Source organism: Flavobacterium sp. 5, assembly GCF_002813295.1.
Taxonomy (GTDB): Bacteria; Bacteroidota; Bacteroidia; order Flavobacteriales; family Flavobacteriaceae; genus Flavobacterium.
The window spans coordinates 1,672,475-1,787,817 of record NZ_PHUE01000001.1; the positions used below are offsets into that span (position 1 = coordinate 1,672,475).

At 32.9% G+C, this 115,343-nt stretch carries 88 protein-coding genes and 1 tRNA gene (1 of these 89 cut by a window edge); 49 read left to right on the plus strand and 40 right to left on the minus strand.

Features of this window, described 5'->3' with window-relative positions; translation table 11 throughout:
- The 9 genes from phoU to CLU82_RS06970 form a co-directional block, all read right to left on the minus strand.
- On the minus strand, positions 1-200 hold the 5' end (the start) of the coding sequence (phoU, locus tag CLU82_RS06930) for a phosphate signaling complex protein PhoU (protein ID WP_100842404.1). 481 nt of this gene lie to the left of the window's left edge; only the first 200 of its 681 coding nucleotides appear in the window; it begins with the start codon at positions 198-200; the stop codon falls past the left edge of the window.
- Between the two features lie 90 nt (positions 201-290).
- The gene (pstB, locus tag CLU82_RS06935) at positions 291-1,049 is read right to left on the minus strand and encodes a phosphate ABC transporter ATP-binding protein PstB (RefSeq protein ID WP_100842405.1); all 759 of its coding nucleotides are present in this window, start codon (positions 1,047-1,049) and stop codon (positions 291-293) included.
- A 75-nt stretch (positions 1,050-1,124) separates the two neighbouring features.
- Positions 1,125-2,069, minus strand: coding sequence for a phosphate ABC transporter permease PstA (gene pstA, locus CLU82_RS06940; RefSeq protein ID WP_100842406.1), 945 nt, complete (start codon positions 2,067-2,069; stop codon positions 1,125-1,127).
- 2 nt (positions 2,070-2,071) lie between these two features.
- Positions 2,072-3,316 carry a phosphate ABC transporter permease subunit PstC gene (gene pstC / locus CLU82_RS06945; RefSeq protein ID WP_100842407.1) on the minus strand — a complete coding sequence of 415 codons (1,245 nt, stop codon included), beginning with the start codon at positions 3,314-3,316 and terminating at the stop codon, positions 2,072-2,074.
- Between the two features lie 82 nt (positions 3,317-3,398).
- A complete protein-coding gene (locus tag CLU82_RS06950; protein ID WP_100842408.1) occupies positions 3,399-4,232 on the minus strand; it encodes a phosphate ABC transporter substrate-binding protein in 834 nt (277 codons plus the stop codon).
- A gap of 271 nt (positions 4,233-4,503) precedes the next feature.
- Positions 4,504-5,853, minus strand: coding sequence for a porin (locus CLU82_RS06955; protein WP_100842409.1), 1,350 nt, complete (start codon positions 5,851-5,853; stop codon positions 4,504-4,506).
- A 467-nt stretch (positions 5,854-6,320) separates the two neighbouring features.
- A complete protein-coding gene (locus CLU82_RS06960) occupies positions 6,321-7,637 on the minus strand; it encodes a porin (RefSeq protein ID WP_100842410.1) in 1,317 nt (438 codons plus the stop codon).
- Between the two features lie 203 nt (positions 7,638-7,840).
- On the minus strand, positions 7,841-8,926 hold the full coding sequence (locus tag CLU82_RS06965; RefSeq protein ID WP_100842411.1) for a cell wall metabolism sensor histidine kinase WalK: 1,086 nt from the start codon (positions 8,924-8,926) through the stop codon (positions 7,841-7,843).
- Positions 8,927-9,142: 216 nt separating this feature from the next.
- Complete coding sequence (locus CLU82_RS06970) at positions 9,143-9,826, minus strand: response regulator transcription factor (RefSeq protein WP_100842412.1); 684 nt, start codon at positions 9,824-9,826, stop codon at positions 9,143-9,145.
- A gap of 237 nt (positions 9,827-10,063) precedes the next feature.
- On the opposite strand from CLU82_RS06970, the gene CLU82_RS06975 reads away from it, so the two are divergent.
- From CLU82_RS06975 to CLU82_RS06990, 4 genes are all read left to right on the plus strand, one after another.
- Positions 10,064-12,871: a TonB-dependent receptor gene (locus CLU82_RS06975; RefSeq protein ID WP_100842413.1), complete on the plus strand. Its 2,808-nt coding sequence runs from the start codon at positions 10,064-10,066 to the stop codon at positions 12,869-12,871.
- Between the two features lie 556 nt (positions 12,872-13,427).
- Complete coding sequence (locus CLU82_RS06980) at positions 13,428-14,846, plus strand: hypothetical protein (protein WP_198520196.1); 1,419 nt, start codon at positions 13,428-13,430, stop codon at positions 14,844-14,846.
- Between the two features lie 97 nt (positions 14,847-14,943).
- The gene (locus tag CLU82_RS06985; protein ID WP_100844959.1) at positions 14,944-15,279 is read left to right on the plus strand and encodes a T9SS type A sorting domain-containing protein; all 336 of its coding nucleotides are present in this window, start codon (positions 14,944-14,946) and stop codon (positions 15,277-15,279) included.
- Positions 15,280-15,385: 106 nt separating this feature from the next.
- Positions 15,386-16,390: an acyl transferase gene (locus CLU82_RS06990; RefSeq protein ID WP_369829045.1), complete on the plus strand. Its 1,005-nt coding sequence runs from the start codon at positions 15,386-15,388 to the stop codon at positions 16,388-16,390.
- A 1-nt stretch (position 16,391) separates the two neighbouring features.
- Here CLU82_RS06990 and tyrS read toward each other — a convergent pair whose 3' ends face one another.
- A complete protein-coding gene (tyrS, locus tag CLU82_RS06995) occupies positions 16,392-17,690 on the minus strand; it encodes a tyrosine--tRNA ligase (protein ID WP_100842415.1) in 1,299 nt (432 codons plus the stop codon).
- 159 nt (positions 17,691-17,849) lie between these two features.
- Here tyrS and CLU82_RS07000 point away from each other — a divergent pair, with 159 nt between their 5' ends.
- Positions 17,850-18,839, plus strand: coding sequence for an NAD-dependent epimerase/dehydratase family protein (locus tag CLU82_RS07000; RefSeq protein ID WP_100842416.1), 990 nt, complete (start codon positions 17,850-17,852; stop codon positions 18,837-18,839).
- 7 nt (positions 18,840-18,846) lie between these two features.
- On the opposite strand, the gene CLU82_RS07005 is transcribed toward CLU82_RS07000, so the two are convergent.
- The 3 genes from CLU82_RS07005 to CLU82_RS07015 are packed head-to-tail and all read right to left on the minus strand — an operon-like array spanning position 18,847 to position 21,491.
- Positions 18,847-19,401: a DUF4296 domain-containing protein gene (locus CLU82_RS07005; RefSeq protein WP_100842417.1), complete on the minus strand. Its 555-nt coding sequence runs from the start codon at positions 19,399-19,401 to the stop codon at positions 18,847-18,849.
- A 12-nt stretch (positions 19,402-19,413) separates the two neighbouring features.
- The gene (locus CLU82_RS07010) at positions 19,414-20,754 is read right to left on the minus strand and encodes a dihydroorotase (protein ID WP_100842418.1); all 1,341 of its coding nucleotides are present in this window, start codon (positions 20,752-20,754) and stop codon (positions 19,414-19,416) included.
- A gap of 11 nt (positions 20,755-20,765) precedes the next feature.
- On the minus strand, positions 20,766-21,491 hold the full coding sequence (locus tag CLU82_RS07015) for a polyprenol monophosphomannose synthase (RefSeq protein WP_100842419.1): 726 nt from the start codon (positions 21,489-21,491) through the stop codon (positions 20,766-20,768).
- 101 nt (positions 21,492-21,592) lie between these two features.
- On the opposite strand from CLU82_RS07015, the gene CLU82_RS07020 reads away from it, so the two are divergent.
- The 3 genes from CLU82_RS07020 to CLU82_RS07030 all read left to right on the plus strand — a co-directional run bounded on the left by CLU82_RS07020 (position 21,593) and on the right by CLU82_RS07030 (position 23,637).
- Positions 21,593-22,264 carry a DUF4271 domain-containing protein gene (locus CLU82_RS07020; protein WP_100844960.1) on the plus strand — a complete coding sequence of 224 codons (672 nt, stop codon included), beginning with the start codon at positions 21,593-21,595 and terminating at the stop codon, positions 22,262-22,264.
- A gap of 13 nt (positions 22,265-22,277) precedes the next feature.
- Positions 22,278-23,027: a uroporphyrinogen-III synthase gene (locus tag CLU82_RS07025; protein ID WP_100842420.1), complete on the plus strand. Its 750-nt coding sequence runs from the start codon at positions 22,278-22,280 to the stop codon at positions 23,025-23,027.
- A gap of 253 nt (positions 23,028-23,280) precedes the next feature.
- A complete protein-coding gene (locus CLU82_RS07030; RefSeq protein WP_100842421.1) occupies positions 23,281-23,637 on the plus strand; it encodes a hypothetical protein in 357 nt (118 codons plus the stop codon).
- 80 nt (positions 23,638-23,717) lie between these two features.
- Here the strand turns inward: CLU82_RS07030 and CLU82_RS07035 are convergent, their stop codons facing one another.
- Positions 23,718-24,398 carry a zinc metallopeptidase gene (locus CLU82_RS07035; protein ID WP_100844961.1) on the minus strand — a complete coding sequence of 227 codons (681 nt, stop codon included), beginning with the start codon at positions 24,396-24,398 and terminating at the stop codon, positions 23,718-23,720.
- Between the two features lie 194 nt (positions 24,399-24,592).
- Positions 24,593-27,646 (minus strand): leucine--tRNA ligase, encoded by a 3,054-nt coding sequence (locus CLU82_RS07040; RefSeq protein WP_100842422.1) that lies wholly within the window; start codon positions 27,644-27,646, stop codon positions 24,593-24,595.
- Positions 27,647-28,015: 369 nt separating this feature from the next.
- Between CLU82_RS07040 and CLU82_RS07045 the strand changes: the two genes are divergently transcribed.
- From CLU82_RS07045 to truB, 13 genes are all read left to right on the plus strand, one after another.
- Positions 28,016-28,363 carry a winged helix-turn-helix domain-containing protein gene (locus tag CLU82_RS07045; protein WP_100842423.1) on the plus strand — a complete coding sequence of 116 codons (348 nt, stop codon included), beginning with the start codon at positions 28,016-28,018 and terminating at the stop codon, positions 28,361-28,363.
- A gap of 118 nt (positions 28,364-28,481) precedes the next feature.
- Positions 28,482-29,507, plus strand: a complete 1,026-nt coding sequence (locus tag CLU82_RS20845; protein ID WP_198520197.1) for a TonB-dependent siderophore receptor — start codon at positions 28,482-28,484, stop codon at positions 29,505-29,507.
- The gene (locus CLU82_RS20850) at positions 29,419-30,477 is read left to right on the plus strand and encodes a TonB-dependent siderophore receptor (RefSeq protein ID WP_198520198.1); all 1,059 of its coding nucleotides are present in this window, start codon (positions 29,419-29,421) and stop codon (positions 30,475-30,477) included. Before CLU82_RS20845 ends, CLU82_RS20850 begins: the two co-directional genes overlap by 89 nt.
- A 17-nt stretch (positions 30,478-30,494) precedes the next feature.
- Positions 30,495-31,079, plus strand: coding sequence for a molybdopterin-dependent oxidoreductase (locus tag CLU82_RS07055; protein WP_100842424.1), 585 nt, complete (start codon positions 30,495-30,497; stop codon positions 31,077-31,079).
- Between the two features lie 50 nt (positions 31,080-31,129).
- On the plus strand, positions 31,130-32,521 hold the full coding sequence (locus CLU82_RS07060; protein WP_100842425.1) for an alginate export family protein: 1,392 nt from the start codon (positions 31,130-31,132) through the stop codon (positions 32,519-32,521).
- A 17-nt stretch (positions 32,522-32,538) separates the two neighbouring features.
- Positions 32,539-33,309, plus strand: coding sequence for a molybdate ABC transporter substrate-binding protein (gene modA / locus CLU82_RS07065; RefSeq protein WP_100842426.1), 771 nt, complete (start codon positions 32,539-32,541; stop codon positions 33,307-33,309).
- Between the two features lie 114 nt (positions 33,310-33,423).
- Positions 33,424-33,825, plus strand: coding sequence for a molybdopterin-binding protein (locus tag CLU82_RS07070; protein WP_100842427.1), 402 nt, complete (start codon positions 33,424-33,426; stop codon positions 33,823-33,825).
- A complete protein-coding gene (gene modB / locus CLU82_RS07075) occupies positions 33,818-34,495 on the plus strand; it encodes a molybdate ABC transporter permease subunit (RefSeq protein WP_100842428.1) in 678 nt (225 codons plus the stop codon). Before CLU82_RS07070 ends, modB begins: the two co-directional genes overlap by 8 nt.
- A complete protein-coding gene (locus tag CLU82_RS07080) occupies positions 34,492-35,367 on the plus strand; it encodes a sulfate/molybdate ABC transporter ATP-binding protein (RefSeq protein WP_100842429.1) in 876 nt (291 codons plus the stop codon). The genes modB and CLU82_RS07080 overlap by 4 nt, the downstream gene beginning before the upstream one ends.
- Positions 35,368-35,474: 107 nt before the next feature.
- Positions 35,475-36,350 (plus strand): ABC transporter permease, encoded by an 876-nt coding sequence (locus CLU82_RS07085; protein ID WP_100842430.1) that lies wholly within the window; start codon positions 35,475-35,477, stop codon positions 36,348-36,350.
- Positions 36,351-36,398: 48 nt separating this feature from the next.
- A complete protein-coding gene (locus tag CLU82_RS07090; protein ID WP_100842431.1) occupies positions 36,399-36,644 on the plus strand; it encodes a DUF3098 domain-containing protein in 246 nt (81 codons plus the stop codon).
- Positions 36,645-37,442, plus strand: a complete 798-nt coding sequence (locus CLU82_RS07095) for an undecaprenyl-diphosphate phosphatase (RefSeq protein WP_100842432.1) — start codon at positions 36,645-36,647, stop codon at positions 37,440-37,442. It abuts the gene before it with no gap.
- Positions 37,442-38,140, plus strand: coding sequence for a tRNA pseudouridine(55) synthase TruB (gene truB / locus CLU82_RS07100; protein WP_100842433.1), 699 nt, complete (start codon positions 37,442-37,444; stop codon positions 38,138-38,140). The genes CLU82_RS07095 and truB overlap by 1 nt, the downstream gene beginning before the upstream one ends.
- Before the next feature lie 320 nt (positions 38,141-38,460).
- Here truB and CLU82_RS07105 read toward each other — a convergent pair whose 3' ends face one another.
- The gene (locus CLU82_RS07105; protein WP_100842434.1) at positions 38,461-39,078 is read right to left on the minus strand and encodes a thioredoxin family protein; all 618 of its coding nucleotides are present in this window, start codon (positions 39,076-39,078) and stop codon (positions 38,461-38,463) included.
- A gap of 218 nt (positions 39,079-39,296) precedes the next feature.
- Here CLU82_RS07105 and CLU82_RS07110 point away from each other — a divergent pair, with 218 nt between their 5' ends.
- The 4 genes from CLU82_RS07110 to CLU82_RS07125 all read left to right on the plus strand — a co-directional run bounded on the left by CLU82_RS07110 (position 39,297) and on the right by CLU82_RS07125 (position 44,162).
- Positions 39,297-40,082, plus strand: coding sequence for a patatin-like phospholipase family protein (locus tag CLU82_RS07110; RefSeq protein WP_100842435.1), 786 nt, complete (start codon positions 39,297-39,299; stop codon positions 40,080-40,082).
- Positions 40,083-40,209: 127 nt separating this feature from the next.
- The gene (pyrH, locus tag CLU82_RS07115) at positions 40,210-40,917 is read left to right on the plus strand and encodes a UMP kinase (RefSeq protein WP_100842436.1); all 708 of its coding nucleotides are present in this window, start codon (positions 40,210-40,212) and stop codon (positions 40,915-40,917) included.
- A gap of 62 nt (positions 40,918-40,979) precedes the next feature.
- Positions 40,980-41,543 carry a ribosome recycling factor gene (gene frr, locus CLU82_RS07120; RefSeq protein ID WP_100842437.1) on the plus strand — a complete coding sequence of 188 codons (564 nt, stop codon included), beginning with the start codon at positions 40,980-40,982 and terminating at the stop codon, positions 41,541-41,543.
- Positions 41,544-41,660: 117 nt separating this feature from the next.
- On the plus strand, positions 41,661-44,162 hold the full coding sequence (locus tag CLU82_RS07125) for a DUF5686 family protein (protein WP_100842438.1): 2,502 nt from the start codon (positions 41,661-41,663) through the stop codon (positions 44,160-44,162).
- 51 nt (positions 44,163-44,213) lie between these two features.
- Here the strand turns inward: CLU82_RS07125 and CLU82_RS07130 are convergent, their stop codons facing one another.
- On the minus strand, positions 44,214-46,475 hold the full coding sequence (locus CLU82_RS07130; protein ID WP_100842439.1) for a cation:proton antiporter: 2,262 nt from the start codon (positions 46,473-46,475) through the stop codon (positions 44,214-44,216).
- A 196-nt stretch (positions 46,476-46,671) separates the two neighbouring features.
- On the opposite strand from CLU82_RS07130, the gene CLU82_RS07135 reads away from it, so the two are divergent.
- Positions 46,672-49,035 (plus strand): RND family transporter, encoded by a 2,364-nt coding sequence (locus tag CLU82_RS07135; RefSeq protein ID WP_100842440.1) that lies wholly within the window; start codon positions 46,672-46,674, stop codon positions 49,033-49,035.
- Between the two features lie 802 nt (positions 49,036-49,837).
- On the opposite strand, the gene CLU82_RS07140 is transcribed toward CLU82_RS07135, so the two are convergent.
- Positions 49,838-50,200: a hypothetical protein gene (locus CLU82_RS07140; RefSeq protein WP_100842441.1), complete on the minus strand. Its 363-nt coding sequence runs from the start codon at positions 50,198-50,200 to the stop codon at positions 49,838-49,840.
- Between the two features lie 506 nt (positions 50,201-50,706).
- On the opposite strand from CLU82_RS07140, the gene asnS reads away from it, so the two are divergent.
- The 3 genes from asnS (at position 50,707) to CLU82_RS07155 (ending at position 54,319) form a co-directional block, all read left to right on the plus strand.
- Positions 50,707-52,140, plus strand: coding sequence for an asparagine--tRNA ligase (gene asnS / locus CLU82_RS07145; protein ID WP_100842442.1), 1,434 nt, complete (start codon positions 50,707-50,709; stop codon positions 52,138-52,140).
- A 72-nt stretch (positions 52,141-52,212) separates the two neighbouring features.
- Complete coding sequence (gene rpoN, locus CLU82_RS07150; protein WP_100842443.1) at positions 52,213-53,676, plus strand: RNA polymerase factor sigma-54; 1,464 nt, start codon at positions 52,213-52,215, stop codon at positions 53,674-53,676.
- 37 nt (positions 53,677-53,713) lie between these two features.
- Positions 53,714-54,319: a hypothetical protein gene (locus CLU82_RS07155; protein ID WP_100842444.1), complete on the plus strand. Its 606-nt coding sequence runs from the start codon at positions 53,714-53,716 to the stop codon at positions 54,317-54,319.
- Here the strand turns inward: CLU82_RS07155 and CLU82_RS07160 are convergent.
- On the minus strand, positions 54,314-55,021 hold the full coding sequence (locus CLU82_RS07160; protein ID WP_100842445.1) for a porin family protein: 708 nt from the start codon (positions 55,019-55,021) through the stop codon (positions 54,314-54,316). The genes CLU82_RS07155 and CLU82_RS07160 overlap by 6 nt on opposite strands.
- 343 nt (positions 55,022-55,364) lie before the next feature.
- On the opposite strand from CLU82_RS07160, the gene CLU82_RS07165 reads away from it, so the two are divergent.
- A complete protein-coding gene (locus CLU82_RS07165; protein WP_100842446.1) occupies positions 55,365-56,132 on the plus strand; it encodes an SGNH/GDSL hydrolase family protein in 768 nt (255 codons plus the stop codon).
- A 94-nt stretch (positions 56,133-56,226) separates the two neighbouring features.
- On the opposite strand, the gene CLU82_RS07170 is transcribed toward CLU82_RS07165, so the two are convergent.
- Both CLU82_RS07170 and CLU82_RS07175 read right to left on the minus strand, forming a co-directional pair.
- Positions 56,227-56,313, minus strand: a tRNA-Ser gene (locus CLU82_RS07170).
- A gap of 67 nt (positions 56,314-56,380) precedes the next feature.
- Complete coding sequence (locus tag CLU82_RS07175) at positions 56,381-57,259, minus strand: LysR substrate-binding domain-containing protein (protein ID WP_100842447.1); 879 nt, start codon at positions 57,257-57,259, stop codon at positions 56,381-56,383.
- Between the two features lie 91 nt (positions 57,260-57,350).
- Here CLU82_RS07175 and CLU82_RS07180 point away from each other — a divergent pair, with 91 nt between their 5' ends.
- On the plus strand, positions 57,351-58,583 hold the full coding sequence (locus tag CLU82_RS07180) for an MFS transporter (RefSeq protein WP_100842448.1): 1,233 nt from the start codon (positions 57,351-57,353) through the stop codon (positions 58,581-58,583).
- Between the two features lie 6 nt (positions 58,584-58,589).
- Here CLU82_RS07180 and CLU82_RS07185 read toward each other — a convergent pair whose 3' ends face one another.
- From CLU82_RS07185 to CLU82_RS07205, 5 genes are all read right to left on the minus strand, one after another.
- A complete protein-coding gene (locus CLU82_RS07185) occupies positions 58,590-59,621 on the minus strand; it encodes an asparaginase (protein ID WP_100844962.1) in 1,032 nt (343 codons plus the stop codon).
- Positions 59,611-60,753, minus strand: a complete 1,143-nt coding sequence (locus CLU82_RS07190) for a 1-acyl-sn-glycerol-3-phosphate acyltransferase (protein WP_100842449.1) — start codon at positions 60,751-60,753, stop codon at positions 59,611-59,613. The genes CLU82_RS07185 and CLU82_RS07190 overlap by 11 nt, the downstream gene beginning before the upstream one ends.
- A gap of 63 nt (positions 60,754-60,816) precedes the next feature.
- Complete coding sequence (locus CLU82_RS07195; protein WP_100842450.1) at positions 60,817-61,596, minus strand: TatD family hydrolase; 780 nt, start codon at positions 61,594-61,596, stop codon at positions 60,817-60,819.
- Between the two features lie 136 nt (positions 61,597-61,732).
- Positions 61,733-62,458 carry a hypothetical protein gene (locus tag CLU82_RS07200; protein ID WP_100842451.1) on the minus strand — a complete coding sequence of 242 codons (726 nt, stop codon included), beginning with the start codon at positions 62,456-62,458 and terminating at the stop codon, positions 61,733-61,735.
- Positions 62,455-63,042 carry an RNA polymerase sigma factor gene (locus CLU82_RS07205; protein ID WP_100842452.1) on the minus strand — a complete coding sequence of 196 codons (588 nt, stop codon included), beginning with the start codon at positions 63,040-63,042 and terminating at the stop codon, positions 62,455-62,457. The genes CLU82_RS07200 and CLU82_RS07205 overlap by 4 nt, the downstream gene beginning before the upstream one ends.
- A gap of 610 nt (positions 63,043-63,652) precedes the next feature.
- On the opposite strand from CLU82_RS07205, the gene CLU82_RS07210 reads away from it, so the two are divergent.
- The 5 genes from CLU82_RS07210 to CLU82_RS07230 all read left to right on the plus strand — a co-directional run bounded on the left by CLU82_RS07210 (position 63,653) and on the right by CLU82_RS07230 (position 72,351).
- Complete coding sequence (locus CLU82_RS07210; protein ID WP_100842453.1) at positions 63,653-64,636, plus strand: hypothetical protein; 984 nt, start codon at positions 63,653-63,655, stop codon at positions 64,634-64,636.
- A 130-nt stretch (positions 64,637-64,766) separates the two neighbouring features.
- Positions 64,767-66,716 (plus strand): PKD domain-containing protein, encoded by a 1,950-nt coding sequence (locus tag CLU82_RS07215; protein WP_100842454.1) that lies wholly within the window; start codon positions 64,767-64,769, stop codon positions 66,714-66,716.
- 86 nt (positions 66,717-66,802) lie between these two features.
- Positions 66,803-69,433, plus strand: a complete 2,631-nt coding sequence (locus tag CLU82_RS07220; protein WP_100842455.1) for a CHAT domain-containing protein — start codon at positions 66,803-66,805, stop codon at positions 69,431-69,433.
- A gap of 40 nt (positions 69,434-69,473) precedes the next feature.
- Positions 69,474-69,911: a retropepsin-like aspartic protease gene (locus CLU82_RS07225; protein ID WP_100842456.1), complete on the plus strand. Its 438-nt coding sequence runs from the start codon at positions 69,474-69,476 to the stop codon at positions 69,909-69,911.
- 49 nt (positions 69,912-69,960) lie between these two features.
- On the plus strand, positions 69,961-72,351 hold the full coding sequence (locus CLU82_RS07230) for a T9SS type A sorting domain-containing protein (protein WP_100842457.1): 2,391 nt from the start codon (positions 69,961-69,963) through the stop codon (positions 72,349-72,351).
- 66 nt (positions 72,352-72,417) lie between these two features.
- On the opposite strand, the gene CLU82_RS07235 is transcribed toward CLU82_RS07230, so the two are convergent.
- The 3 genes from CLU82_RS07235 to CLU82_RS07245 form a co-directional block, all read right to left on the minus strand.
- Positions 72,418-73,653, minus strand: a complete 1,236-nt coding sequence (locus tag CLU82_RS07235) for a TCR/Tet family MFS transporter (RefSeq protein ID WP_100842458.1) — start codon at positions 73,651-73,653, stop codon at positions 72,418-72,420.
- Between the two features lie 86 nt (positions 73,654-73,739).
- Positions 73,740-74,972, minus strand: a complete 1,233-nt coding sequence (gene odhB / locus CLU82_RS07240; protein ID WP_100842459.1) for a 2-oxoglutarate dehydrogenase complex dihydrolipoyllysine-residue succinyltransferase — start codon at positions 74,970-74,972, stop codon at positions 73,740-73,742.
- 83 nt (positions 74,973-75,055) lie between these two features.
- Positions 75,056-77,827 (minus strand): 2-oxoglutarate dehydrogenase E1 component, encoded by a 2,772-nt coding sequence (locus tag CLU82_RS07245; protein ID WP_100844963.1) that lies wholly within the window; start codon positions 77,825-77,827, stop codon positions 75,056-75,058.
- 119 nt (positions 77,828-77,946) lie between these two features.
- On the opposite strand from CLU82_RS07245, the gene CLU82_RS07250 reads away from it, so the two are divergent.
- The gene (locus CLU82_RS07250; protein ID WP_198520199.1) at positions 77,947-78,498 is read left to right on the plus strand and encodes a hypothetical protein; all 552 of its coding nucleotides are present in this window, start codon (positions 77,947-77,949) and stop codon (positions 78,496-78,498) included.
- Positions 78,499-78,501: 3 nt separating this feature from the next.
- Here CLU82_RS07250 and CLU82_RS07255 read toward each other — a convergent pair whose 3' ends face one another.
- Together CLU82_RS07255 and CLU82_RS07260 are read right to left on the minus strand one after the other, a co-directional pair.
- The gene (locus tag CLU82_RS07255; RefSeq protein ID WP_100842461.1) at positions 78,502-78,855 is read right to left on the minus strand and encodes a hypothetical protein; all 354 of its coding nucleotides are present in this window, start codon (positions 78,853-78,855) and stop codon (positions 78,502-78,504) included.
- Positions 78,856-78,891: 36 nt separating this feature from the next.
- Positions 78,892-79,866, minus strand: coding sequence for a polyprenyl synthetase family protein (locus tag CLU82_RS07260; RefSeq protein WP_100844964.1), 975 nt, complete (start codon positions 79,864-79,866; stop codon positions 78,892-78,894).
- A 276-nt stretch (positions 79,867-80,142) separates the two neighbouring features.
- Between CLU82_RS07260 and CLU82_RS07265 the strand changes: the two genes are divergently transcribed.
- The 8 genes from CLU82_RS07265 (at position 80,143) to galB (ending at position 92,690) form a co-directional block, all read left to right on the plus strand.
- Complete coding sequence (locus CLU82_RS07265) at positions 80,143-80,664, plus strand: YceI family protein (RefSeq protein WP_100842462.1); 522 nt, start codon at positions 80,143-80,145, stop codon at positions 80,662-80,664.
- 103 nt (positions 80,665-80,767) lie between these two features.
- The gene (locus CLU82_RS07270; protein ID WP_100842463.1) at positions 80,768-81,364 is read left to right on the plus strand and encodes a TetR/AcrR family transcriptional regulator; all 597 of its coding nucleotides are present in this window, start codon (positions 80,768-80,770) and stop codon (positions 81,362-81,364) included.
- A gap of 5 nt (positions 81,365-81,369) precedes the next feature.
- Entirely contained in the window at positions 81,370-82,707 is a 1,338-nt protein-coding gene (locus CLU82_RS07275) for a TolC family protein (protein WP_100842464.1), read from the plus strand.
- 1 nt (position 82,708) lies between these two features.
- Positions 82,709-83,773: an efflux RND transporter periplasmic adaptor subunit gene (locus CLU82_RS07280; protein WP_100842465.1), complete on the plus strand. Its 1,065-nt coding sequence runs from the start codon at positions 82,709-82,711 to the stop codon at positions 83,771-83,773.
- 78 nt (positions 83,774-83,851) lie between these two features.
- Positions 83,852-87,028 carry an efflux RND transporter permease subunit gene (locus CLU82_RS07285; protein ID WP_100842466.1) on the plus strand — a complete coding sequence of 1,059 codons (3,177 nt, stop codon included), beginning with the start codon at positions 83,852-83,854 and terminating at the stop codon, positions 87,026-87,028.
- Between the two features lie 274 nt (positions 87,029-87,302).
- Positions 87,303-88,736, plus strand: a complete 1,434-nt coding sequence (locus CLU82_RS07290; protein WP_100842467.1) for an MFS transporter — start codon at positions 87,303-87,305, stop codon at positions 88,734-88,736.
- Between the two features lie 26 nt (positions 88,737-88,762).
- Positions 88,763-89,782, plus strand: coding sequence for a glycoside hydrolase family 43 protein (locus CLU82_RS07295; protein WP_100842468.1), 1,020 nt, complete (start codon positions 88,763-88,765; stop codon positions 89,780-89,782).
- Between the two features lie 178 nt (positions 89,783-89,960).
- Positions 89,961-92,690 carry a beta-galactosidase GalB gene (galB, locus tag CLU82_RS07300; RefSeq protein ID WP_100842469.1) on the plus strand — a complete coding sequence of 910 codons (2,730 nt, stop codon included), beginning with the start codon at positions 89,961-89,963 and terminating at the stop codon, positions 92,688-92,690.
- Positions 92,691-92,791: 101 nt separating this feature from the next.
- Here galB and CLU82_RS07305 read toward each other — a convergent pair whose 3' ends face one another.
- The 5 genes from CLU82_RS07305 to CLU82_RS07325 all read right to left on the minus strand — a co-directional run bounded on the left by CLU82_RS07305 (position 92,792) and on the right by CLU82_RS07325 (position 103,637).
- The gene (locus CLU82_RS07305) at positions 92,792-94,777 is read right to left on the minus strand and encodes a glycoside hydrolase family 97 protein (RefSeq protein ID WP_100842470.1); all 1,986 of its coding nucleotides are present in this window, start codon (positions 94,775-94,777) and stop codon (positions 92,792-92,794) included.
- A 377-nt stretch (positions 94,778-95,154) separates the two neighbouring features.
- Entirely contained in the window at positions 95,155-97,371 is a 2,217-nt protein-coding gene (locus CLU82_RS07310) for an endo-1,4-beta-xylanase (protein WP_100842471.1), read from the minus strand.
- A gap of 51 nt (positions 97,372-97,422) precedes the next feature.
- Positions 97,423-98,808: a glycan-binding surface protein gene (locus tag CLU82_RS07315; protein ID WP_100842472.1), complete on the minus strand. Its 1,386-nt coding sequence runs from the start codon at positions 98,806-98,808 to the stop codon at positions 97,423-97,425.
- A gap of 18 nt (positions 98,809-98,826) precedes the next feature.
- On the minus strand, positions 98,827-100,461 hold the full coding sequence (locus tag CLU82_RS07320) for a RagB/SusD family nutrient uptake outer membrane protein (RefSeq protein WP_100842473.1): 1,635 nt from the start codon (positions 100,459-100,461) through the stop codon (positions 98,827-98,829).
- An 11-nt stretch (positions 100,462-100,472) separates the two neighbouring features.
- On the minus strand, positions 100,473-103,637 hold the full coding sequence (locus CLU82_RS07325) for a TonB-dependent receptor (protein WP_100842474.1): 3,165 nt from the start codon (positions 103,635-103,637) through the stop codon (positions 100,473-100,475).
- 501 nt (positions 103,638-104,138) lie between these two features.
- Between CLU82_RS07325 and CLU82_RS07330 the strand changes: the two genes are divergently transcribed.
- On the plus strand, positions 104,139-105,176 hold the full coding sequence (locus CLU82_RS07330; protein WP_100842475.1) for a LacI family DNA-binding transcriptional regulator: 1,038 nt from the start codon (positions 104,139-104,141) through the stop codon (positions 105,174-105,176).
- Positions 105,177-105,296: 120 nt separating this feature from the next.
- On the opposite strand, the gene CLU82_RS07335 is transcribed toward CLU82_RS07330, so the two are convergent.
- Both CLU82_RS07335 and CLU82_RS07340 read right to left on the minus strand, forming a co-directional pair.
- Complete coding sequence (locus CLU82_RS07335) at positions 105,297-107,234, minus strand: sialate O-acetylesterase (RefSeq protein ID WP_100842476.1); 1,938 nt, start codon at positions 107,232-107,234, stop codon at positions 105,297-105,299.
- 45 nt (positions 107,235-107,279) lie between these two features.
- Complete coding sequence (locus CLU82_RS07340) at positions 107,280-109,520, minus strand: glycoside hydrolase family 3 N-terminal domain-containing protein (RefSeq protein WP_198520200.1); 2,241 nt, start codon at positions 109,518-109,520, stop codon at positions 107,280-107,282.
- A 191-nt stretch (positions 109,521-109,711) separates the two neighbouring features.
- On the opposite strand from CLU82_RS07340, the gene CLU82_RS07345 reads away from it, so the two are divergent.
- From CLU82_RS07345 to CLU82_RS07355, 3 genes are all read left to right on the plus strand, one after another.
- On the plus strand, positions 109,712-111,871 hold the full coding sequence (locus CLU82_RS07345) for an alpha-glucuronidase family glycosyl hydrolase (RefSeq protein WP_100842477.1): 2,160 nt from the start codon (positions 109,712-109,714) through the stop codon (positions 111,869-111,871).
- Positions 111,872-111,904: 33 nt separating this feature from the next.
- Complete coding sequence (locus CLU82_RS07350) at positions 111,905-113,020, plus strand: endo-1,4-beta-xylanase (RefSeq protein WP_100842478.1); 1,116 nt, start codon at positions 111,905-111,907, stop codon at positions 113,018-113,020.
- Positions 113,021-113,394: 374 nt separating this feature from the next.
- Entirely contained in the window at positions 113,395-113,994 is a 600-nt protein-coding gene (locus CLU82_RS07355) for a TetR/AcrR family transcriptional regulator (RefSeq protein ID WP_100842479.1), read from the plus strand.
- Positions 113,995-114,086: 92 nt separating this feature from the next.
- Here the strand turns inward: CLU82_RS07355 and CLU82_RS07360 are convergent, their stop codons facing one another.
- On the minus strand, positions 114,087-114,359 hold the full coding sequence (locus CLU82_RS07360; protein ID WP_100842480.1) for a DUF4242 domain-containing protein: 273 nt from the start codon (positions 114,357-114,359) through the stop codon (positions 114,087-114,089).
- 589 nt (positions 114,360-114,948) lie between these two features.
- On the minus strand, positions 114,949-115,308 hold the full coding sequence (locus CLU82_RS07365; RefSeq protein ID WP_100844966.1) for a toxin-antitoxin system YwqK family antitoxin: 360 nt from the start codon (positions 115,306-115,308) through the stop codon (positions 114,949-114,951).
- Positions 115,309-115,343 lie beyond the last annotated feature (35 nt).

Consider the following 115,343-nt stretch of genomic DNA (forward strand, 5'->3'; position numbering starts at 1 on the left):
ATACTTTGACAAATTTCATCAATTTTGACATCTAATTTATCAATTTTATTTTCTGTCTTCTTAATAGTTTTTCCTTCAGCAGTTTCTGGCTCTTGCAAAAGTATTTTTACTGCTTCGCTCACTTGACCTTCAGCCAATTGCCCTATTTTTTCAATAATCCCTTTTAATTTGTCTAATTCTATTTCGAAATGTGTAGTCATATTTTAAAGTTTAAAGTTTAAGAGTTTAAAGTTTAAAAGTAAAAATCAATTAAAGTAATTCTACTATTAAACACCAATACAATTAAACAATTATCCAAATCTTCCCGTAATATAATCTTCTGTTTGTTTTTGTAGTGGTTTAGTAAAAATAGAATTTGTTTTCCCCATTTCTATCAAACTTCCCATATAAAAGAAAGCAGTATGATCACTAGTTCTTGCTGCTTGTTGCATATTGTGCGTTACAATGATAATCGTGTATTGCTCTTTTAATTGATGTATTAATTCTTCAATTTTTGAAGTAGAAATAGGATCTAATGCACTTGCGGGCTCATCCATCAAAATAATATCCGGGCTTACCGCCAATGTTCTTCCTATACACAACCTTTGCTGTTGTCCACCTGAAAGTCCTAGTGCAGAATCATCCAAACGATCTTTCAACTCATCCCAAATGGCAGCTTGACGTAATGATGTTTCCACAATTTCATCTAATTGTGTCCTATCATTTATTCCGTTAATACGGGGACCATAGGCAATATTTTCATAAATGGATTTTGGAAAAGGATTGGACTTTTGAAAAACCATTCCGATTTTTTTTCGAATATTAACAACATCAACATTTTTATTATAGATATCAATTCCTTCGACTAACATTTCTCCTGTAATAGAGACACTCGGAATTAAATCATTCATTCTATTAATGCATCTCAAAAAAGTTGACTTCCCACAACCCGAAGGCCCAATCAAAGCAGTCACTTTATTGGCTGGAATATCCATTGTGATTTCATTCAATGCCTTTTTTTCACCGTAGTATAATGATAAATCATTAACTTTTATTTTTATGTCTTTCATTGTTAAGTTGTAAGTATTAAATAATAAGTATAAAGTAAAGTGCAAAACTTAATACTTTTCCTTATGACTTCATTGTTATTTTGCTTTTCTTCTAATTCTTGCTCTAATAATTACTGCAACTACATTTAGTGATAATGTCAAAATTAATAATACTAATGTTGTAGCAAATTGTATGGGCATTGTTTTCTCTACATCAGAAGATTGAGTAGACATAATGTAAATATGATACCCCAAATTCATAAACTGATCACTCAAAGAACCAGGAAGAGTTGCCAAATAATAAGCTGCTCCTGTAAACAAAATTGGTGCTACTTCGCCAGCACCTCTACTTACGGCAAGAATAGTCCCGGTCATAATTCCTGATACTGATTCGGGTAGAATCACTTTGCGGATAGTTTGCCATTTGGTTGCACCAAGTGCCAAACTTGCTTCTCTTAATTCACGGGGAATTGTTTTCAGAGCTTCTTCGACAGAAACAATAATAACTGGTAATGTCAATAAAGACATCGTTAAACTTGCCCAAAGAATATTGGGTTGTCCCCAACGCAATTGACCATCATTAAGAACCGTATCAGCACCTGCGCCAATAAACTGTATAAAAAAACCAAGACCAAAAAGACCAAATATAATTGAAGGAACTACCGCCAAAGTACGCACAGAAAATCGAACCGCCGCTGCAAATTTGGAATTCTCATGAGCATATTCTGTTAAATAAAGAGCGGTAATAGTTCCAAAAGGAACTGCTGCAATTGACATAACAACGACTAGAATGAAAGTCCCTATTATGGCTGGTAAAATCCCTCCTTCGGTCATTCCATTGGTAGGAAAAGAAGAAATAAATTCCCAAGAAAATTTAGTTCGTCCTTGATAAATGATAATCCCCAAAATAATAAAAAGAATAGCAATAATAAGAATTACAGCCAATTGGGTCAGCCCAATAAAAAATTTTCCTTTTGTTTCCGAACCACTTTTTTTACTAGAAAAAAATTGATTTTCTGTTTGATTTAAAACTGTTTCCATACTTATTTACCTTGGAATTTTTTCAATAATTTACCTTTTACATAGAACTCAGCCACTGCATTTAATGCAAATGAGAAGATAAAAAGTAATGACCCTATAAAAAACAATACACTATAATGAGTTTCTCCAAAAACAGTTTCGGCCATTTCAGAACCAATTGTTGCAGCAAACGTACGCACACTTTCAAAAGGGTTCGCAGAAACTAATGCTGCATTTCCTGTTGCCATAAGAGCAATCATCGTTTCTCCAAAAACTCTTCCAATTCCTAATAATAGTGCTGCAAAAATACCCGGTGTTGCTGCTGGCAAGATCACAAAAAAAGCAGTTTGCCACTTACTTGCCCCAAGAGCCAAACTCGCTTCGGTATACGTTTTGGGAACTGCCGCTAATGCGTCTTCCGAAATAGTATAAATGATAGGAATTGCGGCCAAGGCCATTGCTACTCCACCAATAAAAGCGTTCAATCTGGAATCGTAACCAAAAACATCTTGAAAGAAACTAGCCAAAACCATCAAAGCAAAAAATCCAATAACCACTGATGGGAAAGCAGCTAACATTTCGATAATAGGCTTGATTATTTCTTTAACTCTTTTTGATGCGAAACAGGCAGTGTATAAAGCTGCCAATACAGCCAAAGGACCAGCAATTAACATCGCAATAATAGTTACTTTCAAAGTTCCGATCAATAATCCAATCAATCCAAATCTGGGATTATCAGATACTGGAACCCACTCTGTAGTAAAAAATGTACTCCAGGTTTTATCTGCTCCTTCTTCATTTTGAGAAACAGCATCCATTGGTTCATCAGTTGATGGAACCGTTAAATCTTCTTTTGGAGTATCCCCATACGATTCAGGTTTCAAATCATCATTCGAAACTGCTTCTGAGCCATACGTCTCTGGTTTTAAATCTTCAGTAGTTTCAGCACCATATGTTTCGGGCTTCAACTCTTCAGTAGTCTCAGCACCATACGACTCTGGTTTCAACTCCTCGGTAGTCGCTCCGTAAGTTTCTGGTTTATTTGCTTTGTTAGCTTCGACTTCTGTTAACGCTTTTGAATCTTTTGCTGAACTAAATAATGGCAATGACTCTTTAAAGACAAAAATGAAGATTAAAAAAATAACTGCTATGGATAAAAATGCAACTGATGAAATAATCTTTTCGGCAAGAAACTCAGAAATTCTAAATTGTTTCTTTAGGCTTTCTTCCGTAAAAGTATTTGATTTTTGGGGAATTTGAGAATCCATTTTTTTTATTTAGGAAGTTCGTTTAGTACAAACACAACTATCCCTCACTTCACTATAAAATGAGGGATATGTTACTTAATTATTATTTTAAAGGATAATATCCAACTTCAGCAATAAGAGCCTGACCTTCGGAGCTTAAAATCCAATCAATAAAAGCTTTAGCTTCTCCTGTTGGTTTTGATTTCAAATACATATACAAGTATCTTGAAATTGGATACGTATGATTTTTAATTGTAGCTGCCGTTGGTAAAATACCTGGGCTTTTATCATCTTTCTTAACAGCACAATCTTTTACACCTTCAGCATAAGCTGCTCCACCATAACCAATAGAAAATTTGTCTTTTTTAACTGCATTTACAATTGCTGCTGTACCTGGTAAAGTTTGACAAGATGGAGAAAAGTCAGTTTTAACTACATTATCTTTAAAGAAACCAAAAGTTCCTGAACTACTTTCTCTACCATATAATTTGATATTTGCATCAGGACCTCCTACTTCATTCCAATTCGTAATTTTACCAGCGAAAATTTGACCAATTTGTTTCAATGTAAGTGTTGTAACTGGATTCGCTTTATTCAAATAAACTGACAAACCATCTTTGGCACAAGGAATTTCAACTCCCATTGAATTGTATCTCGCTTTTAATTTTTCAATTTCAGATGCTTTAATAGGACGACTAGAATTAGCAATATCAGTTGACCCATTAATTAAAGCTGCCAAACCTACTCCTGATCCTCCACCAGTTACCTGAATAGAAGCTCCGGGGTTTTTCTTCATGTACACCTCTGCCCATTTTTGAGACAAAATAACCATAGTATCAGAACCTTTTACAGTTACTTTATTGATTGTAGTGAATGAAAATCCAATAGTCATTACCACTACTAAAAGGGCTGCTATTTTAAATTTAGTTGTATTCATTTTTTAAGTGTCTTTTAATTTTTCAACAAAAGTAGAACTGCTACGTTAAGCCTATGTTAAGTAAGCATTATTCAATCTTTACCATTTAGCTATTTTTACAATAATTTTACAATAACTAAAAAGTATCATAACCGAGGAAAGACTATTCCTACTGAATATCAACAACATAAACAAACAAAACAGTTCCAAACAAAAAAAGAGGCTATTTCACAACTTGTAAAATAGCCTCTTTTTATATAAAAATCTCTGTGAATTTTAAAACAAAATTATTTTAGAAATTAACTTGAAATCTTAATGTTGCTGTATTATTTCGAATATCATTATTATATATTCCTCCAATTGTTGAACTTGTTTCGTTGATTGGCATTGTATAACCTAAACCAATTTTTGTATTGGTTGTAAAGAAATAATGAAACGCAAATCCCCAGGTATGAACTTCTAAATCATTGGCAACAGCCACCCCATTACCAGACAATTTAACATTGGGATCAAATGAATCGTAACGAATACCTCCTTGAAATTTGGTTCCAAAGTTTTTCTCTAGAGCAACATAATATCCTAAAAACTCTCTTTCCCCACTAAAGTTAAACGATGGATTATTATTAATGATAGCACTTCCAGCAGTACCAGAAATAATTCCTCTATGAAACTCTGATTTTAAGGCAATACCTCCTAGAATATCGTAGTACACTTGAAGTTCGGCTCCATACCACTGCTTTTTTAATTTATCTCCAATTTTGGCGTCAAATGGTTGGCTATTAACATCACTGTAAGTACCATCTGCAAAAACAGTGTTTTTTCCATAATACCCATTTCCACCAAAATCGATACCTAAACCAGCTTTAGGAAATTGTAAAGAATAAGTTGCTCTTACAACAATGTCTTTTTCACTGTCTACATCTGCAATTTGATTCGATATAGGTCCTTCTCCAAAGTTTCCATTAAATGCAGCAACATCAATTTTCAAAGGAATTTCATATTGTGTCATGAAATCAGCAACAACTTTTGCTCCCAAATCTCTTTCTTGAGGATACAAAATAATTGACATCCTGCTTCTTTCCATAAAAATCCTCTCTCTTGAAGAAAACTCTACTTCGTAATCTGGTCTGTTAAATTGTCCAACCCATAATTGATAGGTATTTGTCCATCTATCATTCAATTGAACATAGGCATCTTTAAGAGTAACTGCACTGAAAGTAAAATTAGGCTGCAATACAAATGTCACTCCTTCAATAGGTTGGTACGTAAATTTTATCCTAGCTCTTCTAATAAGAAAAGAATTATTTACATCGACTGGGTTCGTAGTTAGGGGTACATTGGTTTCAGAAGTACCTGGTCTCAATTGCAAAGGCCCCGAAGAAGTGGGTACATCTTGATAATTAAACATATCAAATTGAACTTGCATATATCCGGATATTCTCAATTTAGACATTTTATCAACTTGCTCTTGTAATGGAGACAACTGCTCATTTAGAGCATCAAACTTCAATTGATGTTCATTAATTGATTGTTGTAATGAGTCAATACTAATGGCAATTGGTTTAATAGAATCATTTTCTACTTCTTGAGCATTAACTATACCAAAAATTGACAACATTAATGCAACTATAACTTTTTTCATTTTCTTTTAATAAGAATGTTAATTTGCGGCAAAGGTGATGCCGCAATGTTAATTTAAAGTTAACACAATGTTATTTAGATGATAATTTAATGTTAATCGGTTTTTTCTTAGATAATTAAAAAACACTTTTTTTTCGCCAACCTCTTAATTTACTGATATATCTGCTAATTATTTTACTTTTTTTAAGTTGATTTTCAAGTTACTAAATGTTTAATTTAACCTCTTTTTTAAGTTAAGCTTATCATTTAAAAGCCTTTTATCAATTGCAAAAGAGAACTTAGATCCAATTCTAAATTCTCTTTCGATGCACTTTTTCGCTTTTTGACTGAAATATTTTTTACAATGACGAAGTTAATTCAGATTCCTTTTTGAAAAAAAATTGCTTTTGTTTAAATAATAGAAACGTTAAAAAAAGCTTGCCTGATTTTACTCCAACATTATTCTTTTACCAACTTACTTAACGCAAATTAAAAATTGAACTGCGCTTGTAATCTTAATAAATTGCCTTGTTGTCTATTATTTGGAAGTATACTGTCTTCAAAAGTTCTATCAGCAATAACCCATTCTGCTGTCAATTCGAATACTTTAAACGGCTGCCACTCTAGACCCAATTCATAATCTCTTACAACATAACTTCTCGCATCTTTTTCATATTTTTTACCTCCGTCATAATATTGAAATTTAGCAAAAGGATATAAAAAATGGTGTTTTTCTAGTGATATGTCTAATTTATAATTTAAAGTTATATAACCACCATTCAAGTCAACAACCTCAACAGTATTAGTAAGCTTATCATAACGTGGTCCTCTCCCAAAATTATATTCTGTTTGAATACCAAATGGCCTTGGATACAATACAAAAGTTGCTCCAACTCTTTGATCGATCGTATATTTTTTATTTGGAGTTGTTACACCATCGGATAATTCACTAGTAAAAGCCCATTTCCCAGTATAAGCTTGTATACCAGGCTCAATTATCTGACTTCCAATCACAAAAGGATACGTTAATCTTGTTACGATATGCAAATCTCTATTAGCTTCAGATTTGTTTAATGTTTGACCATTATAAGCACCGAATGCAAATACTCCATAATCTCCAGAACCTTTATACCCATCATTTACCAGCATAGCAAAACGCTTTCTTATTTCGCTTGGGGCCCAATAAAAAAACATACCTAAATCTCTTTCATTAGCAACAGCACTATTCAAAGCATCATTACGATCTAAGGTTAAACGATTTTGACTGGATTGTAAATTCTCAAAACCAAATGGAACTTTACTTTGTCCGACTCTTACTCTGTATTCTCTTTTTTTATCAAAAGATAAATCAAAATAAGCATCTCTAAGTTGAACAAAATTATTCACGCCACTTGATGGTGAACTAGCAAAATCAGGTTGGAAATAAAAATACAAATTAGGAAAGATTTGTCCCGAAAAAACAAGCCGGGCACGTCTTATAAAAAATCCGTTATTGGATTTGGCATCAGGTTCGGTTGAAGTCGTTCCCCAAGATTTATCACATTGATCGCAAGAGACTTTATCATTAGTAGAAAACAATCCGTTGTATCTTATCTGAGCATACCCTCTAAAGGAAATTTTGTGATACCACAATTCTTTGTCTTTTTCAGATTTTTCAATTTCAGCTTGCTTTACTTTTTCTTTATTAGCTGAATTAATTGAGTCTAAAACACGAATTACTTCTTTTTTGATTTCGTCTTTCCTTGTATCTTGAGCATTTACTACAAATGAAACCACTAATAAAATTGCAAATAAAATTTTCCTCATCTTTGGATTATGATTAATTTTTGCAAAGTTGAAACTGATGTGTTAATTTAGTTTTCACACAACATAATTTACATAATAGCATATTATTATGTACTGAGTGCTATATACAAACAAATTATTATTTTACTTGAAAAACACTTAATTCACTTAGCATTCAAACAAATATAATAATTTATTGAATTTATTTGAATATTACTAAATGCTTAATTTTTCTTTAGACCATATTGATCGGTAATAAATGTCTTTTCGAGTGTAAAAGAAAACTCAGACCCAATTCCAAACTCACTTTCGACATAAATTTTTTCTTTGTGAGCTTCAATAATATGTTTTACAATGGAAAGTCCTAAACCTGAACCGCCTTCGGTTCGAGCACCGCTTTTATCTACTCTGTAAAAACGCTCAAAAACACGTGATATATTATGTAATTCGATACCTTCTCCGTTATCGGAAATACGAACTAATACTTTTTTATTGGTTAAATTGACAATAGAAACTTCAGTCAAACCACCTTCTTTTCCATATTTTATGGAGTTTACAATCAAATTTTCGACTACTTGCTGAATTTTATCTTTATCTCCATTTACAAAAATAGGCTTCATCTTATCATTTTCAAATGCCAAAGTAATATCCTTTTTATCAGCTTTCATTTCTAACAAATCGAAAACATTTTGAATCAACTTAACAATATCAAACTTTGTAAAATCAAGATTTAAATCACCAGATTCCAATTTGGTAATCATATCCAAATCTTCAACAATATAAATCAATCGTTCTACACCTTTTTCAGCACGTTTCAAATATTTTTTTCTAATGGTTTTATCTTCCATTGCTCCATCAATAAGTGTTGACAAATATCCCTGAACGGTAAATAATGGTGTTTTGAGCTCATGAGAAACATTTCCTAAAAACTCTCTTCGATATTCCTCTCGTATTTGTAGCATTTCTATTTCCAACTTTTTATCGGTAGCAAACTTCTTTACCTCTCGGGTTAAAGTTTCCATATCTGTATTTATTGGCTTATTGATAAATGTGCTGGATTCTAATAAAGAAACATCGTCGTATATTTTTTTTACTCTTCTATAAATAAAGCGTTCAACACGATATTGTAAAACAAAAAACGAAAATACATAAACAAAAAAGAGACTAATAAATCCCGACAACAGCATATTACTGAATGAAGATTTATATAGTATTGAAGAAAGAATCATACTAAATCCCGACACAAATAAACTAATATACAATGACGATTTTATAGCAAACTTGTAACTCTTTTTGAAATTAATTTTCATAATTGAATAGTAAGTCTCTAAGTTGCTGAGTCACTAAGTTACTGAGTTTCTTAGAAGTTTTAGAAAATACAGATTGTACAATTTTTACAAATCTGGATGGATTATTTTTAAGTTGCTAAGTTAATGAGTTTCTTAGGAACTTAGAATTTTAGAAAAAAAAATAGTTGCTAAGTTTCTTAGGAACTCAGCAACTTAGATGCTTAGAAGCTAAAAAAGTTAAACTTCAAACTTATACCCTACTCCTTTTATGGTTTTGAAAAGATCATCACCAATTTTTTCACGAAGTTTTCTAATGTGAACATCAATGGTTCTGCCACCAACTACAACATCATTTCCCCAGACTTTATCTAAAATTTCTTCTCTTTTAAATACTTTTCCAGGCTTAGAAGCTAACAAATAGAACAATTCAAATTCTTTTCTCGGTAAAGCAATTTCAGAATTATCCTTAACGATTTTATATTCTTCACGATTAATTTCTATTCCGCCTACATTAAGCGTTTCACTGTTTTGATCTTGTTCTTTTAATCTACGCAATAAAGCTTTCACTTTACTAACCAATAATTTTGGTTTTATTGGTTTGGTAATATAATCATCTGCACCAGCATCAAATCCAGCTACTTGAGAATAATCTTCATTTCTCGCCGTCAAAAAAGTAATAATAACATTATTCAACTCAGGAATTCTTCTAATATTTTCACAAGCCTCCATACCATCCATTTCTGGCATCATAACATCCATTATAATAAGGCTAGGTAATTCTTTTTTAGCTTTTTCAATAGCATCTTTACCATTGACAGCAGTAACTATTTGATACCCTTCTTGAGCTAAATTATAGCCTACAATTTCTAAAATATCTGGTTCATCATCAACCAGAAGAATCTTGGTGTTTCTTTTCTTCATATTTATAGCAAATATTAAGCTTTTCTATTGTATCTATCTAGTAATAGCATACAATAACTTTTTATTGCAATGTAAAAGTAATAATAAACAACAAGTAACAATACAAAAAAGAGCGACTTAACCTTAATTTAATATGGTAACAATTTCATAATAATTATGACATTGATTCATAACTAGGACTTAACACAAAGACTAGAATCCTGCCATTTATTTGCAGAAAATTAAATACTACATAAAATGAAATTAAAATTTCTATTCTTTACACTATTTATTTGTGTTATTGGTTTCTCTCAAAACAATGGAACTATAACAGGTGTTTTATTAGACAAAGATTCCAACAATCAACCATTACCATTTGCTAATGTTATGATAAAAGGAACAAAAATAGGTGTTAATACTGATATTGATGGAAAATATACCATTACAACTACTCCTGGAAATCACACTATTCAATTTAGCTTTTTGGGTTATGAATCAGTAGAAGTTCCAGTAACTGTTACAGCTAACCAAACTGTTGTATTGAATAACTCTTTAGGGTCTGGAAGCTACAAATTAAAAGATGTAGTAATCAAATCTAGTGCAGGTGGAAGAGAGAAAGAAACTGCTTTATTATTAGAACAAAAACAAGCCGTAGTTATCAAACAAAGTATTGGTGCTCAGGAAATGTCCCGTAAAGGAGTTAGTGATGTAGAAGAAGGATTAACTAAAATTACTGGAATTACAAAAGTAGGTTCTCGCGGATTATTTGTTCGTGGACTAGAAGATCGTTACAATAATTTATTAATTAATGATTTGGCCGCGCCAACTAATAATCCATTTTCAAAAATTGTCCCTTTGGATTTGTTTCCAACTAATATTGTTGGAGTAATTGATGTTTACAAAACTTTCAACCCAAATATCTATGGGGATTTTGCTGGAGGAACGTTTAATATTCAAACTTCAAAAGCATCTAAAAGCATCACCAAATTAAATCTTGGTTTCGGTTACACAACTGGAAACAGTCTTAAGGATTTTTTACTTTCTCAAGATGCTGACACCGCAAAAGGATTTTGGGGTTTTAACGGAAGCGAAAGAGAACTACCAAGCTTTTTAGGAGAAACGGCAACAAGAAAAACATTTACAACCAATCAAGCTTTAGCCTCAGTAAGTAATAACAAAGGTTTTAGTGTAAGCGAAGGCAAAAGCCCTCTAAACACAAGTATCAATCTTCTTCATGCTGAAAAATTCAACTTGAATAAAAATAGAATTTTCTCGTATTTACTTTCTATAAATTACGATAATAATTTCGCAGTAAGAGAAGGTGTAGACAGAACTATTGATATATCGTCAACGGGTTCTGTATATGATAATAATTTTGTAACCACAGATTACCGTTTCAAAACTACAAATTCCTCATTGATAGGATTGAACTACAGTACAGATAGACTGAAATTGTCATTCAACACAATGTACATTAGAACGACATTAAACTCTATAAAAGATCAATACGGACAAAATGGAGTTAATAACCCTCAAAATAGACTTATCCGCACCAATCAATTGGACAAAAGCGATTATCTAAATGCTCAGTTATTAGGAGAATATGCTTTAAATGAAGACAAAAGCCAAACTATTAAAGCTGGTGCTTCTTATGCAAATACAAAATACGAGCAACCGGATCGTAAATTTTTCTCAGGGTTTGTAACTGGTGATGATGTGATTAGCACTACTTATGGAGCAAATAATTTCATACGTCAGTATTTAACTGTTGATGGAAATTCATTTTACTCTGCTTTAGTTGAGTATAATTTAAAATTTGGGAAAAATGACAAACAAAACAAATTAACAGTTGGTTATAATGGTAATGGATCTAAAATGGAATCCTCATACCGTTTTGTTGCCAGTTCTGGTACTAATTTTTCTTCAACAATAAACGATATAGATACTCACATAATCAACGACATTTTAGCTCATAAAGCATTTTTTAACGAAAGTTCTAATGCTACTTATAAAGTTAAACTTAACGAAATGGCAAATGCAGGGTATGCTAATTTGTTTTGGAAATTTGGTGAAAAACTGGAAGCAAATGCAGGAATTCGATTTGAAAGCACAATCAAAGAGACAAACTACAGAACATTAGGTACTTTTGATCAACCTTTCCAGACATTAAAGTATGACAACACTTATTTTTTACCCTCGATAAACCTAAAATATTTAGCTACTGAAAAAGCGAACATCCGCTTTGCAGCAAGTAAAACATATACTAAACCAGTCATAATGGAATCATTCCCATTATCATACCTTAATGCCGATGGAACTTCTACTCAAGGAAACTCAATTTTAAAAAACAGTGATAATTACAATGCTGATTTAAAATATGAAGTATTCCCAACAGCAAAAGAAATGTTTGCCTTCGGATTATTTGGAAAACATATTATAAACCCAATCGAAAAAACATTTATTTCGAACGCTACAAGTGGAACTGTTACTACCTTTTTGAACTCAGACAGTGCTAACTTATTTGGGGCAGAAGCTGAATTTATATTAGACTTAGGAAGAATTACTGATGATTTATCCGCTTTTTCATGGGGATTTAATGCTACATTAATGTCATCAAAAGTTACTGTAAGTCCAGATTTTGTATCTGTAGATGAAGATCAAAAACCTTCTGTAAAACCTTCTATCGAAACACATCAATCAAGATCATTGCAAGGGGCATCTGATTGGTTAGTGAATTCGGATTTGAAATACGAATTTAGTTTTAGCAAAGATTGGACAAATACCATGTCGTTAGTTTATGGCGTTTTTGGAAAAAGAATATATGCCGTAGGAACAAATGGACAAGATCATACTTATGAATTGCCAGTACAACAATTAGACTTTGTTTGGGGAAGTAAAATATCAGAACATTTTGATGTAAAATTCACCGCAGACAACTTATTAAATCCAGAAAGAAAATTAGAATTTGGAAATGATGGTACACTAAAAATAGCTGAAGAATCATTATTAGCTAATAGTTATAAAAAAGGAGTAGGATTCTCAGTAAAATTAGGATATACTTTTTAGAAGTCAAAAAAATAAAGAAAATTAAAGCTCCGTATATCGGGGCTTTTTTTATGACTATCCAGGACTACTACCTTTCTTTATGATTAATTAATTACAGACTGGTATATTACTATAAAAACATAATGTTATTGATACTTTGTATAAGTAAATCTAATACTTCGTATTACATACAGTAGTATTTAGTGCTATATTTTAAATGATTATCTGTTACTAATACCATTCTCTATAATGGATCACTACTGAACGTTTTTTAGAAACTTGATCTTTTTCTGTTCTTTATATCTCCGTGTCTTTGCAGACTCAATTTCACCTAAAAACTCAAAGCATACTTCTACCCTATTAAACTCTTGGGGTGAATTACGAAAAGTGATATTTTTTATCAAAAATATAAATCAATTTACTGTAAATCAGATATTTGAAACAACATGAAATCACATAACATTTTCTTGACATTAACCTCGTTTTTTGATAACCGTAAAGTAATATTCTAATAACTCCGAAAGAAAATTTAGCCTATACATTTGCTTAAAATAAAAAACAAAAAATACAACAAACTATGAAAACAAAATTTTTAGCTTTAGCATTATCTCTAGGCTTACTAATTTCATCATGTAGTAATAATGATGATCCAATAACAGTACCTGAAACAGCTCCTTTAACTGGTACAGAAAGTGTTGTAGTTGGCGGAACTACTACTTTTTCAAGTACAACTCCAGGCGGAACTTATTCAAGTGGAACTCCTTCAGTAGCAACAGTTGGAGCAACAACAGGTGTAATAACAGCAGTTTCAGTTGGAACATCTATTATAACTTATAATGTACCAGGATCTGAAATCGTAACAAGAACAGTAACTGTAACTGCAACTCCGGCAGCAACAGGAGAAATTACTGGTCCAATTGAGGCAGATAAAACTTATGCTTATGGTAATTATACTCTAAAAGGAATTGTAAAAATCAAAGCAGGTGTTACAGTAACATTTGAAGCAGGATCTACAATTACTATCGACAAACAAAACGGAGACAATGCATTAGTTGTTCTAAAAGGTGCAAAATTAATCACAAAAGGTACTGCTGACAAACCAGTAGTATTTACAGAAAAATCAAAACTTCCAGGATCTTGGGGTGGAATCATTATATATGGTGATGCTCCCGTAAAAGTAGCTGGTGGTGGAGCGTCTTCTACATCAGAAGATGGGAACAATATCTCTTACGGAGGAACAAACGCAACTGACAACAGTGGTTCACTAGTGTACACAAGAGTAGAATATGCTGGTTCAAAATTAGCTGATGGAAACAAAGAAAACAATGGTTTTACTTTCTATTCTGTAGGTTCAGGAACAGTTTTAGATCACTTAGTATCATACAAAGGTGCTGATGATGGATACGAATTCTTCGGAGGAACTGTAAGTATGACAAATGCTATTTCTTATGGTAATACGGATGACGCTTTTGACTGGCAAGATGGATGGCAAGGTCAAGCAAATACTAACTGGTTTGCTTACCAAACAGAAAAAGGAAACTACGGTATGGAAATCGAAGCTTCTGCAAATGACAATTCATATGGACCAAAAGTTACAAACATTACTCTAAAAAGAGACGCTAATAACATTCCTGAACAAAGTGATAATCAAGTAGATGCTTTCCAATTTAAAAGAGAAGGAAACGGAGAATACAGTAATATCATTATAGATGGTTACGGAAACTTCACTGATCCAGCTAATACAACTTTTAAAGGTAGTGCTGTAAGAATTCAAGATGACGCAACAAATACTCATCAAGTAAATACAGGAAAAATTAAACTTCTTAATGTAAAAATCACTAACACTACTAATGTTCTACCAATTGGCGCTACTGATTTAATCGTGGTTGCTTTCCCAGCAGGAAACTTTACTCAAAGTACTACTGCAACTGGAGCTTCATTAACAACTGGTGCATGGTGTACAGTAGACGGAGTTGATTTATTATCTAAAAAATAAACTCTAGCAAAAAAAATATTAAAAACATCCTAATTTTTTAGGATGTTTTTTTTGTATGAAACTTTTTTTCTATCTTTACTATTCAAAACCAAAGCTAATGGCAAAAAACTACTTTTATATTACTCTCTTAGCGGCTCTTTTTTTTACTACTGGTGCACTAGCACAAGATAATAAGCAGCCGAAAACTCAAGAAGATGCTTCAATTGAAGGGTTAAGTTTGTATCCAAATCCTGTGGCCACTGGTAAAGTTTACATCACTTCAAAGAAAGATTCAGAAAAAGAGATTATTATTTTTGATGTGTTAGGAAAAAAGGTCTTACAAACCGTAATTAGCACCAAAGAATTAAATATCTCTAATCTATCCCCAGGGATTTATATCATTAAAATAACCGAAGAAGGCGCCACTAGTAGCAGAAAACTAATAGTCCAATAATTCTTCATAACAAAATCACAAAAGTTCCATTACTCATTGGAACTTTTTTTATGCCTTTTTTTTAAAACCATAAACATCAAAAAATAAAAAAAGGCTTAAAAATATAATATCTTTGTCCTCAAAAAAAATCTTGATTACAGCCAGCGACATATTTACCATTTCGAGTCAGAAGCAATTTGAAAAAATAGCTTTAAAAGTATTCCGTTTTCAATATGAAAACAATTTGGTTTACCAGGAATTCTGCGATTTATTAAAAACAAATCCGCAGAAAGTAAAGTCGCTGCATCAAATTCCTTTTTTGCCTATTCAGTTTTTCAAGAGTCATAGTGTAGTTTCAAACAATAATCCTATAGAAACCACTTTTACTAGTAGCGGAACAACTGGTGCTATTACCAGCAGACATTTGGTTACAGATGTTTCGATTTATGAAGAAAGCTATCGCAAAGCCTTTTCACAATTTTACGGCAACATCGAAGATTATGTGGTCTTGGCATTACTTCCATCCTATCTTGAAAGAGAAGGCTCTTCATTAATCCATATGGTAGAAGATTTAATACAGCTTACCAACAACGATAATAGTGGTTTTTACCTCAACAATCACGAAGAGTTAATTCAAAAGTTAATAGAATTAGACGAAGCAGGTCAAAATGTAATTCTAATTGGAGTTACATATGCCTTATTGGATTTAATCGAAAAAAGAACATTCCAACTCCAACATACCATTATCATGGAAACGGGTGGAATGAAAGGGAAACGCAAAGAAATGATTCGTGAAGAATTGCACGAGCAACTTTGTGACGGTTTTGGCGTTACTGCCATCCATTCTGAATACGGCATGACCGAACTACTTTCTCAGGCTTATTCTTTAGGAAATGGCGTATTTGAATGCCCTTCCTGGATGCAAATTCACATTCGCGATACCGAAGATGCACTAACATATATAAACGACGGTAAAACTGGCGGAATTAACGTTATCGACCTAGCCAATATCAATTCTTGTTCGTTTATTGCTACGCAGGATTTGGGCAAAAAATATCCCAATACCACTTTCGAAGTATTGGGACGTTTTGATAATTCTGATATTCGTGGTTGTAACCTAATGGTTATTTAAATTACACAACTCTAACTATAAAATAGTTCTTCTTACCGCTTTGCAACAACACAAATTCATTATTGATTAAATCGTTCGTTGACAAAACGAAATCTTCTTTGATTTTTTCTCTATTTACAGAAATTGAATTCGCTGTTAAAGCTCTTCTGGCTTCACCATTCGATTTAAAAAATCCTGTTTTTTCATTTAAAACTAAAACAATATCCAAACCGGATTCAATATCCGATTTAGTAATTTCTGCTTGAGGAACACCATCAAAAACTTCTAAAAAAGTAGCAGAATCTAATTGTTTCAAATCTTCAGCATTTGAGTTTCCGAATAAAATATTTGATGCTTGAATTGCTTTTTCTAATTCTGCTGCAGAATGAACAAAAACAGTTAATTCTTCAGCTAATTTTCTTTGCAAAACTCTTAAGTGAGGTGCAACTTTATGCTCTTCAATTAAAGCATCAATAGTATCTTTATCCAAAAAGGTAAAGATTTTGATATACTTTTCAGCATCAACATCAGTTGTATTTAACCAAAATTGGTAAAATTTATAAACAGAAGTTTTATCAGCAGTCAACCACACATTTCCACCTTCAGACTTTCCAAATTTAGAACCGTCTGCTTTGGTGATTAATGGACAAGTCATTGCATACGCTTTGGCTTCTTCTCCAACATTCATTCTTCTTACTAATTCGGTTCCTGTTGTGATATTTCCCCATTGGTCAGAACCTCCCATTTGCAACAAACAGTTGTATTCTTTGTGTAAATGATAAAAATCGTATCCTTGGATTAATTGGTATGTAAACTCAGTAAATGACATTCCTTCACCTTCTCCAGCTAATCTTTTCTTTACAGAATCTTTAGCCATCATATAATTTACCGTGATACGTTTACCCACATCACGAGCAAAATTGATAAAAGACAAACCTTTCATCCAATCATAATTATTGACTAAAACTGGTGCATTTACGGTATTATCATTAAAATCTAAAAAACGAGACAACACTCCTTTTATTCCTTCTACATTATGATTTAAAGTAGCCTCATCTAATAAATTTCTCTCATCAGATTTCCCAGAAGGATCTCCAATCATTCCTGTCGCACCACCTACTAAAGCAATAGGTTTGTGTCCAAAATTCTTAAGGTGAACCAATAAAATAATCGGCACCAAACTACCAATATGCAAAGAATCTGATGTAGGATCAAATCCAATGTAAGTAGTTGTCATTTCTTTTAAAAGTTGTTCTTCGGTTCCTGGCATGATATCGTGAACTAAACCACGCCATTGTAATTCGGAAATAATATTTTTCATTTATAATAATCGATTTTGAGCAAAGATAGTAATTCAATTATGAATTATAAATTATGAATTATGAATTGAGGCAGTAAAAGCCTTATTTCAGAAACTTTAAACTAAAAAAACTTAGAAACTTAGAAACTTAGAAACTTTAAACTTATTACATTTGTAAATATGATATTAGTAACTGGAGGAACAGGTTTAGTAGGCGCCCATCTCTTAATCCATTTAGCGGATAAAAGAGAAGAAATTCGGGCTATTTATAGAAATCTTGAAAATATCCAAAAGACAAAATCACTGTTTTCATTATATAAAAAGGACGCTCTTTTTGAATTAATCCAATGGATTGAAGCTGATGTTCTTGATATCCCATCTTTAGAACATGCTTTTCAAGGAATTAATAAAGTGTATCACTGTGCCGCCATGATTTCTTTTGATCCAAAAGATGAAAATCTTGTTAGAAAAACAAATATTGAAGGCACTGCTAACATTGTAAATTTCTGTTTGACATATAATATCCAAAAACTTTGTCATGTAAGTTCTATAGCTGCTCTTGGCGACTTAGCAGCACACGAATCAATCATTACTGAAGGAACTGAATGGAATCCTGAAAAACTTCATAGTGATTATGCGATCTCAAAATATGGATCGGAAATGGAAATTTGGCGTGGCCAACAAGAAGGACTTAAAGTTATAATGGTAAATCCTGGCGTAATTATTGGTCCTGGGTTTTGGAATCAAGGAAGCGGAGAGCTTTTTACCAAAGTAAAGAACGGATTACCTTTCTACACCAAAGGATCTACTGGTTTTATAGCGGTTACCGATGTTATTACCATCATGCACCAATTAATGGAAAGTGATATTTATGGAGAACGATACACCCTTATTGGTCAAAATATCATTTTTAAAGATTTTTTATTCTCGATTGCTGATGCCTTAAAAGTTAAAAGACCAAAGCATCATGCCACACCTTTTATGATAAACACTTTATCCAAATTGGATTGGATCGCTTCAATATTTTTTGGTAAAAAAAGACAACTCAGCAAAGCCTCTGCTAAGTCTTCCTATTCAACTGATTTATATTCTAATGAAAAAATAAAAAACGCCTTGAACATAACATTCATAGACGTTTTTGATTATATACAGAAAATTACAATCTTGTAAATTTAGACTATTTTTTAGCCTTTATACTCTTTCCTTTTTTGACCTTACTAATAGAATCTTTTTCTTTTTTAGTTAGTAAACTCTTTTCTTTTTTGACTTTATCTACAGAATCTTTCTCTTTTTTAATTTTTAATTCTCTTTGCTTCTGAACCTTTTTTATAGAATCTCGGATTTTCTTTACTTTTACCTTATTTAATGCAATTTTCTTTTTTTCAGCATTTTTATTGATCAAATCTACAGCATTTTTCTCCTTCTCTAATCGCTTGTTTACGTTATCAAATAACACTCTATACTCTCTATAATCAGCTGCGTAATAGGCATTACTTTTTACAAATTGAAGACTGTCAATTTTATATTTCTCAAAGATATAGGTCTTTGGATTGATTCCATTTTTTGACATAGAATTTGGCTCTTGATATTTTAGAGCATCTAAGATTGCCATATCATAAAAAATATTTTCCATCATTTTTTTATCAATAAGATTATCAGGTTTTGCAACCAAATCCTTATTGCAGCTAAAAAAAAAGGCCACTAAAATAAAAAGAGAAATTATTTTCTTCATCTACAATTATTTTTATCGATCAAACAACATTCTTTCTCCTGCACGAATGTCTTTTACTTTAAAGCCAGAATAAACCAACTTACCATTAACGAAAGTATGTGTAATTCTAGATTTAAAAGTGAACTTTTCAAAAGGAGACCATCCACATTTTGAAAGTATATTTTCTTTCTTTACACTCCAAGGCAAACCTGGATTGATAATTACTAAATCGGCATAATAGCCCTCTTTAATAAAACCTCTCTTTTCTATTTTGAAAATTTTTGCTGGATTATGACACATCTTTTCAACGATTTTCTCTACACTTATCTTTCCTTGATGATGTGCTTCAAACATTGCCACAAGGGCGTGTTGAACAAGCGGCCCTCCGGAAGGAGCTTGTAAATATTTTTGATTTTTCTCTTCTAATGTATGCGGAGCGTGATCGGTAGCAATTACATCAATACGCCCATCATTAAGCGCTTCCCACAACACTTTTCTGTCATTGGCAGTCTTAACAGCTGGATTCCACTTAATAAAATTACCTTTTGTTTCATAATCATCATTGGTAAACCATAAATGATGCACACAAACTTCGGCAGTAATCTTTTTTTCTTCAAGCGGAATTTTATTAGTAAACAATTCCATTTCTTTGGCAGTCGAAAGATGAAAAACATGCAATCTTGCTCCTGTTTTTTTAGCCAAAGCAATAGCTTTTGAAGAAGATAAATAACAAGCCTCTTCACTACGAATGAGATGATGAGCAGTTACTGGGACATCTTCACCATATTCTTCTTTATATTTTTCTAAATTATTCTTGATAGTCTGCTCGTCTTCACAATGAACTGCAATCAACATAGAAGTACACGAAAATATTTTTTCCAGAACCGCTTCATTATCCACCAACATATTACCTGTAGAAGAACCTAGAAATATTTTAATTCCAGCAACATTTTTTGGATTTGTTTTCAACACTTCTTCCAAATTATCATTGGTAGCCCCCATCATAAATGAATAATTGGCATACGATTTCTCGGAAGCAATTTGGTATTTCTCCTCTAGAATTTCTTGAGTAACTGCATTCGGAACTGTGTTAGGTTGTTCAATATACGAAGTTATCCCGCCTGCAACTGCAGCTCTGGACTCAGATTCAATATCTCCTTTATGAGTAAGACCCGGTTCTCTAAAATGTACCTGATCATCAATAACTCCAGGCATAAGATAACTTCCCTCGGCATCAATAATCATACAATCAGACGATTTCAAACTAATACTGTCCGAAACCTCAACAATAAGATTATTTTCTACAAGAACATCACCTTCAAAAATAACTCCTTCATTTACTATTTTAGCATTTTTAATTAAATATCTATTCATAGCATTCTCTTTTACAAACTGTTAAATATTTTTTTTAAGCGCAACAAAATAACACCCAATACAGCCTCAACTATTATAGAATTACTCATTTTAGATTGTCCTTTGGTTCTATCTGTAAAGATAATTGGTACTTCCGAAATGGCTAATTTTTTACAATAGGTACGGTATTTCATTTCAATCTGAAAAGCATAACCAACAAATCTAATCTTATCAAGATTAATCGATTCGAGTACTATTCTTTTATAACAAACAAAACCTGCCGTAGCATCGTGTATTTTCATTCCAGTAATCATACGAACATAAACTGACGCAAAATAAGACATTAAAACACGACTTAAAGGCCAATTAACAACATTTACTCCTGTTACATAACGAGAACCAATAGCTAAATCAGCATCTCCAAAATGACAAGCATCATATAATTTTTCTAAATCTTTGGGATTATGAGAGAAATCAGCATCCATTTCAAAAACAAAATCATAATTATTTTTCAAAGCCCATTTAAAACCATGCACATAAGCAGTACCTAGCCCAGACTTTTTAGCTCTTTTCTCCAAAAACAACCTGCCATTAAACTCTTCTTGAAGCATAACTACCTTATCCGCAGTATGATCAGGAGAGTTATCATCAATAATTAAGACATGGAAAGGTTTGTGTTGAGAGAGCACTGCTCTAATAATGCTTTCGATGTTTTCAATTTCGTTATAGGTAGGAATTATAACAATGCAATTGTTCATATTTCGCGTAATTTCGATGCAAAAGTAACCTTTTTATGCCATTTGATTATTATAAAATTATAATAAATAATGTTATAAAAATTACTAATTTTGCTTTAATTATGACTGAACATATACTTCATCCTAGAATAACCGATACGAGCGATTGGGTAACCATCCTTTTTATTATGGCTTTTGGCATTATTGCTTTGACCAAATCCATCTATGAAAATCGCTTTGAAGATTTTACTAAATTAATTTTCTCCGATAAATACACCCGAATATACAGAGATAGCAGTCACTTGATGGGTATGTTTTCTATTTCGTTATTCTTTGTCCAAATTATTTCATTTTCATTTTTTATTCAAATTTTATTAAATAGTTTTGGTCACGGAGCTAAAACAGATTGGATATTATTCATTCAAATTTTCACTTTTCTTATCTACTTCATTTTATCGAAATTTCTAATCGAAAAAATCATTGGAACGACATTCAAAATCGAAGAACTAGTCGAACAGTTTAATTTACAAAAGGTTACATACCGAACATATGTCGGCTTATTATTACTCCCAATCGATATTATTTTATACTATTACGATTCAATTTTAAAAAATATTCCTCTGCTAGTCCTATATAGCATAGTAGCTCTGAACGTTTTACTTTATATGTTTTCGATAAAAAATTACAGAAAAGAAATTTTCAGTAAGTTGTTTTATTTTATTTTATATCTTTGCACTCTTGAAATAGCACCCTATTATTTTATGTATTATTGGTTTACAAAAAATAGCGTTTAGAAATAATTAAATTATGAAAGTGAAAACAATTTTGGTGTCCCAACCAGAACCTAAAGTGGAAAATTCTCCATACTTTGAGCTGCAACAAAAGCATAAAGTGAAAATTGATTTCAGACCTTTTATTCATGTTGAAGGAGTAAGCGCAAAAGAAATTAGACTTCAAAAAATTGATCTTAACAACTACACTGCTATCATATTAACTAGCAAAAATGGTGTAGATCACTTTTTTAGAGTAGCAGATGAAATGCGATATAAGGTACCAGAAGGATTAAAATACTTTTGTCAATCTGAAGCAATTGCGTTTTATCTACAAAAATATGTAGTGTACAGAAAACGTAAAATCTATGTTGGACCAAAAGATTTTGCAGATTTATCGCCTTTAATTAAGAAATACAAAGACGAAAAATTCTTATTACCAGCATCTGACCAATTAAACGCAGACATTCCAATTACATTAAACGCTTTAAAAGTCGATTGGACTCCAGCTACTTTTTACAAAACAGTTATGAGTGATTTATCTGATTTGGCTGATGTTTATTATGATGTTCTAGCTTTCTTTAGCCCAACTGGAATTAAATCTTTATATAAAAATTTCCCTGATTTTGAACAAAACAATACTCGAATAGCCGTTTTTGGCAGTACTACTCAAAAAGAAGCTCTTGATCACGGATTACGTGTAGACATTATGGCTCCAACACCTGGAACTCCATCAATGACAATGGCTTTAGAAAAATATATTATCGAAGTTAATAAAGCAAAATAGTTATTTCTAAAAACTACTTACTTTAAAATCCAAATTTCAATTACTACATTAATTGAGATTTGGATTTTTACTTTTAAACCATTTCTATTATTTTTAATTGCGGATTAAACCAAAGCTGTTATTTTAAATCAAATAAGCAGTCATTAGGTTTTTATTATACAATAACTTTTATTATAATTTACCCATACTCAACTCTGAATTTGTAAACATTTAAAGAACACCAACTATAACTAACCTACTAAAAAAGAGAACTATGAAAAAAATTCGTCTACTTACTCTTATTATCCCTTTATCTCTGCTAATAGTAAATTGCAGCACATCAAAAAAAAGAAAATCGGATTACGTTGAAGTTAAAAAAATCAGCTATAAAACAGATGTTGAACCAATCATTGCAAATAGCTGTACTCCTTGTCATATTCCTCCACAAGGAAAAAAAGAACCATTAGAAAACTATGATCATGTAAAAGCAAACATTGGCGCTATACTGGAACGCGTCCAACTTCCACAAGACAGTCGTAAATTTATGCCTCCGGTAAACAAAAAACCTGCTTTAACTGCTGATCAAATTTCAGTTTTAGTAAAATGGCAACAACAAAATATGACTGAATAAAAAACTCTTATAAAAACAAAAGTGGCTGTCTCTATTCGAAATAGCCACTTTTTATTTATAATTTAAATACTTAAAACAACTTACCTCCTATTCATATAAATAGAAACGTAATATAACAAAGTTGCTATCGAACCTAATGCGGCAACGACATACGTTCTGGCAGCCCATTTTAAAGCATCTTTTGCACCCGCTTGTTCTTGTTGTGTCAGCATTCTTTTGTTTTCTAACCAAGCCAAAGCTCTATTGCTAGCATCATATTCTACTGGTAAAGTCACAATAGAAAATAAAGTCGTTGCAGCAAAAATCACAATTCCGATTAATAAAAGAGATGGAAAAGTACGAATCATCAAGATTCCTGCCAACAAAATCCATTGCATATAAGATGAGGCCACATTCACGATTGGCACTAATTGAGAACGCAGCATTAACCATTGATACCCCACAGCATGCTGCACTGCGTGACCACACTCATGTGCTGCAACAGCTGCTGCAGCTGCATTTCTTTGGTTATAAACGGCTTCACTCAAATTAACTGTTTTATCAGCTGGATTGTAATGATCCGTCAATTGACCTGGAGTCGAAATGACACGGACATCGTAAATTCCGTTATCGGCAAGCATTTTCTCAGCAATTTCAGCACCTGACATTCCGTTTTGCAAATGCAATTTCGAATAAAATTCAAACTTATTTTTTAGTGTAGAACTCACTAACCAACTTGCCAGCATAATACCACCTGCAAGTATTAAATAACTCATTCCCATATTTTTTGTTTTTATGTTTAGTTTTAAAATAAACATCAAATTATGAACCAAATTAAGAAAATGCCAATTTGACATCCGTTAAATAAATGCCAATAAAAAATCCAAACCTCAACAATTATTGAAATTTGGATTTTAATATATAATCGTCTAAATGTAGAGACGTTGCAATGCAACGTCTCTACCGACATGAAATATTACCCTACCAAGTTGATAATTTTCCCAGGAACAATAATCACTTTGTTTGGTGTTTTACCGTCTAATTGTTTTTGAGTTCTTTCGTCTTTCATTACTATTTCTTCAATTTGTTCTTTTGTTAAATCCAAAGGCAATGTGATTGTAAAACGCATTTTCCCGTTGAAAGAAACTGGATATTCTTTCTCTGATTCTACTAAATGTTTCCCGTCAAAAACTGGAAAAGAAACAGTAGCAATCGAACCTTCATTTCCTAACAACGACCATAATTCCTCAGCAATATGTGGAGCATAAGGCGAAATTACAATAGCCAATGGTTCTAAAATAGCACGCGAATGACAGTTTTGAGTAGACAGTTCATTCACACAAATCATAAACTGTGAAACCGAAGTATTAAAAGAGAAACTCTCGATATCTTCTGTCGCTTTTTTGATAGTTTTATGTAAGGTTTTTAAGTTGTCTTTTGTCGGTGCATCATTGGTAACAATCATTATGTGTTCATCAAAATACAAACGACATAGTTTTTTCAAGAAACCAAAAACTCCTGAAATTCCTGCGGTATTCCAAGGTTTCGCTTGTTCTAATGGTCCTAAAAACATTTCATACAAACGCAACGTATCCGCTCCATATTCAGCACAAATATCATCTGGCGTTACCACATTATAGTATGATTTCGACATTTTTTCGACTTCACGGCCTACAATGTATTTTCCGTTTTCATCTAAAATAAATTCTGCATCAGCATAATCTTCACGCCAAGCTTTGAATTTTTCAATATTTAATTCATCCGAAGAATTTACCATTGAAACATTAGCATGAATTTTATTTCCTAAAAGAAATAGCTCATTTACGTCAACCTCATTTTCATCTATACTATTCAAAAAAGATTTTGTTCCAGACAAATTAAATTTCTCCACCACATCTTTTAACCTTAATTCTTGGGTAAAACTCATTTGGTAAAATTCTTTAGAACAAAATAAAGAAGGAAATTTACCGCACAATACATTCTGAATATAATTTCCGCTAACTTTATCAACTGAGGTATGCCAAGTTAAATCTAATCTATATGCATAAGCACTAGTCCCCAAAATCATTCCCTGATTAATCAGTTTTTTGAATGGTTCTTCGGTTGGCGCAAAACCTTTGTCTTTTAAGAATTTATTCCAAAAACGAGAATATAATAAGTGACCTGTAGCGTGCTCGCTTCCACCAATATATAAATCGACACTTTCCCAATAGGCCAAAGCTTCTTTACTTGCGAATTCATTTTCATTGTTTGCATCCATATAACGCATCCAATACCATGAACTTCCAGCCCAACCTGGCATCGTATTTAATTCTAAAGGAAAAATCGTTGTGTTATTTACTAAATCTGTATTTACAACTTCATTTTTAGTAGTGTCCCAAGCCCAAACACCTGCATTTCCTAATGGAGGCAAACCATCTTCGGTTGGTAAATATTTCTCTACTTCTGGCAAAATGATAGGCAAATGTTGCGCATCAATCATTTTTGGTAAACCATTCACATAATATACAGGAAACGGCTCACCCCAATATCTTTGGCGAGAGAAAACCGCATCACGCAAACGGTAATTCGTTTTTCCTTTTCCTTGTGCTATTTTTTCTAACTCTTCAATTACTTTTAGAGTTCCTTTTTTGTAATTCAATCCGTTTAAGAAATCCGAATCTACTAATTCAAAACCTTCTTTTGCTCCAAAAGCGGCTTCAGAAATATCTTTATCAAAAATATTTTTGATAGCTGGCATTCCGTTTTGACCTTTAAAGAAATTGGCAAAAGCATAATCACGCTCGTCGCCACAAGGAACCGCCATAACAGCACCAGTTCCGTAACCTGCCAAAACGTAATCCCCAATCCAAACTGGAATCGCTTCTTTTGTAAACGGATGTTCCGCATAAGCACCTGTAAATACACCCGAGATGGTTTTTACATCTGCCATACGCTCACGCTCCGAACGTTTTGCTGTTTTTTCTATATACGCTTCAACCGCAGATTTTTGTTCTGGAGTTGTAATTTGAGCAACCAATTCGTGTTCTGGCGCCAAAGTCATAAAGGTTACTCCGAAGATGGTATCGGGTCTTGTCGTAAATACAGATATAGTTGCTGGTTGTTGGTTGTTGGTTGTTGGCACATTGAAAGTTACCATTGCCCCAACACTTTTTCCAATCCAGTTTCTTTGGCTTTCTTTGATGCTTTCACTCCAATCGATATCATTCAAACCTTGCAATAAACGCTCCGCATAAGCCGAAATACGCATACTCCATTGTGTCATTTTTTTACGAATCACAGGATAACCACCACGTTCAGAAACTCCGTTTACGATTTCGTCATTCGCCAAAACCGTTCCCAATCCAGGACACCAGTTTACTTCGGTTTCTGCCAAATACGTTAATCTATATTGCAAAAGGATTCTTTCTTGTTCGTCTTTAGAAAAAGCATTCCATTCGCTAGCTGAAAAAACTGCAATGTTATCATCGCAAACTGCATTTACATTTGCATTTCCTTCCGTAGAAAAAACAGCTGTTAATGTCGAAATATCTTCTGCTTTGTCTGAATCTTTATTGTACCAAGAATTGAATAACTGAATAAAAATCCACTGTGTATGTTTGTAATAATCAGGATTTGAAGTACGAACTTCTCTATCCCAATCAAATGAAAATCCAATATTATCCAATTGCTTTCTGTAACCCGCAATTTGATTTCCTTCTTTGTCAACTCCTCCATCAATATTTACACGAGTCGTATCTTCCGGACGCTGCCCAGTTTGAATTGCATATTGTTCTGCAGGCAATCCGAAACTGTCGTAACCCATTGGGTGCAAAACATTGAAACCTTGATGTCTTTTGAATCTAGAATACACATCCGAAGCAATATAACCCAGCGGATGTCCAACGTGCAATCCTGCTCCCGATGGATAGGGAAACATATCCAAAACATAATGTTTTGGTTTATCTGAATTGTTTTCGGCTGCAAAAGTTTTATTGTCTGCCCAGTATTTTTGCCATTTGGCTTCTATTTCGTTCGGATTGTACTTCATTTTTCGAGTTGCTTAGTTACTTAGTAACTGAGTTGCTTAGATTTAATACTTTGAATTATAAGTTTGCAAATTTACATTTATTGTACGGGCTATGAAAATAATTTATTTATCAGTTTAGCAATAATTATTTGGGCGTGACCCTCCGTAAAAACTACGGGTCGGGCTGTACGTTCCCGCTTTTTTTATCCCGTAAAAAAACGGGATAAAAAAGAGCTCCACTGCCATCCCTCACGCAGCCTCATGGATTTCAACAAATAATCTGCTAAAATCTGCACAATCTACGTGAGAAATAAAAAAATCAAAAACATAAGTATTTTTAATAAGTAAAAATACTTATGTTTGCACTGTGTTTAAAAAAAACATAGTCATATGCCAGAAAACAAAAAATACAAAATCGAAGTGCGTCTTTGGGTTGAATCAACCGAAGGACCGTTTTTAGGTATTGGAAAAGTTTGGCTTTTAGAAAATATTAAAAAGACTGGTTCTATTACTAATGCCGCCAAAGAAATGAAAATGGCATACCGACAAGCTTGGCAATTAGTTCAAGAAATGAACCAACGTGCAGAAAGTCCTTTAGTCGAAAAACTTCTTGGCGGAAAAGGAGGCGGAGGAGCAAGATTAACCGATGCTGGCGAAAAAGCCATTATAACTTTTTATGAAATTGAAAAACGAATAAAAGATTTTGCTCAGAAAGAAGCAGAAAATCTTCGCTTCTAAAATTTTTTACCTACCAGTATTCATTTAAAAACATAGTGAGAAATAACCAAATAACTATAATCAATTTTACAACCATCAGTATTCATTTCAAAACATACTGAAAAACCAGTCTTTAATTATGAAAATAAAAATTACATTCCTTTTTGCATTACTAACCGCAAGTATCTATGCACAAGAAAAAACTACCGATACCATATCTCAAAAAGGAATTTTCAATTTGGGCGAAGTTTTAATTACAACAAAAAATACTGCAGATACTCTCAATCGAATTAATAAAAAGACAATGGAATCCCAAAATAAAATGGATGTTTCCAGAGCTTTAAATTTATTACCAGGAATAACATTGACAGTTTCTGGGCCAAGAAATGAATCAATGGTTTCGGTTCGTGGTTTTGATTTAAGACAAGTTCCTGTTTATATGGACGGAATTCCAGTTTATGTTCCTTATGATGGTTATGTGGATTTGGCTCGATTCACCACTTTCGATTTGTCCGCAATAGATGTTTCCAAAGGATTTTCATCTATTATTTACGGCCCCAATTCATTAGGAGGAGCCATCAACTTAGTCTCTAGAAAACCTACCAAAAAGTTTGAATTTGATGGTTCTTTGGGATTAATCGACACAGATGGACAAAAAAGCAATCTTAATATTGGTTCTAATTTAGGGAAGTTTTATGTGCAAGGTGGCTTTTCTTATTTAAATAGAAAATCATATCAAATGTCTGAAGATTTTGTTCCGATGAAAAACGAAGATGGCGGAAAAAGAGACAATTCATACAGAACTGACCAAAAAATAAGTGTAAAAGTAGGCTGGACTCCATCTAAAAATAGTGAATATGCTTTAGGCTATATCAATCAACAAGGAGAAAAAGGAAATCCAGTATATGCAGGAAGCGATACGCAAAATTCATTATTGGCAAAACCTCGCTATTGGCAATGGCCAACTTGGGATAAAGAAAGTGTTTACTTTATTTCGAATACCCATTTGAACGAAAAAAACAGTTTCAAAACAAGATTGTATTATGATAAATTCAAAAATTTATTGATTAGTTACGATGATGCCAATTATACTACTATTACAAAACCGTATGCATTTCAGAGCTTTTATGATGATTACACTTTATGGTGGAAATCTAGAATATGAAACGCATTTTATCCCTAAGAACAATCTGAAATTTGCTGTTCAATTAAAAGAAGATGTGCACCGTGAAAATAATTTAGGAGAACCTGTTCGTGAATTTGATGACCAAACCATAACAATAGGTGTTGAAGATATTTATAAAGTAACTGAAAAATTTACCGTAATTCCTGGAGTGAGTTATAATTCTAGAGAAAATAAAAAAGCACAAGATTACAACTCGACTTCAAAAGTGATTTCAGATTATCCGGACGCTGGAAAAAGTGATGCTATTAATGCGCAAATTGGTTTGTTCTATCAATTAGCAGAAGCACAAAAATTAGGAGCAACAGTTTCTCAAAAAACCAGATTTGCAACAATCAAAGACCGTTACTCTTATAGAATGGGAACTGCCATTCCGAATCCAGACTTAAAACCAGAAACAGCTTTGAATTATGAAGTGAATTACACTGTGCAGTTCTTTAAGGAATTAAATTTCCAAACTGCATTGTTTTATAGCTCCCTTACAGATGCCATTTTGAGTGTGAGCAATGTGCAACCAGGAAAATCACAAATGCAGAATTTTGGAGAAGCTGAATACAAAGGAATTGAAGCGCAATTGAGTTATTCTCCAATTCAAAAATTAAATATTAGTGCTAATTATACCTATTTAGAAAGAAAAAACATAACCAATCAAGCAATTCATTTTACAGATGTTCCCAATACAAAAGTGATTGGAACAGTTGAATACAGTCCTTTGAAGATATTAAAATTAATTGCTAATACAGAATTCAATTCGTCTCGATACAGCACTAGTTATGGCACAGAAGTTCCAGATTACACACTTTTGAATGGATTTGTTTCTAGTAAATTCTCAAAATATTTAAGCATTGACGCAGGAGTTAATAATATTTTCGATAGAAACTATAGTGTTGTAGAAGGTTATCCTGAAGAAGGAAGAAACTTTTTTGTTAACGTTCGCTTTTTTAATTTATAATCTATAAAAATACATTTATGAAAAAACAAGTTTATGTTTTAGCCCTTTTTGCTCTACTTATTTTTAGTATGTGTCAAAATCCAAAAACAGCCGAGAAAACAATTAAAGTTCAAGACAAAAAAGAGTCTTGCAGTAGTCCTCTAACCGCAACAGATAGCGCAAAATACGTAAACCATCGTATCGAAATAAAAGGCGAAATTGAAACTCCTTTACAATTGACTGTTGATTCTTTAAAAAAATTCCCTATAAAAACTATTACCGATTTTAAAATAGTTTGTCAAAGTGGTGAAACCAAAAAAATCGACAAAAATGCCAAAGGTGTATTATTGAAAGATATTTTAGAGAAAGCAAAAATCAAACAAAATGGTCATAAAGATCGCAACTTTTATATAGTAGCTAGTGCTTCTGACGATTATAAAGCCACTTTTTCTTGGGCAGAATTATTCAACAATCCAACAGGAGAAAATGTGTATGTCCTTTTTGAAGAAAATGGAAAACCAATAAAAAACGGCGAAATGATTTTAATTTGCAAAAATGACATTAAAACTGGGCCACGCCACGTCTATTGGCTAAAAAGCATTGAAGTATATAAAGTAAAATAAGTTTAAATTCGCGCTAACTTTTAAAACACTAACCATCGTTCTTAAACCAAATGAAACCAAAAAACCATTTATTATACCTAGCACTTACGTTCATAGCCTTTTTATTTAGCCAAACAATATCAGCTCAAATCGATAGCAACATTACCAATTTATTAGTTCAAAAAGGAGTTATCACCCAACGTGAAGCTGATTCATTATTGGTTACTGACAGCTTTAATAAAAAAGTAAATTCTGAAAACAAAGTATTTACTGTTGGTTTGGAATTTAGACCTAGAGCCGAATATCGAGATGGCTATAGACAATTGCCTAACGACACGACAAAACCTGCTTTTTTCGCCTCACAACGAAGCCGCTTAAACATCAGTTATGAGCAGCCAAAGTTTAAGTTTCTTACTTCTATACAAGATGTTCGGGTTTGGGGACAATACGGGCAAGCCTCTGTAACTGGTTCATTAAATGTATATGAAGCTTTCGCGGAAGTAGAAATTGCAGAGAATTTCTCAGCAAGATTAGGGCGTCAAAAAGTAGAATTAGATAATGGCCGATTATTCTCCGCTGCCAATTGGAGCCAATTGGGGCGAGCGCATGATGGAATTGACCTTATCTATAAAAATGATAAAATCGAAACAGAACTGCTAACTGCTTTCAATCAAAGTTCGGAGCGTATTTTTGAAACTTCTTATTCGCCAACCACTTTTAATAATTACAAACTACTGAATTTGCATTATTTAAAAGCAAAACTAAACCAGAATTTCACGTTAACAACCATAAACTCGGCAGACAGTTTTGAAAGCAAAACCAATTCACAGACCTTATATACAAGAGGAACATCGGGAGGGCGATTGGAATTTGAGAAAAATAATTTATACATAACTTTTGCTGGTTATTATCAATACGGACAATTACAATCGGGTGCAAAAATAGGAGCTTATTATTTGCAGCCCGAAATACAATACAGACTAAAAAAATGGACCACCCGATTGGGAGCCGAGATTATGAGTGGAGACGATGCTACTCAATCATCTGAAATATCCAAATCATTTGTTCCTTTGTATGGTGTGGCTTGGAAATTTATGGGGAATATGGATTATTTTACTACTTTTCCAAAAGATGTACAAAACGGCGGACTTATCAATCCATATTTATTTTTCAATTATGATTGGAATAAAAACCTTTCTATTCGTGCTGACTTTCATTTGTTTTACTTAGAAAATAATATTTTAGACAAACAAAAGAATATTGTTGATCCCTATTTGGGTTACGAAAATGATTTAATTGTAAGATACAAATACAATTCTTTCACCAGCATTGACTTAGGATTTTCTTATCTATTTGCTGATAAAAGCATGGAAGTTTTAAAAGGAGGAAACAGCAATTCGACACCACTTTGGAGTTATGTAATGATTACCTTTAAACCTGAATTATTTAGTTCTAAAAAATAAAAACACGACCAAAAATAATGAAAACGCAAATCAAATTATTTCAGCTATTTCTAATACTTTTTGTTTCAACCGCCATTTTTGCACAGCAAAAAGCGACTGTTGTAGTTGCTGCGAATCTAAAAACAGCAATGGATTCTATTTTGAAAGTATATAAATTAAAAAATCCGAACGATGTGATTCAGGTTACTTACGGAGCTTCGGGGAAGTTTTACGAACAAATTTCGAATGGAGCACCTTTTGATCTGTTCTTCTCTGCCGATATGAATTATCCAAAGCAATTAAACAACTATGGCTTTGCCGTTTCTCCAATAAAATTATATGCAATAGGAAGATTGGCAATTTGGAGTAAAAGAATAGATCCGAATGTGGAAAAAATGAATTCCTTATTGGATGAAAAAGTTAAAAAAATATCCATCGGAAACCCGAAAACTGCTCCTTATGGTGTCAAAGCTTTAGAAAGTTTGAAACATTACAAACTGTACGACAAAGTAAAAAGCAATTTAGTTTTTGGCGAAAACATTTCGCAAGCAGCACAGTTTGTAGCTTTTGGTGCGGCTGATATTGGAGTTATTGCTTTATCAGATGCGATGTCGCCTGCGATGAAAAAAGAACGTGGAAAATATTATGTGATTCCGCAAGAAAGTCATTCGCTATTACAACAAGGTTGTGTAATTTTGAAACACGGCAAAGGAAATGAAACGGCAAAACGATTTTATGACTATATTTCGTCTGAAAAAGCAATACAGATTCTGACGTATTACGGTTATTCGCAAAACAAAAAAGAATAAACAAAAGATTAAAACAAGAAAAAAACTATAACCACAAATTACGCAAATTCACACAAATTAATTTGCGAAAATTTGTGAATTTTGCGGTAAAAAAATTATTGAAATCAATCCAAAATGAACTCACTTTTAGGAAATATTACAAAAATAACCACCGAAGGCTCCTTGTCTTTGGTGCAACTAAAAGTGCAAAATACGATTTTGACTTCTATCGTGATTGATACACCCGAAACTTCTGATTATCTCAAAACTGGAAATAATGTAAAAGTCCTTTTCAAAGAAACTGAAGTCATTCTTGCCAAAAATATTTCGGGAATAATAAGCCTTCAGAATAAAATGGATTGTATCGTTGATTCGTTTGAAAAAGGAAAATTGCTTTCTAAAATCATTTTGAATTTTGGCGAAAATAAAATCACCTCAGTAATTACAAGAAATGCTTTTGATCAACTCGGTATTCAAGAAAAGGACGAAATTACCGCGATGATAAAAACCAACGAAATAAGTTTGTCCAATGATTGATTTCGAACCCATATATCTTACGCTAAAATTAGCTTTTACGACGACAGTAATTTTACTTATTGTCGGACTGCCATTAGCATATTGGTTAGCCTACAGCAAAATGAAATCAAAAGTAATTATTGAAGCGATTGTAAGTTTGCCTTTGGTTTTACCGCCATCGGTTTTGGGTTTTTATTTATTGATTGCCTTTAGTCCCGAAAATGCTTTTGGAAAATTTCTCGACAATTATTTTGATATTCGGTTGGTGTTCACTTTTACAGGATTGGTGATTTCATCAGTTTTGTATAGCTTACCTTTTATGGTACAACCCACTCAAAGCGGATTTAAATCAATATCTAAAAACTTAATTGACGCTTCTTATACTTTGGGAAAAAGTAAATTGGAAACGGTTTTCCATGTGTTGCTTCCAAATATGAAAACTGCTTTATTGACAGGTATTGTGCTGACTTTTGCGCATACTATTGGTGAATTTGGTGTCGTTTTAATGGTCGGTGGAAGCATTCCAAACGAAACCAAAGTTGTCTCCATAGCCGTATTTGATGAAGTAACCACAATGAATTATCATTTAGCCAATGTATATTCAGCTATTTTACTGATTTTTTCTTTTGTTGTTTTGTTAAGTGTCTATAGTATTAACCGCCGTTTCAGCAAAATAAGTCCGTTGTCATGATTGAATTTAAAATCAGTAAAAAACTGCAATCAGCTTCTGGCGAAATGATTTTGAAACTTGATTTTCAAGTTGAAGAAAATGAGTTTGTGACTCTATATGGCGCTTCAGGTTCAGGGAAAACGACGACTTTACAAATTTTATCAGGTTTAACAAACGCTGATGAAGGATTTATCAAAGTAAATAATCAGGTTTGGCTAAACTCGGATTCCAAAATAAATCTGCCTCCGCAAAAACGTAAAATCGGTTATGTTTTTCAGGATTATGCTTTATTTCCTAATATGAGCGTTCGAGAAAATTTAGTTTTTGCTTTAGAAAAAGAACAGGACAAAACCATCGTTGATGAATTACTGCAAACAATGGAACTTGTTTCTCTACAGCATCAAAAACCGCATCAATTATCGGGTGGACAACAACAAAGAGTGGCTTTGGCAAGAGCCTTAGTCCGACAGCCAGATATTTTGCTTTTAGATGAACCTTTATCAGCAATTGACACTGAAATGCGTTTGAAATTGCAGGATTACCTTTTGGAAGTACATCGAAAATACAAATTAACCACGATTTTAGTTAGTCACGATATTTCCGAAATTTACAAACTTTCCGACAAAGTAATAGTTATTGAGAATGGAGAAATCACAAAGCAAGGAACACCTTCCGAAGTATTTTCAAGTCACTCCAATAGTGGGAAATTTCAATTTATTGGAGAGATTTTAAAAATCGAAAAAGAAAATTTCATCAACATTGTTTCGGTTTTAATTGGTACTAACATTGTAAAAGTAATTGCAATGGAAGAAGAAATTGAAACACTTTATATAGGTGCAAAAATTATTGTTTCTTCGAAAGCCTTTAATCCGATTTTGACAAAAATGAGTTAATTTCAATCAAAAAATCATCTTTATACACTAAAGTTATAACTTTGACCATCTTTAACTTCAAATTAAAGAATATGTTTATTATTTTTACTGCATAATTACAACAAACTATGGCTTCATCCTTTGATAGATTTCAAAAACGCAGGTTACTTTCCTCTTATTTCTCAGTAGTCTTGAGTATATTCTTAGTATTATTTCTTTTAGGAATATTGGGTTTTTTCATTATAAATTCCAGAAAATTGGCTAATGATTTCAAAGAAGAAATTGCTATGACGGTATTTTTTAAGAACGAAGCCAATGACACTATATTGAAAGCTTTTGGAACTGAACTAAAAACAGCTCGTTTTGCAAAATCATTTGTATATGTTTCAAAAGAAGTAGCAGCCAAAGAACATTCAGATATTATTGGTGAAGATTTTGTGACCTTCTTAGGAGAAAATCCTTTGCAAAATTCTTTTGACATTCACTTAAAAGCTGATTTTGTTGTTCGAGACAGTATCGCTAAAATTGAATCTCGTTTGCGAAAAAATACTATGATTTCAGATATTGTTTATGACAAACAATTGGTGAATCTGGTTAACGACAATATACAAAAAGTGAGTCTGTGGATATTAATAGCGAGTGGTTTACTAACTATTATTGCTGTATTATTGATTAATAGCTCTTTGCGTTTGTCAATTTATTCCAACCGATTTATTATTAAAACCATGCAAATGGTGGGTGCTACCAAATCTTTCATTAGAAAACCATTTGTCATGCGTAGCATAAAACTAGGAATGATTGGAGCAGGTCTGGCAATTCTTGCTTTGCTAGGTTTACTTATTTATCTAGATTCTACTTACCCTGGTCTAGAAATTTTAGATGACAAATTAGTAATCGCTATTGTATTACTTAGTGTTTTTGGAATTGGAGTTTTAATTACTTGGTTAAGTACCTATTTTGCGACACAAAGATTCTTGAATTTACGAACAGACGATTTATATTAAATTAATAAAATACAGGAATGAGATTGCTTTGTTCCTCAAAATGACAAAATGAAAAACAACGAAGAAAATAAACACGAATTCCTTTTTGAAAAAGTAAACTATAAAATTCTATTAATTGGAATTGGTGTAATTGTACTTGGCTTTATATTAATGTCAGGAGGAGGAAGTGATGATCCAAATGTATTTAATGAATCAGTATTTGATTTCCGAAGAATTCGTTTGGCCCCAACAACTGTTTTAATTGGTTTTGGAATCACAATTTATGCAATTCTTAAAAATCCTAAAAAAGCATAAATGAATACATTACAAGCTATCATTCTAGCTATTATCGAAGGAATTACTGAATTTTTACCAGTTTCTTCTACAGGACATATGATTATCGCCTCGTCCTTTTTTGGAATAGCACATGATGATTTTACCAAACTTTTCACGATAGTTATTCAATTGGGAGCTATCTTATCAGTGGTGATTTTATATTTTAAACGCTTTTTTCAATCCTTCGATTTTTATTTTAAATTATTAGTAGCTTTTATCCCGGCTGTTGTTTTTGGCCTGCTTTTCAGCAAAAAAATTGATGCCTTACTCGAAAACCCTGTAACAGTTGCTGTTTCATTATTAATAGGTGGTATTATTTTATTAAAAGTAGATGAATGGTTCAATAATCCAGATGTCTCAGAAACCTCACAAGAAATCACTTATTTACAGGCTTTAAAGATTGGTTTATTTCAATGTTTGGCCATGATTCCTGGTGTTTCCAGAAGTGGCGCATCTATTGTTGGCGGAATGTCACAAAAATTATCACGAACTTCTGCTGCCGAATTCTCTTTTTTTCTGGCTGTTCCAACAATGCTAGGAGCAACAGCAAAAAAATGTTACGATTATTATAAAGACGGATACATATTATCTCACGATCAAATCAATTTCCTGATTATCGGAAATGTAGTTGCTTTTATAGTGGCTCTTTTGGCTATAAAAAGTTTCATTGGGTTCTTGACTAAAAACGGATTTAAAGTTTTTGGCTATTACCGAATTATCGCTGGAATTATATTACTTGCGATTCATTTCTTCGTTCATCCTTTGACTGTACTATAATGACTACCGAAGATTTTTTAAACGGTCAGATTCTATTAATTGACAAACCATTGCATTTTACTTCTTTCCAAGCGGTAAACAAGCTCAAGTATGCCTTGATTAATAAAGCAGGATTGCCAAAAAAATTCAAGATTGGACATGCTGGTACTTTAGATCCATTAGCTTCAGGTCTTTTGTTAGTCTGTACTGGAAAATTTACCAAACGTATTTCCGAATTACAAGGTCAGGCCAAAGAGTATACTGGAACTTTCTACATTGGTGCAACGACACCTTCTTACGATTTAGAAACAGAAATCGATCAAACTTTCGAAACTTCACACATTGATGAAAACTTAATTCACAAAACAGTAAAACAGTTTTTGGGAGAAATTGATCAAATACCTCCAGTTTTTTCAGCGATAAAAAAAGATGGAGTTCGTTTATATGAACACGCGCGTGCTGGCGAAACGGTAGAAATTGCTTCAAGGAAAACCACTATTCATGAATTCGAAATTACTCGAATTGCACTTCCTGAAATTGATTTTAGAGTAGTATGTAGCAAAGGGACTTATATTCGGTCCTTGGCTTATGATTTTGGAAAAGCAATGAATTCAGGTTCACATTTAACAGCTTTGCGTCGAACCAAAATTGGAGATTATAACGTGGAAGATGCTATAGATGTTACTTTATTCGAGCAAACTCTTACTGCTCAGATATAATAAAAAAACACATCACAAATATCAAATTGAATTTACGATGTGTCTTTACTAAAACTAAAGTAGTTTTAATTCATACTCTTTTTTTACTTGTTTATGTTTATTAATTAATAATGTGTGGCACTTTCGTTACCAAACAGCAAATGTGAAACATAATCGTAAACTTTTTCAAATAATTTTTTCATAAAGATGAATTTTTAAATTATTAAACAATATTTTAAAGACACCAATAAAAAAAAGTAAATAAAAATAATAGATTTGGCTAACAGTCAGCAATTTACATTTTTTTTTACAAAAAACAAAAAAAATATACAATATACAATCTACAAACAGACACTTTCTTTGATAGAATACATCATCTCCAAAATTTCCTTTTGAGCAGAAATTCCTTTATCATGCAAATACCACAATTGCAATTGAGTTTTGGCCTCTTCATCAATAATCCCAAATTTTTCTTTATAGTCATTAATTAAATCTATTGCACCTTTGGGTCTTGGCCCCCAATGACAACAGACTTTTCCTAATTCTTTGTCAATAATGAGTAATTTTGGAATTGCTCTTCCTCCATTTGTCAAATATTGATTCATCAAATCATCATTTGAATCTCTGAAAATTATTTTTAATTTTATTTTATTTGATTCAAGAGCCATTTTATTCAATATTGGCAAAATCTGAGCACCATCACCACACCAGCCTTCAACAATTACCAGCCATATATATTCTTTTTTTAATGCTTTTAGTTTAGCACTAATTTCCGGAAGTATTACAATTGTTTTATCCAGACGCTTTAGTCTTGATTCATTTAAAGTGCTATAATCCAGTAATATTTTCGATTGTTCATTCCCAGTAGACCTGCCTTCTGATAACAGGTCTGTTACCACTTTTTTATATTCTAGATAAGAATAGCTATTAAATAATGCCTTGGCAACTGAACTTTTCATTTTCTTTTCATTTAATTCCGATACAAAGAAATTAACATATTGTTATTGACATCTATTTTACTGATTTTATCATGTTTTCGTGATTACTTTACAGTAAAAATCAACAACAATATGCTCATCTCATATACAAGTTTATTTGAAACAAATTTAGAGATATCATTATATTTAAAACGTGATAAAAATCATGTCAAAACAAACAAAATGCATATATTTATTAAATGGACAGTAAAACAAAATCAATAGGTTTAATACTTTCTGGCGGAGGATCAAAAGGTATCGCTCATGCTGGAGTTTTACAATTTTTAGAAGAAAAAAACATTCACCCCATAAAAATTGCTGGTTCGAGTGCAGGCTCAATTGTGGCTGCTTTATACGGAAGCGGAAAATCTCCCAAAGCTATTTTAGAATTCTTCAAGTCTATTTATTTTTTTCATTGGAAACATTTTACCTTTTCAAAAGCTGGATTAATTGACTCAGAATCATTTAAAGAGTATTTTTACGATATTTTCAAAGACACAACTTTATCAGATCTCAAAATACCAGTATACATTACTGCTACTGATATGATTAAAGGGAAGTCTAAAGTATTTGATCCAGAAACAAAAACCATAGATGCAATTATAGCATCATCATCATTTCCAGGAATAATGTCCCCTTATGAAGTTGATGGAAATTTATACAGTGATGGAGGCATTCTTAATCATTTTCCAACTGATATTTTAAAAGGAAAATGCGACACTTTAATTGGTGTTTATGTGAGTCCAATCCATAAAATTGAAGCCAAAGATCTAAATTCGATCAAATCAGTAACGGCCAGAGCTTTTGATTTACTTTCGGCTAATTCAAGTACTCATAAGTTTGATCATTGCGATTGGGTAATTGAACCCGAAGCTTTATCGCTATACAGTACCTTTGAAACCAGTAAAATTAACATGGAAGCAATTTTTAATATTGGATATGAATCTGCTAGAAAAACTTACGAAGAACTTAATTTAAATATTTAAGGAACTCTATTTTCAAAAAAAACAGAATATGTCTATATTTGCACAAATTTCGTGATATTGAATGCAATGACTTACGCAATTTACTTTCGATAAACGAAGGGATACCTTAAAAAAACAAAACTGACTGATGAAATACAAAAGAATTCTTCTGAAATTAAGTGGTGAAGCTTTAATGGGTGATTTACAATATGGTATTGACCCAAAACGATTGGCCGAATATGCCGATGAAATCAAGCAAATTCATGCCAAAGGTGTAGAAATCGCTATCGTAATTGGAGGAGGAAACATTTTTAGAGGTGTAGCAGGAGCCAGCAAGGGAATGGACAGGGTACAAGGTGATTATATGGGAATGCTTGCTACTGTTATTAACGGAATGGCATTACAAGGAGCTCTTGAAGACAAAGGAATGAAAACTCGTTTGCAAACAGCCTTAAAAATGGAATCAATTGCAGAGCCTTATATCAAAAGAAGAGCAGATCGTCACTTAGAAAAAGGAAGAATTGTAATTTTTGGCGCAGGAACTGGAAATCCTTATTTTACAACAGATACAGCTGCGGTTTTACGTGGAATCGAAATCAATGCCGATGTTATTTTAAAAGGAACGCGTGTTGATGGTGTTTATGATTCAGATCCAGAAAAAAATGCTTCTGCAGTAAAATTTGATTTTATTTCATTTGATGATGTCCTAAAGAAAGGATTGAATGTAATGGATACAACTGCATTTACTTTAAGCCAGGAAAACAAATTACCAATAGTAGTTTTTGACATGAACAAAATAGGAAATCTATTGAAAATTTGTGAAGGAGAAAACATAGGAACCGTAGTAAACATATAGTTAACCGTATTTAGTTATCAGTCTGCAAGTAGCAATGATAACTAAACACAAAATAAATAAACATGACAGAAGAAATTGAATTTATATTAGATAGCACAGAAGAATCTATGACAGGTTCGATTGAGCATTTAGAAAAAGCTTTTTTAAATATTCGTGCAGGAAAAGCATCACCAGCAATGTTGGGTAGTGTTTTTGTAGATTATTATGGGTCTGCATCTCCGTTATCACAAGTATCCAAAATTAGTGTACCTGATGCCAGAACAATTACGTTGCAACCTTTTGAAAAAAACATGTTGCATCCTATTGAAAAAGCAATTATGATTGCCAATCTAGGATTCAACCCAATGAATAATGGGGATTTGATTATCATTAGCGTCCCTCCTCTTACCGAAGACAGAAGACGCGAATTAGCAAAACAATCCAAAGTTGAAGCCGAAGATGCTAAGATTGGAATTAGAAACGCTAGAAAAGATGCTAATACAGATATCAAAAAATTAGAAAAAGAAGGAACTTCTGAAGATATTTGCAAAAGTGCTGAAGAGCAAGTACAAAACTTAACTAATTCTTATATTAAAAAAATTGATGAGCTTCTAGCAGTAAAAGAAGCCGAAATCATGAAAGTTTAATCTTTCGATGTAAACAATTAATAAATCTGTCTTGTTTTTTTGGAACGGGACAGATTTTTTTATTCCTATTTTTACACAACAAAACGCATAAAAAACGTTTTGTATAAAACTGTTTTTATGAAGTACTTTATTTTACTGTTCTTCTTTTTTACACTTTCGCTTCAAGCGCAATTTCAAGCCAATGGAATTGTAAAAGATGCCACTACACAAAAAACACTACCCTTTGCTTCTATTATTACAAATGACGGATCGAATACCATCTCTGATGTTGATGGAAAATTCAGTATTACATCCAAAAACAAAATAACATCCATTACGATTTCCTATATCGGATATTTTAAAAAAACAATTACCGTAGAGAGTACTCAAATATTTTACAAAATAACACTTACACCAAATGTAAATCCACTGAATGAAGTTTTGATCTCGAATGTTAATCCTGCTTTAGAGATCATAAAAAAAGCTATTCAAAACAAATCAAAAAACAACCCTGAACAGAAGCTTAATAGTTTTGAATTCAAGGCATATAACAAACTGATTGTTACTGCCAACCCAGATTCTATTAACGGCACAATTGACTCAGTATTTGTAATCAATCCTTTCGGAAAACATTTCAAAAAAATGGACTCCACCGATTATAAATTCAAGCAACTTATCAAAAAGCAGCATTTATTTGAAACGGAGAAAGTATCCCAATACCAATACAATAATAAGAGATTAAAGGAAACAATTTTAGGTACCCGCATGGCTGGTTTCAAACAGCCCGTTTATGAAATACTTACCTTTAATTTGCAATCTTTTTCTATCTACGACTCTAAATATGAACTTTTTGAAACCAAATACAACAGTCCAATAGCCAATGATGCTTTAAAAGATTATAATTTCAAACTACTTGACACTATAGTTATAAATGGTAGAAATACCTTTATGATTCATTTTAAAAACAAGAAAAAGAAAAAAGAAGAAGGCCTGGAAGGAATATTGTACATTGACCAAAACAACTATGGTATTGCAAAAGCCATTATGCGAATTAGAGGAATATTAAACATTAGCGGAATCCATGAATTTCAATATATTCCTGAAGAACAACTTTGGTTTCCTACTCAAAAAAAGTTTAAAATCGTAAAGGGAACCAATGATGACGACATCAAAATATTGGGAGGTACGATTCAATTTGATGGAGATTATGAAGAAAATTTAAAACCAAGAAAAAGAGTTGAATCCGATTATGTTTATGTGCTTTCGCAAACAACAAATTTTGACATTGAATATAACACTCCTATTGTAATCAAAAAGCCCATTGTTGAAATTGAACTCAAAGATGACGCCATAAATAAATCTGAAAGCTTTTGGGAAAAATATAGAACAGATAGCTTGGACAGTCGTAGCCAAAAAACTTATTTATCACTAGACAGTATTTCGATAAAAAAAAGAATTGAAAGCCGACTCAATCTGGGACGAAAGATATTAAGTGGATACCTTCCAATTAAAGTTTGGGATCTTGATTTGCGTAAAATAATAAGTTACAACAATTATGAAGGACTCCGATTGGGTATAGGTGGCACAACCAATGATGATTTTTCAAGAAAATATAGATTAGAAGGATATTCTGCTTATGGATTAAGAGATTATGATTTTAAATATAATGCAGGAATTGGTGCCAGAGTAGACAAGTTTTCCAACACATGGATTAGTGGCAGCTATACAGATGATCTCAGAGAAATTGCGAGTATCGATTATGCCATTGAAAAAAGAGCTTTCAAAATATATGATCCTCGATCAATCAATTTTAGTACTTTTTATAGGTATGAACAATGGAGAATGTCTTTAGAAACCAAAATTATTCCAAAAGTGGAAAGTATTTTAGTATTTTCCAACTCTTTCGTAACACCAAAATTTGATTACACTTATAATCTGAACGGTACTTTATACAACACCTATACTATGACCACGGCAACACTTTCTTTTAAGTGGAGTCCCTTTAGTGATTATATGCAGACACCTACAGGACGAATTGAAGCCGAAAAAAGATATCCAAAATTCACTTTTCAGTTTACACAATCAATACCAAATGTGTTGAATAATGATTTTAGTTTTACAAAGATTGACTTTAAAGGAGAATATCAAATCAACCATTTAGACGGACAACGAACTTTCTTGCTATTTGAAGCTGGGCGTGCTTTTGGAGACCTTCCTCTCCCCCATCTCTACAATACTTCGCCAAATAATTTGAGCCAAGAAACTATATTTCAAAGAATTACATTTGCAGGTAAAAACAGTTTTGAAACCATGTATTTCAACGAATTCTTCTCGAGTGAATTCATGTCGTTCCAATTCAAACATGGCTTTAATAGAATCTCTATATTCAAAAATATAAAACCTGCCATTGATTTTGTAACCCGTATGGCATGGGGTAGCATGAGAAATCCAGAAGCACACATTGGACTCGATTACAAAACATTAAACAAAGGTTTTTTTGAATCGGGTATAGAACTTAATCAAATCTATAATGGCTTTGGAATTGGTGGTTATTACCGTTATGGACCAAATCATCTTAGTGATATCAAAGATAATATTGCTATAAAACTGACTTTTATTCTAGATTTATCAATTTATTAAAAAAGACTCTAAACATTTTTATAAAAAACATTAGAGTCCTTTTTCTTAAAATTAAGGTTTAATAATCAATACCGAAGGTACCGCGCTCAACCATTCAGAACTATTATCCAATAAGTCTTTCCAACTCTCTAAACTTACAATCATTAAATCTTGATTGCTTAAAAACTCATTATAAAGAATCGATTCATTATTTAAAATCACATTCTTAGGAAATTTTTGTTTTAAAGAACCAATAGCACTAGCAATAACAAAATTGGATTCCATATGTCCATTCATATCCAAAAAGGTTACAGAGGTATTATTGTTATAAATCAATTTTTGAGCATAATCAATCAAAAAAGAGTCTTCAGGACAATAAACAGGAACAAAAACCTGATTTACTTCTTTTAATTCTTTGTCAATTAACACTCCCAAGGGTAATTTAACTTTAGAAACAATTTGTCTGGTTCTTTCATCAAACGGTGAATTAACAAACAAACCTTCCTTTCTCGTAAATTTATCCAATAACCTTTCGGGATTAATAATTCGGGATGTAAAGCCAATCACTTTACCCAATAAAGTACCTTCAAAAATAGATTTCCCTAAACCAACTAATAAAAAGTCATAATCTCCTTGATTAGCAATGTCAATTATTTCCGATTCTACATCAAGTGTCGCCTTAAAAATAGTTGTAATTTCTTGTTTCAAAATAACAGCTTCTTTCACAATTGGACTAAAACTACTTTTCTCTTTGTCTTCAATATTAAAAGAGTGCATCTCATCACTTAATGATAAATGCAAAGCGGTAATACTAGTCGATTCATTTTGTTTTTTCACCAAACTATGAGCTAATCTCAATAAAGATTTTCCTTTTTCATTATTTCCAAAAGAAATCAAAACCCTGTACTTACTTTGATCTATTTCCTCATCATGATCAGTAGTTTTAAAAATATAATTAATTAAATCCAAAGCAGGGCCAGTCATAAAAGTAGTCACCAACGCCATGATTACCATCATTGTAAAAACCTCGGTTGTAAGTACTCCAAGAGCCAATCCAATATTTAGAACAATTAACTCCATCAATCCTCTGGTATTCATCAAAGCTCCGATGATAAGACTGTTTCTCCAACTTTGCCCAACGAATTTGGCAGCCAAAGCACTACCAAAAAACTTACCTACTACCGCTACCAAAATAATAAAACCGGTAACTTTCCATAAATAAGGTTCATTAATCAAACCTATTTCGGTACGTAATCCTGTAAACACAAAGAACAAAGGGAGAAGCAATATTACAGATACATCTTCAACTTTAGAAATAAAAACTGTTCTAAATTTGGGAACATCTGGCATAATAGCTCCCATCATAAAAGCTCCAAACAAAGCATGAATCCCAATTAATTCGGTAGCATACGAAGATATAATCAATAATAAAAAAAAGATAGCAACAACAGGTTTACTCAAACTGTCTTTAGAACCATATAAATCTCCAATTCGTTTCAAGAAAGGTTTAACTAAATAAATCATCATCAGCACATAAATTGCTGCCAACGAAATAATATACATTGAACTCTCAAAAGTCCCTGCTTTTACAATAGCAATCACTACAGCCAATAAACACCATGCGGTAATATCGTCGGCGGCGGCACAGGTAATAGCAATAGCTCCTAATTTTGTTTTATGCATACCTCTTTCCTGAACAATTCGTGCCAAAACAGGAAACGCAGTAATACTCATAGCAATCCCCATAAACAAACTAAAAGAAAGAAATTTGACTCCCTCGGGTGCAAAACGATTGTAAACAAAATAAGCCAAACCAATTCCTAATGCAAATGGAATAACTATACTCGCATGACTAATAACTACAGCTTCTTTTGCTCTGTTTTTCAGTACTTTTATATCAAGTTCCATACCAATTACAAACATAAAAAGTATAAGTCCAATCTGACTCAAAAATTTTAAATTTTCTAAAGAATTAGCTGGAAAAAGTGCATGAAAAAAATCAGGAAAATACAAACCTAATAAAGATGGTCCAAGTGCAATTCCTGCAATAATTTCACCAATAACCGATGGCTGCCCAATTTTTTTAAAAACCCAACCAAAAAGACGGGCTACAAGAATAATCATTATAATTTGTGCCAATAATATAGCCAAAGGATCTTGTACATTATGAATCATTGAAGTCAAAAAATCTCCCCAGGAACTATCGCTTGCTTCTGGATGAACAATAGTTTTATTGCCTTCAAGCAGTTTCCCTTTCGTTACAATCCAATATATTAGCGCGGTAAATCCCCCTGTAACTCCAAAATAAAACAATGTATTTCTATACTTTTTCATACCTTCTATGTAATTTCTATACTTCACCTAAAAAAGTGCTAAGATGAGAATTTCAAATATATAATTTATAATGCATAAATTATCTTATTGTAAACAAAAATAAAGTCAAAATATACCGTTTGATAACTAGAAAATCGAAGCATATCGTGAGATTTATAACCGATTTGTTTACATTTGCATGCATTTTAAAATGAATATGAAAAAGAAAATAACAGTTGGATTTTGGGAAACTATAGCCCGAATTGTACTTAAAAATAGAATAACAATACTTGGAGCAATTCTTGCCATTACCATTTTTCTTGCTTTTCAGTGGAAAAACTTAGGGATGACCTATACCGAAGCTAATCTACTTCCTAAAAAACATATTGTAAATAAACAATATCAGGACTTCTTAAATAAATTTGGAGAAGAAGGCAATCTTATCGTAATAGGATTTAAAAACAATACTTTTTTTACTCCCAAAGCTTTTGCTGCCTGGAATGAATTAATGACAGGTTTGAAAAATTCTAAAGAAGTAGATTTGGTTGTTTCTTTAAATGATTTAAAAAAACTTGAAAAAGATACTGTTGCTCAAAAATTCGAGTTGGCTCCACTTATTGATCAAAAACAAATTCAGAATCCAAAATATCTTCAAAAAATCAAATTTGAGTTATTCAACAATCTTCCTTTTTATGAAGGTTTACTATTTAACAAAGAATCTGGAAGTATTCGATCTGCAGTTTATCTCAATAAAAAAATTGTAAATACAGCAGCCAGAAAAACATTCATTCTGGAAAATCTTGTGCCAAAAATCGACAAGTTCGAAAAAACTACAGGTATTGATCTTCGCGTTTCGGGTATGCCTTACATTCGTACAATTAATGCCGAAAACATGAAAGGTGAAATTGGCTTATTCATTGGAGCTGCTTTATTTATTACCTCTTTAATTTTCTTTCTGTTTTTCCAATCATTCAGAGCCACTATTATTTCGATGTGTATATTGATTATAGGCGTAATGTGGTCTTTTGGAACACTTGGTCTATTTCATTATAAAATAACAATTCTTACCGCTATTATTCCGCCTTTAATTATTGTTATTGGGGTTACCAATTGTATCTTTTTGATTAACAAGTATCAACAGGAAATAAAATTACATCAAAATCAAGCCAAAGCTTTACAACGTGTAATTTCTACAATTGGAGTTTCTACATTAATGACCAATTTGACAACTGCTGCAGGTTTTGCCACCTTTATGATTACTGGAAATGACTTATTATTTGAATTTGGTTTAGTCACCTCAATAAATGTAATTACGGTTTATCTACTTACGCTAGTTATTGTACCTATTGTGTATAGCTTTATGGAGGTTCCAAAACCAGAACATTTAAAACACTTAACCAGAACCTACATTTCATCGCTTCTAGACTGGGTAGAAAACGTTGTAAAAAACCGTCGAAAAACAATCTATATTATTTATGGTGCATTCTTGATTTTTAGCGTAATTGGTGTTTCTCAAATAAAAGTTTCAGGAAGTTTAATTGGTGAAATGCCAAAATCCGCTTCTTTTTTTAAAGACATTATCTTTTTTGAAAAAGAGTTTAACGGAGTAATGCCATTAGAAATAATGGTAGACACCAAACATAAAAAAGGAGTATTGAAACTCTCAACGATGAAAAAAATGGATGAATTGCAAAAAACTATTGCATCGCTTCCAGAATTATCGAAACCAGTTTCTATTGTCAATTTAGTTAAATATTCCAAACAAGCATATTATAATGGTAAACCAGAATATTATGAATTGCCTACTTCACAAGAACAGGCTTTTATATTGTCGTATGCCAAAAATGCCACCAAAAACAGTAAAGACAACTTGATGAAAAGCTATGTAGATTCTACAGGACAATATGCCCGAATCACAACTTTCATGAAGGACATTGGAACTGAAGAAATGGAAAGAGTCGAAAATAAATTACAGACCAAAATAGACAGTATTTTTCCGAAAGAACGTTACAATGTTACCCTTACTGGAAAAGCCTTGGTTTTCCAAAAAGGAACTTCCTACCTTGTAGACAACCTTAGAGAATCACTAATATTTGCCATTTTTCTTATTGCGGGATTAATGACCTATTTGTTCCGTTCTGCAAAAATGGTTATGGCATCTGTAATTACAAACGTATTGCCGCTTTGTATCACATCTGGACTGATGGGTTATTTTGGTATTCCGTTAAAACCTTCTACAATATTAGTTTTTAGTATTGCTTTTGGTATTTCTGTAGACAATGCAATTCAGTTTATGGCAAAATACCGCTATGATCTGAATTTGAACAATGGTAAAATAAAAAAATCTGTTTTTAGTGCTTTGAGAGAAACGGGTATTAGTACTTTTTATACATCAGTGGTACTGATTGTAGGATTTGCGACTTTCACACTTTCAAGCTTCAGCGGAACAATTGCATTGGGAGGATTAATTTCATGTACACTTGCGTTTGCTATGTTTGCAAACTTATTGGTTTTACCTGCTTTGGTATTGACTTTTGAAAAAAAGAGAACCAAGAAAGAAGATCAGCCTCTGGAAGAGTAACTGATTATAAATTCAATACTATTACCTCTCCCGTCTTTAAGACGTAAATTCCAATATTTTTCGATAAAAAATCCAGCTCAAAAGGCTACCGTGTGGACACAAATAGTAAATATTACTTTTTAACCACAAATTTCACAAATTAGCACAAATTCGGTATAGTGAAAATAGTTATTGGGTTGATTTAGCATCTTCAAATTTGTGCTAATTTGTGAAATTTGTGCTTGATTTTATACTTATGTCCACACGGTAGCCTTTTGAGCTGGATTTTTTTATTGGATTCTTTTGGCTGACTTTGGAGATGTCTCAAACAAAATATTCTCATCGGCGTCGCAAAATAATTATTACGCCAGCCCACCCCTATTATACTAATGAGTCTTTTTATATCATAGTTATAAGATCTACAATTATTTCACACTAATGTCTACTGCTATAAATGCGCAGTATATGTACCTATTTTAACCATTACTACTTCCTCTACTACTGCTTTTGGGTAGTAGACCTACCCTTTATACCTCCTTTACCTACCCTTTTTGGGTAGTACTACTCCCCCTTTCAGGGAGTAAGACTCCTGCTTTGGGGGAGTAGACCTACCCCTTATACCCCCTTTACCTACCCTTTTTGGGTAGTACTACTCCCCCTTTTAGGGAGTAAGACACCTGCTTTGGGGGAGTATACCTACGGTTTATACCCCTTATGGCTCCCCATTTAGGGCAGTATCACTCCCGCTTTAGGGGTGCATAACAACCTAGCATCCATAAATTTACAGGTACGGAAAAATACTCATACGAGCAGAAATAATCTATTAACCTACTTTTAATTTAGGCTTTAGGAATAATAGTAGTGTTGCATAAATCTGAATTACAGACTGTAATACAGTAATGACAGCATTAAAAGGATGATTGGCAAATTCCTCTTTTATAAATTTTGGCAATGAATTGAATCCCAAAATGATTAAAAACAATAGGAGGAATTTAACCCAAGAGATTCCAAATCTAATAAGCAATCCTACAGCAAAAACTAATGAAATAGACATTACACAAAGGATTGTTGCTTTCTTTGACACAAGTATATCTGGTGAAAGCAAAAAATTAATACTACCAAGACCAGCAGATATAAAAATTAGATTTGATGATTTAATAAAATTGGTATTTAAAGAAGTTTTCATTTTCTGAATCAATTAGTGTGTATTTATAAATCAAACATAATTAATTATACCAGAAAAATTGACTCAAATAACAGATTAAAAAAAATAATAAATGACACCAAAAAGATATTTTAATTGTAACCTCTTTCAAAACTTAGAATTTTCTAAGAGATTTATTTTTCAGCAGATTATTCTAACCTTAGAATGACGAAAATAACATTAGTCAGAATCATTACTATTCTTCCTCTATTTTCTAAAAACTAATTACCTCAACTTAATTCCTTCTTAACAAACAATAATTCCACTACTGCCTAGCCCTGATGGGAGGGAAAATCCTTTTATTTTTTCTTTTTAAAAATAAAAGATTTGGAAGGACAGCAGGAAATTGCTTCTAAAAATTAGCAATGATAAATCCTGATTACACCAATACGTACCATGACAATTAAAACAAATCGATTATATTTGCAATAGAATTATAACATTAATTGTTTTAATTCAAATTCAGAAAATTCAAATCTAAAATTAAAATGAGACACACGAGAATTAAAGACTTACTAAACAGTACCTCGATACTTCATGAAGTAAATGCAAAAGGATGGGTTAGAACTTTTAGAAACAATCAATTTATCGCATTGAATGACGGTTCGACTATCAATAATATACAATGTGTTGTCGATTTTGAAAACACCCCAGAAGAAACTTTAAAAAGAATCACTACAGGTGCAGCAGTTTCGGTTACGGGAAATTTGGTGGAAAGTAAAGGCGCTGGACAGAAATATGAAATTCAGGTTACAAAACTAGAAATCCTTGGAGATTCGGACGCAGAGAAATTCCCAATGCAGCCTAAGAAACATTCTTTGGAATTCTTGCGTGAAAATGCGCATTTAAGAGTTAGAACAAATGCTTTTGGAGCAATCATGAGAGTACGTTCTGTTTTGTCGTATGCCGTTCATAGTTATTTTCAGCAAAAAGGATTTGTATATGTAAATACGCCAATCATTACGGGTGCTGATGCCGAAGGTGCCGGAGAAATGTTTCAAGTAACTTCGTTGCCCTTAGACAATTTACCAAAAAACGAAGAAGGCACTATTGATTACAAAAAAGATTTCTTTGGAAAACATACTAATCTTACGGTTTCGGGACAATTAGAAGGTGAAACTTTTGCGATGGCTTTGGGTCAGATTTATACTTTTGGACCAACATTTAGAGCTGAGAATTCAAATACTTCACGCCACTTGGCAGAATTTTGGATGATTGAACCAGAAGTAGCTTTCAATGATTTGGATGCCAATATGGATTTGGCAGAAGATTTTATTCAGTACGTGATTAAATATGTAATCGATAAATGTCCTGATGATTTAAAATTCTTGGAAGGCCGTTTATTAGAAGAAGAAAAGTCAAAGCCACAAGCTGAAAGAAGCGAAATGGCTTTGTTAGAAAAGTTGAATTTTGTTTTAGAAAATAACTTTAAACGTGTTTCATACACTGAAGCTATTGATATTTTAAGAGATTCAACTCCAAATAAAAAGAAAAAATTCCAATACATAATTAACGAATGGGGAGCTGATTTACAATCGGAACACGAGCGTTATTTAGTAGAAAAACACTTTAAATGCCCAGTAATCTTATTTGATTATCCTGCTAACATTAAAGCTTTCTACATGCGTTTGAATGAAGATGGAAAAACAGTTCGTGCGATGGATATTCTTTTCCCTGGAATTGGAGAAATCGTAGGAGGCTCTCAAAGAGAAGAGCGTTTTGATGTTTTGGTTGAAAAAATGAAAGCCTTAGGAATTGACGAAGAAGAATTATGGTGGTATTTAGATACACGCAGATTCGGATCAGCAGTTCACTCTGGCTTCGGACTTGGATTCGAAAGACTAGTGCTTTTTGTGACTGGAATGACAAACATACGTGATGTAATTGCTTTCCCGAGAACACCACAGAACGCAGAATTCTAAAAATAAGTTGATAGTTGGTAGTTGTTGGTTGATAACCTAACAACTATCAACCAATAACTAACAACAATACATATGCTAAAGCAATTTTTAAATTTAAAAATATCACAGAAATTATCTCCACAACAAATTCAGTTGATGAAGTTAATTCAATTGCCAACGCAAGCATTTGAACAACGATTGTTGGAAGAAATGAATGAAAATCCTGCTCTTGAATCTGGAAAAGAGGATGAGTATGAAAAAGACGAGTACGATACTGAAGAATTCGATGATTATGAAGATTCAGAAGCTGACAGAATGGAAGCCGAAGATATTAACTTAGACGAATACTTAAGCAGCGACGATACTCCCGATTATAAAACACAGGTCAATAATTACAGTGATGACGACGAAAGCAAGGAAACGCCATTTGCGGCAGCCATAAGTTTTCATCAAGACCTCATCAATCAACTAAACACTTTTATCCTGAGTGATGAAGAACGTGATATTGCTGAATTTTTGGTTGGAAGTATTGACGACACTGGATATATTAGAAGAAGTACTGCGGATTTAGTAGATGACATGGCGTTTACACAAGGACTTTACACCTCCGAAAAAGAAGTAGAATCCATTTTGCATATCATACACGAACTAGAACCGACGGGTGTGGGAGCAAGGGATTTGCAGGAATGTTTATTACTTCAGCTCAAGCACAAAACACCAACAGAATCTGTTGAATACGCAACAACTATAATCGAACATCATTTTGATGCTTTTGTGAGAAAGCATTATGATAAATTGACTCAAAAACTCAATATTTCCAATGAACAGCTTAAAAATGCTATTCACGAAATAGAGAGACTGAATCCAAAACCTGGTGGATCTTTTTCTGGAAATAATAAAATTACTGAGAATATAGTTCCTGATTTTGCTATTCGTATCGTTGATGGTGAACTCGAACTTACCTTAAATGGCCGAAACGCTCCTACTTTACATGTTTCCAAAGATTATCAGGAAATGATGCAAACGTATAAAGAATCGAAGGATAAATCACATTCTCAAAAAGATGCCGTACAGTTCATCAAACAAAAACTAGACTCGGCAAAATGGTTTATAGATGCTATAAAACAGCGTCAGGATACTTTGTTTGTAACGATGAATGCTATTATGCATTATCAAAAAGATTATTTACTGGATGGTGACGAAACCCGATTAAAACCAATGATCTTAAAAGACATTGCAGATATGATTGGACTCGACATATCCACCGTTTCCAGAGTAGCCAACAGTAAATATGTTGAAACTCCTTATGGGACAAAACTAATAAAAGAATTCTTCTCGGAAGCAATGAAAAATGATCAGGGCGAAGAAGTATCTACACTCGAAATCAAAAGAATTTTACAAAATACTATCGAAGAAGAAGACAAAAAAAATCCATTACCCGATGATCTTCTGGCTGAAATACTCAAAGAAAAAGGATATCCAATTGCTAGAAGAACTATAGCTAAATACCGCGAACAATTAGAAATTCCTGTGGCCCGCATGAGGAAAAAATTATAATTGTATTTCTCTAACCTTCTTCAAATCTCCTTTTACATTGAAAAAGATACTTCCCATATTTTCTTATATATTCCATCCGCTTTTCACACCGATACAAGCTTGTTTTTTATATTTTTTATTTCACAATGCCGACTATAATATCAAACAAATTACTTCCTTTTTTTGGCAGGTTTCAATTGTAACTATTTTAATTCCGATGGCATTGTACTACTTACTGCGTTTTACAGGTAAAATAGATTCTATAATGATTGCCGATTTAGAACAACGCAAAATACCACTAGTGTTTCAAAGCTTTTTAATAATTTTATTGCTGCGAAAAGGAATCCCATTAGAATATTATCCAGAATTACATTTTTTCTTCTTAGGCGCTTTATTTAGCACCTTATTCGCACTTGGCTTACTTTATATCAAATTTAAAGCCAGCCTTCACATGCTTGCCATTTCGGCCTTAACCGTTTTTGTTTTTGGATTGAATATTCACTTACAAATGGGAAGTGTATATCTTGTTCCTTTTTTATTATTGATGAATGGATTTGTAGCTTCCTCACGTTTGGTAATGCAGGCACATACTCCCAACGAAATAATTATTGGAGTACTATTGGGTAGCATTCCTCAAATAGCATTTCTTTTTTTATGGTTATAAAATATAAAAAATAACCCCTAGACTCAAAACATTCATAGTAACAGGTACAGAATCGATTTTAGCAGTCGATTTAAAAATGGAATTTAACCCATAATATATTTGTAAGTTAAAGGCACTATACCCCATTGAAAGGTAAACACCATAAAGTAACTCTTCAAAATCTTTATTATTTTTAATCACAATTTTTTGATTTCCATCATCAAAAACAGATTTATCGTATAACAAATAACTAACTTTAAAGCCTCCATATAGTCTAAAAAACTGAAAAGTCTCAGGTGTCGAATTACGCCATCTAAACTCAATTGGTATTTCTACCCGCAATTGTTCGAATCTATTTCTGTCATAACTAACATTTGATGGTATTATTCCATAAATTGGATTATCACTACTTCCAATAATAGCCAAGTTTTGAATATAATTGTTAAATGAAAAACCAATACCTGGAGCTATAGCAAAAGTTCTACTCTTATTCAATGGAAAATCTCGAAGGAATCCTGCACCAAAACCAAATGATATTTTATCTTGAGCGAGTCCTTCTGGTTTTTTTACAATTGAATTATAATTAAGCCCAGCATAAAATTGATCTTCTCTATATAGACTATCAATCTTGACATGTAAAGAGTCTATTGAGAACGTTGTCTCTTGAGAAAACCCTTTAAAAATTGATAAAAAAAGAAAACAACCAAGAAATAATCGCATCATTAGTTTGAGAGTTTAGTAGGCTTCAAAGGATTCAAAATCCGTCAAAACGTAATGCTTATGTATAGCTGTTACAAATATCATAAAAAAACGCTGAACCCCTTTAAGATTGAACGTTTTTTATTTTGCAGAGAGGAAGGATATTGAGTATTACACCAAATATCATTTCAAAAGACATTTGAAAAATTCCACTAAACAACTTAATTACAAATACAACTACTTAATTTAATGTGACTTTTGCAAATAAAAATTCATAAATAATTTAAAAAAACGAAATAATATAAAACCAACATCAGATTTTTAACGTAAATACTTATTTAGAATAAAAACTTAATTTACCAAAATCATGAAACCACAAACTAAACAAATAATTATCGTTTTAGTAGCGCTTTTCCTTATTAGTTGTAGTGCTGAAGAAATGAATCCAGCAACTACCGTTTCACCTAAACCTTCAGAAACAACACCAACTCCAACAACACCTACAGTACCTATTTCAAATTCAATCCATTATTTAGCCTTAGGTGATAGCTATACAATAGGTCAAAGTGTTTGTGAAACCTGCAGATATCCTGAACAACTCAAAACAAATTTGAAAACAATTTATCCTCAGACTGATTTTTCGTTAAAAATAATTGCTACAACAGGCTGGACAACCACTAATTTAATTTCAGCCATCAAAACTCAGAACCCTGATTCAAATTACGATTTGGTAACGCTTTTAATTGGTGTTAACAATCAATATCAACACATGGATTTTGCAGTATACCAAAAAGAATTTCCTGAATTATTAAACAAAGCCATAGCACTTGCAAAAGGCAACAACAAAAATGTCGTTGTACTTTCAATACCAGATTATGCATACACTCCCTTTGCTAAAAACTTTGACGAAATGGGAAGAGCAAAAATCTCAACCGAAATTGACCAATACAATACTTTCGCAGAAAACTTTTGTATAGCAAAAGACGTACAATTTATCTCGATTACAGATATAACTCGACAAGGACTTAACAATCCTAGTCTAGTCGCCTCAGATGGTTTGCATCCATCTGAAACTGCCTATAAAGCTTTTGTAGAAAGAATGCTTCCAAAAGTGAAGATTATTCTTCAGGATTAATATTTTATAGTTAATACTGTACATAACTACTTAAAACAAAATAGCATATAAAATAAAAAACCTAGAAATCGTAAGACTTCTAGGTTTTTTATTGCAGAGAGGATGGGATTCGAACCCACGATGCAGTTACCCACATACTAGCTTTCCAGGCTAGCTCCTTCAACCACTCGGACACCTCTCTTTGTTGGGGTGCAAATAACACAAAAAAAAATGGATTTAAAAAATATTTCTCCCGAATAATTACGGGCTTATGTCTCAACTAAATCTCTAAAAGCTTCAATAAACAAACCTATAGCTTTTTTTTCATACTCGCTTTTGATAGTTATAATGAATGATTTTCGTTCTGTTTTAACTCCTGTCAATTCTATTGCCTTGATTCCATGCCAATCTTTAAGTGCTTTTTCAGTCAAAATAGTTGCCCAGTCACTGGTTTCAATCATTTTTAATAGTGCGTGAATCGCATTAAGTTCAATCGGAATTTTGGGTTTCATATTGAATTTTTCAAATAAAGTATCCAAGAACTCTCTTGAATTAAATCCTCTTGATGGTAAAATCAAGGGAATATCCTGTAATTTTTTAAAAGGAATTGAATCTAATTTGGCTAATTCATTGTTTGTAGAAACCGCCATCACAAGCTTGGAAATGAACAAAGGGATTTTTTGCATAGGCAATTCAATTTCATTATTAGAAATTACCAAAACCAAATCAAGTTCATTTTGAAGTAGCTTATTTTGCAGTGGTTCTGTAGCCCCATATTCAACAATGATTTTTAGATCTGGGTATTTTTTAGCAAATAATTCAACCACAGGCAAAACCAGTAACCCAAAAATATAGGTAACTCCTATTCTTAATTCTCCTCCTATCAAATTATTCAAATCATCAATGGCTTGTTTTCCTGATTCTACGTCATCCATCACCCGTTTTGCGTGTTTCAAGAAAACTGCACCAGCTTCAGTCAATTGTACTTTCTTACCTGTTCTTAAAAACAAAGGCATTCCTAGTTCTTCTTCAAGCTTTTTAATCTGTTGTGACAAACCCGATTGCGAGACAAAACAAAGCTCAGAAGCTTTTGTAAAATGCAAAACATCTGCTAAGGCTACAAAATAACGCAATTGAAAAAGCTCCATTATTGATAAGTTTAAGTAATCATTATCAGTAAAATTAGTAATTTTTTTACTGATATTATAATCCCGACCTTTGTATCAAAGAAAAATAATTATGTTTAAAGCACTTAGATCTCGAAATTTCAAACTCTTCTTTTACGGACAATCCGTATCAGTAATTGGTACTTGGCTGCAAAAAACGGCTGTAAGTTGGATGGTTTATAGCATTACTGGTTCTGTATTTCTATTAGGATTAACAACTTTTTTAAGCATGATTCCTTCTCTATTCCTAGCTCCTTTAGCTGGAAGTATTATCGGTCGTTACAACAGACATAAAAGTATGATGATATTACAATCATTAGCCATGTTGCAAGCTGGTGCTTTGGCATTATTGATTTATTTGAAAATTTACAACATTACTTTTATATTGATTTTGAGTCTTATTCAAGGAATTATTAATGCTTTTGATATGACTTGTAGACAAACCATGATGGTAGATATTGTTGACAATAAAGAAGACCTACCTAATGCCGTTGCTCTGAATTCTACTTTAACAAATTTTGCTCGAATAGCTGGACCCGCTTTGGCAGGTATTATTCTTCATCAATACGGAGAAGACATTTGTTTTATTGGAAACTTCCTGAGTTATATCCCAGTACTGATTTCATTGGCTTTAATGAAAATACAACCCTACACAAAAGCAACTAATAAACTTAGAATGTTAGATGATTTTATTGAAGGCTTAGACTACGTTAAAAAAGAAAATCAAATGGCAAAAATGTTATTGATGCTTACTTGTAGTAGTTTGTTTGTAATCTCATTTAATACTTTAATGCCAGTTTTTGCAAAAGATATTTTCAACGGAAATGCGCAAACTTTTAGTTGGTTTGAAAGTGCCGCCGGAATTGGATCTATAATTTCAGCGATTTATTTAGCAAACTTAAAATCTAGCTCAAACATCGATAACATTATGATTGGTGCAAGTATTTTATTAGGAGCAAGTATAGTGATTCTTGCTTTATCAAATAGTCTTGCCTTAACGCTAATTTGTATGGTTTTAAGTGGAATTGGAATGATGGGACAAACTTCTTCTATAAACATTTACATTCAAACCAAAAGTACTTCGCACATGCGTTCCCGAAGCATTAGTTATTATATGATGGCATATCAAGGAATGATTCCAGTAGGAAGTTTAATAATTGGATATATTTCACACTCATTGGGAGTTCGTACAACCGTTGCTATTCAAGGCGTAATATGCCTTATTTCTGTAGTTGTTTATTTGTATTACAAAAATCTAAAATCTACAGAAGAATTAGAAACTTGCCCTGTTCGCTACAAAAACTAATGTAATTTAAAGAGAAATCTCTCCCCTTAAAGAAGTTTCGAAAACAGTTTTGAAATCTTCTTGAGGTATATTATGTCCCAACAAATACATCAATTTAGTGATAGCTGCTTCTGTTGTAATGTCTTTACCAGAAACAACACCAAGATTTTTCAATACGGTACTGGTTTCATATTTCCCCATATCTACACTTCCGCCAGAACATTGAGTTACATTCACAATATACAAACCTTTGTTGATTGTTTTTTTGATTAAATCTAAAAACCAATCCTCAGTTGGCGCATTTCCTGCTCCGTAAGTTTCGATAATGATTCCTTTTAAATCTGAAATAGACAAGATTGTAGACAAAACAGATTCGCTCATTCCAGGAAACATCTTTATAATAGCAACTCTATTATCTAAACGAGTATGAACAATTAAATTATCATTGTTACTAACAGGTAAAAACAATTGTTTGTTTAAAGTAAGATTGACACCCGACTCTACTAAATGAGGATAATTTGGAGATGCAAAGGCATTAAAATGTTCTGCGCTTATTTTAGTTGTTCGATTACCACGGTACAATTTGTATTCAAAATACAAACAAACTTCACCAATTAAGGGTTGCCCATTTTCTTGTAAAGAGGCAATTTGAATAGCTGTAATTAAATTTTCTTTCGCATCTGTTCTCAAATCTCCAATAGGCAGCTGAGATCCAGTAAAAATAATAGGTTTCGAAAGATTTTCGAACATAAAACTCAATGCAGAAGCTGAATATGACATTGTATCTGATCCATGCAAAACCACAAAGCCATCAAAATTTTCGTAATTACTCTCGATAGTACGGGCAATTTCAGTCCAATGTTCCGGATTCATATTGGATGAATCTATTGGATTTTTGAAAGAAAAAGTATCTATCTCACAATCCAATAGTTTTAATTCTGGGATATTATGCAGGAGTTTACTAAAATTAAAAGCTTTGAGAGCTCCTGTTTCAAAATCCTTACTCATACCAATGGTTCCACCGGTATAAATCAAAAAAATTCTAGGTTTAGAGCGCAAGTGCATCAACATATTTTAACTTATTAACAACTGGATTTGCATACATATCCAAAAAGCCTTGTTTAGCAACTGGATGTTCATGATCAATTCTCATTTCTAATCGTCTCTCAAAAAGAAGTTTCTCGTTCTCAGTGTACAAATGAGCAAAACATGTGCAGTTATTCAAAATATCATACGCAATAAAATTGGTAGTCCACAGCTTGTAATTCGTCAAAATAGAATCATCAATTACTTGTGCCAATGCTTGTACCTGCTTATTAGTAGTATCTACATTTTTGATAATATCATCAATTTCAGTATCCAGTACATCACCTATATGTATGTGTATTCTTTTCTTTTGCCCAATAATTCCACTCAACAAAGTCTTAAAATCTTCATTTTTCTCTTTGATGTAAATTTCATTATTTGCTTCAGCCAATAATTGTGGCATTTTCAAAGCATCGGTAGGATCATATTCATAAGAAATAGAAACTGGTACGATTTTAATTTTCTTAAAATAATCCATTATATTAGGCTCATCAGATCCCATGCCTATCATTTTCAAAACTCCAGGATTAGTTTCATCATTTCCGTCTTTGGTTCTTCCTTCGCGTTGCGCAATCCAAACTGAACGATTTTCATGCAACAACAGCTGCGCCATATATTCTGACAGTAATTTGGAACTCACTAATAATTCTCTTGGCGATAATCCTCGCTGAACCAAAAAATTTCTGTTTAATTTCGATAATATTTTTAAAAATGATTTTTTGACCAAATTATCACCAATTGCTGATGAAGTCATATCCAAACCATTATCAAACAAAGAAGCGTTCAATAATGTAGTATCCAAAACAATATCTCTATGATTGGAGACAAATAAATAAGCTGTGTTTTTTTCTAACTTCTCAAAACCCGAAGTTGTTAACCCCTCCGAACTTTTTTCCAAAACCTGCTGCACTCCAAAATAGATGAAGTTGCATTGAAAATCACGAATAGAGTGTGTTTTACGAAGTTGCACTTTCCAAATTTCATCATCTACTCCAGGAAAACAAAAGTTCATCAAAGCTTTCATCATCGGATGATCAATTACTTTTATTATTCCTTCGTTTATTTCGGAATCATAAAAAGACCGGATCGCATCAAATTTATTCATTTTTGTTTTCAATTTAGTTGGACAAAAGAACAAAAAAAATATTAAAGTTACAGAAATTTGGCATTAAATCCCGAATATTTCTATTGAATTGTTGGTTGTCACAGTTCCAATTTCATCGGCAGAAACACTATAAATCTGAGCCAATTTATCGACAACATTTACCAAATAGCTGCTCTCATTACGTTTTCCACGATACGGAATCGGAGCCAGATAAGGAGAATCGGTTTCCAGAACAATATGTTTCAAATCGATTTTATTCAAAAACTGATCTATTTTACCGTTTTTAAAAGTAACCACTCCGCCTATTCCTAATTTCATATTATAGGATATTGCCTGTAAAGCCTGTTCGCAAGTTCCCGTAAAACAATGAAAAATCCCAAATAATTCAGGTGATTTCTCTTCTTCTAAAATTTCAAATATTTCGTCAAAAGCTTCACGACAATGAATCACAATTGGAAGTCTATACTGCTTGGCTAGCTGAATTTGCCTTCTAAAAGCAATTTGCTGTTCGACCAAATGCGTTTTATCCCAGTACAAATCAATACCAATTTCGCCAATAGCAAAAAACTTTCTTTTTGCTAACTCATTCTCTACATGTTGCAATTCTTCCAGATAATTTCCTTTTACATAAGTAGGATGCAGACCCATCATCAGGAATACATTGTCGGGATATTGTTGTTCCAAATCATACATGCTTTGCGTACAGGTAGAATCTATTGCAGGAACAAAAAAACGAGAAACGCCATTATCAATGGCACGCTGCATCATTTCGCTTCGATCCAAATCAAATTCTTCTGAATATAAATGAGTATGTGTGTCGGTAAGTATTGCTTTTGTTTCCAAGTGTAAAATTTAATGTTGCAAAATTACTCCAAAAAAGGGCTTTACCAAAAAAGGAGTTACACAAAGTTCCATAAAAAAGACTCGCAACGATTACAAAATCACTGCGAGTCTTTATAAAATTAAATCTCTTACGTTGTTAATCCAATGCTTTCAGCAAAGATTCAACCTCATCATAATCCTCAAAATCATGAGAAATAGCCATCAATAACTTTTTACTTTCTTTATCTTTTTTACGTTTCAACATACTCAAAGCCAGTCTCCATGTCGCTTTATCTTTATAAATGGAATTTCCTGATTTCAATGCAATAAAAATAGCATCCGACTCTACAAATCTATCTTCTTCAAGCAAACTCATTCCGTAAAAATATTGAATTTCGACACTATTATCCGTTTTCAAAATGCTTTCAAAAAACGGAATTGCAACTTTATATTGTTTTGCATTAAAAGCATCCTGAGCTAATTTCAACGTATCATTCATCTCCCCGCGTTCTGTAAAAAAAGCAGTTTCGGGATGATTGTATTCCTCAAACGTAGGATCTGCTTTTTGATTCAGAAAAAATAAACCTATCAAAACTGCTACCGATGCCGCAACACCATAATACCAAGGTTTAAAAACCACGACCTTTTCTTTCGGTTTATTAAAATGAGTTTTAGAAATCCCTTCCAAATTCTCTTTGAAAGCTTTTAATTCGGGAGCATTTCCGAATTTATTAGTCAAATGAAAATTTAATTCCTTGAAAGCATCAAAAGCCGAAGCGAATTCCGCATCTGCTCTCAATTGATTCTCAAAAATCAACTTATCGTCATCGCTCATTTCGCCCCGAAGGTATTCATCAAATGCTAAAAAATGTTCTTCCTTCATGACTCGTTTTTTAAAGATTTAAAGCGATTAGTTTCTTGAATCCATTGTGTCAATTGACCAATGCACAGTGATTTTTTCTTCCGAACATAACCATAGGTTACATTCAGTTTTTCTGCAACTTCTTCCATCGATGGAAGCGAAAAACTCAGCTTCAAAACTTCTTGGCATTTCTCCCCTAGTTTAGAAAACATCATATCATACAATTGTTGCTTCTCATCAAAATGTTCCGTTTGCAAAACCATCTCGTCAGTAGATTCATGTATAGATGTCAATTCTTCCTTAATTGTTACCCCTTTATTTGATTGTTTTTTCAACTCATTGAGCCACTTTCGTTTACACAGTAAAAAAAAGTAAGCATCAAAGGGACAAGTCAGTTTCAACTGTTGCACTTTAGCTTGATTAAAAAGCAAAATCAACACTTCCTGAATCACATCCTGAGCCTGATCGGCATCGCCAGAGTTATTCTTTATATACGAAACCACCTTTGGCACAAACTTCTTATAAATAACATGAATAACCGCCGAATCATTATTCGCAAGTCCCTCAATATACAGTTGATCGGAATGAACATTCGTAGTCGCCATAAAAAAAATTTTATCGAAAATAGTAAAAAAGAGAGACAAACCATTCTCCCTTAATATATAAGTATTTCAAAAACCTTTGGGCGTAACCCCATTAGAAAAAGAGGCCTGTTCTACTTTACGAATATTTGGCCTCTTTCTCTACTGCGGTCAGGCTATCCGTGCTACTTCGGTAGCTTACTTCTATCCTTTACGCACATCACGTTCAAGCAACTATCCTAACAGGTTTTGGAAACCTTTTAAAACAATACAAATCCTTCAATTTCATAAAAAAAATAAAAATCTTAAAACAGGGGTAACAAATCCAAAATCAAATTGATATAACCCTATAAATCAATAATTGAAACTTTTTAAACTATTAGATTATGAAAAAATTAAAAAAATTAGGAATCACTTTTGCTCATAAACTCTGGGCATTAATTACCCGATAAAAAAATTTACAATTAATAGGGTAACAATTCAAACAGCAAGTTGATATACTACTGGAAAGAAAATTTAAAAACAAGGGTAACAATATCAAACCTTAATTGATATAAGATTATAAAACAATTAACAACCAGAATCTGAAAATAGCTTAAGACAAATTAAGTCAGATTTAAAAAAACTAGAAATCATGAACAAGAATTTAAAATCAATCGCATTATTATTTTTTGGAGTAATTTCAATCACAAGTTGTACAAACGACGATACACCAACAACTGAATTACCTAACATTCCAGCAAACGCAACCGAATTTGCTGTCGTAAGAACCGAAGCCTTAACTAAACTAAAACAAACTTTCTCAATCACCGAAGCCTCTGGAACAGTAACTCTAACTTCCGCTAAAGGAGTGAAAATTTACATCAACCGAGATAACTTACGAAAAAATGGTAATCCGGTAACAGGTACAATCAACATTGATTATGTGGAAATATTTGACAAAGGGCACATGCTAGTAGCAAACAAACCAACGATGGGATTAACCACAGATGGCAAGAAAAACTTATTGATTTCTGGCGGCGAATTTTATATAAAAGCTTCACAAGACGGAGTTGCACTAGAAACATTGGCCAATATTACCCTTCTTGTCCCAGCAGGCTTAACAGACGGACTAGATGCAGCAATGACACTTTGGATTGGTAATGCAGAAGATCCTGAAAACTTAGTTTGGAAAAATGCAGCAGATGGTGCCAATGGAGTAAAAGGAGGAGTACAAGGAGAAGGTAACAACTATTATGTATCCTTTGGCAACTTTGGATGGACTAATGTAGATCGTTTTTATAGTGATCCAAGACCAAAAACAACTATTCTTGCAGACGCTCCAGAAGGATATGACAATACCAACAGTGCTATTTATTTATCCTATGATGGCGAAGGTCAAAATGCCCTTGCAAAACTAGACACCTATACAACAGCAGGATTATTCAGTGAGCACTATGGGCAAATTCCAATTGGATTGGCTTGTCACGTAATTTTTGCCACCGAAGATAATGGCCAATGGAGATATGCAATCAAAGCTGTTACTGTAGCCGCAAATGATGTATATACTTTTACATTAGCAGAAACAACAGTAGGAACCGAAGATCAATTAGTAGCCGCAATCAATGCTATTCAATAAGTTACAAATTCAAATAAACAAAAAAAGTGGTGATTTGCTCACCGCTTTTTTTTACATTTAAAAATAATTTGAATTTAAATTGTGTTTTAAACATTCCCAAAGCTATAATGACCGACCAAAATAACCAAATATGAACCAATCGTTAATAGTCTTTTTTTTCATCATTACATTTCCTTTTTATGCTCAAACCAAAATAAAAGACACCATTACCCGTAGAGCTACAATTACATATAATCAAAACGGAAATTCAGTTAATTTTAAACCAGAAACTCCTCCATTAATCCCTATAGCTGGTGCTCCAAAACCAAGCTATTCTTATCTATGGGAATTAGGAGATGGTCACTTTAGTAAAGAAGCTGAGCCCAAACATACCTATAAAAACAAAGGAACATATACCGCCAGACTAACCGTAACCAACAATTACGACAACGGAAAACCACCAGCTACCCGACCAAAAAAAGTAGTAGTCAACGATATTTCAGATACAACCTTTCAAGACATTGCTTCTATTGTCAATCAAGATGGCTTGTCTATTCAAAAAAATTGCGACCCAATTCCCGAACAGGAAATGCAAGTAATCGTTAGTTATCAAAATTTAGAGAACTATGTTACCAACGGGAAACTGTATCTTTTTTACAATGAAAAGGAATTCAAAAACAACAATTTCGATTTAGAAGAAGTAAGACCTTATGCTAATGAACGAATTGTTCAAGAAAACAATTTGGTTTCAGTCGACGATATCAATAATTCGAATCGCTATGTGGCATCCAACGAAACTTTGGTATTTACTAAAAAATATAGAGAACCCAGCAATGAAACCGATTTAGATTCTACTTTAATAAAAGCAAAAAACAGCTATAAAAATGTTTCTGTTTTAGAAATCGACGATCATAATCCTGGTGAAACCCGAAATGTATTTTTCTCTTTCAAAACTACTCCGGAAATGATTAAAGATACTAGCGCCACGATAACTATGCGTAGCATTTATGTACCCAACCGAAGTTTTAAAAACCATAAAATAAAAAACCTCGAAATGGAAATTGTTACTTCTCATGATCCTAACAAAATGGGATCCAATGGAAGTTTTATGAACTACCGATTTGTACGATACAAAAGAGTAAAATTCAAAACCCGCTTCCAAAATAATGGCGAAGGACCAGCCAGAAAAATACAACTCGAAACAGACATTCCTGACATGTTTGACAAAAAAACTTTAAAAATTGAGGGAATGTATCCCGAGTGCCCTATTTGTCCAAAAGGAGAAACTCCTACAATAAGTTGTCTGGATACCATTGTGAGAAATACTCAGATATTTTTTGTTTTCAGAAACATCTATTTACCTGGAAGTAATCAAAAAAATGTAAAAGAAATTGACAGCACCAAAGGTTTTGTAAAATACTCGATGAAATTCAATGAAGACTTTCATAAAATAAAAACCAAAAGTAGAACAGCTATTATTTTCGACAAGAACGAACCTATCATTACCAATTACGCCACTACTCGATTTACTCCTGGCATATCTATTGGTGCAAAGGCGGGTTACAACATATACTCCAATTTAGAAAACGCCAAAAGTTATTTTGTTGGAGCTACAATCTCTCCCTTTAAATCCTACCGTTATTATGTACAAGCCGAATTTTTGAACAGTTTCACCTCTTATGATGATGCAACGACTTTTACAGAAAAACTAAACCAAGATTCAGGTGCTGTACAATTAAATCGCATTACCACATCGTTTGAAAACAAGAACATCAATTGGGAAATTCCAGTATTGTTTCGATATAACATTTCAACTTATTTTGGTGTGGGAGCAGGAGCTCAAATCAATATTAATGTTTCAGAAAAACAAACTCAAAACATAGAAACGAAAGTCTATGAAGGGAATTCAGAAAAATTATTATTACGAACAGATTACTCGACGGTTACAACTACAAATTCATTTCCAGAGTTAAAATCAGGATTATTATTTGATTTTACTGCTGGTTTTTCCAGAATTGGCCCTAGCTTTGGGGCACGTTATGTACTTAACTTTGACAATAATTTTAATTATTATCAGTTATATGCTATTTGGAAGTTTTAGAGTTTTGACCTATAAAACAAAATTTGATTCTCCAATTTTTTAAATTTTAATTACTATTTTTTCAAATATCAGACAACCAAAATGTTATGATAAAAAAAAGCGTTTTACTTTATCTTTTTACTACCCTCAGTCTCTTTGGTCAAAAACACAATCAAGAAGAAATAACTTATGATGCTATTGATTATTTTGTGGCCAGTCCTTCATTAGAAGGTATTAAAAACCTAAATACTGTCGAAACTCTTTTTTGGAAAAGTCAAGATAAAAAAACAAAAGAAGGATTATTGTCTATCGTCGTTCTTAACTGCAACAAGGGCTATTTTCAAAATAAATTTGGAAAAACAAACCAAGCAATTGCCAGTTATGAAAAAGCATGGAAAACGTATTCAACCTACCAACTCAATGATTATGATATAATTGAATATTGCCTAAAACCACTTGGTAATTTATATGCTATAATTGGAGATTATGACAATGCAGAAAGTATCATTAAGCATTATTATTTTATTGCCAATGCAGAAAAAAACGAATCACAAAAAGTCGGGGCAATCCTTAATTTATCGAATGTATATCAAAACTCCGGTAGAATTAATGAAGCCATTGATTTAATAGAAAAAACAATCCAAAACGAAAAAATAACTGCCACTCAAAAAGGTCTTCTGTTAAATAATTTAGGAGCGAATTACCTATTGAGATCAATAAATGAAGACTCTAAGAATGCTGAAACAGCTTTTCTAAAAGCAATTCCATTATTATACAAAGACAAAACCCAAGCAGAATCTTTATTTAATACTTACATTAATCTCTATAGAATTAAAATTAATCATGGCAAAAATGAAGCTTTAAATTATTTTTCAAAAGCTAAAACTATTTTTGAAAACTTACCAGAAAAAGAACCTAGAAAAAAAGCCCAATTTTATTTGGAAGAAGTTAATTTATTGCTACAGCAAAATAATTTAACCGAGGCTCAAAAAGTACTCCAAACAATTTTCAAAACATTAATATCCAATTACTCTAAAGGAAAAAATATATTACCCAAACAAACAGCTCTTTATGCTGAAACAGCTTTAATCGATGCCTTAGACCTTCAAGCTGATTTATTTACAGCACAAAAACAGCCTGAAAAAGCATTAAAAAGTTATGCTCTAGCTTTTCATATTGAAAAATTATTTCAAACACTCATTGTGTATGAAAATTCTAAAATCATTACCCAGATTAAAAACAGAAAACGTATTGAAAAATGCATCCTTATTTACCAAACATTATTTGAAAAAGATGCAAATTCAGTTTTTATAGAAAAAGCTTTTCAATTAGTAGAGCATAACAAATCATGCATTTTAAAAAATGAAATTTACAGAAACAAAATTGCTTCAAAAAGTGAAAAACAAAAAATAGAAGAATTACGATTTTGGAACAATGAAATCCTGAAAGAACAACAAAAAGGAGAATTGGCTAATATTGACAAAATAAACAAAGCCATTAAAAAGCAGAATCAGGCAATGCTTTTCGTGAAACAATACCAACCTTCCCGATCAAAACAAAACGAAACCAATATCAACGTCAATGCATTATATTATAAATTAGAGTCAGATGATGCCATTATGGTCGAATATTTTTGGGGTCCAAAAACCGTGTACGTTTTTACCATACAAAACAATCAAATTTCCCTACAATCTTTCGGTATAGGTCAAACGAGTGGTGAATCAATAGTAAAATATATAGCCTTTTTCAATAATGCAAACAGTATCACAAATAACATTAACTTATACAATAAAACAGCAGCTTCGGCCTATAAAAACCTATTATTACCAACTAAATCAAGTTATAAAAACCTCCTTATTATTCCTGATGGAATTTTAAATTTCTTACCTTTTGAAGCTTTGATTACTAAAGAATCAAATACAACGAGTTTTGAAAAAATGCATTATTTTCTGAATGATTTCAATATTGCCTACAACAATTCGGCTAGTTTTTATTTGGATGCTAAACCCTTTCGCCCAAAAGAAAAAACCGTTTTAGGCATTTTTCCTGTTTTTGAAAAAACCAATTATACACTAACATATTCTAAAAAAGAATTACAATCCATTAGAAATAGTTTTAAAGGCCGCTTTTTTGAAAACAATACAGCAACTTTTCAAAATTTCAAAAAAAATGCCGCTAATTATTCTATACTCCATTTATCAACTCACGCTACCGCTGGCGATATCGAAACACCAGCTAGTATTAAGTTTTACGATAGAGAAGTCTTGTACTCAGAATTATATCATTTAAACATAAAACCTAATTTGGTTGTTTTGAGTGCCTGTGAAACTGGGATTGGCAAACTATTCAAATCCGAAGGAGCAATGAGTATTGCTAGAGGTTTTCAATTTGCAGGAGCTCAAAATTTATTATTCTCTCTTTGGAAAGTAAATGATTATACTACCTCAATATTTATGGGTGATTTCTATAAAAAAATTAAAAGAAATAATTCCTATTTTGAAGCCAATCATCAAGCTAAACTTGACTTTTTGAGTGATGAAAAAATTTCAAATGCTAAAAAATCTCCTTATTATTGGGCTTCATTTGTATATTATGGCGGTATAGAAAACAAAGATAAAAACAATTATTTACTGCTTGGCTCTGTCATTATAGCCATCCTTATTGGAGGTTTTGTATTAATTAAACTTATTGCTAAACGAATGCAAAAAGAAAAAATACTCTTTAAAAATAAAAAGTAGTATTAGGAATACTATTTTTACTTTTTAATCCTGATATCGTATGAAAAACTTACACGAAAAACTGAAGAAAGTAAACTATAAAAAAGTTAAGTTTAAAATTACCAAAACGCAGCATCTTTTGGTAAAAGTCAAAATTAATGGTGTTAAGGGTAATTTTATTTTGGATACTGGAGCCTCAAATAGTTGTATTGGATTTGAAGGCATTACAACTTTTCAATTAAAAGCACAAGACTCCAAGACCAAGGCTTCAGGAGCCGGGGCAACTGGTATGCTAACTCAAATGGCACTCAATAATAAAATAAAATTAGGCAATTGGAAACATTCGGGATTTGAACTCGTTATTTTTGATTTATCACATGTTAATGATGCTTTAAGCCAGTACAAAGTAAAACCAGTACATGGCATTATTGGAGCTGATGTATTGATGAAAGGCAAAGGAATTATTGATTACTTTAATCATTGTTTGTACTTGAAGTAAACCGTTTTTTCCTATATTTGTTTTTGTTTATTTTAACAATTACATTCTTATGAAAAAAATTTTACTCTTTTTTATTATTTTTATTTCTTTAAATCTATATCCACAAACGAATCCTGGTGAGTTAAACTCTACTTGCGCTATTAATAATTGTTGGTGTTATGGCAGCAATAGTGGCTCTTTGCACATTGTTGCATTTGGAGGTCAATCACCTTACACTTATTCTATTAATAACGATGCGTTTCAATCTATGCCTGATATTTTTGACTTATCACCAGGACGATATGATATTATTACAAAAGATGCTGTTGGTGCTATAGTTTTTAATTCAGTAGTCATAACGGAACCAGCAATTTTGCAGGCTACTGTAGATGTGTCAGGGCAAAACTTAACAGTAAATGCAACTGGAGGAACAGCTCCTTATAGATATTGGTTAACGGTGAATGGTTCTTTAGTAGCTAATGTCCAAAACTCAAGTACGTTTAGCAATTTAGCTCCAGGAACATATTCAGTTAGTATAAAAGACAGTAATGATTGCTTTGTCATTATTGATGCTACTATTACACCTTCCTTGTTTTCTTCAGCGACTATTATCAAAGAAATAGATTGTATTACTAATGCTTCATTGAAGGCTAATGCTGGCGGTGGCCAACCTCAATATGTTTATTCCATAAATGGTGGAGTAACATACCAACCGTCTGATGTTTTCAACGATCTTGGTCCTGGAACATATACTATAACTGTAAAAGACTCTCAAAATAAAACCTCAAATACAAATCCAATAACTATAGCACCACTTGTGCCAGTAAATGGGACAACACTTATTACAAAACCAGTAGACTGTTCTACGAATGCATCAATAACAGTTCTCGCAACTGCGGGACAAGATCCATATTATTATTCTATTGATGGTGGAATTACCTATGTTAATAACAATATTTTCAACAACTTACAGGCTGGAACCTATACCGCATTTATAAAAGACAGCAAAAATTGTATATCTCCAGCTCTAATTACAACAATAGAGCAGATTCAGCCATTAAAGGCAACCACAACATCTACACCATTACTTTGTGATAAAGATATCTCGACACTAACGGTAATTGCAACTGGTGGGCAAACACCTTATACATATTCAATTGGTAACGATTATCAATCATCAACTATTTTTACGGGCTTACCTGCTGGCAATTACAATATAACAGCTAAGGACGCTTTCGGATGTTTACAGATGACAACTATCACTTTATCACAACCGTTACCTTTAGTTGCAAATACCATAATTACAAAATCTATAGATTGTTTAACTAATGCTGAAGTTACTGTTGATGCAACTGGAGGAACAACTCCATATACCTATTCAATAGATGGAGGAATTACATTTGTTCCAAACAGTACTTTTACAAATTTAACTGCTGGAACTTATTCTATTTACGTAAAAGATTCCAATGGATGTACTTACAATAACTATTTGACTATAAATCCATTAATCCCTTTACTGTCGACTGCTATGAAAATCGATGCGAGTTGCAAAGGAGATAATTCAGGTACGATTAATGTAAGTACGACTGGTGGGCAACCTCCTTATACTTATTCCATTGGGAATGGTTATCAATCATCGACTGTTTTTACAGACTTATCTGCCGGGACATACAATATAACAATTAAGGACTCTCTTGGCTGTTTAAAGATAATGACCATTGCCATATTAGAACCTGCAACTCCCCTTACCGCAACTATTGAAGCTAAAGATCAAACCATAACAATAAATGGAATAGGCGGTACAGGCATAATCAAATATGCTATTTCCCCAAATCTAAATACATTCACAACAAACAATACATTTTCAAAATTAGCAGCTGGAATTTATACTGTAATAGCGGAAGACGAAAACGGATGCTTTGTATCGCTTACCAATACAATAATTCCTCCAGCTCCTCTTGTAAATGGCAAAAATGTGATAGTTTTTACATTTAAATTAGGACAAACATTAGCTGATATTATAATTGATATCCCAAATATTAAATGGTATTTAAAAGCGAGCGCTACAACGAGTAAAACCAGTAAAACTGCTGAAACCGAATTACCTTTAACTACTGTTTTAGTTGAGGGTACAACCTACTATGCTTCACAAACAATAAACGGAATTGAAAGCACAGAAAGACTGGCCGTAACCACAAAATCAAGTAATTTAGGAACTACTGATTTTGTCTTAACAAATTTTACTTACTACCCAAATCCTGTAAAAAACGTTTTAACGCTTTCTAACTCATCCACAATAGACGAAGTTGTACTAACCTCTATCAAAGGAGAAACGATTCTGACAAAGAAAATAAATGCTCTACGAACTGAAATTGATTTATCCAATATATCTGGAGGAGTTTATTTTCTAAAAGTAAAATCTGAAGGAGCTGAAAAAACTGTAAAGCTTATCAAAGAATAACAACAATTTCAGCAAAAAAAATCCGTTTAGAAAAGTTCTAAACGGATTTTTATTTTTATTTACATTTCAATCATTGCTTGTATTTGAAATAGCATATTTTTTCAACGAAAAATAAGCAACAATACCACTAATCATCATCAATATACCGCCGAGAATAAATGGCATTCCTGGAAATTCGAATGGTGAACCTTTATGTGTAAAATAATAAAAAAGACTTGACATTACTGGTGGACCAATAATCATTGCAGCACTCATTAAACTCGCAATTGTTCCTTGAATTTCTCCTTGTTCTGTTGGCAAAACATGACTCGTGATTATAGCTCGTAATGATGGGCCTGCGATTCCCGCAATACAATAAGGCACTATAAAAGCAAACATCATCCAACTTTCTGACGCAAAAGCAAACAAAAACATCGCAATAGTATACAATGTCATTCCAATATAAATACTTTTTTCATTCCCTAATTTTCTGCTAGTCCATCGTATCAATCCGCCTTGTACAAGACTTACTAAAACACCAACAAATCCTAACGAAATTCCAACCATTTTTTCATCCCAACTAAACTTGTACATTGTAAAATAACTCCAGTTACTTTCTACAGCATGCGATGCAACAAAAATTAGAAACAAAGCAATCAGTAATCCATAAAGCGAAGGGTGTTTTTTTAGATTTAAAAAAGCACCAATTGGATTAGCTCTTTTAAAATTAACTGGTCTTCGATTTTCTTTTGATAATGATTCGGGCAAAATAAAATACCCATACAAGAAATTTAGCAAACACAAAACTGCTGCTGCATAAAATGGAATCCTGGAACCATAATGACCTAAAACACCTCCAATGACAGGCCCAATTATAAATCCGAGTCCAAAAGCCACACCAATCATTCCAAAATTTTTGGCTCTATTCTCTGCCGTGCTTACATCTGCAATATATGCCGAAGCCGTTGAAATACTTGCACCTGTCAAACCTGCAATTATCCTTCCGACAAATAACCATGTAATTGTTGGAGCAAATGCTAATAACACATAATCTAATGAAAAGGCAAAAAGTGAAATTAAGATAATAGGCCTTCTTCCAAATTTATCACTCAAATTACCAATTAAAGGTGCAAACATAAACTGAGTAATAGCATACGCAAAAGTTAACCAACCACCGTATTTTGCAGCTTCGCTAACATCACCATGAATTAATTCTTTAATCAATTTTGGGATAACTGGAATGATAATTCCCCAGCCCGTAATATCGATTAACATTGTGATGAAGATAAAGCCGATAGCGGCTTGTTTTTTATTTGATGCCATAAATAGTTTTAGTTAGTAACACAAATAAACAAAAAATCCGTTTAGAAGTTCTAAACGGATTTTTTTATTTTTAAGAATGTACTTAATTACAATTCCAATGCTTTTTTAGCATTTCCACCCATCAACAATTCTAATGGATTTTCTAAAGCTTCTTTTACAGCAACTAGGAAACCAACAGACTCACGCCCGTCAATAATTCTGTGGTCATAAGAAAGTGCTACATACATCATTGGGTGAATTTCCACTTTACCGTTTACAGCAATTGGACGCTCGATAATGTTGTGCATTCCTAAGATTCCAGATTGAGGAGGATTGATAATTGGCGTAGATAACATACTTCCAAACACACCACCATTAGTAATTGTAAATGTACCACCTGTCATATCATCGACTGTGATTTGTCCATCACGAGCTCTTAAAGCTAATCTTTTAATTTCAGCTTCAACACCACGGAAAGTCAAATTTTCAGCATTACGAACTACAGGAACCATTAATCCTTTTGGTCCAGAAACTGCAATAGAGATATCTGCAAAATCAAAAGCAATTTTGTGATCACCATCCATCATAGAGTTTACATCTGGGAACAATTCCAAAGCTCTTGTAACTGCTTTAGTAAAGAAAGACATATATCCTAAACCAAGTCCACCATGTTTTGCTTTAAATGCATCTTTGTATTCGTTACGAATCAAGTTGATTGGCGTCATGTTTACTTCGTTAAAAGTAGTCAACATCGCTGTTTCGTTTTTAGCAGCAACTAATCTTTCAGCTACTTTACGTCGTAACATTGACAATTTTGTACGCTCAGAACCACGGTTTCCTCCAGTTGGAGTTCCCATTGATGGTACAGCATTTACAGCATCATCTTTAGTAATTCTACCACCTTTACCAGTTCCTGAAACTGTTGTTGGAGCGATATTTTTTTCGTCTAATATTTTTTTAGCTGCTGGAGATGGAGTTCCTGCTGCATAAGATGCTGCCGGTGCAGGCGCTGCTGCTACTGGAGCCGGAGCCACTGGTGCAGGCGCTGCTTTTGGAGCTTCAGCTACTGGTGCTACAGCAGGTGCAGAACCTGATGGTTTTGCTCCATCAGTATCAATAAGACAAACTACTGCCCCAACTGCTACTGTATCGCCTTCTTCTGCTTTTAGCGTGATAATTCCGCTCATTTCAGCTGGTAATTCAAGAGTTGCTTTGTCAGAATCAACCTCAGCAATAGCTTGGTCTTTTTCTACATAATCTCCATCCTTAACTAACCATGTTGCAATTTCTACTTCTTTGATTGATTCCCCTGGTGATGGGACTTTCATTTCTAAAATCATCTTACTCTTTGTTTAAAGTTTAAATTGTTTAAAGTTTCACTAGGCTTATAAAGCTGAAACTTTAAACTTGAAACAATTCTTAATTATCTAAATAAATTTTTATCAAATACCATTCTAATAGCATCTGCATGACGACGTTTTGCTCTTGTATAACTTCCAGAAGCTGGTGCTGCATACGCTTTTAATGAAGCTAATCTCCATTTGATAAAATCGAAATTCATCAACATAAAACTGTAAGCTCCCATGTTTTTAGGCTCTTCTTGTGCCCAAACATAATCGTCAGCATTTGGATATTTAGCGATAATCGCTTTGATTTGTTCTGCTGGGAAAGGGAATAATTGCTCGATACGAACTACCGCAACATCTTTTCTTCCGTTATTTTCTCTTTCTGCAACAATGTCATAATAGAATTTACCTGTAACGAAAACCAACGTTTTTACGTCTTTTTTAGTCACTGCTTCATCATCAATAGTTTCCTGGAAACTTCCTTTTGCTAATTCTTCAACTGTAGACACACATCTTGGATCACGCAATAAACTCTTTGGAGAGAAAACTACTAGAGGTTTACGGAAAGTCGTTTTCATTTGTCTTCTCAACAAGTGAAAGAAGTTGGCTGGCGTTGTACAATCGGCTACAAACATATTTTGTCTCGCACATAATTGTAAGTAACGCTCCATCCTTGCAGAAGAGTGTTCTGCTCCTTGTCCTTCGTATCCGTGTGGTAATAATAAAACTATACCATTTTGGTTGTTCCATTTATCTTCTCCACATGAGATATATTGGTCAATCATAATTTGCGCTCCATTACTGAAATCTCCAAATTGTGCTTCCCAAATAGTTAATGCATTTGGATTTGCTAAGGCGTAACCATAATCAAAACCAAGAACACCATATTCCGATAAGTGTGAATTGAAAATATTGAATTTTCCTTTTTTGTTTTCAATAGCATCCAATAAAATTACTTCTTCTTCAGAATCTTCTACTTTAACTACGGCGTGACGGTGAGAGAATGTACCACGCTCAACGTCCTGACCTGAAATTCGAATATCAAAACCTTCTGTCAAAAGCGAACCGTAAGCTAATGTTTCAGCAGTTCCCCAATCAATTGTATTGTTATCATATCCCGTTTTTCTATCAGAAACAATTTTGGTTATCTTATTGATAAACTTCTTGTCTGATGGTAAAGTTGATACCGTTTTGATAATAGAATCCAATGATTTTTTAGCAAAAGAAGTATCTACATTTTTTAACATCACATCATCAGAAACTTGTTTGAATCCTTTCCACTCATTTTGCATGAATGGCGTAATGATAGTAAGGTCTTTTTTACGTGATGCTTCTAAATTTTCTTCAAGATCCTTTTTATATTCTTTCTCAATTGTATTTACATAATTTGCATCAATAACTCTTTCAGATAATAGCTTTTCAGCATAAATATCTCTTGGATTTTGGTGCTTTGCAATAATTTTATATAAAACAGGCTGTGTAAAACGAGGTTCATCACCTTCGTTGTGACCATATTTTCTATATCCTAATAAATCGATAAATACGTCACGTCCAAACTGCATTCTGTAGTCTAGTGCAAAAGATACAGCGTGAACAACAGCTTCTGCATCATCAGCATTAACGTGTAACACAGGAGATAAAGTTACTTTGGCAACATCTGTACAATAAGTAGATGAACGAGCATCTAAATAGTTAGTTGTAAAACCAACCTGATTATTGATTACGATGTGAATTGTACCACCCGTTTTGTATCCGTCTAGTAATGACATTTGGATGATTTCATATAAAATACCCTGCCCAGCAATCGCTGCATCACCGTGAACGGCAATTGGCAATACTTTAGTAAAATCATCAGCGAAATATTTATCTTGTTTAGCTCTTGTAATCCCCTCGATTACTGCACCTACTGTTTCAAGATGCGAAGGGTTTGGAGCTAAATTGATGTTTATTTTTTTACCAGACTTAGTTACTTTATCAGCAGTAAGACCTAAATGGTATTTTACATCCCCGTCAAAATACTCTTGATCGTAATCTTTTCCGTCAAATTCACCGAAGATATCTTGAGTTGATTTTCCGAAAATGTTCGCCAAAACATTCAAACGTCCACGGTGAGCCATTCCCATAACAAACTGCTCTACTCCTTTTTCAGCCGCTTTTTCGATTAAAGCATCAAGAGCAGGAATTACAGATTCTCCACCTTCTAATGAGAAACGTTTTTGTCCAACATATTTGGTATGCAAGAAGTTCTCGAAAGAAACTGCTTGATTTAATTTATTTAAGATTGTTTTCTTTTCTTCAACTGAGAAATTAGGTTGATTATTGTTCACTCCTAATTTATCCTGAACCCATTTTACAACACCAGGATTACGAATATACATATACTCAACTCCAATATGCTGACAATATATTGCCTGAAGACGAGTGATAATATCCTGCAAAGAGCAAGGTGGCACTCCAATAACCTGAGCAGCATCAAAAACCGTTGATAAATCAGCTGATGACAAACCAAAATTTTCGATATCTAAAGTTGGTGAAGATATTCTACGGTCACGAACCGGATTTGTTTTAGTGAACAAATGTCCGCGAGTGCGGTATCCATCAATTAATTTTAAAACATTGAATTCTTTTTGCAATTTATCTGAAACCAAACTGCAATCTGTATTGCTCTCCACATATTCAACGATTCGTTGAACAGGGTTTTCGTCATTATAAGTAGTCATTCCAAAGTCGAAACCTTGAAAAAAACTTCTCCAACTAGGTTCTACGCTATCTGGATTTTCTAAATATTGATCGTATAATTGAGCAAAAAATTCTGTATGTGCCGCGTTTAAAAATGAAAACCTATCCATAATACTGTTATTGAATATACTTTTGTTAAATAGTCCGGCAAAAATACGATAAAGCAATTTATTTAAATCTATTTTTTTACGTACTTTTACGTAAAAATTTGTTAAAAAAAGCCGATCCAATGAAAAAATCCCTCTTTTCTAGCCTAACAAAGTATATTTTAATAGTCATTACAATGTTCTTTTACGAAAACGTAATAGCTCAATACTCACAAGTACCTCCAGCGAGAAGTCCTTTTTGGGAAAAAGTACAATTTGGAGGTGGTTTAGGGTTGAGTTTTGGCAGTGGTTATACCGATATTTCAGTAGCACCTAGTGCAATATATAATGTAAACCCATATTTAGCAGTGGGTTTAGGTCTTCAGGCGAGTTATGTTGCGTCTAAAGGTTATTATGATTCTGGAATTTATGGAGTAAGTTTATTAACCTACATCAATCCTATTCCTGAAATTCAGTTATCTATAAATCTGAATGAATCTTATGTCAACAATCACTATGAGTCTTATTATGATCAAAGAGCCTATACAGACAATTTCTGGAATACTGCATTGTTTTTGGGTGCCGGTTACCGAACTGGAAATGTAACTGTAGGCCTATCTTATAATGTATTGTTTGATGAAAACGATAATGTATATGGAGATGCCCTTATACCTTTTGTAAGAGCTTATTTTTAGGAATTATTTGTATTTATTTCTAAACCAAACTTTTTGCCATTCTCTTTTAAGAATTAAAAAAGCAACTTGTTCGGCAAGAATTACCAAGTCACTACCATCTAATTTTTTTATTTCTCCTTCGGGAACATCAATGATATAAAGCAAATTGAGATACTCAGCAAATTTGTATTGAATGAGTCTGTAGATTTTTTCATGCAATTGTATTTTCAATTCATCCGGAGTGAGACTCAATGGAAAATCCACCGCTTCGTTAGCCAAATTAAAATCTTTATTTAATTGAGCAACCAAATTGAGATAAAGTGTTTCTTTTTCTGCTTCTTGAAGTAACAAATCAGTATTTAAGGGCGCTATAAACATAAAGGCAATTTTAAATTTTTAAAACCAAATACTCAGTTACACTTTTCTTCCCATTAAATTTTCACCAAAAGATCGTAATACTTGCTTTTTAGAAGAGTCAATATCCATTTTTTCTAAGGTTTCAAATGCTTTAAATGTAAATTCCTTTATAGCCTCTTGAGTTGCTACTGACGCACCTGATTGATTAAAAATAGTTTTTGCTTTATGTATCTTTTCTACATTATCATTAGAATGAATAGCAAATAAGTCTTTTAATTCTTGAGCTTGTTTTGCATCTGAAAAAGCAACAGCCTTTAAAAATAAATAGGTTTTTTTATTTTCAATAATGTCTCCTCCTACTTGTTTTCCAAAAGTTTCCGGATCACCAAAAGCATCCAAATAATCATCTTGTAATTGGAAAGCTATTCCTAAATGAAGCCCAAAATCATAAATTAAATTAGCATTTTCTTCAGAAGTATTTGCAATAATCGCTCCCATTTTCATTGCGGCTGCAACCAAAACTGCTGTTTTATATTCGATCATTTTTAGGTATTCGGGTATGGTAACATCACCACGGGTTTCAAAATCCACATCCCATTGTTGTCCTTCGCAAACTTCGAGGGCTGTTCTACTAAACAATTTAGCCAAATCTCTAAAGATACTTGGTTCATATTGTTCAAAATATTGATACGCCAAAATCAACATTGCATCACCTGAAAGGATTCCTGTATTAAGATTCCATTTTTCATGAACAGTTTGTTCTCCTCTTCTTAAAGGAGCATCATCCATAATATCATCATGTACCAACGAAAAATTATGAAAAACTTCTACCGCCATGGCAGCTGGAAGTGCATTTTTATAATTGGCATCAAATACTTCTGCTGTCAATAAAGTCAACACAGGCCTCATTCTTTTTCCTCCTAAACTCAATATATAATCGACAGGCTCATATAAATTTTTAGGTTCTTTATTGATATTTTGCTTTTTTAAATAGGTAATGAAAAATTCCTGATACTGATGAATCGCGTGCATAAATTGAGGTTCTGGTTTTCCGAAGCCTTTCCAGCTTGGGTTTTGAAGCCCAAAGATACAATTCAAATGTTAATTATTTAACGCCAAACCCGTGTAAAATGGAACTATAGTTTTTTCTTATGATATTCATCAAAAAAAACATTGGAAACTTTATTGGTTTTTAAAGTTTCCTGCTTACATTTGCAGAACACAAGAAACTTTTAAAGTATTCAAAGTTTCCAAAACACAATAAAAAAAGAAAAAAATAAGGAACAACATTACTTAAAATACCAAATCATGGAAAATGCATGGGCTATTGATTCTAATGAATCAGACGTTATACTAAAATCTAGACATTCTCTTATAGGTTACCTACCTGGAAATACAAACAATCTGAAAGGGCATGTAGCGATACAAAACAATGAAGTTGAGGACGCTTCAATAGAATTCTCGCTGAATGTAAACAACAAAAAAAATGCTTCATCTGAAAAAAATGAAGAAATAAAACTAACCGATTTATTTGATGAAGACGAAACTCCTTTGATACAGTTTAAATCGACCTCATTTCAAAAAATAAACAAAAACATTAATTTTCTGAAAGGGCTTTTGACAATCAAAAACATCACTAAAGTGGTTGAATTTGACACTGAATTTATAGGTTTTAATAATTATAACGGTGTTGAGAAAGCCTCTTTTGAAATTACAGGAAACATTAATCGCAAAGATTTTGGTCTGAATTACAATATGATTTCCCGCAACAGAAGCAATCCAATAAGCAAAGACATAAAACTTATTGCCAATTTAGAATTCACACATTAAGAATAATGATTTCTATAAAATACAAAAAACCAAAACCTCATTTAATAACTGACTTTACTGTATTATTTAATTCAAGTTTTAACTGCAATAAGTTACCATAAAAATGAAAGAAAAAATTATAGAAAAAGCAAGTGAACTCTTTTTAAAACTAGGTTTTAAAAGTGTCACTATGGATGATATTGCTGGAGAAATGTGTATTTCTAAAAAAACGATTTACAAATATTTCTGCAATAAAGAAATGCTTATCGAAGAAAGTACCACTTTGGTACACGAACAGCTTCATTATGTAATAAACACCATAGTTTCACAAAATCACAACGCGATTAAAGAAAACTTTGAAATCCGAAACATGTTCAAAGAGATGTTTAAATCATCTGATAATTCACCAATTTATCAATTGAAAAAACATTATCCCGAAATTTATCATAATATAATAAAGATAGAAATCAAAGAATGTATGTCTTGTTTTTTTGACAACATCACTAAAGGAATTGCTGAAGGACTATATCGAAAAGACATAAATATTGATTATTACGTTCAATTTTATTACATCTTGATCTTTCATATTAATGAAAACACTAGCTCTGAAATTGAAGCTAGAAAAATTGAACTAGAAGCTTTAGAATATCATACCCGAGCAATGGCAACACCAAATGGAATAATCGAACTAGAAAAACAAATACAAAACGTTAATATCTAAAATCAATGAAAAAAATAATTCTCCTACTTCTGTGTTCAATTGGGATAACTGCCAATGCACAAGTACAAACTTTAACCTTAAAAGACGCTATAAACTACGCGTTGGAAAATAAGGCTGATGCCAAAAAATCAAGGTTAGAAATAGAAAATAGCGAGTACAAAATTCAAGAAATACGCTCTAAAGCTTTACCACAGATCGTAGCAAATGGAAGTCTAACGTACAATCCAATTTTACAAACTAGTATTATTGATGGAGCTGCTTTTGGTGCTCCGGGAACGTCTATTAAAGCTACTTTTGGTCAGGATTGGACTTCTGGTGCAGGAGTTACATTAAACCAAGCACTTTTTGATTTATCTGTTTTTACAGGTTTGAGAGCTGCTAAATCTACTCGTGAATTCTACCAAATAAACAATCAATTAACCGAGGAACAAGTAATTGAAAGAGTAGCAAACAATTATTATGCGGTATATGTACAACGTGAAAGATTAGTTTTATTGGATAGTAATTATGTTAATACAACTAAAGTTCGTGATATCGTAAAAGGACAATTTGACAATGGATTGGCTAAAAAAACAGATTTAGACCGAATTGTAGTAAAAATGTCTAATATAGACACGGACCGTCAACAAGTTAAAAACCAATTGGAATTGCAAGAAAACGCATTAAAATTCTATATGGGAATGCCTATCGTTAACCAATTTGTAATTCCGCAAAATGAATATGAAATAACACCAGAAACATTTGCGGAAGCTCCAAATACAGAGAACAGAACAGAATACTTGCTTTTGAAAAAACAAGAAGAATTGTTAGAATTTCAAAAAACGGCTATTAAAGCAGAACTTTACCCAACACTTTCTTTGGTTGCTGGTTATAATTATTTAGGACAAGGACCAGAAATGCCATGGTTTGCAAAACCAAACAAAGGAGTTTATTGGTCAGATTACTCTGCAGTTGGATTAAATATGAGAGTTCCAATTTTTACAGGACTTGGAACACGCTCTAGAATAAAACAAGCAGATGTTGATATTAGATCCATTCAAGAAGATATCAAAGACACACAACTTTCACTCGATTTGGATTATAGAAATGCAAAAGCTCAAATTGAAAACAACTATGTTACCATCACCAATCAAAAAGAAAATATGCGATTGGCACAAGAGATTTTGAAAAACACTAAAAATAATTACCTTCAAGGATTAGCTTCATTAACCGATTTATTAGATGCACAAAACGCATCACTTGAAGCGCAAAACAATTACACCAGAGCCATCTTAAATTATAAAATAGCCGAAGTCGCATTAATCAAATCAAAAGGACAACTTAAAACACTAATAAATAACTAAAATGAAAAAGACAATAATTACAATAATCGCAATCGTAGCCTCCTTAGGCTTAATTGGTTTTGTTTTGACTAAAAACAAGGCAGAAAACAAAGCTAAAACGGATATTGTTGCCGAAAAAAATGCAGCCGTTTCTGTAAAAGTAGCACAAGTAAAAACAGAGAATCTTTCACTAGACTTCGTGGCTAATGGAAACTTTGCTCCTACTCAAGAATTGAATTTTTCTGCAGAAAAATCAGGAAAAGTAATTAGCGTTTTGGTTGATGAAGGAGATTATGTTACTGTTGGACAAACATTAGTAATTGTGAGAAGCGATGTTATTAATATAAATGCCAACAACGCTAAAGCAGTATATGAAAATGCAAAATCAGACTACGATCGATACGAAAATGCATATACTACAGGCGGTGTTACTAAACAACAATTAGACCAAGCTAAGTTACAATTAACTAATGCAAAAGCAGCCTTAACACAAGCTAACATCAATGTTGGTGACACTAAAGTTAAAGCTCCAATAAAAGGTTTTATCAATAAACGATTCATTGAGCCAGGAACAATACTAGCTGGAATGCCTCCAACACAAATGTTCGAAATCGTTGATGTTTCAAAATTAAAATTAAAAGTTACTGTAAATGAAAGTCAAGTAGCTGGTTTGAAAATTGGAAATACGGTACCAGTAACTTCAAGTGTTTTTCCTGATAAAGTGGTTACAGGTAAAATTATTTTTATCGCTCCTAAAGCTGATGAAAGTTTAAATTTCCCAGTAGAAATTGAAATTGCAAATAGTGCTAACAGTGCTATCAAAGCAGGTATGTATGGAACAGCAAGTTTTGGTACAAAACAAAAACAAGAATTAAAAGTCGTTCCTAGAAATGCTTTTGTTGGAAGTGTAAGCAGTAACGAAGTTTTTGTGGTAGAAAATGGAATTGCTAAATTGAAAAAAGTAACAGCAGGAAGAATTTTAGGTGACCAGGTTGAAATTATTAGCGGTTTATCTGATGGAGAAACTGTAATTATTACAGGACAAATCAACTTGCAAGATGGTAATCCTGTAGAAATTATCAAATAATTAATAAGTCATAAAGTCAAAAGTCTTAAGGTTTAAACCTTATTTGATAATTTACTCTTTTACTTCAAAATAACATATATGAAATTAGCCGAAATATCCATAAAACGTCCTTCGTTAGTTATCGTGCTCTTCACGATTCTGACCCTTGGTGGACTGTTCAGTTATAGCCAATTGGGCTACGAATTGATTCCTAAATTCGAACAAAACGTAATTACGATTTCTACTATTTATCCTGGAGCTTCTCCAAGTGAGGTTGAGAATACTGTAACCAAAAAAATTGAAGACGGAGTTGCTTCATTAGAAAACATCAAAAAAATCGATTCAAAATCTTACGAGAGTTTGTCTATTGTATCGGTTACATTAACATCAAATGCAAAAATTGACATTTCGATGAATGATGCACAACGTAAAATCAATGCATTAGTTAGTGATTTACCGGATGATGCTGAAACGCCTGCTTTGACTAAATTCTCTTTGAGTGATTTACCAATTATGACAATTGGTGCCAACGGAAAAATGGATGAAGCTGCTTTTTATGATTTGATTGATAAAAAGATTGCTCCTGTTTTGTCCCGCGTACAAGGTGTGGCTCAGGTAAACATTATTGGAGGTCAAGAACGTGAAATTCAAGTAAACCTTGATGCTGTAAAAATGCAGGGATACGGACTTTCAGTTCCTCAAGTACAACAAATTATTTTGACTTCAAATCTTGATTTCCCTACGGGTAACATTCAAACAAGAGATCAAAAAATATTAATTCGTTTAGCGGGTAAATATAAAAGTGTTGACGAATTAAGAAACTTGGTTGTGTCTTCAAAAGACGGAATCGAAGTGCGTTTGAATGACATTGCAGATGTACAAGATGCTCAAAAAATTGCAGAGAAAATCTCAAGAGTAGATCAAAAAAGCGCGATTATTTTACAAGTAATTAAACAATCGGATGCCAATGCCGTTGCGGTAAGTGCTGATTTAAAAAAATCAATCACAAAGCTGGAAGCTGATTACAAAAAATCTGAGTTAGCTTTAAAAATAGCAAAAGACAGTACGGATTATACATTAGAAGCAGCTGATTCTGTATTGCACGATTTATTAATCGCGGTAATCTTAGTAGCTTTTGTAATGTTGTTTTTCTTGCACAGTATCCGTAACTCATTGATTGTAATGGTTTCGATTCCAGCTTCATTGATTGCTACTTTTATCGGAATTTATCTTTTAGGATACACCTTAAACTTAATGAGTTTACTAGGACTTTCTCTTGTGGTAGGTATTCTGGTCGATGATGCCATTGTAGTATTGGAAAATATTTATAGGCACATGGAAATGGGTAAAAGCCGTATTCGTGCTTCTTATGACGGTACTGCCGAAATTGGAGGAACAGTAACTTCGATCACTTTGGTAATTGTGGTAGTATTTTTACCAATTGCAATGAGTTCTGGATTGGTATCAAACATTATTACACAATTTTGTGTGACGGTAATTATATCTACTTTATTATCATTATTGGCTTCGTTCACAATTATTCCTTGGTTGTCTTCTCGTTTTGGAAAATTAGAACATATTGAAGGTAAAAACTTATTTGGAAGAATCATTTTAGGTTTTGAAAGCTATTTGACTCGTTTCACTAATTGGATTTCTGAATTATTGAACTGGTGTTTGGATCATTATATAAAAACAATCTTAGTTGTTTTAGTCTTGTTCTTTGGTACTATTTTCTCACTGTTTGGTGGTGGTTTTATTGGTGGTGAATTCTTCGCTTCTTCGGATAGTGGTGAGTTTTTAGTTCAAATCGAATTACCAAAAGATGCTTCATTAGAACAATCGAACTTTATGACTCAAAAAGCAGAAGCCTTTTTGAAAAATGAAGCTTATGTAGAAAGTCAAATTACAACCGTAGGTCAAACTTCGGAAGGTATGGGAGGTTCGCAAGCTACTGCTTACAAAGCAGAGATTGATGTAAAAATGATTGACCAATCAAAACGTTCTGATGATGCTTCAGTTTATGCAGCAAAAATCAAACGTAAATTGGAAAAAGTTTTAGTAGGTGCTAAAGTAAAAACCGTTCCTGTAGGTATTTTGGGTACTGCTGAAAATGCAAAATTAGGATTGATTGTAACAGGTCCTTCTACTGAAGCAGCAATGGCTTTTGCCAAATTAGCGGAAGCAGAATTGCGTACTATTCCAGGAACAACCGAAATAAAATTGACTGTTGAAGATGGAAATCCTGAAATCAACGTTCAAGTAGATCGTGATAAAATGGCAGCTTTAGGACTTACACTTCAAACAGTGGGTATGACGATGCAGACTGCATATAGTGGTAACACTGATGGTAAATTTAGAGCTGGTGAGTACGAATATGACATCAACATTAAATACAATGCTTTTGATAGAAAAAATATCACTGATGTAAGTAATTTGATTTTTATCAACAGTACTGGACAACAAATTAAATTGTCTCAATTTGCAACTATTACCGAAGGTTCAGGTCCTAGCCAATTGGAACGTCGTGATAAATCGGCTTCTGTAACAGTACAAGGACAAAATGTTGGGGTTCCTACAGGAACAATTGTACAACAATGGCAAGTAAAATTAGACAAGCTTAAAAAACCAGTTGGAGTAAACTACATTTGGGGTGGTGATCAAGAAAACCAAAGTGAAGGTTTTGGTACGTTAGGAATTGCTTTATTAGCTGCAATTATCTTGGTTTACCTAGTAATGGTTGGTCTTTATGATAGTTTTGTTCACCCGTTTGTTGTATTGTTTGCTATTCCGCTTTCGTTTATTGGAGCATTATTTGCATTAGCATTAACAAATAACACACTGAACATCTTTACCATTTTAGGTATCATCATGTTAATTGGTCTGGTGTGTAAGAATGCGATCATGCTTGTCGATTACACCAATCAACGAAGAGCTGCAGGAGAATCAATCAGAACAGCATTAATTCAAGCGAACCACGCTCGTTTACGTCCGATCTTGATGACTACTATTGCGATGGTATTTGGTATGTTTCCAATTGCATTGGCATCGGGAGCTGGAGCAGAATGGAAAAATGGTTTGGCTTGGGTAATTATTGGTGGTTTGATTTCATCATTATTCTTAACCTTAATCATCGTTCCTGTAATCTATGAAATTATGGAAAAAATAATTGCTAAATTTTCTAAAGAAGAAAAAATCGATTATGAAGCTGAAATGGTTGCTGATTACGAGCATGCCGAATTAAGTGAAGATGGTTTCAATCCGAAACATACACATTAACATCTTTTTAATTTAATAATTTTAAAGCCTGTTCATCAATTGAACAGGCTTTTTTATTGAATAATTCCCAAAACAACAACCCAAATTGACCCAAAAAAAATCTATTCTTTAAAAATGAGTGTATAAATTACACTCATACTTGTTTTATATAAAGTTTTATATATATTTACACAACCGATTGTTTTAATTTGTTAACATAAAACAATAGTTTAATTTAACTCGTAAAAAACAAAAACTATAATACCACAATTAATATATTAATCCAAAAAAGAATATGAGCGCACATTCAGGAAAATTATCAGTAAAGGAAAAAATCGGATATAGTTTAGGCGACTTGGCTGCAAATTTGGTTTTCCAGACATTAATGACATATCTCGCCTATTTCTATACTGATATTTATGGTTTATCTGCTAAGGATTCATCCATAATTATGTTGGTTGTGGGATTAATTGCGGCTTTTATTTTTAATCCAATCATAGGCGCTATAGCGGATAGAACTCAAACCAAATGGGGGAAATTTAGACCTTGGATATTATTCACCTCAGTTCCACTGGGTATTATTGCATTACTTGCCTTTACTACTCCCGATTTTTCATATCAGGGAAAAGTAATATATGCGGTAGTGGCTTATACATTCCTTTTAATATTTTATGCCAGTAATAACTTACCCTACTCTGCATTGAGTGGCGTAATTACAGGAGATATGAAAGAACGTAACAGTTTGTCTTCTTATCGATTTGTGGCAGTAATGTTTGCTCAGTTTTTTGTACAAGTTTTTATGCTTGCCATTATAAAAAGTGCTGGAAATGGGGACAAAGCTGTTGGAATTGAAAAGGTAATGACAGCTTTGGCAATTATTGGAACCATTATGTTAATCATTACTTTTTTGACAACCAAAGAACGAATTGTCCCAAAACCAGAACAAAAATCAAGTCTGAAAGAAGATTTAGGTGATTTGACAAAAAACCGCCCGTGGATTATTATGCTAAGTTTAACGACTCTGGTTTTCATATCACTGGCAATGAAAGGTGGCTCTTATGTGTATTATTTTGAAAATTATGTAAATAAAGAACAACTAGCTCTTTTTGTACAACCTATATTAGACGGACTTAACTCTATTGGATTCACTCTTTTTGGAAACGATCCAATCTCAGCAGGATTTGGATTATTTAATGCTGGAGGAATCATTTTTATGATTGTTGGAATCACATTTTCAAAAAAACTAGCCGATACATATGGTAAAAGAGATGTTTTCAGGTTGTTTTTATTCATTTCGACCTTATTTATAATGGCTTTTTATTTCTTTCCACCAACATCAGTTGTTTTGATGTTTGTCTCACAAATTCTCCATGGTTTCTTTTATGGAATAACAATTCCGATTCTATGGGCTATGATTGCAGATGTTGCAGACTATTCAGAGTGGAAAAACAACCGTCGCGCCACAGCCATCATTTTCTCGGCAATGATGGTAGGACTAAAAGCAGGTTTAAGTATTGGAGGTTCATTAACAACGCTGTTTTTAAGTTCATTTAATTACATTCCAAATTCAGTTACACAACCAGAAACTGCTATAAATGGCATCAAATTATTAGTAAGTATATTTCCTTCCATCCCTTTTATAATGGGCGCAATCTTATTATTCTTTTATAAAATTGATAAAAAAATGGAATTGGAAATAGAAAATGATTTAAAACAAAGAAGAGATTAATTCTAAACACATACAAACAAAAGATTATGCCCGAAGATAGTATCGCACACATTGATTTTATCGAATTGAATAAAAATGCAATTTCACAACCTTTAGTATCAAATATATATACCGCCGACCCATCAGCTCATGTTTTTAATGGAAAAATTTACATCTATCCTTCACACGACATAGAAGCGGGAATTCCGTTTAATGATAATGGCGACCATTTTGGAATGGAAGATTACCATGTCATTTCTATGGACAGTCCAAATTCAGAAGCAATTGATAATGGAATTGCACTGCACGTAGATGATGTCGCTTGGGCAAAAAAACAAATGTGGGCTCCAGATGCAGCTCACAAAGATGGAAAATATTATTTGTTTTTTCCTGCTAAAGGATATGATGGAATTTTTAAAATTGGAGTTGCCATAAGCGATTCACCTATTGGACCTTTTATAGCAGAACCAAATCCGATTGAAGGAAGTTATTCTATAGACCCAGCAGTTTTTGAAGATGAAGATGGAAAATATTATATTTATTTTGGAGGTATTTGGGGTGGACAACTTCAAAATTACCGCAATAATAAATATGATATTACTAACGAAGAACCTTCTGCAAAAGAAAATGCATTGTGTCCAATCGTTGCAAGATTGAGTGATGATTTAAAACAATTGGATGAAGAACCGAAAGAAATACTTATTTTAGACGAAAACGGGAAACAAATTCTTGCAGGTGATAATGCTCGTCGTTTTTTTGAAGCTTCTTGGATTCATAAGTACAACGGGAAATATTACTTCTCCTATTCTACAGGTGATACTCATTTCATTTGCTATGCAATTGGTGACAACCCCTATGGACCTTTTACTTATCAAGGACGTATTTTGAACCCAGTAATTGGTTGGACTTCACATCACTCCATTTGTGAAGTAAATGGAAGATGGTATTTATTTTACCATGATTCAAGTCTTTCGAAAGGGATTACACATTTACGTTCTATTAAAGTTACAGAATTAAACCATAAAGAAGATGGCACTATAATTACTATTGATCCGTATATCAAGTAAATTACTCCTACGGATTTTAAAGTCTACAAAGAAAATCATTACCACAAATTCACATCCATTAATTATGATTGAATTTGTGGTTAACCGTATTTAGGAGTTAAAACAAAACAGTTTTAATCCAGTGGTTTTAATCTGTCTGTGACCAATACATTATTACTATAAACTAAAAACAATTACAATGAAAACATTATTTAAACGAACAGACATTGGTTTATTAATTTTAATATTCATTGGAACCAATATTAGTTTATATAGCCAGAAGCAAGCTTATAAAAGAGAACGAATCAGTATTAATGATTCGTGGCAATTTATGCATTATACCGAAAATCCAGATCAATTGATTTATGATGTTCGCCCCAAAATTGAAGACACCAATGATAATAAAATAGCTGATTCCAAACCAACAGAAGCAGTAAAAACAGAAGCAAAAGAGCCTGTACTAAAAGACTGGATTCTACCCACAGCTAATGATTTTATCAAAGACCCAACTAAAAAACACATCCGCCCCAACGGAAACCCAGGAGCAGATTTTCCTTTTGTTAAAGAAAACTTCCAAGATAACAATTGGGAAAAAGTAAATTTACCTCATGATTGGGCTATAAAGCAGCCTTTTTATACTGGAGAACAACCTCTAGTAGGCGGAGGAATGGGAAGATTACCAAGTCAAGGTGTGGCATGGTATCGCAAAAAATTAAATTTTCCAGCAACCGACAACGGGAAAGAAATTTATCTGGATATAGATGGTGCAATGTCTTATGCAATGATATGGCTTAATGGAAATTTAGTCGGTGGCTGGCCTTATGGTTATAACTCTTTCAGATTAAATTTAACTCCTTATATTCATTATGGAGAAACTAATCAATTGGCTATCCGAATTGATAATCCCAATCAATCAGCAAGATGGTATCCTGGCGGAGGTATTTATCGCAATGTTTGGCTTACCAAAACAGCTCCCGTTCATGTAGCGCATTGGGGAACTTTTGTAAAAACACCAAAAGTCACTACATCTGAAGCTTCAATTAATCTTTCATTACAATTGCAAAACAATTCGAAAAACACACAAATTGTTGAAGCCAAAACACTGCTTTATGAAACAGATAATTTAGGCAAAGCCAAAAACAAAGCTGTCGCTGTATTTCCGACAAATACCTTTCATTTAAAAGCAACAGAGCAACAAACGAATGAAATTGAAATTCAGCTTAAAAACCCGAAACTTTGGGGTGTTTATCCATCAGAAAAACAAAACTTATACATTGCCAGAACACAACTTTTTATAAACAATAAACAAGTTGATGAATATGATACTCCGTTCGGAATTCGGAAAATTGAATTTAATCCCATCAAAGGGCTATTAGTTAACGGAGAAAAAGTTAAAATACAAGGCGTTAACCAGCATCATGATTTAGGAGCTTTGGGTGCTGCTTTTAATGTTAGAGCTGCAGAACGTCAATTGGAAATGTTACGCGAATTGGGTTGTAATGCGATTCGTTTATCACACAATCCACCAGCTCCTGAATTATTAGATTTAACCGACAGAATGGGATTTTTGGTTATTGATGAAATATTTGACAGTTGGGAACGAAAAAAAACACCACATGATTTTCATTTAATTTTTCCTGAGTGGCATGAAGCAGATACTCGTTCCTTTATTCGTCGTGACCGAAATCATCCTTCCGTTATTGCATGGAGTTTTGGTAATGAAGTTGGAGAACAATACACTGATGTTGAAGGAGCCAAAATCGCTCAAGAACTACATGATATCGTGCATGAAGAAGATCCAACAAGACCTGGATCAGCTTCACAAAACTATGCCAAACCTGATATGCCTTTTTCTAATGTTATGGATTTCATTAGTCTTAATTATCAAGGCGAAGGAATTAGGGATGCTCCTGCTTATGCACATTTAAAAGGAATTCGTACCTCTCCCTTATATCCTGCATTTCAACAAAAATTTCCAGAGAAAATGATTGTTAGCAGTGAAACAGCATCATCTTTGAGTACGCGTGGTTCCTATATTTTTCCTGTTGCCATAGAAAATTCTGCACCAGTAAGTGATACTACAGGCGGAAGCCCAAAAACACAAGAAGTAAGTGCTTACGAATTGTACACTGCTCAATTTGGAGCATCTCCTGATAAAGTTTTTGCCACTCAGGATAAATATCCTTTTGTTGCGGGCGAATTTGTTTGGAGCGGTTGGGATTATATTGGCGAACCAACTCCTTATTATTCGGCTCGTAGTTCGTATTGTGGCATTATTGATTTAGCAGGATTTAAAAAAGACCGATTCTATTTGTACCAATCTCGTTGGCGACCAGATTTACCAATGGCACATATTTTACCACATTGGAACTGGCCTGATAGGATTGGGAAAATTACTCCTGTTCATGTATTTACTTCGGGTGATGAAGCTGAATTATTTTTGAATGGAAAATCATTAGGAAGAAAGAGAAAAGCTGCTTTTGAATGTCGTTTGAGATGGGATAATGTAATTTATGAGCCTGGTGAATTAAAAGTTATAGTTTATAAAAACAATAAAATTTGGGCTGAAGATATAGTAAAGACAACTGAGAAAGCATCAAAAATTGAAGCCACTGTGGATCGCTCTACTATTAAAGCAAATGGTAAAGATCTTGCATTTATAACTATAAAAATTACAGATGCAAAAGGCTTAATGATTCCTGATGCTAATAATACCATTACTTTTAAAATAGAAGGTGAGGGAGAAATCATTGCTACCGATAACGGTAATCCAGCTGATTTAGTTTCTTTTGCTTCTCTTACCCGTAAAGCCTATAACGGAATGGCGTTAGCAATTGTTCGTGCTAATAAAGGAAGTAAAGGCACTTTAAAATTAATTGTTACCTCAGATGGATTGAAGCAAACAACAATAGAAATCAAGAGTAACTAGTATTTTCACTGAATAAAATCATTCTTTAAAAAAACAATAGGCTTATAAGAATTCAGTTTTTATAAGCCTATTGTTTTAGTTTCAAAACCGTTAGTACTTCATTAATTCACAATCAAAATTCCACCATTACAAGGAATAGTTAATTCCATTTCTTGGTTCTTTTTCAGCTTTGTTTCACTTAGTTTCCCTTTTAATAATGCATCATCACTGTATTGCTTTAATTCAGCACCAGAAGCAATCATAGGGAGTTTTACTTTAATTTTAAGTGTTTCTTTCTGAGCATTAATTCCAGCTATATACCATTTATCTCCATGACGACGAGCCAATACGGCATACTTCCCTGGATAACCATCAATAAAACGGACCTCATCCCAAGTAGTAGGCACCTCTTTCATAAAATCGATAGCCCACTGAGGTGCATCTGTCAAATTATTTGGAGCTAATGCAAAATGTTGTACTCCGCTTTGGAATAATACCGCTGTAGCTAAAGCATAGACATCTGATGTCATTCGTTTCGAACCTTTATTAGGAATGTTTTTGTCATTATAAAATTTATTTAAAGCACTTCCTCCAAAATCCATACTTCCAACTGTGTTACGAATAAAAGTATGCAAAGTAGCACTGAAAGCTTCTGTATTACAACTTTCTTGTCTAAAAGAAAGATTTTCACTTGCTAGAACAGCTTCACTGGACGCATAATTAGGATACATTCTTTCCCAACCACGAGGTAAGGTCGTTCCATGAAAAATGACCATGATTCCATAATCATTAGCATCAGATAAAATATCTTCATATAACTTCATCGTTTCTTGTTTGTCACCACCAAAAAAGTCTACTTTAATTCCTTTTATACCAACTTTTTTCATCCACGCCATCTCTTTACGTCTCACAATTGTATTATTCATAATCCCTCTGGGGCTTTGAGGAGCATCATTCCAATTACCATTAGAATTATACCATAAATACAAACCAACTTTTTTGCTTGCTGCGTACTTTGCTAAAACATCAATTTTGTCTCTCCCTATTTGAGTATCCCAAAGTGCATCTACCAAAACAGTTTCATAACCCATTGCAGCACTAAAATCGACATACCTAACTTGCTCATCATAAACCGTCCTTTCGTCCATACCAATAATCCAGCTCCATGATCCTTTCGTATATTGGTATTTTTGAGAAGCTTCAAAACGAGCTTTTACTAAATCGAATGGGACAGTAGTTTCAACAATAGGTGCCAAGGTTTCACCAACTGTAATGGTACGCCAGGGTGTTTCGCCAGGGAGAGCAATTCCTGGAGCCGATGTTCCATTGCCATTGTTTTCCCCTTCCATTGGAAAACCTATTGTGTACAGACCTTTATCATGACCTAATAATCTACTGGCACAATAACCACTATCCACTCCCGTCTCTGAAATTAAAACCCATGCATTATTATTAACCTTAAAAAGACAAGGAAAAGTATATCCATCTCCATTGCCATTTTCACCAATAGGACCATCTACAGTATATGGAATTTCATAACTCGGCATTGTTCTGGCATAGCCAACCATAGCCTTGCTTTGAGCAGAAAGAAAAGTAGTTGTCCCAATTGGTAATATAAACCCTGATGCTTCCTCTTTTACAACCGCCGAAAGGGCCTGTTCTTGCGGATACAGTTTATACTTAAAAGCCACGTCATTATTACTTACTCGGAAAATAATATCGATTGCTATTTTGTTTTCCTTCGTAAAAGAAAATACAGTTTCATTTGCTACATAATGAATCTTACTTTGCTTGATGTTAGGCAATTCATAACTTTCATCAATGTTAGTTTGAATTGGATTATCCTTTAACATTAATCCTGTGCTAAAATCACCAACATTTGTATTTAATCCAAGTGGTGATGGTTCTAAAAACAATTTCCCATTATAGGAAACACTGTAAGTCGTCCCAGCATTGTTTACGGCAAGTTTAACTACCAATTTCCCATCAGGACTAGATATTGTAATCTGTTTGGATTGTGAATGGACTGCAAAAAAACTAAAAAATAAGAAGAATAAAAACGCTTTAAAATTAATTAAGCGTAGTTGTTTTAAATTAAAAATGGTCATTTTTTTGGTTTATATAAGGTTGTGAGAATCAAAAATATCAAATATTTCTTTCTCTTATAAAAATAAGTGTATATTTAACACTTTTTGCGTAAAAGCATAGAATTAATTAAAAAACTTCAAACTGCAACTTTATCCAGATTGCATTCTTTTTTGAGTATTAACTAGATATTCATACCGGAAAAATAGTTACACATATTCGATAAATCTTGGAGATTACATTAAGAATAGAATCGACACTATATAAATAAAAAAAAAACAATGGCACGCAGACAAAATTTTCCCTACGAATAAACAACAAAAAAAATCCCTTCCGATTTAAATTCATTTCTGAATTTGTATCGAAAGGGATTTAACCAATTAAAAATATTTTTAAATCTTTATGGAATTATAATATCTCCCGTAAATTCTTTACTTACATCTTTTCCTGCTAAACCATCAGCAACACCTTTGTAAGCATGTTTACGTTTGTATTCAGCATCCCAAACGTTTGGTGCTTGATCAGTTAACCAGTTTTTATGTTCTTCTACATTATCCGAAACACCCCAGATTGTAATTCCATATTGTTGTGCTTTAGGAATGTATTGTCTGTATGAATCAATTACATATTGATACATAGCAGATTGATTTGCTAATTGTTCTAAAGTTGGTGATTTAGTACCTAAAGCAATATCCAATTCCGAAACTTTGATCAACTTACCACTTGCTCCCAGTTTTTGAAACATTTGAGCAATTTGGTCTTTGTTTGTACTCAATGTAATATGCATTTGTGTACCGATACCATCAACAGTAGCTCCTTTACTTTCAATATATTTTACATATTCAATCAATCCATCACATTTAGCCAAACTAGCTTCTAAATTATAATCATTAATGAATAATTTATCAGTAGCATTTCCATATTGACGAGCTAATTTGAAAGCAGTAACGGCATAATCTTTACCTAAATACTTTACCCAATAAAATTCGTCAGCAGCAGGATTATTTACAACTCCATCACGTAAACTACCACCTTCTTTCATTGGTTCGTTTACTACATCCCAAGCATGAATATCATTTTTGTAATGACCTACCATTTTAGAAATCCAATTTTCCATTGCACCACCTATAAGAGTCGCTTTTTCGGCATCCGTTTTTTCAATAGTAACTGCTGGTGTTCCTGCACCTCCACCTGTTGTCGAACCATCTGTAAGTACAATATCATCAATAGTAAATGTTGCAGCAGTTGCTCCAAAATCGAAAATAAATTTAGCTCTATCCCCTTTAGTCGTTGTAATCTTTTTTACTACTTGAGTCCAAGAAGTTGTTACATTAAATGTTCCTGAATAATCAGCATTATAATTTGCACCTTGTAATTCAAATTGCAAAGCAGCTGGCACATCTGATTTTACCCAAAAAGTACAGGTATATTCTTTATTTATTTCCAATGGTGTACTTAAAGAGAATACTTGTTGCGCTTCATAATTATTAGCAGCAGCAGGATTCATTAATACCATAGCATAATTTCCACTATGTCCTGCACCACTAGCTGAAATAGCACGTGTAGAATTATTTCCATAACCAGACCAAGGAGATAGAGCTCCACTTTCAAAATTACCATTTGTAATTAAATTTGTAACAGTTTGAACAGCATCTAAATCAACTGCTGCAATGGTGTTTACATCAACATAATAAGTCACGTTTGGTAAAGAACCTAAATCAAAGTTAAATTTAAAATTAGTGCTTCCTGCAACAAAATCAGCACCATCTAATGTAAATTTAACTTGTTGCCATGAAGAATTTGTTGCAAAGAAGCTAGACTTTGCCGCACCTGTACCATACCAATCTTTTTGAGGGTATGAATTTGTCAAAGCAGGAACAGCATCAAAAGCAACACGCCCCTGACCTGTTTGATCTGATTTAATGAAAAATGAAATTTCATATTTATGACCACTTACAATAGGAATTAAAGGCGTAATTAATTGCAGTTGGTAAGGTGAAGATGATGAAGCGCTTGAAATCAATTTAACAGCTTTAGTACCGCTTACCAATCCAGCTCCATCTACAACCGTAATCCCAGCTCCTGCATTCCATGCTGACCAACCAGTAAGTGCACCTGCTTTTAAAGCAGTCAAATCAAGGGAGCTTGGCCCACTACTTCCTGGGATAATTGTTGCAGCAATTAAGCTATTCAAATAACTTGCATTTTGATTTTGATGCCAAACCAAAGTATGCCCAAAAACAGACAAACCAGCTTCTTTAGTTTTAGCAATAAAAGCATCTATTTTATCAAACTTAAGGTCTCCATTAGCAGCTACCATTGGACCATGTTTCATGTCATACCCTAAAGTAACCTCATCAAAGTTTTCGTTCACAAGACTTTGGTAAACAGCATCATTCATGTATAAATTCAAATCTATTCCAGATCCAAGTTTGAAATCTGTATAGGTTTTAAGCGGTTCGTAACGGCTTATTTTTTCGGCAAGTTCCAATGGAAGTTCTGCCGATGTAATATCACCGTGATCAGGATCTTTTCCCCAATCCATTAAATTATCATCACAAGATGTAAACAGCATGCAGGATAAGGCAATTGCTGGTAGTATTTTATTATATTTCATTCTACTATTTTTTTTGGGTGAAACGAATTTTTTTTTGCTTTTGCATTAATTTTAATTAGGGAAATCGCTATATGTTGGTGTTTCTAACGATACTATTCTCCAATTATCTGTATATACGCTTACTGAAGTTGCAGAAGCTGCGAATTCAAGCTCACTCGCAGTTCCAGAAACATTACTCCATTTGACATTAGAATTTTCAAACCATAAACCAAAATTCTGATAAGTAGCCGCTTCTCTAAATTTAAGAACGTCTTCAAATGTAAAATCTCCAGTTGCATAACTATATAATTTAGTTAACGGAATAGTTACAGTTTGCCATCCAGTAGTTTGAAAAGCTTTTACTTTTCCATCTTCTGTTAACCAAGGAACATAATTGTAACAAGCACCAGACCATGCACCAGCGTTGAAATTATTAATTAAACATACTTTTAAGTAACCTGTATTTGTCCATACATTTGGAACATAAATATCAAATTGCAAAGCAACTTTATCTAATGGAGTTGAAGCTGGGATATAAGGCGTTAGTTGACCTCTCCAATTATCTGTACCAGTTCCAGCTGTCCAAACTTCAGAACAACGATTAGCTCCTGCAGCAAAAGAAGCGATACGTGCTGGACGATGTGGTACATATTTTCCTTGAGAAACATTACCTGTACCCAATAAAGCCGATTCTAAATCTGTATCTGCAATCATACTAGGCGTAGTCGCAGTACTCCAAAAACCATGGGTACCACTTCCGTCGAAATTAAGGATTACTCCTTTTTTGAAATTAAAATAAGCAGGTGAATAAGCACCTCCATTAGCACTTTCAACTAATAGAGAACCTCCTTCTGCAGGAATTCCTGTAGGAACAGTTACTGTGAAAAATTCTCCATCTTCATCAGAAGTGATTCCAGTACTAACTTCAATATTTCCTGGGAAAACGACTTTTTTAACTTCTGTCAAGCCTGTACCATATACTGTAATCATTTCGCCTGCATTTGGCATTGTATTAGAAATCGAAGTAATTACAGGAGCTCCCGAACGAATTTCAAATGGTAAAGTAAATTCGTTTGAATCATTTACAAAACGAATCGTATTACGAACTGTAGGCTCGGCATCTATGGTTGGAGTATCATCTGAAATATTGATCAACATAGAAGTATTTGAAACATATACAACATTAAAATAGGTATCAAAACCGTTAATATATACTTTCTTTAATCCTATAAAACCAGTCCCTTCAACACGAATCAATTGCCCTAAACGTGCAAAACTAACTACTCTATCTGGCACAGAGGAATTTACATCCTCCAAATACACTTTGTTTATCGTTATAGGCCCACTACTATCAGCACTATCATTGTTCTCACAAGCATTGAATAACAATGAAACCAACATCACAAATACAATTGTAACAGCTGTACAATACTTTTTATTTAAAATAAAATTTTTCATATTTTGTATTTTCAGTTTTTAATTAAATAAATCAGTTATTTTTTCATCATTGAAATTATAAGGAACAGGTGCTACATTTAATAATGGATTCTGAATTACTTCTGATTCTGGATAAGGCAATAAAAATATTGACGTATCTATCGCCCCTATAGCTCTTGGTGAATTATCTCTAGTTGCATCTACTGAGACAGTATTTGTTGCAGCATCATAAGTAATTGGCACAATAACACCTCTACTTTGTCCTGTGATATAGTTAACCACTTCTTGTTGTTTATAATACGATCTTCTTACTAAATCATACCAATATTGTCCTTCCATACACAATTCTACCCTGCGTTCATGGATAATATCTTGATATGTCAATGCAGTTTTAGGTTCAAGTCCTGCTCTTACTCTTAGTTTGTTCACATACTCTAAGGCAACCCCATCTGATGTACTTGCACTATTGCCTAATGTAGCTTCTGCATAATTAAGATACACTTCTCCCAAACGCAACATATATGTATTTAGAGCAGAATTTTGCTTAGAAATTTTAGGGTTATCTTTAGTTGAGCCAACTACACCTTTTTTGACATTCACAAAAGTATTGGCATGATCTACTGTATAACCTCCGTTTGCAACACTAATTTCTGGATAAAAATCATTGTCAGCCATCCATGTATCGTGACGTCTTATATCTTTACTTTCATATTCATATAAAATGTCATTAGAAGCTCTTGTCCAATATCCCCAAGCTGCATCATCACCCGTAATATCTGATCCTAAAGCAAAATAAGCTTGTTGTGTATTCGTTACTCCATAACTACCATTAGGTACCCATTGCAAAGCAAACATAGATTCAACATTATTGTTATTATCAACTTTAAATAAATCAGCATAATTATCCATTAAGGCATAAGGCCCACTAATGGCTTTTTGAGCTGCTTTTTTTGCTAAGTCAAGATAATCTTGATTTCTGGTACCTGAATTAGGATTATCACTTAAACCCGAAACTGACAAATACAAACGAGATAACATTCCGAATGCACTATACTTTGTTAAACGTCCTGTTTGTGGTGCCGCTTCTGGAAGAAATTTTGCAGCAAATTCCATATCACGAATAGCAAATTCATACACATCTTTTACTGGACTGGTATTCACTATAGGATTTTTTACTAAATCTGCTGGATCTGTAGAAATAATTACATTTCCCCATAAAGAAGCCAAATACCAATAAGCAGTTCCTCTCATAAAACGGGCTTCGGCAATATATTTGTTTTTAACGGTGCTATCCAGATTACTATCCTGAATTCCAATAATAACATTATTAGATTGCTGTACCACATTATACAAAGATCCCCAAGCTGATACTAATGGACCTGTTAATCCTGTTTCCGTTAAATCGGCAAAAGGATAAATATAGTCAGAATAAGGAGCGTATAAGTTATAACTACGGCCATCTCCTAATCCGTAGTAAAATTTATCGTTAAAATCAAACCATACTTTGTTATATAAGGGAGCCGTAGCTGCTTTAAAATCATCTTCGGTTTTATAAAAATTCTCTTTGGTTATCAAATCATTTGGTTCCTTATTAAGAAAGTCATCACTACAACTAGTTCCCAAAAAAGACAATGCAACAAAAAGAAAAATGCGTTTAATATGTATCTTTTTCATATTTTTTGTGTTTAGAATTTAACATTTACTCCAAGAGTAGTAATACGTGACGATGGATAACGACCATTATCTATACCCGAATAAAGTGCACTATTATTTAATGTCCCTACTTCTGGATCGTATCCTGAATACTTAGTAAATGTGAGAATGTTTTGCATATTAGAATACACTTTTACTCCTGCTAGTCCAATTTTTGAAACAAAAGAACTTGGCAAATTATATCCTATCGAAATGTTTTTGATACGTACAAAAGACCCATCTTCTACAAAACGATCACTATTACGGTAGTTCGAAGCTGATGAAGCAGACGAAGCAGCAATACGAGGCATGTTAGAATCTCCATCGACAATTTGAACATTACGATAATCATTTGGTCCATCAGGATTAATTAAACCTAATTGAGCATACCCCAAAGCAGTATCTAATAAATTGGTGCTTTCGCGAGGATTTTCTAACCAACGACGTTGATAGTTCATTACATCATTTCCGTAAGATCCATCTAAGAAAATACTCATATCAAATCCTTTATATGAGAAGGTGTTAGTAATACCAAAAGTGAACTTAGGAAGTGGATTACCGATGTATTGCAAATCTTTTTCATCAATTACACCATCTTTATTAGCGTCATCAAACATGTAATCTCCAATCCAAACTCCATTTTCTCCAATTTGCATGTCTTTAGGTAGCGCTGTTGGCACTACATTTCCAGCAGCATCTTTATAATAAAAATCAGTTGCTTTTTCAAAACGTCCAATTACTTTGTAGCCATAAAATTGACTAATTGGTTGTCCAACTGCTGTACGAGTAACCACAGTGACATCTGAACCTTGTTGAACTGTTCCGTCATAATGTCCTGAATCACTGTTTAAGGACAAAACTTTATTTCTATTCATTGAAAATATAAAATTGCTAGTCCAGGTAAATTCTTTGTTTTGAATATTAACAGTATTCAAAGCGATTTCAAGTCCTTTATTTTCAAGTGATCCAATATTATACCAAGGAGGAGTAGTAGATCCTGATCCTGATGTCCCAACATAAGCTGGTAATGCCAATTGATTTATTAAATCATCAGTCTTTTTGTAATACACATCAGCAACCAACTCGATTCGATTATTGAAAAGACCTAAATCGATACCAATATTAGTGGAATACGTAGTTTCCCATTTTAATTCTTTGTTTGCTGTATTGGAAGCCAATAATCCAGTTCCCCAATTAGCAGTAGCACTTGAGTTATAAGTTGAAGTATAGGCATAATTAGGTACATTTTGGTTACCTACTGCTCCCCAACCTAAACGAAGTTTTAAATTATTAATAACTTTATTTTCTTTTAAGAATGCTTCATTAGAAACTTTCCAGGCAAAAGCAGCTGAAGGAAACCATCCCCAACGGTTGTCTTCATCAAATTTCGAAGAACCATCGCGACGAATAGTTGCAGTTAATAAATATTTATCATCAAAAGAATAAAATAATCTACTAAAATAAGAACTCAATGAACTATTGTTACTATTATTTGTTACCCTAGCTGTAGTGGGGTCACCCATAGATAAATCAGTAGAAGTATTGGTTAAATAACCTGAAATATATCCGTATAAACTTTCCCAATGATTCTCTTGTGCTTCCTGCCCTAACATTGCATTTATAGAATGCTTTCCAAAATTATGATTATAATTTAAAACATTATTCCAGATCCAGTTTTTACTGTTACTCTTGGTTCTTGTACCTTGGCGAATATCATTTGTAATCGCACCAAAAGTATAAGAAGGATCAAAAGTATATGCACTTGTAAAACCATAATCCAAAGAATATTGTGTTTTGAATGTTAACCCTTTTGTAAAAGTTATTTCAGCATAAGTATTCGCTCTTAGACCTACCCCTTCATTATTATTGTCTTTTATAGAAGCCAATCCAACAGGATTGTTTTGCACAAATTGATCGGTGTCAGGGCCATCAAAAGAACCATCTGCATTACGTACTGCCACATTTGGAGTTTGTTTTAATGCGGTAAGAATTAAAGATCCATCATTAATAGTAGTATTCTGTTTCGTATTACTTAAGGCAAAATTCACCCCTACCTTAAAATAATCTTTTACTTGAGAATCTAAATTACTTGTCAAATTAAAACGGCTAAACATCGATCCTTCAGCAATTCCATCTTGATCCATATAACCAATTCCCATATAATACGTACTTTTATCAGAACCTCCTGAAGCTGACAAATTGTAATTTTGCATCAATGCTTGATTAAACAATTCGTTTTGCCAATCAGTACCTTCTCCCAACAAATCAGGACGAATAAAATTAGCATCCTTTTCTACGATTCCTAAATCTGAACGTGTATTTTTTAAAACAGCATATTCTTGAAGATTTAACACATTCAAATGTTTTGGAATTTCTTGCCATCCCACATAACTATCAAAATTTAAAGATAAATCTCCTTTTCTCCCTCGTTTAGTTGTCACCTGAATTACTCCACCAGACGCACGAGATCCATAAATTGCAGTTGCAGAAGCGTCCTTTAAGATATCAATAGAAACGATATCTGCTGGATTAATTACCGAAATTGGATTTGAATTTAAGCTTCCATTATTACTATCAATAACAACTCCATCCACAACATAAATAGGTTGTGTTGCCCCGTTTATACTACTAATACCTCGAATATTAACCGAAGATGAAGCTCCTGGTGCTCCACTGTTTTGTGATACTTGAACCCCAGCGGCACGTCCTTGTAAAACTTGCTCGATAGATGTAGTTACTGTTTGTGAAATAGACTTACTGGAAACAGAAGCAACAGAACCAGTTAAATCTTTACGTTTCATAGTACCGTATCCTACTACTACTACTTCGTCAAGTGTTTTCATATCTTCGATTAATATGATATTAATCTTTTTTCTACCCGACAACGCAACCGTTTGTGTTTTGTAACCAATAAAACTAAAAGTTATCATCGCTTTATCTGGGACGTTTAGCAAGGTATACCCTCCATCAAAATCTGAAGCAACAGCATTTGTTGTTCCCTGAACCAAAATACTGACACCAGGTATAGGTCCTTTTGCATCAGAAACAACACCAGAAACTGTTGTTTGAGCATTCATGTGTGCGTAAAATACAAACATTAGAATTGTAAATCCGAATTGTTTGATATGTCCGCCTTTAAAAAATAAAAATTTAGTCATAAATAGTTAATTTAATTAATTTATAGTTTGGCTTAGTTAAATTCTTAATTTCATTATTAATAGTATTTGTAAAACTTGTATTGAACAAATATATATAAAAATACAATATACGCAATCGGTTGTGTATATATTTTTTGAAAACAACAAAAAAATAACCCCATATAAATGAAAATAAAATATATTTTTTGCAAAAATTATAAATATTCTTCAAAATAATTTAATAACCAAACTCTCAATATGAAAAATATCTAATGATTCATTTGATTACTTAAAAAAAACATAAAAAAGCAACATCGAAAAGAAAATCAACTTTAAAAGAAAAGAATTACGAAAACGTTAGAGTAATTTTTAAAACAATCATTTTTTAAACAATGTTTAATTATAATAAAAATGCAGAAACAAATAATTTGTAGTTATTCTTTTATAAAAAAAATGAAATAATTATTTTTTAGCCCACTTTTGACTAATTTAGATATCTTTGTTTTTAGAACTTTAATCATTATGGAAGAGAATAAGGATGTTACAATTTATGATATTGCCGAAAAGTTAAACCTTGCTACTTCAACTATTTCGCGAGCTTTACAAGATCATCATACTATCAGCAAAAAAACCATCAAAAAGGTTAAGGAAATGTCTGAAAAAATGGGATATGTCCCAAATACTTTGGCAGCTGGACTCCGTGGTAATAAAACCAAAACTATTGGTGTTTTAATTCCAACTATAACACAGCCTTTCCTTTCATCATTGATTAGTGGTATAGAAATCACAGCTCAAAAATCTGGCTATAACGTAATTATTATGCAATCTCATGACTCCTATGAAGTAGAAGTTAGTTTAGCCAAATCATTATACAGTAATCGAGTTAGTGGTGTTATCAGCTCCTTGGCGATGGAAACTCGTGACACCAAACATTTTGAGCAATTCACAGCTAACAATATTCCACTTGTTTTTGTGGATAGGGTTCCAAAAGATTACAACACTTTTAGAGTAGTTATTGACAACTATGCAGCGGGTTATAAAGCAACAAAACACCTTATCGAACAAGGCTGCAAACGTATTGCTCATATTACTGCTGGCTCAGAATTTGGGAATTTATATAACGAAAGAAAAAGAGGATATCAAGAAGCATTAAAAGATTTTGGTTTACCAATTGAAGATGAATTAATTATAAATCTAAAAGAGGTTACTTACGATGAAGGAGTTGAGGCAAGCAACAAATTGTTTGACATGAATCCAATGCCAGATGGCGTTTTTGCATCGGGAGATATTATTGCAGTAAGTACAGTACAGACAGCCAAAAAAAGAGGTTTAAAAGTTCCCGAAGATATTGCTGTAATTGGTTTTAATAATGACCCTATTTCTCATATCATTGATCCAAATATTTCGACTATTACACACCCTGCAGAGAAAATGGGTAGGGCTTCTGCTGAAATTATTTTGAAAAATTTAAAATCTGCCAAAAAAGATGATGTTAAGGAAATTACCTTTTTAAATACAGAAGTTTTAGTTCGTGAATCCAGTCAAAAAATCAAAAACTAGTAAAATAACATCTCAATTTAGAAAATGTAATCCGAGAAATAATTGTAGTTTTTCTTTATAAATTTGCGTGCTATAAAAAAACACAAGAAATCATGTCCCTTATTCTGACAAATTTTATTTCTAATTCTTTTTCTTAATCTCGAATGGTGTCGCTGGTAAACCCTCTTTAGAAAACAAATTTGCATCAGCTGGGTTATCCGCCCAAGCATAGCGGACAATGGTTGGGCTTTTAATTTCAGGATTCCAAACTTTTACTTGGTTTCCAATTATTTCAGCTTTTGCCCAAACAAAATTTATCCCATCATTTGAAATAGCAAACGATTTTAAATCAGTACCCTTTTTTACAACTAAACCTTTGCCAACATCTTTAAAATCAATAATTACTTGATCATTTTCAAATTTAAATGTGTTTGGAGATGGACTAGAAGCTACGAGTTTTGTTTCGCCATACGCAAATTTACGAGCTTGGAGCGCCAATCTTTTTCCAACATCTTCCTTATTTAAAGGATGTATATCATTCCATTCTCCTATATCCGTAATAACAGCCATTCCTGTATTGGGAATAGCCAAAGTTTCGTATTGTGCTTGTCTCAATCTAGCCCAATTACTTTCAACTGGGTTAGAATTACTCTCCATAAAATTAGCTAATTGTACGAACAAAAACGGAAAATCACCTTGTTTCCAATTCGTTCTCCAATCGGTAATCATCGTCGAGAATGCTTCTTTATAATTGTATGGATTTCCAGCATTAGACTCACCTTGATACCAAATCACTCCTTTTATTTTGAAGTTTAACAAAGGGGCAATCATCGCATTATATAATCCTTCTGGTTTCCATCTAATAAAAGTTGACCCTATTAAAGGCTTCATTTCGGTTCCTAATTGGTATTTCCAATTCCCTTTTAAATCAATGCTATCATTACCTACAACTAAACAATATGGCTTATCTAACACAAAACCTCCTTGACCTGAGTTATTAATCACACGAACAGTAATTGTATTTTTTCCTTCTTTTAAAACTGATGATCCAATTTCATATTTTCTTGGTGGATACTGATAACCTGTTGTGCCCACATAATCACCATTGATATACGCAAAATCCTGATCGACAATGCGACCTAAAACCAATTTGGCTGATTTACCCACAAATGAATTAGGAACCGTAAATTCCTTTTTGAACCAAACAACTCCATTGATATTTCCTAAAGATTCATTTGCCCAATATCCTGGAATTGTCATTTCTTTCCAATCCGACAAATCGGTATTCGATTGATTCCAAACAGGTTTTCCGTTTGTAAAACCTTTGTCTTTAGAGTTTAATTCAGCGTACCAATCGTCACTTCGTTTTTGATCACTTTTGGTAATCTCTTCAATAAGAGCGTCATTTTTAAACTTTTCTGCTTCTTGATAGGCTTCCGGGAAGGATTTTAAAGCCTTTTTACTCATCCATGATTCTACTGGAGAACCGCCGAGAGCAGTATTTACTAATCCAATTGGAACTCCTTCTTTTGCATAAATAGCCGTAGCAAAAAAATAAGCCACCGCAGAAAAATCCAACACATTTTTAGGCGAACAACTTACCCATGAACCAGAATCAAAATCGGTTTCTTCTTTTTTAAGATTATATTTATCAGCTACTAAAAATTGCCTGATTTTAGAATTGGTTGCATTCTTAATTTCTTCTCCATACTTTTCTTTAAGACGTTCCATTGGTAATTCCATATTCGATTGCCCTGAGCAAACCCAAACATCACCAAACAAAACATCTGAAACCGTAACCGAATTACTAGCTTCAAAAACCATTTCATAGGGACCACCTGCTTTTTGCTTTGGCAATATAATTACCCAATTACCGGTATTATCCGCTTTGGCAAAATATACTTTCGAATTAAATTTCAATTGTACATTTTCGTTCGCAGCTGCCCAACCCCAAATTTTTAATTCTTCATTACGTTGCAAAACAACTCCATTACTAATGAGTCGCGGCAATTTAATTTGTGCTCTCATGTTTGCCTGAAAGACCAAAAAGACACTAAAAACCAAAAGTAGGTATTTCATTTTTATATATTTTGTTAGTAATATAATTTGACAGCAGTTACCTTGTTATTTTATGGTTATTATAGTTTCTGCCATTTTAGGAGCTCCCAAATCAAAACTTTTTTTCATCGGACTTGATCCTCCAACGAAGATTTTAAACTCTCCCGGTTCGATGATTCTATTTCCATCATTTTTAACCATTTCAAAAGCTTTTGGCAACAATTCGAATGTTATTTTTTGAGTTTCTCCTGCATTTAAATGAATTCTTTTAATTCCTGAAAGCTGAAAGTTAGGCACTTCAACCGATGCAATCAAATCAGAAACATACAATTGTACCACTTCATCTGATTGTATTTTCCCAGAATTAGTCACATCAACGGTAACTGAAAGTGATTGGTTTTTGGCTATTTTCTTAGATGAAACCTGAAGATTAGTATATTTAAAATCCGCATAACTTAATCCAAAACCAAAAGGATATAAAGGTTCAACATTCATATACTTATACGTTCTTCCTTTCATACTATAATTTACATAATCGGGTAATTGATCATATGATTTAGGAAAAGTAATGGGCAATTTTCCAGAAGGAGAACGATCTCCAAACAAAATATCTGCAATAGCATTTCCTCCTTCTTCACCTGGATACCAAACCAACAGAACTGCATCTGATAATTCTTGAATTTCAGCCAAATTCATTGGGCTTCCACCTGTTACAACTGTTACAATTGGTTTTCCTCCATTGGCATCTTTATTTGCTATTTTTCTTAATTTTCGTAAATAATCAATTTGGCTCTGCGGAATATTATAATCCAAACGATCTCCAGCTGTTGGAGATGCCAATGACTCCCCTTCTTCACCTTCAATCAAACCAGAAATACCTATAACCGCAATAGTTACATCACTCTGACCTGCATTTCCACTTGCCCAATCTATTGGATTGATTCCAGTTTGATTAAACATAGCGCCCATTTGGTAATGCAGTTGACTAGCTTCACTTACTTTATGAGCAATACCTTCCAAAACCGTTACCATATCAGAACTGATTCCGTAATAGTTCCCTAAAAGCACATCAATATTAGCAGCATTTGGTCCTGTTACAAAATATTTTGAAAGATCTTTTTTTAGAGGTAAAACACCATTGTTTTTCAGTAAAACAATGCTTTTTTCAGCAACCTCTTTAGCCAAGGCACGATGTTCCTTACTGCCTACTACATCCAAAGAAATAGCATCATACGGATTGCTTCCAATAGGATCGAACAATCCTAGTTTGAAACGAGTATGTAACAAAACTGCTAATTGGTTATCAATTTCTTTTTCAGTAATCAACCCTTTCCGAATGGCTTCTGGCAAAGCTTCATAAGTATTTCCACAATCCAAACTTACTCCACTTTTGAGAGCAAGTGCGGCAGCTTCGGCTTCTGTTTGTACGACTCCATGACCATTTTTTTCCTTTGGCGTATATAAATCCTGAAGAGCACCACAATCACTTAATACATGCCCTTTAAAATTCCATTTTTTTCTTAAAACATCTGTAATCAAATAATTATTCGAACAACAAGGTGCTCCATTCGTACTATTATAGGCACACATAACTGCTTCGACTTTAACATCAACTAAAGCATGAAAAGCAGGCAAATACGTTTCCTCTAAATCTTTTGGAGAAGCCACAGCATTAAACTCATGGCGCAATTTTTCAGGACCGCTATGCACTGCAAAATGTTTGGCACAAGCAGCAGTCTTTAAATAATTTGGATTATCACCCTGCAATCCTTTTACAAATGAAACACCTATAGAAGCCGTTAAAAAAGGATCTTCACCATAGGTTTCCTGCCCACGTCCCCAACGAGGATCTCTGAAAATATTAATATTTGGTGTCCAAAATGTCAAACCTCCATATTGTTTAAAATAACCTTTGGCTTTCGAGGTATTGTATAATGCTCTTGCTTCATCTGAAATTGCCGAAGATACACGATATGCTAAATCAGAATCAAAAGTAGCACCAAGACCAATGGCTTGTGGAAAAACCGTTGCAACTGAAGATCTTCCAACGCCATGCAACGCTTCATTCCAGTAACTATATGGCAAAATCCCTAATCGTTCGATGGCTGATGTATTGTTCATCATTTGATTGACTTTTTCCTCTAACGTCAATCTGGAAATTAAATCTTTTATCCTTTCCTCTATTGATAATGAAGAATTTTGAAAAGGAAAATTCATTTTATCAGATGAGTTAGTTTGCGCCTCTATTCTGTTAGGAGCAAATACTATCAAAAGTAAAAACAGGGCACTATGTAGTATTTTTTTCATTACTTACTAGATTTAAATAAAACTGATTGAAAAATATAGAAATAAATTTTTTTCTTCAGATACAATGATATAATTTTACGCAACCGATTGCAAATATAAATATATTTTTTTAAGTTTAAATTTATTGAATGTATATTTTTAAAGTAATTTTATTTCCATATAATCATTATTAAGACTTAAACTCACCAGATATGAAACATAAGAAACAACATAAAAATATTTTTTTCTGTCTTTTTCTTTTAACCTATAGTCTCTCTAATGCCCAAAATGATTATAAATTATGGCTGCAATATTCACCAATTACAAGCCCTGAAACGGTATCCAACTATCACAAAAACGTTCAAGGAATTGTAAAATATGGAGAATCAGAAACGCTACAAGTTGCATTAAATGAAATGCAAACAGGATTACAGAGCATGTTAGGAAATAGCATTGGACTAACAACAAAAAAAGAAAACAGCATCATTATTGGTACCTACTCTTCATTAGACAAAGATTTCCAAAACCTTATAAAATCGAATCTTGAAAAGATACAAAAGGATGGGTATATTATTAAAACCATAACTAATAATAACACAAAAAATATCCTAATTACAGGAAAAACAGATGTAGCGGTTTTATACGGCGCTTTTAATTTCTTAAAATTGATTCAAACCAACAAATCAATAGAAAACCTAAATATTATAGATTCACCAAAAACCGACATCCGTATATTAAACCATTGGGATAACTTAGATGGAAAAGTGGAACGTGGTTATGCTGGTTCATCTTTATGGAATTGGCAAAAATTACCTCTTTTTATTGAACAACGTTACATCAATTATGCTCGTGCGAATGCTTCGATTGGAATTAACGGAACAGTACTAACGAATGTAAATGCAAATGCATTAATCCTTACCCCTTTATATTTAGAAAAAGTTAAAGCTTTAGCCAATGCCTTTCGACCTTACGGTATAAAAGTATATTTAACAGCTCGTTTTTCTGCGCCTATAGAAATTGGAGGTTTAAAAACTGCTGATCCAACAGATAAAGATGTTATCAATTGGTGGAAAGAAAAAGCAAAGGAAATTTATAATCAAATTCCAGATTTTGGTGGTTTTTTGGTAAAAGCGAATTCAGAAGGACAACCAGGTCCACAAAATTATGGCAAAAACCATGTTGATGGCGCCAATATGCTTGCTGATGCTGTTTCACCGTTTGGAGGTGTAATAATGTGGAGAGCATTTGTATATTCAGAACATGATGTTGATGATCGTGCCAAACAAGCATTTTCAGAATTTGTGCCTTACGATGGGAGATTTAGAAAAAATGTAATTGTACAAGTTAAAAATGGTCCAATTGATTTCCAGCCAAGAGAACCTTTCCATCCCATGTTTGGAGCCATGCCCAAAACACCATTAATGATGGAATTTCAAATTACTCAAGAATATTTGGGTTTTAGCTCTCATTTAGTCTTTTTACCAAAATTGTATCAGGAGGTTTTACAATCGGATACTTATAGCAAAGGTAAAGGATCAACTGTTGCTAAAATTGTAGATGGAACTTTAGAAAATCATACAATTAGCGGGATTGCTGGAGTGTCTAATATTGGGAGTGATCTTAACTGGACTGGACATCCTTTTGCGCAGGCAAATTGGTATGGCTTTGGAAGGCTGGCTTGGAATCCTAATTTAGATGCAGAAACGATTGCAGAAGAATGGTTACGTTCCACATTTTCAAACGATGATAACTTTGTAAATCCTGTAAAAAAAATGATGATCAATTCAAGAGAGGCAGTTGTCAATTACATGACGCCATTGGGTCTGCATCACATCATGGCAACCAATCATCATTATGGACCTGGTCCTTGGGTTAACAACCTATCCAGACCCGAATGGAATCCAGTTTATTATCACAAAGCTGATGCCAACGGAATTGGTTTTGACCGATCAAAAACAGGAACAAAAGCAACAACTCAGTTTTTTCCTGAAGTTGAAAAAAAATTTGACAATTTAGAAACTTGTCCCGAAAAGTACTTATTATGGTTTCATCATGTTTCTTGGGATTATAAATTAAAAAACGGAAATACTCTTTGGGATGGACTAGCACTTCAATACCAACAAGGCGTTGACGATGTAAAATCAATGCAAACCACTTGGAATAAAACCGAAAAATATGTAGACAAAGAACGCTTTAAAGAAGTTCAGCAATTATTAGAAATTCAAAATCAGGAAGCCAAATGGTGGCGTGATGCTTGTTTACTTTATTTTCAACAATATTCAAAAAAACAATTACCACAAGGTGTCGAAAAACCAACAAAAACATTAGACTATTTTGAATCTTTACAATTCCCATTTGCACCTGGAATATAAACTAACTATACAATTATAAAACACCATTATCCTATGAAGACATATCCTTTTTTTTTAACACTTTTCGCAACAATAACCTTTTCAAGCTGTTATTCACAAAAAGAACACCATTCAAAAAATCCAAACTTAAAAGATACTTTTAAAAAGAGTTTTTATATTGGAACTGCTATAAATGAATCTCAAATTGAAGAAAAAAATACAGCGGAAAATACACTAATAGTTTCTCAGTTCAATAGTATTACTGCTGAAAACATCATGAAATCAATGAATATTCATCCTCAAAAAGAAAAATATGCCTTTGATTTATCAGATAAATTTGTTGCTTTCGGGCAAAAAAACAAGATGTTTATTCACGGGCATACTTTAATATGGCACAGTCAACTATCTCCTTGGATAGCTGAAATTAAAGATAGTACCGAGTTGAAAAATGTCATGAAAGACCATATTTCTACAATTGTTTCCCGTTATAAAGGAAAAATTGACTCTTGGGATGTGGTAAACGAAGCCGTGAACGATGATGGAACATTGCGAAAATCTGTTTTTTTAGAAACTTTGGGGGAGGATTATTTAGCATATGCATTTCAATTAGCAGCCAAAGCAGATCCAAATGCAGATTTATATTACAATGATTATAGCATGACTAACCCTGCAAAAAGAGAGGCTGTTATTAAAATGGTCAAAAAAATTCAGGCTAAAGGGATTAAAATAGACGGAATTGGCATGCAAGGTCACTGGCAATTAAATTCACCGACAATTGATGAAATTGAAAAAAGTATTTTAGCATATTCTGATTTGGGAGTAAAAGTAGCTTTTACAGAATTAGACATCTCCGTATTACCAAGCCCTTGGGAGTTACAGGGAGCCGAAATCAGTCAGCAGTTTGAAAACACTCCAAAAATGAATCCATATCCACAAAGTTTACCAGATTCTATACAAGAAAAATTAGCAAAACGCTATTCGGATATTTTTAAATTGTTTTTAAAACATAAAGATAAAATTAGCCGTGTTACTTTTTGGGGAGTTCACGATGGGCAATCTTGGCTAAATGACTGGCCAATTAAAGGAAGAACTAATTACCCACTTTTATTTGACGCTAAATTGAAACCTAAAAAAGCATATTACAGCGTTATAAATACAACTAAAAAATAAGATTAAATTTTATTCAACGAGTTTAATTTATGCTTTTTGCAAGAGAGATTACTTGAATTTATTTTTATTTCAAAGGTAGTTCAGTAGACTTCGTTTAAAGCAAATCTCTTTTAAATATTTTATTAAAAAAAGGGGACTTTCATATATACTTTGAAAGTCCCTTTTAATTTTTTAAAAGTAATTATTCAATTACTTTTAAAAAATATCTAAAGGTCAAAAAAAATTAACAACCTAGTCTTCAAATTCATAAAAACAGTACTTCAAAAACTTATTTTGATACTAATATTTGCTTTCTATATTTGCTTTAGAAAACATTACAAAAAATAATTTTAAAGATATCTTAGCAAAGTAAAAACAACTAGTTATAACACACAATGAAAGAGAAAATTATATCCAAAGCTAGTGACTTGTTTTTAAAATTAGGTTTTAAAAGCGTCACTATGGATGATATTGCGGGTGAGATGTGTATCTCTAAAAAAACCATTTACAAATATTTTTGTAATAAAGAATTATTAATAGATGTAAGTACTCAGGAAGTTCATCAATCACTTCATCACGTGATAGATACTATTGTATCCAAAAACCATAATGCCATTGAAGAAAATTTTGAGATCAGAAAAATGTTCAAAGAAATGTTTCAAACCACTGACACCTCACCTCTTTACCAATTAAAAAAACATTATCCAGAAATATATCAAAAAGTAATGTCACGTGAAGTTAATAAATGTAACATGTGGTTCAAACAAAATATAGAAAAAGGAATTCAACAAGACCTCTATCGAAAAGAACTCGATATAGATGTTTATGTAAATTTCTATTATATCTTGATTTTTAGCATTAAAGAAAATACCATTTCTGAAAAAGAATCTAGAAATCTAGAATTAGAAGCATTAGAATACCATACCAGAGCTATGGCTTCACCAAAAGGAATCATCGAGCTCGAAAAACAATTACTTAAAGCTAAAACTCAATAAGTAGTCATTTTGACCCATGCAATATCATCTGGAACATTTCCAATGAGTAAACTAATTAAGTTTGAGATGTACTAAATAAAATTGTGACAGTATTACTCTGCAGTTGTTGGATCAATTATTCCCGAAACAAGGCTAACTTTATTAGCAGGAAATCCTCCTTTACTAGCATGCTCCCTAACCATTTCTTCATTAGGCGCAATATAAACACAATAAATTTTATCGCCTGTCACATAACTGTGATTCCATTGAATTTCAGGCCCCATTTTACTTAAGACTCCACAAGATATTTTCGAAATATCTTTTAATTGTTCTGTAGTCAAATTCCCTGCATTGGGAATTTCTCTTTCAATAACATACTTAGGCATAATAATCAGATAAATAATTTAAACAGAAACTAGTACTAAAACTCTTTGCTTATAGTAGCTCCCTAATAAACACATTAATCTATTCTAAAACATTCAGTATTTAGATACTTCGTCAGTTTACAATCGCTGGTGAAGCGTGTCCCTTTGCAAAAACTTCGGATCGGATTTTCCTTTCTTTCATTCGTTATGTAAAAAAACACCATCTATATTTTAAAGTAAGAGAAATATATTAACTCCAAAGAAGCTATTAAAAAAAGATCGCAACATACAATTGTTTTTTAAATCAAAATCTTTAAAAAACACTCTAAAAATCAAAATCGGCTTTCACAGAAACCTGTAAGAGCCGATTTCTTTACAGTCGCAAAACTTAATTATTTAAAGCATTGACAAATCAAACATTTAAACTAACTAATTCTAAATTTTGCTTTAAACAATGCGCTGTTTTTCCATATTAAATTTACAACAAATTTGCTTCTCCAATCTCCATTTTAACAAACATATAACGCCATAAAATCTTTTATAGATGTTAAAAAAAGAAACCCACTTTGAATTTACAAAATGGGCTTCTTTAATACCTTGTTACTACTAATTAATTAGAAGTTGCAAAAGCATCTTGTCTCCAGTTTTTAACTTTTGATATTTGATTGTTTGAAAAATCTACTTCACAAAGGCTACTTTTTTCAGTATTTTGAGACCAGAAAAACCATTTTCCAGTTTTTACTCCTGCAACATACTCACCAGACGCAATTTTATCTCCTGCTTCATTATAAGAAACCCAAATTCCTTCCAGTTTTCCATTTTCAAAATATCCTTCTTGTTGTATTTGCCCATTTTCATAAAAATAGGTAGCTTTTAATTTTTTACCAAAAGGCTCTAAAACTGGTTTTGCATCTTGCGCAAAAACAACTCCAGAAAATAATATCGCAGTCAAAATCACTAACTTTTTCATATCGCTTATTTTTAATTGTTTACATCTTGTTACAT

What these genes read in the sequence shown, in the direction of transcription:
- pstB (WP_100842405.1), bottom strand. Translation starts at nt 1,049, where the DNA reads ATGAAAGACATAAAAATAAAAGTTAATGATTTATCATTATACTACGGT.
- pstA (WP_100842406.1), bottom strand. Translation starts at nt 2,069, where the DNA reads ATGGAAACAGTTTTAAATCAAACAGAAAATCAATTTTTTTCTAGTAAA.
- pstC (WP_100842407.1), bottom strand. Translation starts at nt 3,316, where the DNA reads ATGGATTCTCAAATTCCCCAAAAATCAAATACTTTTACGGAAGAAAGC.
- CLU82_RS06950 (WP_100842408.1), bottom strand. Translation starts at nt 4,232, where the DNA reads ATGAATACAACTAAATTTAAAATAGCAGCCCTTTTAGTAGTGGTAATG.
- CLU82_RS06955 (WP_100842409.1), bottom strand. Translation starts at nt 5,853, where the DNA reads ATGAAAAAAGTTATAGTTGCATTAATGTTGTCAATTTTTGGTATAGTT.
- CLU82_RS06960 (WP_100842410.1), bottom strand. Translation starts at nt 7,637, where the DNA reads ATGAGGAAAATTTTATTTGCAATTTTATTAGTGGTTTCATTTGTAGTA.
- CLU82_RS06965 (WP_100842411.1), bottom strand. Translation starts at nt 8,926, where the DNA reads ATGAAAATTAATTTCAAAAAGAGTTACAAGTTTGCTATAAAATCGTCA.
- CLU82_RS06970 (WP_100842412.1), bottom strand. Translation starts at nt 9,826, where the DNA reads ATGAAGAAAAGAAACACCAAGATTCTTCTGGTTGATGATGAACCAGAT.
- CLU82_RS06975 (WP_100842413.1), top strand. Translation starts at nt 10,064, where the DNA reads ATGAAATTAAAATTTCTATTCTTTACACTATTTATTTGTGTTATTGGT.
- CLU82_RS06980 (WP_198520196.1), top strand. Translation starts at nt 13,428, where the DNA reads ATGAAAACAAAATTTTTAGCTTTAGCATTATCTCTAGGCTTACTAATT.
- CLU82_RS06985 (WP_100844959.1), top strand. Translation starts at nt 14,944, where the DNA reads ATGGCAAAAAACTACTTTTATATTACTCTCTTAGCGGCTCTTTTTTTT.
- tyrS (WP_100842415.1), bottom strand. Translation starts at nt 17,690, where the DNA reads ATGAAAAATATTATTTCCGAATTACAATGGCGTGGTTTAGTTCACGAT.
- CLU82_RS07000 (WP_100842416.1), top strand. Translation starts at nt 17,850, where the DNA reads ATGATATTAGTAACTGGAGGAACAGGTTTAGTAGGCGCCCATCTCTTA.
- CLU82_RS07005 (WP_100842417.1), bottom strand. Translation starts at nt 19,401, where the DNA reads ATGAAGAAAATAATTTCTCTTTTTATTTTAGTGGCCTTTTTTTTTAGC.
- CLU82_RS07010 (WP_100842418.1), bottom strand. Translation starts at nt 20,754, where the DNA reads ATGAATAGATATTTAATTAAAAATGCTAAAATAGTAAATGAAGGAGTT.
- CLU82_RS07015 (WP_100842419.1), bottom strand. Translation starts at nt 21,491, where the DNA reads ATGAACAATTGCATTGTTATAATTCCTACCTATAACGAAATTGAAAAC.
- CLU82_RS07020 (WP_100844960.1), top strand. Translation starts at nt 21,593, where the DNA reads ATGACTGAACATATACTTCATCCTAGAATAACCGATACGAGCGATTGG.
- CLU82_RS07025 (WP_100842420.1), top strand. Translation starts at nt 22,278, where the DNA reads ATGAAAGTGAAAACAATTTTGGTGTCCCAACCAGAACCTAAAGTGGAA.
- CLU82_RS07030 (WP_100842421.1), top strand. Translation starts at nt 23,281, where the DNA reads ATGAAAAAAATTCGTCTACTTACTCTTATTATCCCTTTATCTCTGCTA.
- CLU82_RS07035 (WP_100844961.1), bottom strand. Translation starts at nt 24,398, where the DNA reads ATGGGAATGAGTTATTTAATACTTGCAGGTGGTATTATGCTGGCAAGT.
- CLU82_RS07040 (WP_100842422.1), bottom strand. Translation starts at nt 27,646, where the DNA reads ATGAAGTACAATCCGAACGAAATAGAAGCCAAATGGCAAAAATACTGG.
- CLU82_RS07045 (WP_100842423.1), top strand. Translation starts at nt 28,016, where the DNA reads ATGCCAGAAAACAAAAAATACAAAATCGAAGTGCGTCTTTGGGTTGAA.
- CLU82_RS20845 (WP_198520197.1), top strand. Translation starts at nt 28,482, where the DNA reads ATGAAAATAAAAATTACATTCCTTTTTGCATTACTAACCGCAAGTATC.
- CLU82_RS20850 (WP_198520198.1), top strand. Translation starts at nt 29,419, where the DNA reads ATGATGCCAATTATACTACTATTACAAAACCGTATGCATTTCAGAGCT.
- CLU82_RS07055 (WP_100842424.1), top strand. Translation starts at nt 30,495, where the DNA reads ATGAAAAAACAAGTTTATGTTTTAGCCCTTTTTGCTCTACTTATTTTT.
- CLU82_RS07060 (WP_100842425.1), top strand. Translation starts at nt 31,130, where the DNA reads ATGAAACCAAAAAACCATTTATTATACCTAGCACTTACGTTCATAGCC.
- modA (WP_100842426.1), top strand. Translation starts at nt 32,539, where the DNA reads ATGAAAACGCAAATCAAATTATTTCAGCTATTTCTAATACTTTTTGTT.
- CLU82_RS07070 (WP_100842427.1), top strand. Translation starts at nt 33,424, where the DNA reads ATGAACTCACTTTTAGGAAATATTACAAAAATAACCACCGAAGGCTCC.
- modB (WP_100842428.1), top strand. Translation starts at nt 33,818, where the DNA reads ATGATTGATTTCGAACCCATATATCTTACGCTAAAATTAGCTTTTACG.
- CLU82_RS07080 (WP_100842429.1), top strand. Translation starts at nt 34,492, where the DNA reads ATGATTGAATTTAAAATCAGTAAAAAACTGCAATCAGCTTCTGGCGAA.
- CLU82_RS07085 (WP_100842430.1), top strand. Translation starts at nt 35,475, where the DNA reads ATGGCTTCATCCTTTGATAGATTTCAAAAACGCAGGTTACTTTCCTCT.
- CLU82_RS07090 (WP_100842431.1), top strand. Translation starts at nt 36,399, where the DNA reads ATGAAAAACAACGAAGAAAATAAACACGAATTCCTTTTTGAAAAAGTA.
- CLU82_RS07095 (WP_100842432.1), top strand. Translation starts at nt 36,645, where the DNA reads ATGAATACATTACAAGCTATCATTCTAGCTATTATCGAAGGAATTACT.
- truB (WP_100842433.1), top strand. Translation starts at nt 37,442, where the DNA reads ATGACTACCGAAGATTTTTTAAACGGTCAGATTCTATTAATTGACAAA.
- CLU82_RS07105 (WP_100842434.1), bottom strand. Translation starts at nt 39,078, where the DNA reads ATGAAAAGTTCAGTTGCCAAGGCATTATTTAATAGCTATTCTTATCTA.
- CLU82_RS07110 (WP_100842435.1), top strand. Translation starts at nt 39,297, where the DNA reads ATGGACAGTAAAACAAAATCAATAGGTTTAATACTTTCTGGCGGAGGA.
- pyrH (WP_100842436.1), top strand. Translation starts at nt 40,210, where the DNA reads ATGAAATACAAAAGAATTCTTCTGAAATTAAGTGGTGAAGCTTTAATG.
- frr (WP_100842437.1), top strand. Translation starts at nt 40,980, where the DNA reads ATGACAGAAGAAATTGAATTTATATTAGATAGCACAGAAGAATCTATG.
- CLU82_RS07125 (WP_100842438.1), top strand. Translation starts at nt 41,661, where the DNA reads ATGAAGTACTTTATTTTACTGTTCTTCTTTTTTACACTTTCGCTTCAA.
- CLU82_RS07130 (WP_100842439.1), bottom strand. Translation starts at nt 46,475, where the DNA reads ATGAAAAAGTATAGAAATACATTGTTTTATTTTGGAGTTACAGGGGGA.
- CLU82_RS07135 (WP_100842440.1), top strand. Translation starts at nt 46,672, where the DNA reads ATGAAAAAGAAAATAACAGTTGGATTTTGGGAAACTATAGCCCGAATT.
- CLU82_RS07140 (WP_100842441.1), bottom strand. Translation starts at nt 50,200, where the DNA reads ATGAAAACTTCTTTAAATACCAATTTTATTAAATCATCAAATCTAATT.
- asnS (WP_100842442.1), top strand. Translation starts at nt 50,707, where the DNA reads ATGAGACACACGAGAATTAAAGACTTACTAAACAGTACCTCGATACTT.
- rpoN (WP_100842443.1), top strand. Translation starts at nt 52,213, where the DNA reads ATGCTAAAGCAATTTTTAAATTTAAAAATATCACAGAAATTATCTCCA.
- CLU82_RS07160 (WP_100842445.1), bottom strand. Translation starts at nt 55,021, where the DNA reads ATGATGCGATTATTTCTTGGTTGTTTTCTTTTTTTATCAATTTTTAAA.
- CLU82_RS07165 (WP_100842446.1), top strand. Translation starts at nt 55,365, where the DNA reads ATGAAACCACAAACTAAACAAATAATTATCGTTTTAGTAGCGCTTTTC.
- CLU82_RS07175 (WP_100842447.1), bottom strand. Translation starts at nt 57,259, where the DNA reads ATGGAGCTTTTTCAATTGCGTTATTTTGTAGCCTTAGCAGATGTTTTG.
- CLU82_RS07180 (WP_100842448.1), top strand. Translation starts at nt 57,351, where the DNA reads ATGTTTAAAGCACTTAGATCTCGAAATTTCAAACTCTTCTTTTACGGA.
- CLU82_RS07190 (WP_100842449.1), bottom strand. Translation starts at nt 60,753, where the DNA reads ATGAATAAATTTGATGCGATCCGGTCTTTTTATGATTCCGAAATAAAC.
- CLU82_RS07200 (WP_100842451.1), bottom strand. Translation starts at nt 62,458, where the DNA reads ATGAAGGAAGAACATTTTTTAGCATTTGATGAATACCTTCGGGGCGAA.
- CLU82_RS07205 (WP_100842452.1), bottom strand. Translation starts at nt 63,042, where the DNA reads ATGGCGACTACGAATGTTCATTCCGATCAACTGTATATTGAGGGACTT.
- CLU82_RS07210 (WP_100842453.1), top strand. Translation starts at nt 63,653, where the DNA reads ATGAACAAGAATTTAAAATCAATCGCATTATTATTTTTTGGAGTAATT.
- CLU82_RS07215 (WP_100842454.1), top strand. Translation starts at nt 64,767, where the DNA reads ATGAACCAATCGTTAATAGTCTTTTTTTTCATCATTACATTTCCTTTT.
- CLU82_RS07220 (WP_100842455.1), top strand. Translation starts at nt 66,803, where the DNA reads ATGATAAAAAAAAGCGTTTTACTTTATCTTTTTACTACCCTCAGTCTC.
- CLU82_RS07225 (WP_100842456.1), top strand. Translation starts at nt 69,474, where the DNA reads ATGAAAAACTTACACGAAAAACTGAAGAAAGTAAACTATAAAAAAGTT.
- CLU82_RS07230 (WP_100842457.1), top strand. Translation starts at nt 69,961, where the DNA reads ATGAAAAAAATTTTACTCTTTTTTATTATTTTTATTTCTTTAAATCTA.
- CLU82_RS07235 (WP_100842458.1), bottom strand. Translation starts at nt 73,653, where the DNA reads ATGGCATCAAATAAAAAACAAGCCGCTATCGGCTTTATCTTCATCACA.
- odhB (WP_100842459.1), bottom strand. Translation starts at nt 74,972, where the DNA reads ATGATTTTAGAAATGAAAGTCCCATCACCAGGGGAATCAATCAAAGAA.
- CLU82_RS07245 (WP_100844963.1), bottom strand. Translation starts at nt 77,827, where the DNA reads ATGGATAGGTTTTCATTTTTAAACGCGGCACATACAGAATTTTTTGCT.
- CLU82_RS07250 (WP_198520199.1), top strand. Translation starts at nt 77,947, where the DNA reads ATGAAAAAATCCCTCTTTTCTAGCCTAACAAAGTATATTTTAATAGTC.
- CLU82_RS07255 (WP_100842461.1), bottom strand. Translation starts at nt 78,855, where the DNA reads ATGTTTATAGCGCCCTTAAATACTGATTTGTTACTTCAAGAAGCAGAA.
- CLU82_RS07260 (WP_100844964.1), bottom strand. Translation starts at nt 79,866, where the DNA reads ATGCACGCGATTCATCAGTATCAGGAATTTTTCATTACCTATTTAAAA.
- CLU82_RS07265 (WP_100842462.1), top strand. Translation starts at nt 80,143, where the DNA reads ATGGAAAATGCATGGGCTATTGATTCTAATGAATCAGACGTTATACTA.
- CLU82_RS07270 (WP_100842463.1), top strand. Translation starts at nt 80,768, where the DNA reads ATGAAAGAAAAAATTATAGAAAAAGCAAGTGAACTCTTTTTAAAACTA.
- CLU82_RS07275 (WP_100842464.1), top strand. Translation starts at nt 81,370, where the DNA reads ATGAAAAAAATAATTCTCCTACTTCTGTGTTCAATTGGGATAACTGCC.
- CLU82_RS07280 (WP_100842465.1), top strand. Translation starts at nt 82,709, where the DNA reads ATGAAAAAGACAATAATTACAATAATCGCAATCGTAGCCTCCTTAGGC.
- CLU82_RS07285 (WP_100842466.1), top strand. Translation starts at nt 83,852, where the DNA reads ATGAAATTAGCCGAAATATCCATAAAACGTCCTTCGTTAGTTATCGTG.
- CLU82_RS07290 (WP_100842467.1), top strand. Translation starts at nt 87,303, where the DNA reads ATGAGCGCACATTCAGGAAAATTATCAGTAAAGGAAAAAATCGGATAT.
- CLU82_RS07295 (WP_100842468.1), top strand. Translation starts at nt 88,763, where the DNA reads ATGCCCGAAGATAGTATCGCACACATTGATTTTATCGAATTGAATAAA.
- galB (WP_100842469.1), top strand. Translation starts at nt 89,961, where the DNA reads ATGAAAACATTATTTAAACGAACAGACATTGGTTTATTAATTTTAATA.
- CLU82_RS07305 (WP_100842470.1), bottom strand. Translation starts at nt 94,777, where the DNA reads ATGACCATTTTTAATTTAAAACAACTACGCTTAATTAATTTTAAAGCG.
- CLU82_RS07310 (WP_100842471.1), bottom strand. Translation starts at nt 97,371, where the DNA reads ATGAAATATAATAAAATACTACCAGCAATTGCCTTATCCTGCATGCTG.
- CLU82_RS07315 (WP_100842472.1), bottom strand. Translation starts at nt 98,808, where the DNA reads ATGAAAAATTTTATTTTAAATAAAAAGTATTGTACAGCTGTTACAATT.
- CLU82_RS07320 (WP_100842473.1), bottom strand. Translation starts at nt 100,461, where the DNA reads ATGAAAAAGATACATATTAAACGCATTTTTCTTTTTGTTGCATTGTCT.
- CLU82_RS07325 (WP_100842474.1), bottom strand. Translation starts at nt 103,637, where the DNA reads ATGACTAAATTTTTATTTTTTAAAGGCGGACATATCAAACAATTCGGA.
- CLU82_RS07330 (WP_100842475.1), top strand. Translation starts at nt 104,139, where the DNA reads ATGGAAGAGAATAAGGATGTTACAATTTATGATATTGCCGAAAAGTTA.
- CLU82_RS07335 (WP_100842476.1), bottom strand. Translation starts at nt 107,234, where the DNA reads ATGAAATACCTACTTTTGGTTTTTAGTGTCTTTTTGGTCTTTCAGGCA.
- CLU82_RS07340 (WP_198520200.1), bottom strand. Translation starts at nt 109,520, where the DNA reads ATGAAAAAAATACTACATAGTGCCCTGTTTTTACTTTTGATAGTATTT.
- CLU82_RS07345 (WP_100842477.1), top strand. Translation starts at nt 109,712, where the DNA reads ATGAAACATAAGAAACAACATAAAAATATTTTTTTCTGTCTTTTTCTT.
- CLU82_RS07350 (WP_100842478.1), top strand. Translation starts at nt 111,905, where the DNA reads ATGAAGACATATCCTTTTTTTTTAACACTTTTCGCAACAATAACCTTT.
- CLU82_RS07355 (WP_100842479.1), top strand. Translation starts at nt 113,395, where the DNA reads ATGAAAGAGAAAATTATATCCAAAGCTAGTGACTTGTTTTTAAAATTA.
- CLU82_RS07360 (WP_100842480.1), bottom strand. Translation starts at nt 114,359, where the DNA reads ATGCCTAAGTATGTTATTGAAAGAGAAATTCCCAATGCAGGGAATTTG.
- CLU82_RS07365 (WP_100844966.1), bottom strand. Translation starts at nt 115,308, where the DNA reads ATGAAAAAGTTAGTGATTTTGACTGCGATATTATTTTCTGGAGTTGTT.